This window comes from Bacillus cereus group sp. BfR-BA-01408 (assembly GCF_022663305.1).
Taxonomy (GTDB): Bacteria; Bacillota; Bacilli; order Bacillales; family Bacillaceae_G; genus Bacillus_A; species Bacillus_A pacificus.
The window spans coordinates 1-93,098 of the sequence record NZ_JAKUFF010000009.1; the positions used below are offsets into that span (position 1 = coordinate 1).

The window sequence follows — 93,098 nt, forward strand, 5'->3', positions numbered from 1 at the left end:
TCTTGGTCACCTTGGTTTTTCCCATCTGGCGTTTTATCATCTTGACCTTCTGGTTTTGGTTCTTCTGTTTTGCCACCGTTAGGTTCTTCTGTTTTACACGTTCCGAACTTATCTAACGTTTCTTTCAATGTTTCCTGGCTCATATTGCTCCAGTCTGAAACAAAGCGGAAAACAACAACATCTCCAGATTTTAATTTATAACTATCCGCTCCAACTTCCGCAGATTTATCATTTACATCATACAGCCAGCCACTTGTAGCCCCGGCCATTAATCCATCAATGCCTTTTACATACGTTCCAAACGACATCGTTTCAGCTTCTACTTTGTCCCCCATGACTTTTTGCAGCAAGCTTAACGCTGTTTCCCCATCTTTAATTTGCTCTTCTTTCGGACATAACATAATGCCCTTTTGTGATTCACCAACAATTGCAAGTTTTGCTGTATTTCCTTCAGCAAACGTAATATGTACTGTATTCGCAAAAGAAACAAATACAAGTGTAACTGCCATTAACGACGTAAGCAGCCATTTTTTTAACATTGCCATCCCAAAATTTCCTCCCTTACTACTATTCACACAAAAAAAGGCCCTTCAAGGGCGTGCAATTGACACTCTTTTTTTGTAAGTGTCGAACAAACTGTGCAACACCTCCTACCCGCATCATTCGCGGCTATATTTGTATAGGAAAAATAATTTTGTTCATGAACGTATCATTGTGATAACATTCACTTTTCTAGGCACAACTTACTTCTATTTAAGTTATCGTAAAACGATAAACCTATACATTCTGTAAATTATAAATTTCTGTATTATTTTACTATTGACATAGAATTTTGTCCATGCTTTATCGGATTTATTTTCTAAGAATAGTAACTTACTAACCTTTAACGATGCAAACTTTTTTCACTAATAATGACGCCATCTTCATCCGCATACACATAATCATTTGGCTTCCATTCTACTCCTCCAAATTGCAATGAAATATTTCGTTCTCCTTTCCCTTCTTTTACACTTCTATTCGGCATTGTCCCTAACGCTAAAATACCTATATTAACATTCTTTAGTTCACTAGAATCACGAACATATCCATTCACAATAATTCCTGCTAGCTTTCTTTCTTCTGCAATAGCTGCCAAATTATCACCGAGTAACGCACAATTCGTAGACGCGCCGCCATCAACAACTAATACCGTTCCTTCTGGTAATGTTTGCAATCCTTCCTTCACTAGTACATTATCATCCTTCACTTTTACCGTTGCAATTTTCCCGTGAAATTGTTCTTTCTTCCCAAAAGACCGAAAAGATTGGCGACATATTTGTAATTCCTTTTCAAATTCATCACATAGATCCGTAGTTTTCCACATCTTTTTCCCTCTTTTCCTTTTACTTTCTATTTAACATATTCTTGGATTATTTTCGTTTCCCTGTCTAATGTTGCAATAATTTGTATGTGCGGGAAAGGACAGAAAAACTATTGCCTTAAGAAGCCACCTTTATTATAATCTATTTCACAGATAAATTTCAGAATATTGAAAATTAACAAAGTGAAAAAGGAGGGATTTTATGCAATTACAAACTGAGGTGAAAAAACAACCTAGTAAACGAAAGTTTAAAATGCCTGACGCGTACGTACTACTATTTTTTATTGCTTTACTTTGTGCAATAGCTACTTATTTCGTTCCTGCTGGAGAATTTAAAAGAGTTACTAACAGGACTGTTACAACGACAATACCAGGAAGTTACCATTCTGTTCCGCAATCACCGGTAGGGTTTGTTTCTTTTTTTACCGCTATTGAAAAAGGAATGACACTTGCTGCTCCTATCATCTTTTTAATTTTATTTACGGGCGGAGCTATTGCTATTCTTGAAAAAACAGGTGCTCTAGACGGTTTAATCTATCATGTAATTAACAAATTTCGTAATCAGCAATTCCTTTTCATTTGTATAGTCGCCGCACTCTTTTCTATTCTCGGAACGACTGGTATTATCGTTAACTCAGTTATCGGCTTTATCCCCATCGGCATCATCGTTGCACGCACATTGAAATGGGACGCTATCGTTGGCGTAGCAATTATTTATTTAGGCACTTATGCTGGTTTTAATGCTACTATATTATCGCCCTCACCTTTAGGTATTTCACAAAAAATCGCAGAACTTCCGATGTTTTCAGGAATTGGTTTACGCACAGCAATTTATCTCTCTTTTTTACTTGCTACCATTCTATATATTAATTGGTACGTAAAACGCTTAAAAAAATCGAATAAAGGAAGCATACTCGGAGATAACTGGTTTCCAAGTAATGCTCTTTCAAGTGGAAAAGAAGCGCAGAAAACAGAAGTTCCTTGGACAATACGTCATAAATTAATTTTACTCGTTTCAGCTTTATCATTAATTACATTTTTAATTGGCGCTTTTCGTCTACATTGGACAGACGCAGAAATGACTGCTACTTTTATTTTCATAGCAATTACAGCCGGAATAATAGGTGGCATGAAAGCAAACGATATCGCTTCTACTTTTCTAGCAGGCTGCCAAAATCTCATATACGGTGCTTTGATCGTCGGAATGGCTCGTTGTATTTCAGTCATTTTAGAACAAGGCAAATTACTTGATACAATTGTTAATCAACTCGCACAGTCTCTCGAAGGACAAAGCCCTGTATTTGGCGTTATCGGTATGTATGTAAGTAGTGCCGCATTACATTTCCTTATTTCATCCGGGACAGGTGAATCTGTTATTTTCATTCCGATATTAGCTCCATTAGCTGATTTCATGCACATTACACGCCAAGTTACAGTACAAGCTGTTATGCTCGGCGAAGGTGTAGTGAACTGCCTCAATCCAACTTCCGGTGTTTTAATGGGCGTTCTCGCAGCGAGCGGCATTTCTTACGGAAAATGGATTCGATTTATGGCCCCTCTTGCATTTATTTGGTTTATCATTGGACTTATTTTTCTTATTGTTGGGGTTAATATTGAGTGGGGACCGTATTAAAAACTATGACACTCTCTCCTTATTATTTCACCGTTATCTTATAGTAATGATAAAAAGGATTGATCATAATAATCAATCCTTTTCACTTTCATCTCTCAAAACTAAATTTCTGCATCTAATAAATTGTGCTCGTAGTCAAAAGAAGCATGGATTCTATGTCCTCCAAATAAATCTCCATCATTATATTCACAATATATATCATTTTCTCTCATTACAATGTCCATAAGCGTAATAGACTTCTCAAATGTTTCTTTCGTTATATCATACTCCCCTGCGTCTACAGCCTCCCAATTTAAATGTTCATCATTCTCATCATATTCAGGCCAAAAATCATTTTTATACTCTATTAATTCTTCCGCTATAGCGACCTTAGCATTTTTATCAAATTCCTCTAAGCATATATAGGGGTAGCACCACATCTCTATCAAGCTAAGCCCGTGTAACGTCAATGATAAGCAAGATTGTTTCTTTTTTCGAAAGTCTATACGTAGATGCTTTAAAGATTTGCATACGAAATAAACCCTAACGGGTTTCACTTTTTTGAATTAAGCGGCTTGATTATCAGACATGGTACAATTGTAAACGACACCTAATATATCAAAGACCGTTTTTTTCTCATATCGATGAGATTTCCGCCCGTTTTGCTGTAGGAGATTGAACAGGCGAAGTAAAACCTTTGATAGCTCTTGGGTGTTTTTTTGTATAGTTTGGAATAGAAGAAGAAGAAAATAGTCTTTAATCATATATATGGCTTTATACTCACTAAGCTCTCGTTTTTTCTTCATGAGGAGCAATTGGCGCATTTGGAACATGATAGAAGAACAGAGTAGAATGGCAATCAATTGACCATATAAATGGCACTCCAATCGTTCTGGTTTTATCTTTTTACAATGATGAATTTGAAAGAATGACTTCCACGTTTTAAATAAAATTTCGATTTGCCAACGCAAAGAATACCAGTCATGTACCTGTCCCATCGGGACAATATCTGTAGGGGTGTTTGTCATATATACATTGATACCACTGAGTCGTTTACTACGAGGAGAATACTTCATTCCTTTCTTTTTTTCTCTTACGGCTTGATCTTGTAATCGTTTTTGTTGCTGTTGTTTTGTTAATCGATGAACAATTACACGAGCTGGTACTTTATCAATCATTCCTACATAAGCATCAGCTATTTCACATGTTTTTCCTGGTTGAAGGGAGTTCATTAACGTCTCCATATCTATCTGTATATACTCTGTACCTTTCTTAATTCTTCCGTCTTGAAAATAATCAGGGTTAGGGTTTTTTTGATACATACGTGTATTCGACTTGATACGAGAGATATAGTAGGCCTCTTTATCTTGTATATATTGAAGGTCTTTTAAATGAAAATAACCTAAATCCCGGATACATAAATCATTCGCTGTCACAGTTGGGGCACAAAGGGAGCCGTAAGTGCGATCATGTTGTTTACCTGGACCTGTATGAATATGTAGGAACTGTCCACTTAACAAATCATACTCAAGTTGAATTTTTATCCCAGCTGTATGGTTGCATCCTCCTGCACCTGGATAAACCGATGAAAATACATCCGGGAGTTGAAATGCAGTTGAATCTAAAATACGAATACGCTTGAAAACAGAAGTGTATGGAGAAGAAATCGGCATAGATGTGGCCAATTTTTTGCTTAGTAGTTCGGCTAGTAGGTGTTGTAAAAGTTGGACGGCCGCCTTATTAAACCGTTGATTCAGTCCCTCAGGACTGATGAGTACTTCTGTTGATGCTTCTAAACAGCTAGATAACTGAGTTAAAGAAGTCATAGCTACATTTTGGCTCACCCATACACATAAAGCTACTAAATCTTTTGCTTGGTACTTACTGGTTCGTTGTACAAAACCAACATCTCTAGCAAGATCCCGTAAGGTATTTGGAGATAAAAAACTTTGAATCTCTTGAGCAAATAGTTGTAATTCATTGGATACAGAAATAGACATAAAAAACGCCATCCTTTCCTATGATTCTACAGAAAGAATAGCGTATTTTTTCTTTTTATGGATACATTTTTTTAGCTCGATGGCGATGTGGTGTTACCTCAAATATAATTATTTTATTTGAAGGTCTCTTTTAAATTTTTTTCAAATCTTTTCATAGGTTGATATACAAGGACGTGTAGTGATAAACCTATCACTGCAGTAATGTTTAAAATAATACTTATAATCATTAAAGACCATTCTATAGTTGGAGAAAAGTATCCGTTCGTACTTAATGTAGCAGAACTTACACCTAGTATTAAAATCACTATTAGTAAAGGTAAGTTTTTAACCAATTTGAATCCCCCCTTTAAATATAATATCTTTATATTATTATATCACACACTAGGTTATGTAATTAATATAAGATAGTTATCTATGGGAATTTAACATATTTTTTCGTTTTGGGGGTGACCTATTTTTTTAGCTTGATAGCGATGTGGTGCTACCCCATATAAAGCTTTTCTGCTCTTTTTATCATTTCATATACGTGTACATGCTCATTTCTAACATCCAATTCCCAATGTACTTTTCCTTCGTTTTGTTCATATGTATGAAAAGTTTCATTAAAGATAAACATTCCAATTCATTCACTTTTTATTGATTTTTCCATAATTTCATTTCCTTTCTATTCCCAAAAAAGAAACGGCTATATTTTAAGTAGTTATAGCCGTTGACTTTCATATTATATAAAACCCGCATTATGGAGAAAGTAAAACTTTAATTGGATTGCAGTGAAGTATCCTATACTTCACCCCTCTGCCGATAAAACAGCAAATTCCTCCCGTTTGGAGAGAGTCAATCCTTATTTTGTTTTTCTAACAATTGAATAATCCTATCTAACTTTTGCTCAACTGGATTTTGCTTTTTGCGATTACTAGTATGCAAAATTATACGTATAATTCCACCCAACAATACACCGATAATCAATGCAGTAATAGCGTAATAAATACTGGTTCCTAAAAACATTATTCAGACCCCTTTTTCCTTATTATACCATTAAGAAGAAGTGATATGTTGTGTACTTTCGGTTGTATATGTTATTCGTAATAAGTTAACATAATGTCTCATTGATGTTAATTTCCATACCTATTATTAACCGACAACAATCCGTCTTTTACAGGCAGTTACTCTCCTTTCCATCTCCCTCATATTCACTTAATGTTGATACAGGGATCTTATGCAAGATAAAATTCGTACTTATCCAATTCATAATTATTTCTTCCAGCATCGGATGAAGTGGCTTTCCCGCCCCTTCTTCATAATTCTTTTTAAACTCTAAAGCCTTGAAATCCCCCTCAAAACTTTTCAAACTATGATCCATATTTTTTATTACATGTACTTCAGAATCCCCTTGCACATAATCACCGATTCTCTTCGCTTTTTCAGGATTCGCCTGAAAGTCTTTATCACCAGCAATAGCTAGTACTGGACATGTTACTTGTTGTAAATCTTTATAAATGTCATGCTGAAAATGCTCTCTAAACCATTTTGCGTTCATCGGTTTAAAACCCACTTTAATCGTATCTTTTTCTGTGTTCATCATTTTCTCTTTTATTTTTTCCATCTGCTTCTCTCCACGTTTCTCCACACCGAGAAGGCGCATTAGTTTTCCCTTTATTCCTTTTTGTTCTTTTAATTCTTTATAAGCAATCTCTCTTTGTCTTTTCGTAGCTTCTTCTAACGATTCCGCAGCTCCTGTAAGAAGTATGAGTCCATTTACTGGTGTTCTTGCGTTTACTACAGTTGCCAACATACATCCTTCACTATGACCAGCTAAAATGATATTTTCTGGATCAACAAATGGCTGTTCTTTTAAATACGTAATCGTAGACTCTATATCATTAACTAAATCCCACATTCCAGTCTTTAGAAATTCTCCGTCACTCTTTCCTACTCCGCGCTTATCAAAACGAAGCGTCACTACTCCAAGCTTCGCCATTACATGTGCTAAATCTTTATATATGTTCGACTCAAGCTTTAGCGGTAATATCGTTCCATCACGATCAATTTCCCCAGATCCAGCAATAATGATAACCGCCGCATACTTCCCGCCAGCTTTCGGTTTAGTGAGTGTACCTTGCAACGTAAATTCACTATTTATCGCTACTTCATATTCATCGAAGGTCATTATATTAGTCCTCCTTCTATTCAGTTATATCTAATTTGAATTTCAAACTCGCTATTATATTTTTGTACTCTCTTTCATCTTTCATCGGAGTGAAAACTGGATTCTCTGCAATACTTTGTAACATGCTTCGCTTTATAATCTCTTCATTTCTAACTGTTTTAGCGCCGAGTGGAAATTCTGCAAACCATGCATCAATCGCATCAAAATAAGAATCTCCATGTAAATGTAGACTATTTACTGTGAAGCTTGCCGTACAAACTGCTACATATTTACGTAACATTTCTAATGCCTTTTCAAAATTCCCTTGCATACAATATACTTGTGCAGCAGCATAGTATACTTTTAAAGTCATATTGGGATGCAATGTTTCTATTTCATATATATCTATTAACATAAAAGCTCTATTTAAAATCACCTCTACCTTTTCAACGTTTGAGGCATTTACTACTACGTAATTTGGTATTGTCGCAACGAGTTGTATTAAATGTTGGTACATACTAATTTGCATTATTTCATTTGCCTTTTCAGCATTTCCAAGCATTTGATACGCTTGTGCGATTAGATCTTCCTCTGGAACGTTAGGACGTATCGTTCCGCCAAGTAATTGCAATACTTCATTCGGTTTATTGAGTATAAGATAGCAAGTTGCTTGAAACGATACCGCCTCTTTCACAAGAGAAACATCATCACTTTCTTCCTGCACTCTGCTAAAGAGATGCATTGCCTCTTCTAACATTTCAATTCTTTTATCCGTATCCTCTGTTAACATATGGTGATTAATAAAAAGTAGTCCCATTTGAAGTAATAACGGAAAACAAGAATAATATTTTTTAATTATTTCTCTGCACTCCATCATTACTTCATCAAACGGTTTTTCACTAAAAGCTTCCGCTAGTCTATGATATAAATCCCTAATATCTTCTGGTTCCATTTGCGGTGTATAACAGATTAGTTCATCTATACTTATATTAAAGTACGATGCTAACAGTGGTAAAAATGTAATATCCGGATAACTCTGCCCTGTCTCCCACTTAGAAACAGATGCCTTCGTAATACCGATATACGCCGCTAACTCTTCCTGTGTAATTCCCTTTTCTTTTCTCTTATCCGCAATTATTTTATGAATGTTTATCTCCTTCACACCATCACCTCATACTTTTATTATATGTTCTTTTTTCACACAAAATATAGATTTAAAGTCGACTTTCGTTAACAAAATCAACTGTTAGGAAACATGTCTCTAAAATCAAAGAGTCTGTCCCAAAAGGTGCTTTTTAGCCAAAATCTAATAAAAAGCGAAAGGCAGAAACGCTGATTTTATAACGTTTCTGCCTTTTCAATTTCATGTGATCTTACTTCGAAAGAGACTTATGAGACAGCCTCTTTTTATTGTGGGGTACCGATACATAGCCACCTAGCTAAGATTTTGAAGTACTTCAAAATCAAAAACCTCATCTCATCACAGTTTTCTATGGGAATCCAGTGAACAGCTTATTTACATAATTATCGTTATTGGAAGTTGGATAACTTTGCCCATCCCCCGAAAAAGGGGAATAATACAGGATCGACAATTTCTATCTTTTTTATTAACTTTAAATTTATTTAAATAAATCTTTTTAAATATTCGCCAAATATTTTATTCATAACTTTGGGGGTGTTTTCTAAATAAACATTAATTTGTTCAATGTTCGATTCAAATTTATCAGAGTTACTTTCATCTGTTGGAAAATCAGAAATTCCTTTTATAATAATGCACTCAACATCATTCTTCTTACAGATATAAGCAATTGCGCCCGCTTCTGTATCGGCTATTATTATTTCGTTTTCTTTAAGTTCTAAATAGTCCTTCCACATAACTACTGCTTTATCAGCGGTGCCAATTGTTCCGGTATAAAAATCATTTCCATATTTTGATAGATCAATATCGACTATGAAGGATTGTTTAATAAAAGGCTCAATTTCTTTTACTGTGCAATCATATTGAACGGCTTTATCGGGTACAAAAATATCCAAATTATTGAACTTATTATCTATTCCTGCACATGTCCCAGCAACGATTACTTTAGTTAAATTAAATTTGGAAATCATATACTGATTACCACCAACACCATTTACTTTTCTTACACCGGTACTATAAAAAACAAGTTCAGTATTATTAATTGTTCTCATGAAATACTCGCCATAAGGATAACCAAAACATTCGTTATCTTTTATGCTAAAGTATTCCAATGTCGCTTCATATTCCCACTTGGTTGCTATACTTATTCCTATCATCGACTTATCACCCTACAATATTCTAAATTAAGCTCAATACTTTCCATAGCTTATTCCCCCTTTTTCGGGGGGAATGGGCAAAGAAACCCATATAGCATTATTCTTTTTTTGATTTATAAAGTCCTTTTCTTATTGAACTATCTTGCCAGTTAGTCGAACAAGAACTATCTCATTTTTCGGGTGAATATCTTATACATATGTAGTTAACATAACGTCTCATTATCAGTAGCAAGGAAAAAGGAGAACCCTGCTCTCACAAGGGAACCTTCTTTTTTATTTCTATGAATCTATACATGTTTTATACATTCCTATCCTAACGCTGTTTTAGTGTTCTTGCTTATTACTGGATTAGCAAAAAAATCGTATATAATCTTGCATGCTCTTAGCATAGTTTTTTCAAACATACTGGCATTCCCGAATATTCGCTTTCTGATGGCATTTCTTAAACTTTCATTAAAACACTCTCCCCTCCTTTGTCTATCTTTGTGAGTAACTCTTCTTGTTTATTTAAAGTCCTCCCCCCAAAGCCAAACAAATGATTCAGTTTATCCAGTATGTAAATAAAAAGGATAATCCCCCCCTAATGGACTAACTATCCTATAACTTCTTATCTAAACTTAATAAAACTAGAACTTCTTTTCCTATGTATCATTATTTCGTTATTTCACCAAACTGAGCTCTCGTAACTTTCACCAAGTCATCCACTTTCAGCTCAATTTGTACACCAATTTTCCCGCCGCTTACAATGATCGTTTCAAGTGATTGAGCACTCGCATCAATACATGTAGAAAATAACTTCTTCATTCCGACTGGTGAACAACCGCCGCGAATGTATCCTGACACTTTCGTAATATCTTTTACAGGAATCATTTCAATTTTCTTTTCACTTACTGCTTTTGCAGCAGCTTTTAAATTTAGTTCCTCATCTACCGGAATAATAAACACATGATAATTTTTACTATTTCCTTGAGCGATTAACGTTTTATATACTTCTTTCACTTCTCGTCCAATTTTCCCGGCTACTGATACGCCGTCAATTTTCCCATCATCTGGATCATATGACATCATCGAATATTCAATTTTTTCTTTATCTAATATTCGCATCGCATTTGTTTTATCTTTTTTCATAACGTTCTCCTTAAAAGGTTATTTCATATTATTAAGTTTTATTATACACCCTTTTCCATTTCTCCTACATAACTTCACGTATATTTCAAAACTAAAAATATTGATAATTCAAAAATCATCTGCTATACTTTGAAAAAACCTTATGTTAAGGAGAGATTTATAATGCGAAATGTTAATACTTCTTTCCAACTTCATCATCATACGTAACGCCGTGTATCCGAAGAAAAATTTTTCTTCGTGGGTACAGGGCTTTTCCTGTTGACCCACGAAGCGTTCATAAAGCTATGTGGGTATTCTTATACCTGCATAGCTTTTTTTAATTTAAGAAGGAGTGATTACTATGGAAATGAAAAACGTAAAAGGAACGAAAGACTATTTACCAGAGGAACAAGTGTTACGAAATAAAATTAAAAGAGCCTGTGAAGATACGTTTGAACGATACGGATGTAAACCGTTAGAAACACCAACGTTAAATATGTATGAGCTTATGTCTTACAAGTACGGCGGTGGTGATGAAATTTTAAAAGAAATATATACGCTTCAGGATCAAGGAAAACGTAACCTTGCCTTACGCTATGATTTAACAATTCCATTCGCAAAAGTCGTTGCAATGAATCCGAACATCCGCCTCCCTTTTAAACGGTATGAAATTGGAAAAGTATTTCGAGATGGGCCAATTAAACAAGGAAGATTTCGTGAGTTTATACAATGTGATGTTGATATAGTCGGTGTAGAGTCTGTCATGGCAGAAGCGGAACTTATGAGCATGGCATTTGAACTGTTCCGAACGTTAAACTTAGAAGTAACGATCCAATATAATAACCGAAAATTGTTAAACGGTATTCTCGAATCTATTAACATCCCTACTGAACGAACGAGTGACGTCATTTTATCATTAGACAAAATCGAAAAGATTGGGATAGATGGTGTACGAAAAGATGTATTAGAGCGCGGAATTTCTGAAGAAATGGCTGATACGATATGTAATACTGTTTTATCTTGTCTAAAGCTTACAATTGCTGACTTTAAAGAAGCTTTCAATAATCCCCTCGTTGCCGATGGAGTAAACGAATTACAACAATTACAACAATATTTAATCGCTCTTGGAATAAATGAAAATGCTATATTTAATCCGTTTTTAGCGCGAGGACTGACAATGTATACAGGTACCGTGTATGAAATCTTTTTAAAAGATGGCTCAATTACATCCAGCATCGGTAGCGGAGGACGATACGATAATATTATTGGGGCATTCCGTGGTGATAATATGAATTATCCAACAGTCGGTATTTCATTCGGTTTAGACGTTATTTATACAGCACTATCACAGAAAGAAACGATATCATCTACAGCGGATGTATTTATCATCCCGCTCGGAACAGAATTACAATGCTTACAAATCGCCCAGCAATTACGTTCTACCACTTCCTTAAAAGTCGAACTTGAACTAGCAGGACGTAAATTAAAACGTGCCCTTAATTATGCCAATAAAGAGAATATCCCTTATGTGCTTATTATTGGGGAAGACGAACTTAGTACAGAAACTGTTGTGCTCCGGAATATGAAGGAAGGTAGTGAGGTGAAGGTTCCACTTTCTTCTTTAAAAGACAATACACTAAATAAGTATTTTAATACGTCTACTACGTTATGATTGTGAATTGTTTTCAAAATGTAAATGTTATAATAAAAAACTCCATTAAAAATAATGGAGTTTTTTCGCACAATTTAATTTTGTTTAAATATAAATGTCTGTTTATACTTTCTTTCCGCCTCACAGTCTTTTTGTCCATTTTCCAACGCTTTAGAAGGCTTTTCTTGCCAAGTTATAATAACTTCAAGTTCATCAGACTGAACCGATATAGGAAAATTCGCATGATTAAAAGCAACTTCTTTACTTAACACATGATCTTTTTTAGAAGTGAAAAGTTCATACTTCGTCTGGGAATCTGGTTCATTTCGAAATACTTCAACGGTTACATGATAAGCGTCCTTCCCGATATCTTGAACCTCGAAACCATACGTATCAAAAACATCCTTTTTAGCTGTCACTAAACCAGTTTTTTTATCAGGTTGCTTAATTTCTATTTTCCATCGATCTGACGTTTGAGAAATCGGTAAATGCTTTGGAGAAAAAGCATGAACAGTGAAAGAACTTCCAATTACGAAACAAAATATGCATAAGAACGAAAAAAGCATTTTTTGCATTATGATAACCTCCATTGTTTTAAGTTTTGAATTACTGTTCCCTAAAAGCAATGGATATATTATCCCTTAAACGAAAAGCACCTTCATCCCTTTATAGAATCTCGTATACAAGTTTTTAAACAACTGAGATTAACTTAATAATCTAGTCAAATATTTTCCACCTACTGTCTGATCAATGTGGATAACGTCCCTTCCCCTTATTGAGTTGGTTTTTCTATTTTATAGATAACCAATAATTAGTTAACATAAAAAAATTATATTCTACTAAAATCTACAAATATATAATATCCAATCACCTATTATTTTTGGTAATATATAGATATTGATTATTTTAGGAGGATTCACTTTGAAAACCTACATCCAAGCACTAAAGTGGACTACAGGGATCTATCATCTTTTATTACTTCCTTGTTATTATTTATTTCTAAGTCACGTTAACCTATATGGGATACCTTTACTTCTATTGATTGTGTTACATATCACTACTATTTTATTAGCTAAAAAAGTAGACATGAATACGTACCCTCATTATATCGGCATTATCGTTACTCTAGTTGCCTTCTTTCCTTATATAGTAATCGTTCTACATATTATAACAGCCATTTTCCTTTTATTAGATGCGGCTTCTATGAATGCAAAAGAAGTGTATGATTCATAACAGGATAAAATGAAACTTTAATCAGTAGAGTTTTGAAGTCAGTTAGCAAATTGCAAAATTTACATAATAACGTTATTGCTAACACCCAAAAAGGATTTACTTTTTAAGTAAATCCTTTTTCAAATTCCCCTCCTTACTCCAGACCAATAAAAGAATATTCTGTTTAATTTTTATAAATTTCTAAATATTTATAAAGTATTCAAATTAACATACATTTTAGTTATGTAAAAAACTAAGTGTAAAGGAGATGAATTCATGCTAAAAAAATTGATAGTAGGTGCAGTAGTAGCCATTTCATCATTAACTGTAGGGTTAGGATCAGTATCAGCTAGTACCGAAAAGGATTATTCGATTACCTCTTTTGAATATGTAACTGTAGATGAAAAAACTGTCGATGCGTTTAACAAATTTGGTGCTCCGTCAAAGGAAGACGTAAAAATAACGTTAGTTCTACCGAAACAAAATCAAAATGGAGACTGGTTATCTTATGGATTTTCGAGCAAAGAAAGTTTAGAGTCTTTTATTAAAAAAGATAAACAAAGATTGAATCATACAATCACTCCCCTTGGGGTTGGCGGGAGCGGACCTAATAGTACAGACTTCTATGAACATGCAAATAAAGGTGGCGAGTATTTTTCTCTTAGTAGTGGTTTTAAAAATTTGCCTCCTAGTTGGCAAAATAGAATTTCTTCTGTAAGTACAGCGTCCCCTACTGCTAGCTATTCAACAACTCTATGGGAACATACTTCAACTGAAGGATATGGAAAAGGTGTTGTTTTTAAACACGCTGATTGGTATGGAAAAACTGTAAACTTGAATGACTTCGCAATTTCAGCAGTTGATGTTAAAAAGTAAAAAACATGAAAATAAAAGGTGGCTTCACATATGGAAAACACCTTTTATTTCTACAACTCTTAACTATTATTTTTCGTATTCCTACTCTCCAAAACTCTCTCCATATTATGAGTTGCCCATTCCATCATTAATAGAATCATTGGACGAAGCGATTCACCAAGCTCGGTTAACGAATATTCTACTTTCGGGGGGACTTCACGGTACACTTCACGATGTATAATACCATCTGCTTCAAGTTCTCTTAGCTGCAGTGTTAACATTCTTTGCGTGATATTAGGTTTTAATCTTTTTAATTCATTAAACCTCTTTGTACCATCTAATAAATGATACAAAATAACCCCTTTCCATTTCCCACCAATAACCTCAACCATAGCTTCAACTGGACAAGAATATTTATTTAGAAATGGGTAATTCACATTATTTTCGTTTGAACAATCCATAATAAATCCCTTCCCTTAACATTAGTATCTTTTTTGATACTATACCACATAAATGTGCGTACTTGTGTCTATGTTACTTTAAAAATATAATTTACTTACAAAATAAATGAATGGAAAGAGGAACTTTTATGACAAATACAAACCAATTTACAAAAGAAAAAATTATGGAGGCTTTTCATTTCAGACATGCATGTAAAGAGTTCGATCCTATGCAAAAAATTTCAGAAGAGGATTTTAATTTCATTTTAGAAACAGGCAGATTATCTCCTTCTTCTTTCGGATATGAACCTTGGAAATTTGTTATCGTACAAAATAAAGAAGTAAGAGAAAAACTACAACCATATTCATGGGGTGCTGGTGGGCAACTTGCAACAGCTAGCCACTTTGTCATTGTTCTTTCAAGAAATATTAAAGATATGCATTATGATGCGGAGTATATTAAACATATGATGAACGATATTATTGAATTACCTGAAGACACACAAAAAATTAGATATGAATTCTTCAAAAAGTTCCAGGAATCAGATTTTAACTTATTACAATCCGACCGTGCTGTATTTGATTGGGCATCTAAGCAAACTTATATTGCTTTAGGTAATATGATGACGAGCGCAGCTCAAATCGGTATTGATTCTTGTCCAATAGAAGGATTTGATAAAGAGAAAGTAGATTCTTTACTTCGTCAAGAAGGCATTATAAAAGATGATAACTTTGAAGTATCTGTTATGGTTGCCTTTGGTTACCGTAAAGAAGAGCCAAAACGTGATAAAACAAGACAGACGATGGATGCAATTGTTGAATGGATTTAATAAGATAACACGCGCTCCTTATAGCTGCATACCCATACGAAAGAAGTAGAAGTTCATTTTTCTTATGTATGAAATTAGTTTTTCATGGAAAACTATATTAGTATGTATGCAGTTTAAACGCTCTATTTATTAGAGTTGGACAGGAGGAGAATGAATATGTCTGATATTGAAGTTGGCGAAGTGTTTACTCTTAGTGATGAAAATAACGAAGAGCAAGAAGTAGAAGTACTTGGAGCGATGGATGTCGAAGGCGCAGAATATATTGCCGTTGCCTTTGTGGAGGATATCCAAACAGAAACTGAGGAAGACATTGATATTTTCTTTTTAAAAGTAGAAGAAGATAGCGAATTCTCATACATTGAGAATGATGAAGAGTTTGAAAAAGTATCTGCTGCGTTTGAAAAGATTTTGGATGAGCAAGAGCAAGAAGAATAAGAATGAAACAGACGAGGGCGGATGCATATCCGCCCTCTTTTAATTTATCACGCATCCAAAGACTTATGCAGCAATTCCAGTACATCTTTCATCACAAAAGGACCGTCTTTTTTCACATGCTCAGCGAATTCAGAAACGAGACGTAATGTTTTTACACTTTCAATCGGATGCTCGCCTGACGCACTTTCAGCAGAAAGCATAACAGCATTCGTTCCGTCCAGTACAGCTTGAAACACATCAGTCACTTCAGCTCTTGTTGGAATAGAATGCTCTACCATGGATTGCAGCATTTGTGTCGCTGTAATAACATATGTATTCGTTCGATTACATTCCTGAATCATCATTTTCTGCAAAAGCGGGATAAACTGGAACGGCAACTCTACTCCTAAATCGCCCCTTGCAATCATAATCCCATCTGCTTCTTTACATATATCTTGAAAATTTTCAATCGCTTCCATCGTTTCTATTTTGGCAATTAAATTAGGTGATGTTTCTTTATACTGTTGTATGAAATCTCGTATTTCTTTTATATGGCTAGGTTTTCTTACGAAAGAACATGCGATAAAATCAACACCCTCTTCTAAAAGAAACTGAATGTCTTTTTTATCTTTCTCTGTAATAGCCGGTAAACGAACGATTGCGCCTGGTAAGTTCACCCCTTTATGAGATGAGATATTACCACCTACTTTGACCTTTGTTTCTATTTTATCCGTACTGACCTTCTCAACGATTAACTCAACTTCACCATCATTCATTAAAATTCTACTTCCGACTTTCACATCATTCGCGATCCCTTCATAATCAACACTTGCTTCCGTACTACTTCCTGTAACTGGTTGCGTATGTAAAATAAAAGAATCTCCCGCCTGAAGCGTAATTTGTTCTCCTTTTATTTCACCTAACCTTATTTTAGGACCTTGTACATCGCCTAAAATTTTAATAGAATCGTCTAACGATTTGACTAAACGAATAATATCTTTATGACTTTCATGCGTGCCATGTGATAAATTTAGCCGAACAATTTTCATACCTTTGCTTATTAACTGCGATAACGTTTCTTTCTTATTGCTTGCTGGCCCAATTGTACAAATTCGATCGATTGTCACTCTTATCACCATCCTTTTTCGTTAGGATTCCCATAAACTTTCATTACACTCTCAACATAAAAAAAGCCTACTCCCACAAGTAGGCTTTTGAAACTACGAAAGTTTCGTTAATAACTGATTTAAATCTTTTTTCGTTTTCGTCGTCAATGACTTCATTTTAGTAATATCTATCTTTTCTTTCTCCGCTCCTACAATTAACGGATACATACTTTGTCCAATTGTTTTAGATTCAGCTGGGTGTGATGTTTCTAACTCTTTCTCAATTACATCCCACTTTGCATTAATTTGTTTTCCAAGTTTATTTACTGTTTCTAATTTCGGATTAGCAGCTAATTGCTTGTCTAAACTATCAATTAATGCAGCAACTTCTTTTACATTTGTTTTCACCGCTACGTTTTTCTTCGGATCTTTCGTTGTTTTTCCGTCTGAGTTTGTACTTGTACTTTGATCTGTTGTTTTCCCGCTAGTCGTTTGATCATTCGTCTTTCCTGTCGTCTCTTTTTCTTTTGTTTTTACATTCTCATTTTGAGTTGATGTTTTACCGTTACTTTCTGTTCCTGATGATTCTTTCGTATTTTTTGCATCTTTATCTGTTTTTTCATTTGAAGAAGTATTTGTTTCTTTTTCAGTATCTTTCGTTGTTTTTGACGCTTCGTCTGCACTTGTCGTTTTTGCCTCTCCTTCATTTTGCGCTGTTACTTGCTCTTTCTTTTCTGTTTCTTTATCTGCTGACGGACTACAAGCTGCCATAGTAAGCATTGTACCAATTGTTATCGATGCGATAGCGACCTTTTTCATTTTCATATAAATCCCCCTATGTTTACGTAATTTATCCTCCCCTTTACGATTCGATTTCCCCTTAAAAAATCCCTTTTCATACGAATTATCATTTTTCCGACAGTAATCTTCATAATAATACGTACAAAAACTGATAAAACAATTTAAATATTCGAGTTTCTTCTACTTCATTTTTCTTCTCTTTACTAAAAGAAAAAGAGTATATTGTCATATAAAGAATTACGATCCTTATATGACGATATACTCTTCTATCAAATTTTTCTCTTTCTTGACATTTTATTTATACAAAAAAATAAAATTTTCTTTCGTTTTTTTGTTTCTCAACAATTATTAACATAATATATTTATGAGTAACCACCATTCGAATGAATAATTTGCCCTGTAATCCATTTTGCTTCTTCACTAACTAAAAAAGAAATTAAGCGTGCTGCATCCACCGGTTCTCCTACTTTACCTTGTGGAAACTTCCATACTAAATGATGATTCAGCTCCTCTGTAATCCATCCTGTATTCGTTGGTCCTGGATCAACAGCATTCACTGTAATCCCCTTCTCCATCGCAACTGGTGCTACTGATTTTGTAAATGCTTCAATTGCTCCTTTCGTCGCTACGTATGCTAGTTCCTCAGGCATTGGCCCGAGTGACTGCCCTGAAGTAAGATTAATAATACGGCCACTCGCCTTGCTTGCATAATGTTTTATAAATAATGAACTTAATAACATAGTAGCGCGAACATTTACTGTATAATGTTTATCTAACTGCTCTACATTTAATTCTTCGATTCTCGTATGAGTAGCATACGCTGCATTATTAATTAAAATAGATGGATCGCCTAAACGTTCTGATACCATATAAAACAAACGATTTGGCGAATATGACTGCGATAAATTGATTTCTGCCATTTCACATCGAACACCTAAACTTTCAATCTCCTCTTTCAACAAAAAGGGCTCTTTTTCATGCATTCCCCACGGCATCGCTTTATCATACTGAGACCAGTACGTGAAAAAAATGTCTATTCCTTTTTGAGCAAGCACCTTGCATACAGCTGCACCAATTCCATTCAGACGAGTTGCCCCTGTTACAATTGCTATTTTCTTCACCTTTTCTCCTCCACCTATGGATAAATCCTCTGCACGAATACAGAGGATCTATCTTTTTATTCAATATTTGACAATATACGTTCTGCACCTAATTTTAAAATTTTAATAAAGATATAATTTACAATCGTAAACATTACAAATAAAACGATAAACATAACCCACAGTCCGACATGAAGGAAGAAGTATAATAGACTTACTCCCGCTACAATAACTAAAGCTATTAAAATATTAGCTAAAAAATTCCACAAAGTTGTATAGCGGCTCTTAAATAATTTCTGCTCTGTATCCCAATGTATATCTGCAGTTTGTGCATCCCAGCGTGTGCCGATTAAATTAATTAGTAATAAACCGTTCGCACTTAATAAGAACCAAAGAACCATAAATACTGGAGAAATTCCCGCTACAACTGCCATCGTAATACCGAACACTGCTAAAATAATTACATTAATTAACCAAGCCGTGATTGCCTTTGCAAAAAAGATATCCGAAGCTTTTACAGGTAAATATCGATTTACAAACCAAGAGCTTCCATCACGTGAGAATGAAGTTGTTGCGATGACGTTACTTCCCATTAAAAATAGCGATGCACAAAGACCAACGCCAATTGCAAGTCCTGCTGATTTTGGATTATCAATATATCCCGTGATCCATTTTAAATTCCCATCTTGCACGAATAAAATGAAGAACAACATAATCGGCATAACGAAAGTTTGTACGATACAATTTAAGAAAAATTGTGGTGTACGGAATAACGTTTTAAATTCTTTTTTCACATATGCTTTCAAATGTGAACTTTGTACCGTAGATTTCTGTAAGCCTTCTGCTGAAATGACCTCTTTTTTTGCTGTACTCGTTGAAAGTCCAATAACCCCTTTTAAATATGTACGCTCTGCAATGTAATAAAACAACACAAAAAATACAAATGAAATAAGTGCAAAGATTATTACATATAAAGGACCCTTCCAATTTGCATTTTCTACTAATGCTACTGCTCCAAAATATGTAGTTGGAAAATAGTTTGTCATTTGTACTAAAAGAGAAGACTGGTTATTTGCAAGGTAATCCGCAATTGCATCTTCAGAAAACGAACTTTTATTTTTCCACTGTAAAAACACATTAATTCCTACAATAAATAGTATACTTACGATTCCAATAAATATATTTCCTCGGTCTTTATTTTTCCCTATATTTGTATACCTCATAATAACTGTCATGAGTAATGAAGCTAATACTAACGGCACAATCGGGAAGAGTATGTAAATAAAAATCATGTATATGTAATATGTAATAAATGCGCCACTTTTTAAACCGTACGTAATGAAGATTGGTAGTAAAATGAATGAACTCATTACGTATTGTGTAATTAATACTGTTAAAAATTTTGCCGAAATAATTTGCGCTGGTTTTAATGGTAATGGTAATAACATTTCAATGTCATTGCTGTAGTAAAATACAGTTAAAATGTTCGTAATACTCATTAAAAATACCCATATACTCGCAATCGCAAGTCCCATTGCGATAATCATTCCTGGATCTTGCCCTAAATGTATCATTCCCTCATACATTGCATGCGTGATAGAACCAAACAGTAAAAAGCCGACAAATAAAATAGCTATAAATGAAAATACGTACGCCGCTCGTTTCTTCTTATCTGTTAAAAAATCTGCATAATTTAATTTCAATAATACTTTCGTTAACGTCCAAATTTTACTCATTGCCCGTCATCTCCAAGAACATTTTTTCAAGTGATTCGTTGGATTTAAAATGATCTCTCATTTCATCTAAATTCCCTTTGAACTGCAAATTCCCCTTATTAATAATCGCGACGCGGTCACATAATTTTTCTGCCACTTCTAATACGTGTGTAGAGAAGAATACAATCTTTCCTTTATCCGCATGTTCTCTCATCATTTCTTTTAAAATATATGCAGATTTCGGATCAAGCCCAGTTAACGGTTCATCTAAAATCCATACATCTGGCTCATGCACGAGCACACCAATAATAACGATTTTTTGTCTCATACCGTGCGAGTAACTTTGAATTTGATCCGATAAAGCATTGTAAAGATCAAATTTCTTCGCTAAAGTCTCGATTCGTTCTTGGCGTACTTCTTTCGGCACTTCATACATATCTGCCATAAAGTTCAAATATTCAATTCCCTTTAATCGTAAAAACATATCTGGACTATCTGGAACATAGCCAAACGTCCTTTTCGCCTCCATCGGATTTTTCATAATATCTATACCATTAATCGTAATCGTCCCTTTGTCCACCCCGTGAATACCAGTAATCATCTTAATTGTCGTTGATTTACCCGCACCATTCGGTCCTAAAAATCCAAAGATTTCTCCGCTAGGCACAGATAAACTTAAATCTTTTACCGCATAGGTAGACCCATTATAACTTTTTGACACATTCGTAATCTCAATCATTCCATCCAATCCTTTCCTTAATTACCAAATAACTATATTAACATTATAGCATACTTCTATTTTTAGATTTTTATATTTTTTCAGTTTTTTAACCTTTAAAATAAATATACAAACCTAATCCAACGATTAAAACGACAGCTAGTATAATATAAATCATCGTAAGCCTTCTAATATTCCCCTTTGTCGCTTTACTATAATTTGCATCACCATTTCGCCCAATTAACACCGTTGCCACTACAGTAATGACTACAAGTAATACAACGATCATGATCCAAGTTAACATGCCTTCCTCCCCCTCCTTACAACCATTTTACAATATTATCCTCTTTGTTTCGCAGTATATTTCCTCTTTTTACTATTATTATGAAAAGAATTGGAAAACTATTATTACTATACATTTTCGTATGTGATATATTTATAACATAATATGAATTATTTCTAACATTGAAAGGAGAATCTATCGTGAAAACAACTTGGATTAAATATTTAGGGTTTCTCGGTTTCTTCGGTTTCCTCGGCTTTTTTTATGAAAAAGGATTGTTTACTATGTTTTGTTTCTTCTCCTTTTTCACAACGTATAGAACGGTTCAACACGATGAACTGTTTGAACAAATCGTCAATAAATCGTGCCGTAATGCTTTTATCGTTACATTACTAACTACTGCTATCATTTTGTTTATTGAAATGTTATTTCCAAACCCATTACTACAAGAGATTGATATCGCCCTTATTTTCAGCACACTCATTCTTACGTTCGGGTTCTCTATGTTCTTTTACGATAAACCTGTTGACGAAATGGAAGATGCACCATGGCGTTCGTAACGAAAATAAAAGAATATCGCGCTAAATTGAACATGACACAAGAAAATTTAGCAAAGAGCGTTGGTGTACGTCGTGAAACAATTAGCCACCTTGAAAAAGGAAAATACAACCCTTCCTTGCAGCTTGCTCACGATATAGCGAAGGCACTTCAAAGTACGATTGATGAAGTTTTTATTTTTGAGGATGAATAAGAAATACCGGCATTCTTTTCACAAAGAATGCCGGTATTTTTCATTTATACAACTATCACCCATACAAAACCGCATGAAATACGCCCAACAGTAAATATTGGTCTTCTATATAATCTTCATCGTATACATTCATCTCGATGTGATACATATCTTCCTCAAGACGAATATTCCAATCTGCAATTACATAGCCCTTTTTTAATAACTTTCCCATCCCAAAAGTAGTTTTATGAACAACATATTCTTCTCTCTTATACGTAAAGGTAAATAAGAAATTTGCATCCAATAACTTTCCGTCACATACAAGTATTTCATGCTCTGCATCATGATTATCATTGTACGTTACTAAAATCCTTCTTTGGCGCTGCCTACTTACATCCTTTGCAATAACGCGAACATTGTCCTTACTATCCTTTATTTCATAAATGATATTACTACCGACTTTCGGAATAAAGTCTAGCACTTTCATCAACGTATTTTTATAATAGCCCCGTACTGCGCCTACTCTTTCGCTTTCATTATAAACCTCTATTGACGTCGTATCTGCTTTACTATCACACAGTCGTTTGTAAGAAAGCTGCATCATTTGCTCTCCTCTTAAGTACTGATCAAACGTCACAGGATATTCTATTGCGCGCAGTTCTTTATTTAACTCATATAAATAGCGTTGAACACTCTCCACTAATGTTGTAGTAGAGATACTCTCCTGAAGCTCAAATTGTTGCCAACTGGAAGAAACTCTCCACTGATTGTCCTCTTCATAAGAGAAACTAAGAATGATCTCTTCACGGTCAGGCGTTTCATAATTCATATGTACATTCTGCCCATGTTGCACTTGCTCCATCCACTGTCCTAAATAAATGCCGAGCTCTGCGACCTTCACACATGACTTTTGAAAAAATACGCTGTTACTCGCGTGAATCGTTACATCCCCTTCGATAAAGCCCTTTGAATAAGCATCATACCGCGGCTCATCTTTCTGTGGGATATTCTTGTCTAACTCAAATAAAAACTTTAACATTCTTTATTCACCTCTAGTTGTTACACAGCTCTTTCCTAAATTGACCGCAGCAATTCAAAATATATCAACGATTTTTTCGATATATCGACGATTCGACAAAGAATATCGACTTATCAACAAATATCGACACGATTAAAATGAAGCTACCTTTTCTTCCGCCACTTCTACAAGTTCTAAAATTTGCAGCAGGCTCTCCACTTCATAAGTTGGCTTAACACTTGCCTTATTCTCTTTCAAACTCGGATTATACCAACACGTATCAATGCCGTAATCTTCTCCGCCTCTCATATCAGAAGTGAGCGAATCTCCAACCATTAGTACACTTGATTTATCCGTAATCCCAAACTTTTCAAATGCATAATCAAAAATCTCACGTGCTGGTTTTTGATGACCAACCTCTTCTGAAATAATAATATGATCAAAGAAATTACATAAAGGCGAATTTCCGATTCTAGATTGTTGCACTTTCGTATATCCATTCGTAATAATACCTAACTTGCAATCTTGTAGATTCTCACATAATTGCACTGCACCTTCTATAAGATGTACTTCTTTCCCTAAGTTTTCAAGGTATGCATCGCTAAATTGCTGCGCATCTACTTCTATATTATGAAGGGCAAATAATTGTCTAAATCGATCTACCGCTAATTCACTTAACGTAATCATTTTATTTTCTAAATCTCTCCATAATCCATTACTAATCTCTTTATAACTTGCAAGATAATCAGTATACCCTGTAGGCATACCGAACTGTACAAACGCATTATGTAATGCGTGTTTTTCCGTTTCAGGAAAATCTAATAATGTATCGTCTACGTCGAATAATATAACTTTGTATTTCATGATGTTCTCCTCAATTCCTATATTCTCATAGCCTAATTATAACAACAATAGTAAAAGGAGGCTAATCCAATAAGCCTCCTCACTTCTTATTTATCCTCTAACAATAACTCTTTCATTTCCTCTAACGACTCTTTCGTAAAGCCAAGTACTTTTTCAGCATACGCTTCAACTGAACCGTATTGCTTTTTTAATTCATCAATCGCAGCTTGTAAATACTCAGCGCGTGCTTCGAACATCGCACCTAATATCGCTCTACTCTCATCGTTTTGTAGTTTTGCACCTAAAAAGGCCATCATTTTCTCGTTTAACTTTTCACGGAAACCGTTACTTAGTAAATAATCTTCCATTACTGTTTTCTCTGGTACACCTAGTAAAAGTAATAATAATGCTGATCCAAATCCAGTACGGTCTTTTCCAGCTGTACAATGGTTTACTAACGGTAAGTTTTCCGGGTTTTGCGCTAAGTTTAAGAAGCTCACAAATGCTTCATTACCACTTACGAAATCTTGATTCATTTTCACAAGGTATTCACCTGGTTTCCCTAACATAGAAAGGTCACCAACTTGGAAAAACTCATTTATATTTAAGTCTTTTGCTAAGTCTTGCATAACTGGTAAGCACACTTGACGAGCTCCTGTAATCTCAGGGTTTGGCTTATGCTTCACTTCAAAGTCTGTACGGTAATCGCAAATTAACTTTAAGCCAGACTTTTGTAAATAGTCGATATCCCACTCTGTTAATCCTGCTAATTCTTCAGAGCGGTACAATTTGCCCCATTTTACTTTACGGCCTTCAAGCGTTTCATATCCTCCCATATCACGGAAGTTAAACGCGCCTTGTAATGGCAATCTACGCTCAGCTACTGTTACTGCTTGTCCATTACTACCTACTAGTCTAAAATATGGACGCTCATTTTCGCTCGGGTTTTCAATTGTATATGATGATTCTCCATTTACCGTTGCAAGTAATTCTCCATTTTCTTCAATATGATCTGGCGAAGTACTCCAATAAATGCAAACTTCCTCTATATTATTTTCCCACTTTATTTGTAACGTATTATCTTCATTTCTTTCTACAGTTGCTTGTAACCAATGTCTTTGCTGCCCCATTCTTTCACCAACGCTTTCTCTTATAATCGAATCTTATCCTATTGTATTATACGAATATCTACTTTGTCGTTCTCATTTTTCTTTTTATCTTACAAACAGGCAAAAAGTTCTTTTACTTGTTCAAAATTTGTACATGGATTACCGCGAAATACGTATGCGATTTGTTCATTACCTAAATCTTCGTATACAACTGTTCCGCGATTAGGGTGTGAATAAAACTCTAACCCGTTTATAATTTGTTTTGGGCCATAGTTCATTGTCCATGAAGAAATAGGATAATACGCTTTGTTTTTATGTCTACAAACCCAAAGTGCGTATAGTTTATTATCTTCGTCCCAATATACATACTGCGTTTCGTCATTTCCGAAACCGACCGATTCAAGTTTCCAATTTAGTTTTTCATGAATTAACAAATTTACATAGGATACGTCATCTGGAGCATTCCACTCTCTACATCTTCCTATCTCACCCATTTCACTTCTCTTCGCTTGAAAGCTTAATAAGTGAAATGGTGTATGTAATATCGTTTTCCCAAGCTCCATATTTACTGGTTGTAATTCAAATAGAAATCGTTCCATTTCGTCTTGGTTTACATATCCATGATCAACAGAAATTTCAACTTGTGTTTTCCATATAGATGTAACGTAACTTTCTTTTCCTTTATAATTTACACCTTTCCAATACACAAGCCCTTTATATTGAAAACAATCTCCTTTTGCTTGAGAAATACAGCTATCCGGAAATACTGGTTCCATTATATCGAGAAAAAATTCCTTTACTCGAAACATCCCAGTTGGAGTAACAACCTGAAACCAAAAAGTTCCCCACTTTTCACCTTCATAACGTTCTGAAACTTTTTCAATATTCCAGCCTTCTAACAATACATTTGGATACAATAACACGAATGAATACATGGATTTCTTTAACATATATAGTCCCCTCCCGCTATACGAGTTCGAGAGTATACATCATTCATCCTCCTAAAACTTTCTCACATATCTCTCAGTTGAACTAAGCAGCTGACATCCATTCTCTTCAAAAACATCCTTCATCCACTCATTTTGTGCATTTGTCTCACCGATATAATAAGATGCTCCTATTTCTTTTAAGACAAACATTGCTCCTGTAAAGAATGCTGTTTCATACCCTTTATTTCGCATATTTGGAGCGACGGCAAAATACATGAGTTTTCCTTCTTCTAACGTCCCCTTTTCAATATGCGGGATTACAATTCCTATCGGCTCTTCACCTACACTCGCTGTTAAACAATGTTCTTTCCATTGCTCCCCAATTTCTTGTAGCATCATATTTACAAATTGATCATAAGTGACTTGTTCTTCCGTCATCTCACTCCAAAGAGAATAAAAAGCATCTTCTCCTACTTCTTCAATCAACTTAAAATCAATTTCACTTTCTACATCTTCTACTTTATATAGATCCTTAAACACAATGATGTTTTCAGTAACATATTCAAACGAGTACGTTTCAAAACATTTTTTATACATATTATAATTGGGGCTTTTCGAAGAAATCTCAAAATGTAAGTTTTCTATTCCCTCTTCTTCAGCCTCAGCAACGCAATATTGCATGATTTCCTTTAATTGCTCTTCTGTAAAAATCTCTGCATTATTTTCTTTTATCATGATAGAAGAAGCATTTCTTCTTATTTTAAAATGTTTTTCTAACTGTTCTATAGTCGTCATATACTTCCCTCATCTATGTCATACTTGAATTTCTACTTGTTCTCCTTGCATGAGCAGGATTGTCCTTGAATATATAGAATACTAGAAAACATCGCATCTTTAAAGTGCGGAGGAGGTTCTCCATTGGATATTACAGCGCTGCAACAACAGTTAGAGCTTATACAACAAAATGACTATACGCAACTGCGACATATAGATATAAATGAATTAACGCTCCATATGCTTCAGTATATCGGAACGACTGATAGTTACGTTCGTTACCAGCTTATATATAAATGTTTTGTGCATTTTATTCATCATGAATTCCTTATGGATGATCAACTGAAATTACTGTTGCAAACTTGTTTAAGTGATGAATATTTATATTGTGACATTTACTCCCTGCATTCAGATGGGGTTTTCACACGTTCTTACACTGTTTCGTTAATTGCGTTAATACTCCAATTCGCTAATTCGCACTACTTTTGTACAGAGGAAGATATTGAAGAAATAAAAAACAAACTCATTACATACACAAACTTAGAAACAGATTTCCGAGGCTATATTGAAAATAAAGGATGGGCTCATTGTCTTGCTCACGTATCTGATGCCTTTACTGAAATTGTCCACAATTCTTATACGACCTTTGAATGGTATGAAGAATTAATTCATTGCTTATTAAATAAAATCTTCATTCCATCTGACCTTTTTCATAATAACGAAGATGAACGAATTGTTACGCCATTACTAGCAATGCTGTATCATGACTTCCCGCAAGATGAGTTAATTTCTATTATTCAAAAAAAAATAAAAAGGCTTCCCCAAATTAGAAAACGCCTTTCGTTAAATGAATATTGTATTTTATGCGCCAACATTAAAACCTTTTTACGCACATTATTTTTCAGAACGAAAGATGACCATAACTTAGCCTTTACAGCACGTAAAACAGAAAGAATGTTAAAAGAACTTCCTAATTATTATTAGCTATAAGGAGAACAACTATGGGGTATATCGAAGACATGAGAAATTTAGTAGGAAATCATCCACTAATTTTAATAGGTTCACACGCTATTATAGTAAATGAGAAAAATGAAATATTATTGCAGCTCCGTACAGACTTCAACCGCTGGGGCATCATTGGCGGCGCCTTAGAATATAACGAAACGTTAGAAGACGCTTTAAAACGAGAAGTATATGAAGAAACTGGACTTATTATTAAAAATCCAGAACTATTCCGTACATATTCAGGACCAGATTTCTTTCAAATCTACCCAAACGGCGATCAAGTACACGGTGTACTCGTTGTTTATATTTGCCGAGAATTTCACGGTGAGCTTGTATGTGATCAAACAGAATCAAAAGAATTACGTTTCTTTTCACTGAATGAGTTACCGAGTAATCTTCCTCCTGTTATTGAGAGGATTATTAAGGAGTTTCAACAATCCAATTTATACGTGAAATAGAATGGCTCTTCCTTTCATTTTATATAGCAATATAAAAACCTCATTTCTCGTCATGATAACGCGAAATGAGGTTTTTATCGTTCAGCGTAAATCTCTTTTTCCCCAAAATGATATTAACGTTCTTTTTCTACAACTTTATATCCCTTTACAAAAAGGATAGTGATATAAGAAACAATAAATGAAAGAATCGTATACATGCCAACCCAAAAGAAAAATGCTGCATTATACACTATAACATAAGAAAAATAAGAAATGTTACCATTGGCATCACGTAAAATGTACCTACTTTATATGTCACAGCTATTGAAAAAATACAAATAAGCGATGGATATATACAGAAAATCAAAATTGAATCACTCAATGGTATGTCCACATATCCATCAAGCTAAGATTCTTAATTATCCCCATAATAATACTAGAATAAAAGCCAAACGCTATGCATATTATGCAAAGTGTTTGGCCTTATTTACTCAAAAAAATATCCAATTGTATAGATAATCCATAAGTGGGCCGGATAGAAAATATAAAACATATATTTTGTGAATGCATTATTTACACCACGTTCTCCATTGTATAAAAAGAAGAATGGCAACGCAAATACCATCATCCATTGATTACCGTAACCAAATAGACCCATATCTGTAAAGAGTTCTCCGATCATAAGTAACGTCGGAACTTCTGATAATGAGAGCAATACATATGTGATAATTAACCACATTTTCTTCTCTCTAAAGAAATAGAAAATTAAAGTCATTGTCACTCCAAAAATACTTGCCTCTGTAAACATTCCTAATAACGCTACAATAATTATAGCTGGAATTCCTAGTAGATAATTCTTTGTGCACTTTATATAATCAATCACACATAATAACACGATTCCAAACCCAAGCGACAAGAAAATATTATTGTGGAGTCCACTTTCTCTTGGGAACATATACTGAATTAGTGCTGAACCCGCAAACATAATCGCTGCCCATATAAACACACGCGTAGCATACTTTTTACGATTTCGTGTATAGAAAAATCCTTCCACTACAAAATAGAAGAAAATGGGTGCTACAATACGCCCTGGATGATGCATCCACATTGGCATACCTGGAATGTAAGTATATACATGGTCAATGACCATAAGGACCATTGCAAAAAACTTTAATTGAAAAGCATTTAACCTCATAAAAATATAAAACCTCCACTTTATATATTACTCAAATACTATTAGTCCTCTAGGAAAACTATATTGTTTCTTACATCAACCATATACTTATATAAAGTTTCTATAGTAAGAGCATCTCTTATTTATCCAAGGGGTTCTTTTTCATGAAAAGAACCCCTTGAAAAGTATAATTTCAGGTATAATTTCTATGTTATTTTTAGATCAAGCACCTATATTATTAGAATCATGCATTGTTAATTCATAAGTTTTTTCAAATAACTTCGTCGAATGATGAAAAAACTTATAACAAATAGCAATAAAAATATTCCTACACCTATTGCTGTGACCCCATAAAGCGCGGATGAAAACTGGTTACGCATTGCAAACATAATTCCACATAGAAGAATAGATGCAAGTACAAACGGGATAAAAATTAATGTCGCTAACTCCTTGGTCACAACAGAAGCTAATTCTTTTATAGAAAAGCCAAGTTTTCGTATTCCTGCATATTTTCCTTTTTCTCCTTCAATTGCCATTTGCAGGTAAAAATAAAGTATACTCATTGCTGCGCTCAAAAAGATAAGACTCATCATAAAACCGATAAAGAATAAGAGACTTACCGTGAACTTCTCTGTATTGTATAGATTAATTTTCGAATGAATTTGGCGCTCATACTGTATTGGGGTAATTTTAGAGAAAATGGTTTCAGCTAATTCGTTTTTTTCAGTCCAATGCTCAACCTCATAAGAAAATACTTTGAATATAGGATAATCAATGGTTTCATAAACCGCATCTGGGACAATGTAGTATACCCTTTGTACACCTGACATTAAAATATTTTGTTTCTCAATTCCTGCATATTGAAGTTCTCCAAACGGATAGTCATGAATTAATTCCGTACTTGGAAGAATATTTTGATATCCTGCTACAACATAGTACTCATCATCTTTTAAGAAAAGAGTTTTATGAATGCTAAATGCATTATAATTTGAAACCGACATAAAACCGATATTCTGATTTTTATCTGTTTTAAATGCAGAATAATATGCCTCGTATTTACCTTGTTTTGCTAATGTATGTTCAATGAATGAAACGTCTTCCTGCTCACTTTCCGGCTTATTTCCTGGAAGTGAGATATATTGAAAGCTGTACGGTTCTAATGATTCCACTCTCTTATCTATATTGTAATAAGAACTGTACAGTACGTTTGTACATAAAAATACACCTAACAATAAGATAGTTAATAAGTAGATAAGATGGGCATGTGAGCGCCCTTTGGCTTTAAGGTTCGAAACATAAAGCATATTTGTTTTTTTGTAGTATGATGGCTGCTTTTGTAATACACGAATCGATAGCAACATTCCCTGCGTGATTATAAAATAAATGGCTAATAGGGAACTGACAAATAGTAAAAGGTAATAGACCATTCCAGGTGATTCAATCCAATTCAGTTCTAAAATAAGTGATAATGCTAAAAATCCACTCGTTATTACAGATAGTAACAACTTCCATGGTGCAGGTGTTATTAACTTTTCCTGTGTTACATCTGTTTTTAACAGAAGAACAGCTTCTTCCTTGTTAATAAAACGTGTTATAAATTTAGAAACGATACAGAATAAAATTGCAAATAAAATAGTCGTTAATACGATAGCTTGTACTGGTATATACATACCAAAGCTACTCGCTTGTAACACCTTTTTGGTAATCATTAAAAACAAAGGGGCGATTACAAGCCCAAGCACAATCGCTGTTAGGATTGCTATACCAGCAATAAACATATTTTCTCTGAACAACATCTTACGCACTTGCTGCATAGATGCTCCAGTAATCATAAAAATGCCAAGATTTTTAGTTTTCTTTTTCAAGAATGAAAACATCGAATAAATGATGAAAACGAATGAAAAAATATACACAATAAAGCTCGTAAGCATCATTACAAGGCTAAGTGTACTTCCTATTTGAATGGTCGCCACCATTGGATGGAATGCTATAATCGAAAATAAGAAAAATATTAAAATGGAAAATACACTGCTTAAAAAATAGGAAATATAGGTCCATTTATCGCGCAAAATATTTTGAAGGACTATATGATTAAAACTCACGCTGACCACCACCTAAAAATGTAAGTGTATCCATGATTTCCTGATAAAACTCCTTTTTATTATTGCCTCGATGAACTTCATTATAAAGAATACCGTCTTTTATAAAGATTACACGATGTGCAAAACTAGCAACATAAGCATCATGCGTCACCATTAAAATAGCAGTGTTAAAGGTCTTATTAATTGACTCAAACAATGTCATAACATCATTTACCGCTTTAGAATCTAGGTTTCCAGTTGGTTCATCGGCTAATAATAACCCCGGTTCATGAATAACAGCTCGTGCAATTGCCACACGTTGTTTCTGTCCTCCTGAAATTTCAAATGTTCTCTTTTTTAAAATCCCTTGAATCCCTAAAAAGATTGCAACTTTCTCTAGACGTTTATTCATTTCTGTAGCCTTTACAGAGTCGAGTGTTAAAGGTAATAAAATATTTTCCTCGACTGTTAAAGTATGAACGAGATTAAAGTCTTGGAATACAAATCCTAATTCTGTGCGACGAAACTTCGCTAGTTCCTCGTCATTTAATTCATAAGGATTTTTTGAATTAATTGTAACGGAGCCATTAGTTGGGCGATCGATTGTTGAGATGCAATTAAGGAACGTTGTTTTTCCACTGCCAGAAGGACCCATTACTGCAACGAATTCATTTTTGTCTAAATGAAAATCAATACCCTTTAACGCTTTGTAGGTAATTTCTCCTGTATATTCCTTTTGAAGCCCTTTTACATTTAAAATGGTGTTTGACATCAGTACTTCACTCCTTTGTATCTTTCAGTATTTTAGTATAAATATGCTTGTTGCTTCTTAACATCTCTCAATGTGACAGGAAGATGACAAAATTGTCACATTCAAAACGGCTACCTTATTTGGTAGCCGTTTCTATACTTCTTGAGAGATCTATTGTAAATGTTGTTTCATTATCTTTAGAATGTAGGTGGTATGGATGATTTAATGTAGTAAGGATACTTTTTACTAAATAAAGACCGATACCAGTTGCTTCCCCTTTTATACGTCCTTTGGTTCCTGTGTAAAATAATTCAAAAACACGTTTTATTTCACTTTCAGGTATCGTTTCTCCTTTATTTTTAATGAACAACTGTCCATTTTCATAATGGATCATAATAGCAGAATGTTTTTCGCCATATTTAACTGCGTTACTTAATAACTGGTAAACCACAACCTTTAGCCATTTACGATCTGAATAAAGCAATATATGCTCCGGTATAGTGCTTTTAGGAAAGATTTCTTCCTCAATAAAATAATCCCTTAAATCGTTAATAACTTCCTGTACAATAAGTTTTAACTGGATTGGTTCTATTTTTAAATCTGCTAATAATTTAGTAGAGCGACTATACGTTAGTAACTGATTTAAAGAGAAGTTCAGTTTATCACATTCAACTTTTACTTTTTGCCACTCTGCAAGGGAATTGGGTTCCTTAAACTGATTAGACTGTATAAGCAACTGAATGACAGAAAGTGGCGTCTTCATTTGATGAACTGCATGAGAAATCATTAATTGCTGATTATGTAAAGAACTCTTATATTCCTCTTCTTTTGATAAAAATAAGGATTGAATATATTGCAACTGAGTTGCGTATGCTTTCTCGTATGGAGCAATTGGCTGATAAATCATGAAATTGTCCGTATGGATGGCCTTGTTCTCAATATGCGTATACATTTTTTTACGACGTAAATAACGACAAAAAAGTAGTACGATCAATAGAGAGAAGGCTAGAAATATAAAATAAGTATAATGATTTTCAAAACCATCTAATCTATGAATCACAATTGGTAAGCTAATAAATGTAATGATATACAAAATAATAAAGCTCATATGGTCTTTTAAAAATAACTTCATGTGAATTTCTCCGTTAATTGATAGCCAATTCCTCTAATAGTTGTAATTTCTAAAGTAGAATGAATGGCTTCTAATTTCTTTCGTACTCTTGCAATATTTACTGTTAAGGTATTTTCCTCAACAAATTCTTCCTCATCCCAAATTGCGGTAAGTAGTTGCTGTCGTGTTACAACATTAGGAAACGCTTCAAAGAACATTGTACATAGCTGGAGTTCTTTTATCGTTAATAGCTCCTCCTGATTAGGTGTGCATAATCGTACAGTGTCCAGGTTTAAAGCTGTATTTCCTATTTTTATAATTTTCTCCTGTACATTTCTTGCATATTCGCCATATATACGACGAATTTGTCCATTAATTTTTGCAAGTACCACTCCTAATAAAAAAGGTTTAGTAATGAAATCATCAGCCCCATTTTCAATGCCATACACTTGATCCGCCTCACTCATACGAGCAGAGAGAATCACAATAGGACAATTCGATAGTTGTCTTATTTTACGCGACCAATAAAAACCATCAAAGGCAGGAAGGGTAATATCCATAATGACAAGGTGGGGTTGAAAATCCCGAAAAATTTCTAATACCTTTTGAAAATCTTCTACAATGAGGCAATGATAGCCATATTTTTCAAGATGGTTTTTTAGTGTATATGCAATACTCATTTCATCTTCAACAATCAATAATTTATACATTTCATCCTCCGATTTATTTATTAACTTTGTCTCATACCTTAATGTTAAACCATTATTGCTTTTGCTCAAAATGAGACCATTCTTATACTATATGGAGTGGCACCATATACCCATCAACTTAAAGGTTTTATAACACCCAAAAATGAAAAAATGGACTTTTTTAATACAAGTTAGCACAAAATTTCGTTTTGGGGGTAGTTGTATTTTCTTAGCTTGATGGTGATGTGGCGGTACCCCATCGCTATCAAGCTAACAAAACAAAATATCCCCTAAAATAAAAAAATACTCCCCCTTTAATAAACAGAGTTTTATTTTTTATCTGTCTACCTAATGGGGAGCATATCAATTCTTTTTCGTAAATAGATTCTTTTTATTTGCCTTAACATGTTAGTTCAAACGATATTTTCTATCAAATTTTAACTCATAGCTACACTTATCCCACTCTTTTATCTTCGCTTTCTGATTTATGCAATATAGATTCCCCTTCAACATCTATATTTGGAAGAATCTTATCCAGCCATTTTGGCATATACCAAGCTGCTTTCCCCATCAATGTCATAACGGCCGGAACAATAGTCAGCCTAACCACAAAAGCATCAAATAGAACTCCAAATGCTAGACTCATACCTATAGCCTTTACCATTGGGTCTGGCATAAGCATAAAGCCGAAAAATACAGCTATCATGATTAATCCTGCTGCAGCTACAACTTTTCCGCTGTCTCTCATCCCTGCAAGAATAGCTTCCTTTGGATTACCTGTATGCGTGTAAACTTCCCGCATACGACTTGCAAGAAATACTTCATAGTCCATTGCTAAGCCAAAAAGGATACCAATTGTAAGGATTGGCAAGAAGGCAAGAATTGCACTAGAAGAAGGGAAACCAAATAAATCAAGAAGATTTCCATCTTGAATAACAAACACGGCAAATCCTAGTGTTGCAGCCAATGAAAGCAGGAAACCTACAACTGCTTTTAAAGGAAGTAGTAGGGATCTAAATACTAACACTAAAAGAACGTATGCTAGTCCTACTACAAGCACTGCGAATATAGGTAATGCTGTATTTAGCTTTTCTGTTATATCTATATTGACCGCTGTTGTACCAGTAACTAATAACTCAATGTCATTTTCTTTTTTTGTTGTATTCGATTTGTCTCGAATATGTTTCACAAGATCTTTTGTTTCTATATCATTTGGTCCCGTTTTTGGGGTCACGGTGATAATAAAAACGTCACCAGAAGAATTAGGGAAGGCTGGTGTTACACTCTTAACATTCTTTAATTCACCAATTTCTTCTGTAATCTCCGCCATTGCTTTTTGTGTCTCTTGTGGGTCTTGTTTTTTACTATCTATTTTTGCTGCCACAACTAGAGAAGAGTGAACACCTTCTCCATATGCTTCTGTCATGAGATCATATGCTTTTCTTTCTGTTGTATCTTTTGACATGGTATCCCCGTCATCGGGCAGTCCTAGGTTCATATGGAAAAAGGGAATACTAATGACAGCAAGTAATGCAATTGCCAGGAAAGACATAACTAACGGATGTTTTGTGACAAGTTTCCCCCATTTATTCGAAGGTACTTTGCCTGCTTTTACACCTGTGATTTTTTTTAGGAATTTATTTCCTGAAGAAGGATGAAATCTATGCCCTACTATTCCTAGTATAGCTGGAAGTACGATGATGGAAACCAATACAGCACATAATATACTAATAGATGATACTGCTCCCATCTTAGTTAAAAATGGAATCTGCATGACGGATAATCCAAGAAGTCCAATTATTACAGTGATACCAGCAAAGACAACAGCACTCCCTGCAGTTCCAGTTGCTATAGCAATAGATTCTTTAACGGAATGTCCTTCACCAAGTTGTTGTCTAAATCGAGTCATAATAAATAAAGCATAATCAATTCCAACGGCTATTCCTAACATGATAGCTACTGAAAGCGATAGATCCTGTAATTCAATATAATTAGAGCCTATCATTACTACGAGCATTCCAGTTCCTAATCCTATAATAGCAGTGATAATAGGCATCCCAGCTGCTAGGAAAGATGTGAAGGTAATCGCCAAAATTATAAAGGCAATAACTATTCCAACAGCCTCGGATTCACCACTTGATTCGACTACAGAAAATTTCACATCACCGGTTAACTCCGTTTGGATTCCCTTGTCACGAGTTTGTTCAATTTTGTTTAATACATTCTTCTTAGATGATTCCTTTATATCTTCAGCATCATTTTTATAATTTACAACAGCATAACCCATGGTATTATCTTTGGTTAAATTTTTAAGTTGTATAGGGGTTACAATTGATTCAACATTTGAATCATTTTTTTTAATATCAGATAAAGTATCCGTAATCACTTTATTTATCTGTTCCGAATCTAATGTCTGATCCTTTGGAGCTTTAAAAACTATTTTAATTTGAGCACCAGCACTTTGAGATTCAGGGAATTCTTTTTCTAGCAACTTACTTGCTTTATCAGCTGGTGTACCTGGAATCGTTAACTCATCATTGAATGAGGGACCTAAACTTCCAGCTAGTACCCCTAAGATGAATAAAATTCCTAAGGTACTAAAAACAATCCCCTTCCCGTGTTTTGCTGCCCAATTACCTAATTTGTAAAGATACTTTGCTATTTTAATCTCCTCCAACTTCGTTATTTACAATAGTAAGTACATGGTACTAAATGTTTTTTTGTATCCCTTATGTACTATTGGAATTTTATTCCTACAGGAAAAACGAATTTTTGTATACATTGACAGAAATCAAATTCCCTTTATAGAATAAGCATAGTCATCATCTAAACATTTGTATTAACATTAGTACTTACATATGTAAGTATAAAAGAGAGGGGTGGTTTTTCAAGCACTTTTAGTTTAATAGAAGCTAAAACTAACAAAATGAAAGGATGTGTTAGCGCTGAGAAACTCACGTCAGGATGGTATATACTCCCAAGAATACATTACAGAAGCTTTGGGTCTGCTGCTGCAAGAAAAAAAATTGGAGAATATAACAGTTACGGATCTTTGCAAAAAAGCTGGAGTTGCAAGAGTTACATTTTACAAATATTATCGTACCATTTACGATGTGCTTAATGCCTCTATGCAAAAAAGTATCGACAAATTTTTAGAAGAAATTACTTATTTGGATTCTCATGAGAGTCTTCAACTTTTTATAGAAGGTTTAATAAATTTTATGGCCAATGAGCGTATCCTAATGAAAAATATAATAGATTCCAATATGTCTGGTCTTCTTCTTGATTATGTTAATTCCGCAATAAAATCTGTATTTGAAACAGACAATCCGATCAGTAATAACATGAGCAAAGCTCAAGCATTATTTTTTATTGGTGGATTCTTTAATGTCTTCATTGATTGGATCAAAAGATCGTCAAGGGAGTCTCCTCAATCTTTAGTTGAAAAAATATATGAGATGTTCCCAATAAAAAAAGAAATATAGAAAATTTTTTCTTCTACTAACCTGCCCCTTTTTGTGAAATAAAAATAGCTGCCAAAATGGCAGCTATAATCAAAGAAAGTCTTTCTTAAGGGTGTTGAAAATTTATTTAATGTTATTGGCATTCCCTTTCAAAATGAAAAATATCTTGATTGATCAATTGATGAAAGTATTTATCCATTTCTTCTGCTGAAACACTTTTTCTATTTTGTAACCACCATGCAATTAACGTTCCAGTGACACCCGAATAGAATTCAATTAACTCATTTGGTATCGTATGATTTTTACAAAGTCGATTTAATTCTTGATTCTCCTGTTTCTTCATTTCACGAGTGTGAGAATGTACAAAGTTACTAAATTGTTCATCATCCATTTGCGACTCAAATATTTCACTAATCTCCTTATGATGTAAGAATTGTTCCATCACTTGAAATGGCTTACTTAATCGATTTAAAAGTGATATTGTCGAAGCTTCTTCTTGATATTTTTCAAATCCAAATGCCACTAACGCATTTTTATCTTCAAAATGTTTATAAAATATTGTTCGATGCACCATTGCACGATCACAGATTTGCTTGATAGGGATGTGGCGGCACCCCCTAATAGGATTTTCCGGTTTATCTTCATTCTTTTCTATTTCACTAGATAACAGATTCTCACCCACTTTTAAAGTGTTTTTTTCAGCTAGTTTTTTCAATCATAGCAACGTTTTTCCCTACTGTTTTTGACGTAATTCCCTCTCCTTCAACTTTATATATCAAACTCAATGTCTTTGTCTATGTAACAAAAATAGCATTTCTTACTACTATTACAAGGATAATTCTCATAAATATTTGCTGGTCTTGAGCAATCTTTGATTACTTTTTTTAAACCGATATATATTCGTTGACTTCCAGACCAACAATGTAGTAAAAATTGTATGCCCCACAAATAAACCAATTCCTTAAGGTACAAGGAATTGGTTTATTTGTCCTCATTACTCTTGCTAAAATAATTTACAAATTATATGTTGTTTTTATTTGATTTTCCTATGCTAAGGAACTATTGGCAGAAGCTATGATAAATATTTAATTTATAACTAACATTGTTTTAACTCAGATTCTTACTCTTGTCTAAAATTATTCCAGATTTTTATTGAGACAATAGCTATTAAAGTGAATGATATGAATGTATATATCACGCACACGTCGCTAGAAGAAGTACCGATGAACTACGTGCATCCATTATATTCACTTCGTTGGCAGATTGAAATTTTGTTTAAAACGTGGAAGTCACTCTTTGAAATTGATGAATGTCAAAATATAAAAAGAGAACGCCTAGAGTGCCATTTATATGGACAACTCATTGGCATTCTCCTCTGTTCTTCTACGATGATTCAAATGCGTCAGTTTCTGCTTGAAAAGAAAAAACAGGAGCTAAGTGAATAAAATGTTAGATTGTTATCTCAATCTGATTTCCTTCAGGATCACTTACTACACTTTCGTAGTAACCATCCCCTGTAGTACGCGGGCCATTTAACACAGCGTATCCTGCTTCTCTTAATGTATTCGTTAATTCGTTCACCTTTTCTTTACTACCTACAGAAAAAGCAATATGCGCATATCCTATTGTTTCTGTTTGTAATGCATCCTCTATCCCTACCCGCTTCATAAGTTCTAGACGCGCACCACCTTCAAAAGTTATAAAATAAGATTTAAATTGCTTTTTTGGATTATGATATAAGCTATTTTCTTCACCATTAAAATATTGTTTATAAAAATCACGCATTCCTACTAAATCATTCACCCAAATTGCTACATGTTCAATTTTCATAATCGACACCTTTTCTTTTATGTTATTCAACTGACAATTGGATGCTTCATTGCCAGGACATTTAATTTTCTTTATTTGTTCTCGTAATCATAAGATCAAGTCCTAGACTTTTTAATCCATATAAATAATCTTCTTTCCAATTGCTCACTGTTATTTTCGGAATATGTTCCGCCGGAATGTACTGCGGACAAGTTTTTACAATTTGATCTATAACAAATTGATTCACTTCATCATCACAGAAGATAAAGGCATGAGGGTTAATAATAGCTATACATGTAGCTATTAGACGAGTAATAGCATCTATATTATATTCCTCTGGATTATTCGAATCTTCACTTCTCAAAGCTTGTAAGAAATTTTTATTATCATACTGCGGTACGAAAGATATCTCTCCTGAGAAAAACGTACTCCCTCGTACGACGTCTCCATTTACCATAATCCCCGCACCTGGTCCATTTTGACCTGAATATAAATATACAAGAGAGGAATTTTCATTATTTCCAGTATTTTTATGATAACCGAGTACTGCGGCATTCATATCGTTTTCTATTACTACTGGTATAGAAAACTGTTCCTCCAAATGACTTTTCAAATTAAAATTTTGGAACTTTTCATATCCAGGAATATAAAAAATACGACCATCATCAACCGAACCAGGCACACCAATTGATATAGAGCTTATTTTCGGGAATGTAGCGATAAGACCTTCAATATGTTTAGATAATACATTTACGCCCGTATCAATTAGCATACTTGAAGTACTTCCTTGTTCTTTTACTTCCCCTAAACAGTTAAAAATTGTATAGTTCGTCTCATTTTTTTCTAAAAATATCGCTAAACCTAACATATATTCTGGATTATATTCATATCGTTTCGCTCTTCTTCCACCACTTGAATCATCTAAACCGACTAAAGTGACTTCACCATCTTGTTTCATTTTTTCTATAAATTTACTTATCGTTGGAAAACTAATTTCTAATGTATTACTAAGCTCAACTTTCGTTGCACTACCTCGCTCTAGAAGAGCTGTACGAATGCCGCGAAGGATCGTTTCTTTAATCGATTTTTGAGTAACAAATTGTTCACTCAAATCGCTCACCACCTTAATCAACATACTTATTAAACACTTTTAATAAGTTGCGTTGACAATATATCATACATCATTTTCTAAAGCAATAGAGGTGATATATTTCTACTAGCCGTATTCCGAATGCTTCCCCTAGTATACTTAAAAGTTGTGTATAACCTATGATAGAAACTTACAGCAAACGAAAAAACCGGCAAAACAAATAAGAAAAAGAGCGTTTCAAGAAGCAAGCAATGTCTTTGTACAATTGTCCGCACTCTTTTTCTTCATATGAAACACCTTTCACATTGTCTATACGATACGACACCCGTTTATTCATATACCCATGAAAAACGATTTCTATAAGTCTATCGTTTTAATAACCTTGGCTGGGTTACCACCAACAACTACATTATTAGGTACATCTTTTGTCACAACTGCTCCTGAAGCAATTACAGCGTTGTCTCCAATTGAAACACCAGGGTTAATAATAGCGCCCCCGCCGACCCAAACATTGTTACCAATCTTTACAGGCTTCCCATATTCTTTGCCAGAATTCCGCTCTATCGGGTGTAAAGGATGCGTAGCAGTGTAAATGTGAACCCCAGGTGCAAACATACAATGATCACCGATTCGCACTTCACAAACATCCAAAATCACACAATTGAAATTTGCGAAAAAGCTCTTTCCAACATGAATATTGTAGCCGTAATCACAACGAAAATCAGGATTAATTTGAGCTTTCCCATCAGCTGAAGAACCTAAAAGCTGATTTAATAATGTAAAACGTTGTTCATCCCCTGTCTCCATCGCCTCGTTATAAAGACGTGTTAAACGTTTTGCCTCCACCCTATCAGCTACTAATTCTTCGTCATCTGCAATATACATTTCTCCCGCTAACATCTTTTCTTTTTCTGTTTTCATAGAATCATCTCCTTCGCAATCAAATGAACCCTACTTATTAAAGATGTTTAATAAGTAACCCTATAGTAGCATACTTTTTAACATATGCAACTAAGAAGTTTCAAAAGAATATGCGAACTCTTTGCTTTACTGATCGATATGACGAATAAGTTATAGAGAAAAAAGAGGGAACGCTCAGCGCTCCCTCTCAAATCCAATCCGTTTCTTAATTTCTGTTAAATTTACCTTCGCAATAGCCCGCGCCCGCTCAGCACCTTTTTCCAACGCTTCATATAATAAATTCGGTTCATTCATATACATAGCATATTTCTCACGTGGCCCAGCTAATTCACGGTCTACAACGCGGAATAACTCTTTTTTCACATCGCCCCATCCGATTCCAGTCTCATATTTTTCACGTAACGACTGCATTTCACCCTCTGTCGCAAATTCTTTATAAATTGTAAATAACGTTTCTAGTTCTTTCGGTTCATTTGGAAGTGAAGAATCTGTTTTGATTTTAAATATTAACTTTCGTAGTTTTTCTTGCTCCGCAAATAATGGGATTACATTCCCATAACTTTTACTCATCTTTCTTCCATCAAGACCAGGTAAGATTGCACCTTCTTCTTGTATAACATACTCTGGAAGTTTAAATGTCGTGCCGAATGTATGATTAAAATACGTCGCAATATCGCGCGCGATTTCAATATGCTGAATTTGATCTTTTCCGACAGGTACATGCGTAGCTTGAAATAGTAATATGTCAGCCGCCATTAATATTGGATACGTATATAACCCCATATTCACTCCGGCATCGACCTCTAAACCCGCTTCTTTATTTTGCTCTACCTTCGCTTTATACGCATGAGCACGGTTCATAAGCCCTTTCGGAGTTAGGCAAGCTAATATCCAAGCTAATTCTAGAATCTCTGGTACTTCCGTTTGCCGATAAAAAATAACATCTTCCCCAAGTCCAAGTGATAACCAAGTAGCTGCTACCTCTTTCGTGTAACTACTGAACTGACTCGGATTATGCACAGCATTTAACGCATGATAATCCGCTATAAAATACAATGCTTTTCCTTCATTCTTCTTTGACATTTGCAACGCAGGTTTAATTGCACCAATATAATTTCCTAAATGCGGATAACCCGTCGGCTTAATTCCTGTTAACATTATTTTGTCACTCACCCTAACTCCTCCTTTCTCAAAATAAAAAGAGTCCCTCATCCTTAAAAAAGGACGAGAGACTCCCGCGGTACCACCTTAATTAGCTATCTTTATAGCTCACTTCACACTTCAATAACGGGAAGTAACCGTCTTTACCTACTCATTTCAGTTAGAAGCTCCAGAGCCCATTCCATATTCATTCCTTGCTGATTCCCACCACACATCAGCTCTCTGAAAAGTTTCGAATATGTACTCTTCTCTTTCATTGCTTTTCGTTATTTTTTACAGTTTATCACATTTAACTTCCAAATAAAGCTAAATTTCCTTTTTTATATAGCAGGAATTTTCACTTTAATTGTCTAATACTATATAGGTTTGCAGAAATACTCGAAACAACTTTGGAGGTTTTTTCATGGTAAAATATATATCCGTTTTAGGTTCCACAGGATCCATCGGCACATCGGCATTAGATGTCGTTTCAGCTCATCCCGAACATTTTAAAATCGTCGGTTTAACCGCAAATTATAATATTGAGCTTCTTGAACAACAAATCAAAACGTTTCAACCTCGCATTGTAAGCGTCGCGACAAAAGAATTAGCAGACACGCTTCGTACGCGTATTTCAGCCAACATAAAAATCACATACGGAACAGATGGCTTAATTGCGGTAGCTACTGACCCTAATTCAAATCTTGTATTAAGTTCCGTCGTTGGTGTTTCAGGATTACTCCCAACAATTGAAGCATTAAAAGCGAAGAAAGATATTGCCATCGCTAATAAAGAAACGTTAGTTGCAGCTGGTCATATTGTAACTGAACTGGCCAAACAAAACGGATGTCGTTTAATTCCAGTCGATAGCGAACATTCAGCTATTTTCCAGTGTTTAAACGGAGAAAATAATAAAGAAATTGACAAATTAATCGTTACAGCTTCTGGCGGTGCATTCCGTGATAAAACACGTGAAGAAATGAAAACTCTACAAGCAAAAGATGCTTTAAAGCACCCAAACTGGTTAATGGGGGCAAAATTAACGATTGATTCTGCCACATTAATGAATAAAGGATTCGAAGTAATGGAAGCAAGATGGCTATTTGATATTCCTTATGAAAAAATTGATGTAATGATTCATAAAGAAAGCATTATTCATTCTTTAGTAGAGTTTATCGATGGATCAGTTATAGCACAGCTCGGTGCTCCTGATATGAGGATGCCGATTCAATATGCGTTTCACTACCCTACTCGGCTACCTTCTTCCTATGAAAAATTAAATTTATTAGAAATCGGTAGTTTACATTTTGAAAAACCAGATTTAGAGAAGTTTCCTTGTCTACAATACGCATATGAATGTGGCAAAATTGGTGGTACTACTCCTGCTGTATTAAACGCAGCAAATGAAATTGCGAATGCACTATTCTTAAAAAATGAAATTGCCTTTTTTGATATTGAAAAAACAATTTACAAAACAGTTGAAGCCCATCATAACGTAAAAGCTCCTTCACTAGATGCTATATTAGAAGCAGATCAATGGGCACGCCAATATGCAAATCAATTATTAATTAAAAAGAGCTAAAACAGATTATACTGTTCTAGCTCTTTTTTTCACGTATTCAACTTAACAAATCGATAACCATGCGTTACTAACACCTTTAATATCGCATACCCTGGAATTGCTAAAATAATCCCCATAATTCCAAATAAATTTCCGGCAGTTAAAATAATAAAGATGATAGTAATCGGATGAATATCTAACTTTTTCCCCATAACTTGCGGAGAAATAAATTTTCCTTCTGCTAATTGTACGACCATCATTACGATAATTACCTTTAAAACCATTGCTGGCGAGTCAATAAATGCGATAATTAACGCTGGTGTAATTGCAATGATTGGTCCTACGTACGGGACGATATTTACAATCATCGCTAAAATAGCGAGTAGTACCGCATATTTAATCCCGATAATAAGGTAACCAATTAATAGCATAATACCGATAAATAAGCTAACGATAATTTGCCCTCTAATATACGAGCTAATCGCATAATGCATATCGTCTAGTATTCTCATCGCTGCTGGTCGTCTTTGTTCTGAAATAAACTTTAAAAAGTGATTCGGTAATTGCTCACCATCTTTTAAAAGATAGAACAATATAAATGGAACCATTACAAACGTTAGAACGACCTCTGTAACAGTACTTAAAAATCCAGTTACATTTCCTGTTACTGATGATAAAGATTTCGTAAAATCAACTGTATAGTCTTTTACCATACTTGCTACATCAATATTTAAATTCTCCTGAATTTTCCCTAGTAAATTACTTTCTCCAAATCTACGTGCTGCTCGTTCGATTTCATGACCGAAATACGGTAAGTTATCTATCAATGCATCAATTTGATCTTTAATGATCGGGATTACTGTAACAACTAAAAATACAAATAATCCTAGTACGATTATATATATAGAAGCTATTGATACAATTCTCGAAACACCTTTCTTTTCTAAAAGTGAAACGAATGGATGCAAAATGTAAAATAGTACGCCCGCTAATAATACTGGGAAGAAAATTGTTTTTAAAAAGACGATAAACGGTGTAAAAACAAATGATATTTTTGTTAGTAATAATATGTTAATGAACAATAATGCAAACCCAAGTAATACTGCTAAATAATTGTGTTCTCTAAAAAACTTTTTCAACTTATCTCGTTTTCTTAAACTTACTTTCTCCAATAAAACCACCTCTTCGAATGATGAAAAGCCCTTATATAGGGCTTTTCATCATAATATAACTCTTTATTTCCTTGCAGCTTTCACTACAAATGATACAATAAGAACGAGCACAATTGATCCTAATAAAGCTGGTATAATATGAATACCACCTAGTGATGGACCCCAATCTCCAAATAATTTACCGCCTAACCAGGCTCCTAATAAACCAGCAATTATATTTCCAAACATGCCAGCAGGAAAGTCTTTACCTGTAATAGAACCTGCAATTGCACCTATAATAGCACCAACTATTAATGTGATAATCCACCCCATCTTTAGTCCTCCATTTCTATTATAGTGTAATTCAATTTAGCTACTAACTTATTGTGTAACTATGTAATTATTATATCCAAAAAAGAAAAATCTTGTCAAATCTATGAAAATACAGCCAACAAGGAGGTTTCTATTCTATGATTCAAAAATTAATAACAACTTCTCACAAAACTGCAACTTCTATTTTAAGCATTCAAATACCCGCTTATGAAATTGAGGCAAAATATATAAATAGTACAGCTATCCCTCGCCTTTATGATACTGTACCCGATATTCAATCATGTGATGAAATTTTCTATGGCTATTTTTATGAAGATACACTTGCCGGGTTCATCTCTTTTAAAATTGAAAAAGACGAAGTTGATATTCATCGTTTAGTAGTATCACCTGATCATTTTCATAAGGGAATTGCTACAAAATTACTGCTTTATGTATTTGACATGTTCTCCCCTTCCAAAACATATATTGTACAAACAGGAAAAGAAAATACACCTGCTCTGTCTTTATATAAAAAACTTGGCTTTATTGAAGTAAAGGAGATCATATTACCCGATGGAGTCGTGTTAACCTCACTTAAAAAATCAGAAAACAACAAATAGTTTGACTCATCATTTTATTTATGTTATCTTTTACTTTATAAAACCTTTTGCTGAGTCCAAAATTTGGAGCGGGGGAACCATTTTTGTAGCTTTGCTACTTGGGGCGAATCTTATTTAAGTAGGGAAACTCTCACTTCCCGAGTCCGACAGCTAACCTCGTAAGCGTAATGGGAGAGGAAGGTGCTTTTTGCCTATGTTACACATTTTGCCTCCTTAATAATAAATATGGGATCGATACCAAATAGTCACCTATATTTATAGAAAAGGAGAAATGTATAATGTTACGTTTATCTGATCACGCAATAAAAATGATGGAGCAAAGACTTCGAATAGAAAAACAACGCACATATCAAGCAAATAAAGTTGTAGATAACTTACATCACAAATACTTCTTTCAACATATTTTTCAACCGAAAAGATAAAGAAACCATACGTATAGTATAATGTAATACAAAAAGCTTTGCGATTCTAAATCGCAAAGCTTTTTGTATTACTATTAAAAATAATTTTCCATTAACTTATTCATCCAATCTGGCACACGAGCATTTTCTCTTGTATCAAAAGCAGCAATATATGGTTTTATATCTAAAATTGCCGTTCGATCATTAGCGTCTAATCCTTGCACAGTCATAACGTTATTATCAATTGATAATATTTCAACAGTAGTAATTCCAATAGGGTTTGGGCGATGCTTTGTCCGCTGAGCAAAACATCCCTTTTCATCAAAATCACTTAATCCCCTTGGCTTTCTAGCCCACAAATGTTTGTTTTCTTCTTGAAAATCATTCATATAAAAAATAACAATTGCATGAGGATAATCCTCAAGACCTGCTAATCCTCCAATATACTCTGGATATATTTTGATGTTTGAAATAATACTCCCCCAATTACAATACACTTTCTCATCTATAGAAGATTGTACTTCACCAATCTTCACCATACTCACATGAACCATTTTCCTCCCCCTTCATATAACACTACCTACTTTCTCGCCTTCACAATAAAAGTAGTTGGCACCATCCTAGCTTTATATAAAGAATAATACTTCGTAGAAGGTTCAGCTATTTCTTCAGCAAATGTACTAGCTGGTTCAGGCTCTTCAATCCTCTCAATTGTAAATCCCGCTCTATGTAACTCATTTATGTATGTACTCATTTTTCTTTTATATAATGTTGCTTGTACATCCTCCCCTTTAAATGTTTCAAACGTAATAGGAGTTTCTTCATGATAAGACGAACTTAAAGCAATCTCCTCTGTTCCATACATTAAGTTTGAATATACGGGATGCTCCCAGCTAAAAACAAAGCTTCCTCCTGGCTTTACATATGAATATATCAGTTCCAACGTTTTTCTTAAATCCGAAGTCCATCCTAATGCATAAATGGAGTATACAATATCAAAATAATCTTTCGGTATATCCCCTTCTTCTTCCATTGCTCCACATATTAACTTTGAATCCCAACTCTTTAACGTTTCATTCGCTGTTTTAATTTGCTCACTTGAAAGATCAAGCCCCCATACTTCCTCAGCGCCATGTTCAGCCATATATTGCAACGAATGCCCACTCCCACATCCAATATCAAGTACCTTTTTACCTTTAATTGAATCGAACAAATGAATTTCATCTTCAGACGCCGTATAAGGACCATATTTCGGTAAACAATCCACTTGAAAGAAATATGGTGCAACTGTATCCCAACACTTTTTATTTAAAGCTAACATTTGTGTACCCTTCATATGCTACATTCCCCCATCCAATTTTCTTCCCCATAATATAAATTAGACATTATAACCCGATCTCCCTTTTCTCTTCGCCCTGTAATTTTTTACTTTCGCGATTGTTCCACATGCTCTTCCTCCTTCTTCTCCAGCATACATACCGCACCATCTTTTACTTCCATTTCGTGAATTGTCATAAAATACCCAGCGGCAATCTGGACATGCTTTTAACCTCCCCCATAAATTTTCTTGAACTGCTATTAAAACAATGCTTAATACTTTTGTATATACAGTTTCTTCATGTATCGGTTCATATGTAATACCTTTCATATCTTCCTTTATATATACATGAAATGGATATTTCTCTAACCACTTTTGCAACGATCCTTCTCCTTCAATTGTCATCCGAATATCTTCTCGAAAACTTTTTAATTCCTCTATCGTATGAAATGGAAACTCTTCATGAAAATATTCTTTCATAAAGAGCTTTATATCCTCTTCTGTTTGCAGCAAATCAATTGCTTCTCTCGTATCGTTTGGTATTCTCCATGTATTTAAAAATTCTCGAATATACTCTAATTCGTTTGGTGCGTTTTGGCTCAATTCCATTCACCTTCTTCTTAAAATTTACTTTTTTCTGACTTTGTGTATAATTATAATATAAAATAGTTAACCATCAAATGATTTTACTGGTTACATAATTAGGAGGGGTTTTATGAAAAGTTTCTCAATACCGATACGTTTCATGCTTATTTCTTCATTTTTTATGTCTTTTGGGTATTTTGCAGTATACGCATTTTTAGCTATTTATCTATTAAGCTTTCTTCATTTTTCAACTTTTCAAGTCGGAACAGTGTTGACAGTTATAATAATTACATCACGGGTTATCCCTTTATTCTCAGGTTTAATTGCTGACAAAATAGGCTATATCATTATGATGATAGCCGGATTATTTTTAAGAGGAATCGGATTTATCGCTTTAGGAATATGCTCTGATTTCTATACAGTTTCTATTTCTTCTGCACTTATTGGCTTCGGAACTGCATTTTACGAACCTGCTGCGCGCGCTATATTTGGCTCACAGCCAGCTCATTTGCGAAAAAATTTATTTACATATTTAAACCTTAGCTTTAATTGCGGTGCAATAATCGGACCAATTGCAGGAGGGTTCTTACTCTTACTCGATCCAATCTATGCTTTCTCTCTAACAGGGTCTCTTATGCTGTTATTTGCTTTAATCTTTTACTTACTTAAAAACCACTTCCAAGTCACTACTGAAAGTACGTCTATTGCATTAGGAATACAGACTATCTTACAAAACAAGTCTTTCCTTCTGTTTTCATTTATCATGATCTTCTTCTATATTATGTTTACTCAGCTTACTGTCGCACTTCCACTTCATATGAAAAACATTAGTAATAGCAATCAGCTTGCTACATTAGTCATTACGATAAATGCAATAACAGGCGTCATATTTATGGTGTTATTTCGAAAACTCTTTCACAAATACAACACGCTTTCATTTATTAAATACGGTATTTTATTAATGAGTATTTCCTTTTTACTCATCCCTTTATTTCAACACCCATATTGGCTATTTATTTGTGTAATTTTCTTTACAATTGGTGAAACACTCGTATTACCTAACGCTGATATCGCTATTGCAAATTACAGTAATGAATCATATACAGCTACTTTCTTCGGATTTTATCAATTATCACTCGCATTTGGTTTTATCATCGGTAATTATACCGGTACATGGTTTAAATCCAAATTAAACGGAATGTATACACCATGGCTTATTTTCGGGGGAATAGGACTTATTGGTTTTATTTCACTTCATATTTTAAATATAAAAAAAGAGCGCTCTAAAGAAGATATATACCTACTAGAAAAATATTGATACTCAACAATAAGTAAACTTTTCAATCTCCCTTAAATTTGATTTACACCCTGCCCTGATTTACATATTATGGTACAATCAAAAGAGTACTAGCTAAACATTTACGCTCCACACTAGCAGTCTAACAATGCCAAAATCAAAAATTACATAGAATCGGGGGGATGTTATGAAAAAGAAATTAATTGTTCTTCTATTCACCGGAATCATATTATCCGGATGTTCAGCTATTGCAGAAAATTCTTTAGAAACCGGAAACGGCAGTATGGCATTATTAACACCAACGATTACAACAAAAGATAATGAATTAGAAATTAAGACTGAAGGTATTGATGAAAATAAAGTAACTTTTATTTATGTTGCTAATAAAAAAGTGTTGGAACAGAAGATAAAGAATGGTGAATCCTACAAGCTTAACATTAAAGATATCGAACACGCTCATAGGACAGACTACAAACCTAAAGTTCAACTTTTGCAAACGAAAGATGATCATAATGATGGAGAAATAGTTACCTTTAAACAAGTTAGATATACGGTTAAAAACTAATTTTAAAGTTGTTTCATTATAAATAACAGTGGATAAATGTAAGGGGTGCTAACATGAAAAAACGATGGATTTCTTGGTGGATCGGTAACATATTTTGGATTATCGTTTTTGGAATATGGGCCGCTATTATTTGGCTACGAGATGTTGATGGTGCTGGTGTTATTCAAACACCCGAAATTAAATCCATATCACTTATCGTTTTATTAATCGCGTTTATCATACCGGTATTTTTTCAAGTTATATGGCTAATTATTAATTTGAGGATGAGCAGAAAAAATAATTATACGATTTAGTTTTTCAATTAACAATAGAAAAGAGAGGAATCTACATCAAAATAGATTCCTCCCTTTTACATTTGGACTTATACTGCGCTTTTCATGCAGCACTACTCCTCTTTTTTTTAAGATGCATGTTCATCTTTCTTCTTCATTAACGCTCTTTTCTTCATCGCCTTCGTTAAATATCCGCCTTTAAATGAACGAATTTCATAAGAAGACATAAACGCTTTCGGTGCAATTTCATTAATAATTTCTAACAGTTCTTTTTCTCTAGAACGCTTTGCAACGATATCTAAGCGATAACGGATAGAATTAATACCTTCGCCTTCAAATACTGTAACGCCAAATCCAGAGTGACGTAATTCATCTACTAATTCATTACAACGGTCTAGTAAACTAACTTGATACGTAATATAACCAATTGCTAATTTATTCTCTATATAACCGCCTAATAACAGTCCCGCACTAAAGCCAATGACATAGGCAACGATGTTCATCCAATTTGATAAATCTTGAAACACAATACCTAAACTGACAATGTAAATAGCTCCTTCTAACAATCCTACGCCAGCAGCGGATCTTGTTTGATTCTTTACAAGCAAAATCGTACGGATTGTTAAAATGGGAACGTAAATAATTTGAAGCACAAAAATAAGTAGCGCTTGTAACATTGGTATCCACCTCTTTCAAAAAGTCTTTTGTCATGATAACATACATAACCTTTAGAAATCGATGGGTTTTTAAATTTTTTTTTATTATTTTTCATACTATTGAAAAACGTAAAAAAGAAGCGTATTATATTTGTCGTTAATTTGGTTATTTGTATCATATCAATAAAATAAAAAGGAACCCCAATTAGGTCCCTTTCATCATAGCTCTATGTTTTTCGAAGCATGTTCCCTTTTCTTCTCTTCTTCTTTCACTACCTGCATATTTGCATAAGCTAAATTCGCAATCATTAAAAAGTGACCACCTAAAATGCCTGTACCGAATGCCCACATTTCCATTTCATGTTCAATTTCATACATGATGATAGCTCCTAAAATGGCAGCTGCAAATCGGTTTAAAACTCCTAATCCTGGAGCCTTTTCCTTCATTACGATACTTTTCCCGAGTTTCTCTACTCTGCGAGCTAATAACCAAAGGCAATATGCACTTACAGCTAATCCGATACCAAACCCTGTTACTTGTTTTCCAAACGGAGTAATCGTCCACATAAGTAGTAAACCACTAAAGATCACATACAATTGTAATCGATATACACGTAAGGCTTCTTGAATCAAAATATCCGCTCCTAAGTTCTCATTTTTTTGTACTTTAGAAGAAAAGCAGCAACCTACACAGTTGCTGCTTTCTCTTCTTCTTGTTCCTCTTCCATCTTACGAATTTCAACACGTTTAATTTGGTAAGCGTCTTTTTCTAACACTTTAAATTCATAACCTTCCGCCTCAACGTGTTGTCCTTCTTCGATTTCATGATTTTGCATCATAATCCATCCACCGATTGTATCCACATCATCTTCTTCAATGTGTAATCCAAATAAATCTTTCACTTCTGAGATAAGCACTTTTCCATCAACAATGATATGTTGCTCGTTCACATGTTGAATTGGTGGTGCTTCATCCTCATCATATTCATCACGAATTTCGCCGACGATTTCCTCCAAGATATCTTCAAGCGTTACAATTCCAGCTGTCCCTCCGTACTCATCATATAAAACAGCCATCGGAATTCGCTTCTTCTGCATTTGAAGTAATAAATCGTGAATTGGAGTCGTTTCCATCACTTCAATAATCGGACGCATATACGAGCGAATTGATGATAAATCTTTTTGATCCTCGGTCATATATCGAATAAAGAAATCTTTTACGTTGACCATACCGATAATATCATCTTTATCTTCTCCAAAAATCGGATAACGTGTGTATCGCTCATTTTGGATTACTTTCATGTGTTCTTCTACTGAATCTTCCAGATAGAAACCAATGATTTCTGTTCGCGGTACCATAATCTCTTTTGCAATACGATTATCAAATTCAAAAATGTTATTTACATACTTGTATTCAGCCTGATTAATTTCGCCACTTTCATAGCTATCTGAAAGGATAAGGCGTAATTCTTCCTCTGTATGAGCTACTTCATGTTCTGAAGCTGGTTTTAAACCGAATAAGCCAGTTACAACACGCGCTGAACCGTTCAATACCCAAATAAATGGATACATCACTTTATAGAACATCATTAATGGACCCGCCAATAATAACGTTACCCTTTCAGCCTTTTGAATTGCCATCGTTTTTGGAGCTAATTCTCCTACTACAACGTGTAAATACGTCATAATCATAAAAGCAAGACCAAATGTTAATACTGATGAAATAGAAGGATTTAAGTTCCATTTCTCAAATAACGGGTGTAATAACTTTTCAATTGTCGGTTCACCTAACCAACCTAATCCCATAGCTGTAACTGTAATACCTAATTGACAAGCAGATAAATATTCATCTAAATTTGTTGTTACTTTTTTCGCTGCTAAAGCACCGCGTTTTCCTTCTGCAACAAGCTGATCAATACGACTTGAACGTACTTTTACAATCGCAAACTCAGCTGCTACGAAAAATCCAGTAAATGCGATTAAAATCGCAACCATGACTAAATTAAATATTTCCAATGAATCCCCTTAGTAAAAAAACTAAGGTGTCCACCTCCTGTATACTATAATGTTTTCTTATTTCTTTCTTAGAAAACATAGCCCGATACAAAAATTAAAGAGGTCGGATTTCACTTTTTCTATAATAATAGAGCAAGTGTCTGTATTAAAGCTGTCGTTTGACCAGATAAAGATTTCGATATTTTTTCACGTTGTGAATCAGTCAATCCATCTAAAAGCGGCTTTAACTCTGTTAACTCTGCTTCTAATCGATGAATATGGTCTGTCACTTCATTCACTTGTTTCGAAACGTGTTCATTGATACCGAGCAGCTTCTTCTTCTCCTCGATTTTCTCTTTAATCTCACAAAGCGGCATATGCATTTCTTTGCACTTCTCAATAAATTGTAATGTCTCAACTGCTGTTTCGTCGTAATAGCGATAATTAGATTGAGATCGCTCCGCTTTTAAGATACCTAGATTCGTATAATAATCAATCGTTCGTTTCGACACGTGAGCCATGAGAGCCAACTGTCCGATTCGATACACCTTCCCAACGATCTTCCCCCCTTGTTTATATTACTAACATCATACAATACATAAACTGTACAGTCAAACGTGACGGTTTACTATTCATAATTTATACACAATTCCACACACATCTAAGTATGTAGTATATTCACAATCTATAACTCTATCTATATAGTTAGATTGCTGTTTTTTCGATATACTGATACTAAAATAGGAAAATGGAATTCCCCGTTCCTTTCAACCTTTCTTACTGTAAAACATATGATAATAATAGTGAAATACAATCATTATTTATGCAATTGGAGGAGATTAAAATCACTAGGACAGTTATCTCTCACTTTTATAACGAGGAGTATTTATTACCATGGTGGCTTATGCATCACACAAAAATATTCGATCACGGTATTTTAATTAATAGAGGTTCTACAGATCGTTCCGTAGAGATTTGCAAATTATTTGCTCCCCACTGGGAAGTACGAGATTCAAGATTTCTTGAATTCGATCCCACTAATACTGACATTGAAGTAATGGAAATTGAAAGAGAAGTTTCAGGTTGGAAGATGGTATTAAATACTACAGAATTTCTTTGTTGTAATAATGTAGAAGAATTTTTCTCATCACTTCATACGTTAGGCCAAAATATGTATGCGATTAGAATGATTGTCATGATTGACAAGCATGATTACAATTATTCAAAACTAAGATACTCCATTCCTTTAGTAGAACAACGATATCACGGGCTCTTTCCTTATAAACCAGAAATCGGCTGTGCCTGGAGATTTATACACAACCATCTTGATGGTGCATATTTACCAGGCAGACATTTTTCTCGGCACCAACCTATCGTTTATAACTCTCCTTCATTCATTTTCAAATTTTATTTTAGCCCTTGGAACGAACATACAAAGGCAAGAAAACTACAAATTACACCTACCCTTTCAAAAAAAGGTATTCGAATGGGACTCCAAAAACATTATGGTCAGTCCTCTGAGGAACTTGAAACCCTATTTTTATACCTTAGCAACTCAACACAAGACCTACGTAACCACCCTGAATACCAACAATTATTCCCTAAATTCAAACCTTAATATTTCTCACCCTATTATATTCCACACATTTTTACACACTTAGCTAAAAACCATACCATTTGTATTTCATATGAATACTGTATATATTATAAATTTTTATTTTAGGAGGAAAAAATGAAAGCTGTTATTCTTGCTGGTGGATACGGGACAAGGATTGGGGAGGAAACACATTTAAAGCCGAAACCTATGATTGAAATTGGAACAAAACCTATTCTATGGCACATTATGAGTTTGTATAGCCATTACGGTATTACTGAATTTATTATTTGCTTAGGCTATAAAGGATATGCGATTAAAGAATTCTTTCTAAACTACAACTTACACATGTCAGATTTCACGATACATTTAAGAGATAATACAATTACTAGCCATTCTCATCGTGTAGAACCGTGGAAAGTTACACTAATCGATACTGGTGTAAATACCGAAACGGGAGGACGAGTGAAAAGAATTCAAAATTTTGTTGGAGACGAACCTTTCTGCCTCACTTATGGTGATGGATTAAGTAACGTAAATATAAAAGAACTTATTGCATTTCATAAAAAACATGGAAAAATGGCAACTGTTACCGCCGTACAACCTCCTGGTAGATTCGGTTCTCTCATATTAGATAAACAGTCTGTAACATCTTTTCAAGAGAAGCCACTCGGGGATGGCGGATGGGTTAACGGTGGATTTTTCGTTTTAAACCCTGAAGTTTTCAATTACATTAGTGGAGATAAGTCTGTTTTTGAAACAGACACTTTAGTTCAGTTAGTAAACAAAAACGAACTATCAGCATATCAACATACTGGTTTTTGGCATCCGATGGATACATTGCGCGATAAAAATAAATTAGTCGAGCTATGGGAAAGTAATAACGCTCCGTGGAAGGTTTGGTAATATGGCTTCTTCATCTTTTTGGAATAAGAAAAAAGTATTTATTACGGGACATACTGGATTTAAAGGCTCTTGGCTCACCCTTTTCTTAACTTCTTTAGGTGCAGAAGTAGTTGGCTTTTCTTCTCACCCCCCATCGATTCCTAATCTTTTTGAACAATGTAACGTAGCAAAAGAGTGCATAACAATTCATGGCGACATTACAGATTACGATTCTTTATTACACGCCCTAAAACATCATAACCCTGACATACTATTTCATTTAGCTGCCCAGCCAATCGTCACCAAATCATATAAAAATCCTATCGAAACATTTAAAACGAATGTTTTAGGCACTGTTCACGTATTAGAAGCTGCAAAACATATAGAAAGTATACGTGGCATCATTAATGTTACAAGTGATAAATGTTATGAAAATGATGGGAGCGGTAACCGGGCATTCGTGGAAATTGACCGACTAGGAGGTTTCGACCCTTATAGTGCTAGTAAAGCTTGCGCTGAAATAGTGGCAACATCCTATCAAAAATCATTCTTCCGTACTAATACTCAGAAACTCGCCTCAGTAAGAGCAGGTAACGTCATCGGTGGTGGGGATTGGGCAGAAGACCGATTATTCCCAGACGTCATTCGTGCATATTTACAAGATGCTACGTTAACTATTAGAAACAAAAACGCTATTCGCCCGTGGCAACACGTATTAGATCCTTTACACGGCTATATCCTTTTAGCTGAAAAACTTTGGACAGACGCTGAATATGCAGAAGCATGGAATTTCGGCCCGTTGAACGAACCTAACAGAACCGTTCACGATGTCATTCAATCTGTAATAAAATTATGGAATAAACAACTAACAATCACTTCCCCCTCTACAAACACTCCTTATGAATCGCCTGTTTTAACACTCGATAGTACAAAAGCAGTAACTAAACTCGGCTGGACTCCTAAGTTATCAACAGATAAGGCTATCACTTGGACTGTTGATTGGTACAAAAAATATGCATCTGGTGAAAATATCGAATCTTTCACGCGACAACAAATCGATGCATTCAAAAATTTATAAGGGGGCTATAAAATGGAACAGAAAAAATGCCGTTTTTGCCACTCATTACTCAGCAACACTTTTTTAGATTTAGGTGTTTCTCCTCTCGCTAACTCATTTGTTTCTCCAGAAAACTCATATAAAATGGAACCATTTTATCCATTGCACACATTTGTTTGTCACTCTTGTTTACTCGTACAATTAGATGAATTTGAATCTCCACACAATATTTTTCATGACTATTTATACTTTAGCTCTTACTCATCAAGCTGGCTACTGCATGCTAAACAATATGTAGAAATGGCGATTAAGCGCTTCTGCTTAAAGAAACATTCAAAGGTTGTTGAAATCGCGAGTAACGACGGGTACTTATTACAATACTTTCAAAAAGAACATATCGAAACGCTAGGAATTGAACCAGCAAAAAATGTAGCAGAAATCGCTATCCAAAAAGGAATCCCTACTGAAGTGAATTTTTTCAGCAACGACTTAGCAAAAAAATTACCGCAAGCAGATTTAATCATCGCTAATAACGTATTAGCACACGTTCCGAACTTACATGATTTTGTGGCAGGTTTAAAAACGTTATTAAAACAAGACGGAACAATAACAATTGAATTCCCGCACTTATTAAATCTCATATCCTTTAAACAGTTTGATACGATATACCATGAGCACTTCTCCTATTTCTCACTTATAAACCTGCAAAAAGTTTTATCTCACCATCATTTACAAATTGTCGATGTAGAAGAACTTGCAACGCACGGTGGTTCCTTACGTATTTTTGTAAAACATCATAGTGACGAATCAACTATCCATTCTAGTGTTACAAAATTAATCCAAAAAGAAGTGGATCACGGGCTAAATACATTAGATTGTTATCTCCTTTTTTCTAAACGCATCGAACAATTGAAAATAAATATTTTACAGTTTTTTATCGAAGCGAAAGCTTTAAACAAACAAATTATCGGTTACGGTGCGCCAGCTAAAGGAAACACCCTTTTAAATTATTGCGGGATAGGAAAAGAATTTCTAGCTTATACAGTAGATAAAAACCCTCATAAACAAAATCTCCTTCTACCAGGAACCCGCATTCCAATAAAATCTCCAGAAGAAATAAAACGTACAAAACCTGATTACATTCTTATACTTCCTTGGAATTTAAAAGACGAGATTATGAAAGAATGCTCTTTCATTCGTGAGTGGGGCGGCAAATTTTTAGTAACAATACCAGAAGTTGAGGTAATTGAGCCATGAAAAAAATCCTTGTAACAGGCGGTAGCGGATGGATTGGTAAATATGTTGTACATTCTCTTATTCAAAAGGGCTATGAAGTGCACGCCACTTACAATACAAATAAGCCTTCCCATCTTTCTTGCCATTGGCATAAAGTCAACTTACTTTGCGATGAAGAAGTAAAAAAACTCATTTACGACATGAAGCCTAGTCATCTCATTCATTTAGCTTGGGAAGCAGTGCCGCCAGCGTGTTATGTATCTATCAATAATTACTATTGGCTTACATCCAGTATCTCATTGATTCAACACTTCACAACATGCGGCGGAAAGCGAATCGTCGTTGCAGGCACTGGTGCAGAGTATGAATGGTTTAACGGCGTACTATTTGAAGATTCACCGCTTCTTTCCTATAAAACACCGTATTCATTATGTAAAAACGCACTACACTCCTGGCTACAAACGTACGCTGAGCAATCAGGCCTCAGCATGTGTTGGGGCCGTATTTTTCATATGTATGGCCCTCATGAACAGGGGAATCGGCTCGTTTCTAACATTATCACTTCTTTATTAAAAAATGAGGAAGCACTATGTACACATGGAAAACAATCAAGAGATTTCCTCCATGTGAGCGACGTCGCTCATGCTCTCGTAACGATATTAGAACACGACGTTACAGGCACAATCAATATCGCTTCTGGTCAATCTGTACAAATTAAAGAATTAGCATCTATCATTGGGACAAAGATAGGAAAAGAGCATTTAATTAAACTGGGTGCAATCCCTTTCTCTAAAGATGAACCTTTATTTGTCGGCGTTCATGTAGAGCGTTTAAAAACTGAAGTAAACTGGAAACCGACATACGATCTAAATACAGGAATCGAAGAAACAATTTCATGGTGGGAATCATTTATACAAAAGCATAACGGTACGCATCACTAAAACGTAAATCCTTCGTCCCTCTTGCTAATTCCTTATACCATTCTTCTAATCTTTCCGGCGTAATAATATGGTGTGTACCCATCCCCCGATCCTTACTAGCTTCAGAAAGGGTCGGACCAATTTGTAATTTCCTCTTTCTCATCGCATCGTTCCACGGACTAAACCCAAACCATAATATACAAGCAAGAGGCGGATAAATCATAGATTCATGCGCAGATAAATGTCTTCCAACTGTATAACTTCCGTGTTCATGATTATGAATAAATCTACCTCTTCTCCATAACGTCCATTCTTCTGGTAAATAACCGTGAAATCGCTGTTTCATTAAAGGTATTCCAAAGTTAAGTTCCGGATAATTGTAGTTAGGATCATCGACCATAACAAGCCCTTCCAGCCAATACATCCTTCCTCCCAATTCATGAAGTGAATTCCAAAATTGATTTTTATCTTGCACACAAAGAAACTCGGTCGTATTTAAAATCATTTTCCATCCCTTTACTTCTTGTTCCACCCTCATTACTTCATGATCTGTCGCTAATGCATCAAATTCTGGATTTGCAGAATCTCGTACTTCCCAGTGTGGCGCGAACTTTTTACAAATTTCAACCGAACGATCTGTTGAACCTTTATTAATTAAAATGCCATGATCAAATAGTTTCGTATGATGAGCAAGCCACCACGGTAATAAATACTCTTCGTTATAAAAATGAGAAATAACGGTTGTAGTTATAATAATCTCCTCTTTCTCTATTAATCTATTTTTCATCCTACAACCAATATACTCATAAACTAAAAATATGTTTCCTATATTAATGACCAAATAGTATTACTAATATTTTTGTAAGTTTTCCTTCGGTACCCAGCCATCCTCACCACCTGTTTTTTCGCACCAAACCCATCCATTCAATTCTTCTAATCCAATCAATCTTTCTCCAATACTTACATTTAATTCTTTGGCAGTATATTGTTTCGTAATGATTTCTACATCAGTTGTATTTTTCATTATAATTTGCTCCGGAACCCACCCTTTCCGGTCATATTTCTCTTCGTGACAAAACATCCAGTTTTCCCAATTTTCAGGACCATCGTAACTCTCTATCATTTTCACTACATCCCCCTCTTCTAAGCGAATTGGATCAGGATAATTGCTAACATATGATTTTATAACGATATATTTCATAACAACCTCCAATAATCAGAAAATTGAGTTATAATGTCATTATAACTTAAGAAGGAGGAATACACATGTACTACAACACTTCATTCGAAAACGATCAACCAGTAGACCGTCTATAAACTAAGACGGGCATTCATATAACACATACACTATGCCTCGTCTTAGGGAACTCATCATACCCTAAAAATAGACGGAGGTACTTTATATGAAACAAACAATTTTAGGAGCTATATGTTTATCACTAGCAGCAAGTATATGGGGCGGTATGTACGTTGTTAGTAAATATGTACTCGACTTTATCCCTCCACTAACACTCGTTTGGCTACGCTTTATCATTGCTTTTGTTGTTTTGTATATGATTTTAAAAATAGCTGAGAAAAAACAAAAGAAAACAGTAACCATTCACAAAAAAGATTGGCTCCTATTCGCTTGGATTGGATTTATCGGATATTTCATTTCGATCACTTGTCAATTTATCGGAACAAAATTATCCGACGCTCATACAGGATCTTTAGTAACATCAGCTACACCTGCATTTATGGTTATATTTGCAACGATCATTTTAAAAGAAAAACTAACCGCTCGTAGATTACTATCTACCATCATAGCGACAATCGGTGTCATTATCGTAATCGGATGGGATACTGAAATTGGCTCCTATTTTATCGGTACAATCATATTAGTTGGAGCAGCTATTACGTGGGCTCTACTATCTATTTATGTAAAAATTGCTTCAGCTCGATTTTCATCTTTAGTGATTACAACGTACGCTATATTCTTTTCACTCTTTTTTATTACACCTTTTATGGTATGGGAATTTCAATCAAACCCAATTGAACATATGAACCTATATGTAGTATTAGGCGTACTTTATTTAGGAATCGTCTCAACTGCAGGTGCCTTTTTCCTTTGGAATAAAGGATTAGAATTAATGGATGCAAGCATCGGTTCTTTATTTTTCTTCTTCCAACCTATTGTTGGATCATTGCTTGGTTGGCTCTTATTAAATGAGACATTAAATAGTAACTTTTTTATTGGTGGTATTCTTATTATATGTAGTGTTTTTATTACTACTTTTGAAAAGAAATAAAAAACAGGCAGAGATTAATTTATAGAGATAATAATGTCATAAAAAAACGCTAATCATGTTCTAGAATAACGAAGGCAATAGAAAAACACGCATTAATTTTTTACAATATTGCAGAAAACAGAGGAGTTATGGAATCAGTAATTATAGGGAGGCTAAGCGATGAGAGTAGGAATCATAGGAGGTGGCTTTGGTTTAGCAGTTCAAGCACCTATAATAAATACTCATCCTAAGATGAATGTTTCTGCTATTAGCACAATGATACGTCATCAAGTGCCAAAAAATTTATCAACTGCAGACGATTCTCCAGTTCATTATACAGACTGGACCAAAATGTTAGATTTAGAAGAGTTGGACCTTGTATTTGTTAGTTCTCTTCCGATTTATCATTTTGAAATGGTTAAATACGCATTAAACAAAGGTATACATGTAGTGTGTGAGAAACCTTTTACAATGAATAGTGTGGAATCAGAAGAGTTGCTAAGGTTATCTAGTGATACTAATACAAAGGTATTTATTGATTTTGAATGGCGATATCATCCTGCTCGCCAAAAGGTCAAAGAACTTATAAGCGAAGTTGGTGACATCCTTCATTTTGAATATCATATTTCTGCCTCTCAATACCAAAAACTTCAAACTAACAAAAGAGGGTGGATGGGAGAAAAGCAAAAGTTTGGTGGAATGTTAGGAGCTCTAGGAACACATATGGTCGATTGTCTTAGATGGCTTATTCAGGACGAAATTATAACTATCAATGGTTTCATACACACCCACGTCCCAGAAGGTCCAGAAGAACTTAGAGACTCTGATGATGCCTTTTTTATTCATGGTAAAATAGAAGGAAATTGTACCTTTTCAATTCAACTTATCTCAGGAATTCATCACGGATTTGGTTCAAACTTAAAAGTATTTGGAAGTCTTGGAACCATTAACTTAATTGATGATAAAACACTGTTTTTTGGCAAAGCAAGTGAAAGCCTAGAAGAAATAAAAATTGAAACATATACCCAAACCATCCCACCTTTATCGTCAGAGGCAAAAGCTTATTATCCAGCATTTTATCCTTTTTTAGATAAAGTTTACGAGAATATTATTTTTAATAAATCAGACAAGGATTTACCAACCATTGTAGATGGGCATGAAAATCAAATAATTATAGATAACGTACTGTCAAATTAAATTTATTATTCAATAAAATGAAAGTATCTTAGATCACAATTCAATAACTTTATTTTACCCCCGTTCTAAATATAGGACGGGGGTATTCTTGTTTTAGGATTTAAAATTTCCGGAGTCTTTTTACCATTAAGTATCTTTGCCAATTCGTATAATTGGGTCCTGATCGTGAAAACCAATACAAATCGGTATATTCCTTTGCACTTCACTACACGCACTCATAAAACTACATACCGTTCTAGCAATTAAATACAAATTTATACCAATTGCCTTTTCATTTATATCAAAGCCATTCTCAGCATACACATCTGCTAATTCTATAGACTTCGGTCCTTCAACATCATATGTCCATTCAGAAGCCCAATCATCATCCTCTTCTTCCAGCGAAAAATACTCTTCACAAATATAAAACTGACTATCCCATTCATTATCAAGATCATATTCAAAATAAATTGCTTTTGCCTCTTCACTAGTAGCGATTTGTATAGCTTCATACAATGCTAGTCGAATACTTTCCTCATATGCTCCTAAATGAATTGCTTTAATTCTCTCTGCATAACCCTTAGACGTTAACATGCAGCAAATATCATAATACTTCCCTTCTATTTGCTCTACTGCTAACGAAAAAACATCTTCTTGCATCTCTTCTAAATACTGAAATATATCCACACTAACTACTCCTCACTCTTTACGCACCCCAATGCGATGGACGGGACAACATTTTCGGTAATTTTGTATGTTTATCCCCTCTCGCCGCATTAACTTGAACTTGCGTTAGAAAAATACTATTAGTAAAATCAGCCCCGCGAATATCTGCATCTCGCAAATCTGCCCCGATAAGGTCTGCTCCTCTTAAATTTGCTCCATTTAAGTTAGCCGCAATCAAGTAAGCTCCTCTTAAATTCGCTCCTTGCAAATCTTTCTTTTTCAAATTTGCTCCCATAAGGTCTGCGCCTCGGTGAATGATTCTTTTCTTACGCGCAGTATTCATTTCCTTCCAAACTAGTTCGCTCGTTTCTAAAAGTAAAATATTCACTTCTGCACGATGTAATGGAATATTTACTTTCATTAACTCGTCCGCATTTAAATTTGAAAGACGCTCCGTCTCTTCAATCGCTATACTTAGCTCTTTATGAATTGGCTGCGTCGCCTGTAAAAGAATCGCCTCATTCAAATACCAAAGCATTTCATGTAGCTGATGCATAACTGGAAAAGCATCATACATTTTTCTCGCATGCTTCGCATCTTTCCGCCAATCTATCCCGTTAAATGTAACTTGAGAAATTTTCTGCCCAGCGCCGAAACATTCAAATACTGTACAACCTTTGTAACCTTTTCCACGAAGATTTTTATGTATACTACATTTAAAATCTGATTTTAAATTGGAACATGGTTTCCCGCCATCTTTATTCACTGCAAAATCTACTGACGCTGCGAACGGTAATGCAACGCAACATAGACCGAAGCATTTTTCGCAGTTTGCTTTTAAATGATCGTTATGATTAGTCAAAATGTATACCCCCTGTTGTCTTTTGACTATTTCATAATATTCCAACCTTATTAAATAATCAATTTAAAAATAAACGAGCTTCTTTCATTTCAAATCATAACTTTATCATTCGATTTCCTTTCAATTGAAAAAGACAACTTCTATCCGATGAATTATAATTAAATTATAAATATTCTAACTAAAGGGAGACCTACTATGGCACTAAAAATGAAAACAAACTGTCAAATTTGCGATCAATCATTGGAACAAGATTCTGAAGCATACATTTGCGTATATGAATGTACATTTTGCGCACCATGTACAGAAGAAAGGCACAACGTTTGCCCAAACTGCGGCGGCGAGTTAGTACGCAGACCGAAAAAGAAACAATAAAAGCAAAGCGATATCGCTTTGCTTTTATTGTTTTCTGGGCATATGAAATTATATCAACGATTTTTCAAATATATCGAACACAACTTCAAATATATCAACGATTTTTTCAATATATCGACATTTCGACAAAGAATATCGACTTACCGACAAATAACGACATCCCAGCATGCATTTAGCTTCAACGCAACTTAGATATTCAAAAACTTCACACAAACAGGCTCTGGCACAACAACATCAGATTGTAAAAGAGTTAGCTTCCCTGTCGTTTCATCTCTTGAAAATAGCACAAGATTATGCGACTTTTCATTTGAAGCAACAAGAAACTTTTCAGTAGGATCTAATACAAAGTCTCTTGGCCAATTTCCTTTTGTAGATGTATGTTCAATAAATGTAAGCTGGCCTGAGTTTTCATCTACACTGAAAATAGCAATACTATTATGGCCGCGATTACCTGCATATACAAAGCGGCCATCAGAAGAAATATGAATCGCACTTCCTTGACTATTTTCATCAAATGCTTCAGGAATGGTAGAAATATACTGTAATTCTGTAAAGGCCCCTTCTGATGGGTTATATGTTAACACAATAACCTCTGAACTAAGCTCCGTCATCACATACGCATACTTTCCATTTGGATGAAAAGTAAGATGTCTCGGACCACTTCCTGGATTTACAGACAAGCTATTCACTTCTTGTAATGCACTATTTTTTATTTCATACGTAATTATTTTATCTATCCCTAAATCAACACCCACCACATATTTTTCATCAGGCGTATATCCCGCGTAATGTGCATGCGGTTTCTCTTGTCTTTCTTTGTTCGGACCTGAACCTTCATGTGCCATAATAGATGTGGCAGGATTTACAGTTCCATCTTCTTCATTAACTACAAAAGACTCGATCGTTCCTTTATGGTAATTCGCTGTAACTACCGTACGATTTCTACTATCAACACTCACATGACAAGGAGAAGCCCCTTCCACTACTTGTCTATTTTCTTCCGTTAACTCTCCCGTTTTACTATCAATCGAATAAGCAGCCACACCACCAGATTCGCCTTCCTTAACAACAGAGTAGAGATATTCATTATTTCGATTAATCGTTACATATGTAGGGTTATCCAACTTGGCCGCAAGTGTTACATGACTAATTTTCTTTGCTTCTGTGTCTAACGTAAACTTATATATTCCTTCACTATTTTCTTTCGTGTATGTTCCAACATATCCAATAAACTCTTTGTTATCCTTCATTTTCATAACCCTCTCTCCCTATATTTTTCATTCATCTTACTTCTTATAATGTTTTATGATGAAAGAGTATCCTAAAAAATCGGAGTACCTCTTTATACGTTATCATATTTTCTTGTTAAATAGCTTTTAAACCCACTTTTTTTGGTACGCTGCTATACTTTCATATTCTTCTTCCAATTGACGGGACAGACGAATATAGATTGGTGTTAAATCTTTATATTTTTCCACACTTTCCATGTTTGGTTCATGGTGGAAATTCGCACCTACCATTTCAGAAACTACATGTAACGTATCTACTTCACCTAAACTATATAAACCGAGGATTGCAGCTCCTAAGCAAGAGCTTTCGAAACTTTCCGGAACATATACATCTTGATGAAAAATATCCGCCATCATCTGTCTCCAAAGTTCCGATCTTGCAAAACCACCTGTCGCTTGAATTTTTTTCGGTTCACCAATTAGCTCTTTTAAAGCAAGAAGAACGGTGTATAAATTATAAATTACTCCTTCTAACACGGCACGGATAAGATGTTCTTTCTTATGATGCAATCCAAGTCCAAAGAAAGATCCTCGCGCATTTGCATTCCATAAAGGAGCTCTTTCTCCTGCTAAATACGGGTGAAATAATAAACCGTCGGACCCCGGACTCACTTTTGCTGCTATTTCAGTAAGCACTTCATATGGATCTTTTCCTAAGCGCTTTGCAAGTTCAATCTCTGAAGTGCCCAATTGGTCACGAGCCCATCTGAAAATCATACCACCGTTATTAACTGGACCACCGATTACCCAATGGTCTTCAGTTAACGCATAACAAAAAATTCTACCTTTTGGATCTGTTACAGGACGATTTGTTACAGCACGTATCGCACCGCTTGTACCAATTGTAACAGCCACAACGCCAGGATCTATTGCATTTACACCTAAATTGGATAGGACTCCATCACTCGCTCCTACTACAAAAGGCGTAGAAACAAGTACATTCATCTCTTTGGCAAGCTCTTCATCTAATCCTGTTAAACTGTGCGTTGTTGGAACAAGCTTTGAAAGCTTTTTATCTGTAATTCCCGCTACATGTAAAGCCTCTTCATCCCATTTTAAAGATTTTAAATTGAACATTCCTGTCGCTGATGCTATAGAATAATCAATTACATATTCTTTATATAACTTGTAAAAAACATATTCTTTAATAGAAATGAATTTATAACTTTTTGCGAATAACTCTGCCTGCTCATTCTGTAGCCAAACTAATTTCGAAAGTGGTGACATCGGATGAATTGGTGTCCCAGTCCGTAAATAAATTTCATGACCATTCATATCATTCTTTATTTTCTCTGCCCAGCCTGCACTTCTATTATCTGCCCAAGTGATACATCTCGTTAACGGTTTTCCCTTCTCATCTACAGCAATGATACTATGCATTGCCGAACTAAAAGAAACACAAAGAATATCATTTGGCTGTACATTACTCGATTGTACAGTTTCTTTAATTGTATTTATTACTGCATGAAAAATTTCTTCTGGATCTTGTTCTGCTATTTCAGGTGTAGGAGAATATAAAGGATATTCAATTCCATGACTTGCAATAACAGACCCAGCAGTAGAAAATAGAACTGATTTTGTACTAGTTGTCCCAATGTCTACACCAATCATATATTTTGTGCTCACCATTTCTTCCTCCTAACAAAAAATTACTACCGTATCCTACCATAAAAATACATTCCTTTTATCTATTGATAACGTTGTATGTTGCATTTATCTAAATAGAAACATCCCTATTTTAAATAAACATATCGAGTAGTAAAACGCCTCCAAAAGCGATAAATGAAAGTAATGTTTCTAATACCGTCCATGTTTTAAATGTTTCTTTTACTGTTAAACCTAAGTATTCTTTTACCATCCAGAACCCAGCATCGTTTACGTGTGAAAACATTAATGCTCCTGCACCTGTTGCAATGACGAGCAATTCTAAATTCACACCTGTCGCATTTTCGACGATTGGTGAAACGATACCCGCTGCTGTTGTTAAAGCGACTGTCGCTGATCCTGTCGCAATTCGAATTAATCCAGCTACCATAAATGCTAATACAATTGGAGATAGAGCTAAATGCTCAGACATTTGAGCAATAGCATTCCCTACACCACTATCGATAAGAATTTGCTTAAATCCGCCGCCAGCACCAATAATCGCAACAATTGAACCAATTGGTAATAAGCTATCTTCTGTTACCTTCTTAATCGCCTTTTTATCGATACCTTGACGAAATCCAAGAAAATAAAACGCTGCAAAACATGCAATCAATAATGCAATGATAGGACTACCAATTAATGTGACAATTTTCATCAAAGTAGTAGAAAGTGGAACATAAGGAGCTGCTGCAGCTAAAACCATTAACAGAACAGGTAACAATATAACTAAAAATGAAACTCCTATTCCTGGTAATTTCGTTGATTTTGTATTTACACGAATCAATTCTGGCTCATTTTCAGGAATTACACGTTTGTGAATCCATTTAGCGAATATAGGACCTGCAATAATCGCTGCAAAAAATGTAATAATGAGTGAATACAATAGTACCTTCCCAAGGTTCGCTTTATAAATACCAATTGCCACGATTGCCCCTGGATGCGGAGGAACAAGGCCGTGTACGACAGATAACCCAGCAATTGCTGGTAATGCTATCAATAAAATATTTTGTTTCGTTGTTTTATGAATTGAAATTACTAATGGTAGTAATATTAAGATGCCTACTTCAAAAAACACCGGAATTCCAATAATAAAACCTGCAATTAACATTGCCCATGGTAAGTTTTTTATCCCAAAGGATTTAATAAAAAACTCTGCCACTTGCATTCCAGCACCTGACTCTGCCATCATTTTCCCTAATATTGTACCTAATACTAAAATACCTACTAAATGCCCAAGAACACTTCCGACTCCCGTTTCATAAGCACTCACTATTTTATCCATTGGCATTCCAGACATAATTGCTAAAAACAAACTTGCAATCGTCAAACTAATAAACGCATGCCATCTCCACCACGATACCCCTAAAATAACAATTACAATTGATAATAATGTAATCATTAAAAGGTACATATTCATACGCAATTCCACCCCTTTATGTAAACCCTTTCAAAAATGCTATACAATGAAAAGAACCTATATAGTTCTTTCTTGAGTAAAAATTTATATATCGATATACAACTCATCTTCACAATATAATAATTTATATAAAAAGAATCTCCCTTACCAGAGATACATGTTACCTACTCTCTCTGATAAGGGGATTTCTCTTTCATCATTATAATGTTATTGTGATAAACGCTTCGCGTAAGCAAATTTTCCTTTTTTAAAAGTGAATGACGCTTTCTTCTCTTGCTGTTTTCACATAGTAAGACTCCAAACTCGGGATCCAAGTTAAACGATGAAGTTACCTAGGAATCTCCCCTCTCATGAAAAGAAATTTTCGGAAAGTCTCCTCACTTCATATATTATAATTTAGGAGCTTTCGCCCAATCCGCAGCAAATTTCTCAATACCTTGATCTGTTAATGGGTGCATAGCAAGTTGTTCAATTACTTTATAAGGAATTGTTGCAATGTGAGCACCTGCCATCGCTACACGAGTTACATGGTCTGGATGTCTAACAGAAGCGGCAATAATTTGTGTATCTAATTGATGAACATCGAATAATTCAGCAATTTTAGCAACTAATAATACGCCATCTTCAGAAATATCATCTAAGCGTCCTAAAAACGGAGAAACATACGTTGCACCTGCTCGAGCAGCTAAAAGTGCTTGGTTCACCGTGAAAATAAGGGTAACGTTCGTTTTTACACCTTTTTCAGTAAGATAGCGACAAGCTTCTAATCCTGCTAGCGTCATCGGAAGTTTGATTGTAACTTTTTCATCGCCACCGTTAATTTTAATCAGTTCTTCTGCTTGAGCAATCATTTCTTCAGCTGTCACAGCATCTGGCGTTACTTCTGCCGAAACAGATTCAACTTTCGGCACTGCCTGACAAATTTCTGCAATACGGTCTTCAAACTTAATGCCCTCTTTTGCTACTAAAGAAGGATTCGTTGTAACACCAGCTAAAACTCCAAGTTTATATGCTTTTTTTATGTCCTCAAGATTTGCAGTATCAATAAAAAACTTCATAATCTATTCCCTCCATTTTTTAAACGTTAACGAGTTATAATTTTAAGATGTTTATTTCTTTTCTACTGCATGTCCGCCAAATTCATTGCGCAGAGCTGCTACTACTTTTCCTGTAAATGTATCATTATCTAATGAGCGGTAGCGCATTAATAGAGACATTGCGATAACAGGAGTTGCTGTTTGAAGGTCTAATGCTGTTTCTACTGTCCATTTTCCTTCACCAGAAGAATGCATAACACCCTTAATTTCATCTAATTTTGCATCTTTAGAAAATGCATTTTCTGTTAATTCCATTAACCAAGAGCGAATGACTGAACCGTTGTTCCATACTCTTGATACTTTTTCATAATCGTAGTCAAATTCACTTTTCTCTAGAATCTCAAATCCTTCACCAATAGCAGCCATCATACCGTATTCAATTCCGTTGTGAACCATTTTTAAGAAGTGACCACTACCAGCTTTTCCAGCATATAAGTATCCATTTTCTACAGCAGTATCACGGAAGATAGGTTCAACGATATCCCAAGCTTCTTGATCTCCTCCGATCATATAACAAGCACCATTACGAGCGCCTTCCATTCCGCCAGAAGTTCCTGCATCCATAAAGTGAATGCCATCTTTCTTTAGTTGCTCATATCGGCGAATGGACTCTTTATAGTGTGAATTACCCGCTTCAATTAAAATATCTCCTTTTGATAAAAGTGGTGTAACCTCATCAATAACAGAATCAACAACAGCGTGTGGTACCATAACCCAAAGAACTCTTGGTGATTGTAATGACTGAACAAGTTCATTTAAGCTAGATGTACCTGTAGCCCCGTACTCTTTCATTTCTTCCACTGCACTTGCATTTAAATCAAATGCTACTACTTCATGTTTATGATCCATTAAATTTTTCCCTAAATTTAATCCCATTTTACCTAACCCAATTAATCCTACTTGCATAATATAATTCCTCCTCAAATCATCTTTTATTAAAAATCCATATCACTACAATCTGGAATACCTTTCAGCACTGAAATGTTAGTACGTACAGAAAGGTATTCACAGTCATAGCTTAAGAATTCAACACATTTTTTGTAATTTGAACAACATTTTCTGTCGTAAATCCAAATAGATTCATGACTTCAGCTCCAGTTCCTGAAGCTCCAAATGTTTCAATTGATAGCACTTTTCCTTCTTGTCCTACATAACGCTCCCAGCCGAGAGATACACCCATCTCAAGAGATACTCGTTTCGTTACAGAAGACGGAAGAACGGATTCTTTATATTCTTTCGATTGACGATCGAATAACTCCCAGCTCGGCATTGCAACGATGCGAACAGAAACTTGATCTTCTTCTAATTTTGCTTTCGCACTAGCAGCTAAGGATACTTCAGAACCTGTCGCAATTAAAATTACATCCGGATTTTCATTCGTTTGTGTTAATACGTAAGCTCCTTTAGAAAGATTCTCTATGTTCGCTTTCGTTTCATGAAACACCGGTAAATTTTGACGGCTCAGTACTAAAACGACTGGACCTTCCGTTTGCTGTAAAGCATAAGCCCACGCACTTGCTGTTTCATTTGCATCTGACGGGCGGATAACTGTTAAACCAGGAATTGCCCGAAGAGCTGCCAAATGTTCGATTGGTTCATGCGTTGGACCATCTTCTCCTACAGCAATCGAATCATGTGTAAATACGTACGTAACAGGTAACTTTTGCAATGCAGCCAGTCGAATCGATGGACGAAGATAATCGTTAAATACAAAGAATGTACTTACGAACGGCTTTACTCCTCCATGAAGTGCCAGTCCATTCGCTGCCGCGCCCATTGCATGTTCACGTACACCGAAGTATATATTTCGGCCAGCATACGATTCTACTGCGTACACCGCTTCCCCTTTTATATCTGTCATCGTAGAATGAGAAAGATCCGCACTTCCACCGAAAATAGAAGGAATCGATTTCACGTAATGATTAATAGCTTCCCCACTTGCAACACGAGTAGAAATCGTTTTTTCAGTATCAAAGGATAGAATGTCTTTCGCTTCGATTAAAACCTCACCTGTAATCGCTTTTTCTAATTCATCTGCTAGTGCTGGATTCGACTCTCTATATACGTTGAACTGCTCATTCCATTTGTTCTCTTTTTCAATACCTTTTTGTTTCAGTTCATTAAAATGAGCTGTTACTTCTTCAGGTACAAAGAAATCTTCCTCATAATGCCAACCATACGCTTGTTTTGTCGCTGTCGCTTCTTCTACTCCAAGCGGGTTACCATGTGCTTTGTTCGTTCCAGCAACTTTTGGACTTCCGTAACCTATAATCGTTCTAATTTCTATAAGAGTAGGTTGGTCCGTATTGTCTTTCGCTAATTGAATCGCTTTTGTAATCGCATCAACATCGTTTCCATCCTCAACTCTTACATATTGCCAATGTGCAGATTCTACCCTTTTCTGCATATCTTCAGAGAAAGCAATGTTTAATTCTCCATCAAGTGAAATTTCATTTGAATCATACAGTACAATTAACTTACCAAGTTTCATATGACCTGCCATTGACATCGCTTCATAAGCGACACCCTCCATTAAGTCACCGTCTCCAACTAAAGCGTACGTATTGTGATCTATAATAGAGTGACCATCCTTATTGAACTTCGCTGCTAAATGAGCTTCCGCCATTGCCATCCCAACAGCATTTGCAATGCCTTGTCCTAACGGGCCTGTAGTCGCTTCAACTCCAGAAGTGTGACCAAACTCAGGATGTCCTGGTGTTTTACTATTTAACTTTCTAAAACTTTTCAAATCATCAATTGAAACGTCATATCCAGCTAAATGAAGTAGGCTATATAATAAGCTAGATCCATGTCCAGCCGATAAAACGAATCGATCACGGTTAAACCATTTTGGATGATTCGGATTATGATTTAAATGATTCGCCCATAATGCATAAGCCATCGGTGCTGCGCCCATCGGAAGACCTGGATGACCTGAATTTGCCGCATTAATAGCATCAATCGATAACGTACGAAGTGTATTCACTGCTAATTGATTTATGTTTTGTGTCATAATAATCGTCCCCCTAAATGCTTTCATGAAAGAAAGTACTTATTTTTCCGTTTCTTGATCTAACCACCATTTAAATCCACTTTCTTGCAATAATTCATGAGACGCATCTGGACCATATGAACCAGACTCATATTCATGAAGTGGTAATAAGTTTTCCTCGAATGCTTCAAGAATTGGTTGTACCCATTCCCATGACAATTCAACTTCTCTCCAATGTGCAAAGAATGTAGCGTCTCCACTTACAGCATCATGAATAAGTCTTTCATACGCTTCAGGCACTCCCACATCTGCTTGCTCGCAAGTAAAGTTAATACGCATCGGTTCAATTTCTCCATTTTTCAATGGATTTTTACTATTTAACTGTAATGAAACATTCTCACCTGGGCTAATTTCAATTATTAATAAGTTAGGTGCTGCATTTGGATTATTATCTTGATATTGCTGTTTTAGCGTATTTTTAAATTCGATTACAATACGAGTAGATTTTTCTTTCATTCGTTTGCCTGTTCGTATATAGAAGGGAACGTCAGTCCAAAACGGATTATCGATCCATAAACGAGCAGCAACAAATGTGTCTATATTAGAAGAAGGATTTACTCCTGGCTCCTCTTTATATGCTACAACTTGCTCGCCTTTTATCTCTCCTGAAGCGTATTGTCCGCGAATGATATGGTTTTGAACGTCTTCTTTTTTCACTTTACGAAGCGTCTCCATTACCTTTCGCTTTTCCTCTCGAATTTCACATGCATTAACCTTTTCCGGCAGATTCATAGCAGTCATCATTAATATTTGTAACATATGATTTTGAACCATATCTCGAATGGCTCCTGCCTGATCATAATATCCTGCTCTTTCTTCAACCCCAACTGTTTCACTCGCTGTAATTTGTACATTCGCTATATGTTCTTTATTCCAAATCGATTGGAGAACAGGATTTGCAAACTCTAGTGCTTCAAGGTTTTGAATCATCGGCTTACCTAAATAATGATCAATACGGTATATCTCATCTTCTTCAAACGTGCGACTAAGCTTATCATTCAACTCACGAGCAGATTGAAGATCGTGCCCAAACGGTTTCTCAATCATTAGGCGTTTCCATCCATCCGTTTTATCAAGTCCGCTTTCCTTAATATTTAAAGCAATGGTCTCGAAAAATTCAGGAGCAACGGAAAGATAGAACATTCTATTCCCTTTTATATGTAGTTCTTCTTCCCTTTCACGAACGACTTGCAATAATCTCTCATAGTCTTCCGGCTTACTCACATCTAATGGACAATAGCGAAAATTATCTAAAAAACCTTCAAGTTCTAGAGTACCTTCTTCTCTATGACGGGAAAATGTCTCTATTGATTCTTTTATTCTTCCTTGAAAATCTACATGAGATACTTGGCGTCTTCCAAGCCCGATAACGGATATTTGCTTTGGAAGCTTTTGATCTCTATATAAGTTATATAGTGCGGGGTAAATTTTTCGTTTCGCTAAGTCCCCTGTCGCTCCAAATAAAACAAAGGTCATTGATTCCAATTTCAGTCCCCCTCTTGTTGTATAATCCTTGTCAATATTTTAAAAATGAATTGTACAGAAGCCCCTGTTTTTATAAAAAACAAAGAATTCGTAAATTCCAATTCTTTTTATACCTTTCGCTTTCTAATTGTCCCCAATATTAATAGTGGCAATTCAAAGCATTTCCATCACATCTTACTTACCTACTATCACTTAAATAAAATAACTTAATTATTAAAAGTAATTAGGTTATTTTATATCTATCATATTAACCACATAGATTATCATCGTCAAGTAAAGTGTCTCGAATTAAAGATTTCCCATTCCGTACTATCTTTTCGTACTTGTTTATTTATTAGAATTATCTTCATCACATAAAATGAATAATAAAAAGGCAAAAACGAACAAGAATATGTTCGTTTTTGCCTTTTTATTATTGCTTCAATTGATTTTTAACCGCTCTTATAACCAATTCATGATCTTCTTCTGGTGGTAATCCTGAAACGGTTATCATTCCAATAACCCCTACGTTTTTTATTCTGATAGGAAAACATCCACCAAACGCAGCGTATTCCGAAGTATCTAAAAGATATTTTTCATTATAGGAGACTCCAGTTATTTCACTTTGTATTTGCATATAATACGAGCTACGATCATGCAGGGAAACGACTCGTTTTTTACGCTCAATCCATTTCGTATTTTCCTCATTTGTCCCCGTCATCTTAAAATGAAATAATTGCACACCATTTTTCGTTATATCAACAGCAATCAATTTTCCCTCTTGCTTCGCTGTTTCAACGATAAATAAACCTAGTTGCAAGGCATCTTCATTTGTAAAAGAGGAAAATTGAAGTATTTCCTCCTCTTTTAAAATTTGTTTACTTATTTCATTCAAATTTGAAGTACTCATATCTTTATCCCCCTTACTCACTTTATGCCACATGGATATTTTTCAATTTATGTGACTCTATCGTATGACCTTTCAATATTACTAGTACTCTCTTCCTCTTGGTGCTAATAAGAATTATATTTAACGCATTCAAAATGTATGTCCCTTAAAATGCTGCTATACGTACTAAACATTTCGTATAGAGACATCAACAACATTACAAGCTAAAAAAACCAATTGCTTACGCAACTGGTTCGCTAAAATTTCATATGGGATATTCATTCAACCAAAGGAATGCTTGTCTATAATCATCAAAAAACTTTACGGATTCTTTCGTATTGGATTGTTGTAAATAATTCATGATCTCACCTTCTTCAAGGAGAAAAGCAATTGCCTTACTGTGATTCAAAATCGTTTCATTAAAAAACTTCTCTTTCCATACTTTTTGAACAGAAAAATGATCTGGTATATAGCCTTTTCTATCTACCAACAATTTGTATTTCCGTCCCTCGGAAATAAATTGCTGACAAACTTGCTCGAAACCATTAAACCATTCATACACATCATCTGTTTTAATCTTGCCGATAAGACGGGTAACAATTATATCTCCCGAAACCGTTGTGCTAACATTCAGTTTACTCAACCTAAAATCATCTCCCTTAGCTACAATTATGCGGAATTATCTCCTAAAAGCAACAAAATAAAACTGTAACGCATTAAAAAGGGACAGACCCTCCAAACGGAGAAGCCTGTCCCAAAATCGTTCTATTTTTCATTCGAACTAATAATCGTGAATTAGAATAATGATTTAATACTTGCTAAAACAGTAAGTACACCTACAATAATAACAAATACGTTACTCATTTTCCCTTTGTATTTAGCTAGTACTGGTACTTTTTGAATCGCATACATCGGTAATAGACATAAGATAGCAGCAACTAATGGACCACTTAAAGAATCAATAAGTCCAAGAATACTTGGATTTGTGTAAGCAACAAACCAGCATGATAATACAACAAAAGTAAGAACGATTGTCTTAATTGTTTTTTCTTCAATTACTTTTCCACGTGATTGACCGAACTTAATAATCATGTCACGCATTACTTCAAATGCTCCGATATAATGGCCAAGGAAAGATTTTGTAATAGCCACAAAAGCAATGATTGGAGCGGCAATCGTAATTACAGGTGAATTAAGTTCATTCGCTAGATATGAAAGGATTGATAAGTTTTGCTCTTTTGCCATTTTTAAATCCTCTGGAGTTAAGCTCAGTGCACTACTCCAAACGAAGAACATAACTACAACGAATGTCATGATGTAACAAACTTTTTGTATTTGTGCACATTTCGCATCAGTAGCTTCGATTCCATACGTAGCTCTCTGTTTCACAACAAATGATGAAATCATAGGTGAATGATTAAATGAGAATACGATGATTGGTAGAATCATTAATATCGTTCCAAAATATCCTGTTCCTGTTGAAGCAGTAGAAACAGCTGAAAAGCTAAGCATTGACGTATTCCACTGTGGAATTAAAGATATTGCGATAAATAGTAGAGAAGCTATGAAAGGATACACTAGCATACTCATGACTTTTACAGTAATATCTTGACCAAAATTCAGTATAGCGATAAGACCAAGAACTAATACAAGTGATAAAATAGCCCTTGGAGGTTCTGGCATGTGCAATTGATGCACGATAAAACTACTTGCAGTGTTTGTAAGCGCAACCGAATACATTAGTACGATTGTATAAATTGAACCGAAATATACGATGTTAAAAATGATACTCGCTTTATTTCCAAAATACTCTCTAATTGTACCTGTGATCCCCTCATCAGCAGAATTAGAAGCGTATATCATTTTAGCAAGTGCCCTATGTGAGTAATACATAACTGGATATGCAAGCAATGTAATTAGTAGTAACGATAATAATCCACCTGAACCTGCATTAATCGGTAAAAAGAGCACCCCTGCTCCAATTGCAGTTCCAAATAGACTGAGTGCCCATGTAGTATCCTGCTTATGCCACTTTTTCGGATCTGCATATTGCTCATTTTTTCGTGCGGTATTTTCAGCTTGAACTTCTATTTTCTTTGCAGTATTCCCGTTCATATAATAACTCCCCCTTTTATCTATTCCTGCGGCTCTCTTTATAGCTAACGAATATTTTTCTTTTTCGGAAAATGAATGTCTTACAAGTTGCCCCACATTGTATGTCCTTCATCAAAATGAATCCAAATTAAAACATTCGCTAGATAGCGTCCTAATATAATTGTTAGCGTTAACAAAAAAGTTTACTCGTACTATCCGCTCCTTATATAAAGACCACTTAAGAGAACAATATAGAATAGATTTCATAAATACGTTGCAACATTTCTAATAACAGTGTATTACTTTAATGGTTTCTCTGAATTACTTGTAACAGTAATTTTAGTTAAACCGGCCTCTCTTCATTTATGAGGCATTTCTTTCTCAATTCTATACATCACTTTCATAGCTTCGGCAGCATTTATGGTATTGATTACACAAGCCACTGAAGCACTTTACATACATTTCGCCTCTAACCACACACCTTTCTTACTTATAATCGCATTTTTTATATTTTCTCCAGAGATAATAAAATTTCTCTCGACGCCCTCATTATAACGTGTATATTTATAAAATTAATATTTTTATATTTTCAGAAATATTTAGCGAGCAAAATTTTATACGGATAATATTTTACAGTTCGTACACAACCCTTGTTCCTATCGCTTAAAACTGAATGAATTAGAATAAAACACTTTCATACAATACTTACCAAAGTTACTCATTTTAAAAATACTTATATTCTTTTCTTTCAATAAAATTTATTTTAATCAAAAAAGATATTCCAATAAATAATTAACGTGGTTAAAAAGAAATATCTTTTTGAATGTACAAAGAAATTTTCAGGATATATATTATCACTATTGCATTCATATACATTTTTAGGAAAAATACTTTTTTAATTCATAGCAATAAGAGGACCGTTAACATTTTACAAAAACCTACGCTACACGAAAAAATAAAATGAGCTGCCCCTATCAGGCAGCTCATTGACATAATTATCGTTATGAGGAGTGGGCAAACAAATCAATGCACCGTCATCTTAATTCGAGTTTTTTTAATCCTTCTTCAGAAATATCTCTATGTTTGTAATGAATCGTTTTTACATCATTTCCTTTTATACGAAAAGTAATTGTGTCCTCTCCATAAGGAGGATTGTGTGCACCCTCAAAGGTTTGAATTTGAACAGTTACATAAAAAATATTGTTTGTTTTATCTGTTTTTATTTCAAGTATTTTTTCAGAAACTCGATACCAAAGTTTTGGTTCCTTATAATAATTTTCAACTTCTTTACTTATCGGCTCTAATAAGAGATTAATGACCACTTCTTTTAAAAACTGTTTTGGTACGGGTATTCTGTTAATTTCCTTCCTTTTCACATCTATAATTTTCCAAAAACCGCCACTCTTTTCAACAGTATAAAGAACATTCGTACCGTCTGCTTTCCAAAGATGAAAATAACCTTTATTTCCCTTAATATATAATCTTGGTTCATCAATCCACTCACCTTCTGTTTGGACTATCCCTAGAAACAGTTGAGTAAGTGGCGTTATTTTATAACCTAATTGGTTAAAATCACCAAACGAATAAAGTTCATAACCGGTTAAATCTATGTCAAAGCTTTCATTTCTATTATTTTCTATTTTTACAATTGCTTGAGCGGAAATACAGGGTAATAAAAAACTCAGAAAACATATGATGCTAATTATTTTTATTTTCATACAACCAATCACCTCTTTTATTAAAGTGCAACAAAAGAGATGATATTATTGATTATTGCACGATTCAAACTATTAAAAGGCAATAATGTAACCTTTAAACTCCCTCGTTAACTAGCTCTTTTATCGAGTTTAATTTTGAAGAAAGCTCGATAAACCATTCTTCGTCTCCTGTTAATAATGCAAGGTCTATAAGATAAAGGATTTGCTCCTTATTGATTACCTTTGATTCAGGGAGTTTGTTAACATGTTTACTAAAGAGTAAAATCGCTTCGTTTTTTGTGTACTTGTCGTCGCGTTTCACAATGCTAACTGTAACTACATCTTCCACTTCATCAAGTGATACAATGTAACCAACTATAAATTCGCCCTCATTTGATATTCCACGAACCCAATCTCCCACTTTTAAAACATGATTATTATTTGACAACATACTTTTTCACCTTCTTATAAATATTTTTTGTAACGATAAACAAGGAATAAAAACGAAATCAAACTGTAATATTTTCCATTACATTTAAATAGTAAGAACTTACGGCTCTATATAACAAGTAAGCCGCTTAACGTTCTTGATTGATAAGATCAACAACTTCTTTCATTGTATAGTTCTTTAAGTATTCACCTAGATGTTCTTCCGCACCTAAGAAAATAGCGAAAAGAACTTTTCGCATGTTTGAACCTACAATACACTGATTATTTGACTCAGGACACTTAGGCTGCAACGCACCTTCAGAGGTTATCTGATATATATGCCAAAGGCTAACTTCACTTAAATCTCGAGCAAAAATAAAACCGCCACCAGTCCCCTCTTTCGATTGTATAAACTTATGTTTTTTTAACAAACTTAGCACTTTGCGAATGCGTACTGGGTGAACACCTGCACTTTCTGAAATAGCGTTACTTGTTGACATCCGGTCTGGCTGTAAAGCTAAATAAGTTAAACTGTGTATGGCCAAGGTAAAGTCGCTGCTCATTATTTTCCTCCTACGATCCAAAAAAATTATTTCTCCTATATTCACATACTGTAGCTATAAACATTACAGATAGATTAGCCAAACGTTAAAATATATAAGACCCACTCTTAGCATAAAGAAATAGATTCCATAACTTCATTTAGCTTTTTAAGTTACAATACATTTAAAGACTCCATTGTTTCTTCACTTGTTCTTCTGCCAACTGTTTAATTTTTTTCCACACTGTATCTTTGCTTACAATAACATTTGTTTGATAATTTCTATCGTTATAATTAACTGTAACACATACTTCAATCATCTTCTGCTTCCTCCTTTCAAAAAACTTTTCTTAAAAAATATTACTTGTTAATTAGCCAACTTTTGCAGTTCAATATTTAAAAATGTTCGGACGCTACGTGGTAAAAATTTGCGAATTTCTTCTTCGTTAAAACCAATCTGTAATCTTTTCTCATCCAGCATAATTGGACGACGCAACATTAGCGGATGCTCAATGATTAATGTATAAAATTCATTTAGCGAGAGCTCATCTATATTTATATTTAAGTCTTGAAAAGTTTTGGATCTAGTTGAAATAATTTCAGTAGCCCCCTCTTCCGTTAAACGAAGAATGGATTTAAGTTCATCCACTGTCATAGAGTTGGATACGATATTTTTTTCAGTATAATCAATTTGATTCTCCTCCAGCCATGCTTTTGCTTTTCGGCATGAACTACAGCTTGCTGTTGTATATAAAACCACCATATTTCACTCACTCCTTTAATTTTTTTATGAAATGCACATTTTAAATATCGGTTACTGAAATGTATTAAAAAAAATTACAGTTTAGAATCAAATTCACGTAATGTTAGTTATTCAGCAATGTTTCATTTATCTCTATTATTCATTTCTTTTAAAATGCTTCTTCTATACATTTGTTGAAACTACATTTTACAGACGATGACAACTCACTTCTAAAAAGCTTACTGTAATTTTAAACCTTACAGTTCTATTAATCAAATGTTAAGTCTTGGAGTAATTAATCATTTTTTTTATGTGAATTTCCCCCATAGCGTTATTGAAGACACAAAAATAGGTTGAGGCAATACGTGCCCCAACCTATTTTTTATGCCTCTTTATAACTTTTTGCAGTAATAACTGTTTCAAATTCAAAGGTTTCTGGCAGGTGATCAGCATAAGAGTATTCAAAAGTTCGTCCATCCGTTAAATAGGCCACCTGCTCCACTCTCATTAGAAAATCTTGATTTGTTAAGTTCATAAACTGCTTTTCCTTATCATCTGGGCGAATGCCTTTGACCCTAACAACGGATGTTCCCACTTTAAGACCTAGTTTATTTTGAATGTATGAGTAGATCGACTCCTCTAAAACCGAAGCTTCAACACCTGGAATGACCGCAATAGGCATCCATGTATGCTCCATAATCGTTGGGATACTGTGAATGATACGAAGGCGAATGATTTTATATACGAAATCCCCTACTGAAATGCCCAATTTTTCAGCAATGATTTCATCGGCACCGACAATCGTAAACTCGATAATTTTACTTTCTACCTCGCTGCCATAAACAGCTTTCGTACCTGTTAAAGTTTGAATCATTCGTGCCTTTTCCTGCTGACGCCAATCTTGAACGACTGTTCCACTTCCGCGCCGGCGGATAATGTATCCGTCTCTCACTAACAGATCCAGCGCTTTTTTTATTGTCAGGACTGAAACGCCAAATTCTTCAGCAAGTATAGGACTACTTGGAATTTTTTCGTTGATTTTATATTCGCCATCTAAAATTTGCTGTTTCATTTTTTGATAAATGCCGAGGTATTTTACTTGTGTTGATCCGCTTGCCATTTCCATACCTCCTTTATGCTGTATTCCCTCTTCTATTCATTCAAATGTAAAGCCTCAAGTTTGTAAACTGAAGGTGATGGCGCAGCAAATCCGTTTTCTAAAATTTCAATATTCGTTATTGCTTCTTCGTCTTTCACAAGCTTTGGTGCACCATTTACAATTGTTTCATACGCTGCATCATAGAAACGACCGTAATCGCCAAGCGGCGTTTTAATTTGTTTTTCAATCCAATCACCGTTTGCATTGCGATATTTAGCAACCCCATAGTACATCGGCGAATCTTCACCAAAGCCTGCACTCTCAGGCATAATACCAGCTTTCAGATCATTTTCCTGCTGGTCTTCACCATATTTAATAAACGATCCATTTGTCCCATGAACGATAAAACGCGGATAATCTTTCGCTACAACATGGTTCGTTTTTAGTTTAATTTTCAGCTTATTTCCGTAATGTAGTCCAACATCAAAATAATTATCAACCGCACCTTCCACTTCATTATTACGAATATCGTATGTCACCGTATCTGGACGGCCAAATAGTGAAATCATACGGTCCATCGTATGAATACCTAAACTATAAAATGAGCCTTCTTCTTTTGGAGCTTCATGAGTGATTGAACCAGGACGGAAATAATCAATATGTGATTCAATCTCGACAATATCACCAAGGAATCCTTGTTCCACAACTTGCTTCACTGCTAAAAAATCACCATCAAAACGACGGTTTTGGTAAGGCATAACTACTACACCTTTCTCTCGTCCTAAAGCTAACAATTCTTTCGCATGTTCTACTGTATCGCAAAATGGTTTTTCAACGATAACTGATTTTCCCGCAAGTATAACTTTTTTCGCGAATTCATAATGCGTATGTGCTGGCGTACAGACCGTCACTACTTGAATTTCTTTATCATTCAACAATTCATCCAAATCAGTAGTAAAGCTAACACCTTTTTCCTCATATGGAGCTGCTAATTCTTCATTTATTTGACGTACAAAAATCGTTTTTATTTTTATATTATTACGTGTGTTTACATAAGGTAAGTGATAGCGGTTAGCTGACTTTCCAAATCCAATAAAGCCCATTGTTAATGTCATGTTCTTCAACTTCCTTGCTCATAAATTTTCGTTTCTATATTTATTATATAGTTTAGTTATAAAAAGTATATAGTTTTGATTTATAAATTATATATTAAATAAAAAAATTCAGGTTAAAAAGGAGCATAACAAATATGGCACACACTACTACATCTATGGAAATTTTCGGTTCACCTGAACAAGTATGGCAATTAATTGGAGGATTCAACTCCCTTCCAGACTGGTTACCTTATATACCTAGCAGTAAATTAACTGAAGGCGGTCGTGTACGTCACCTAGCTAATCCAGATGGTGATACGATTATAGAACGTTTAGAAGTATTCAATGATAAGGAACGGTACTACACGTATTCAATCATGAATTCACCATTCCCAGTCACTAATTATGAGTCCACAATCCGGGTTAAAGAAGGTGCTGAAAGTAAAACATCATTAGTAGAGTGGTTTGGTACGTTCACTCCTGTTGAGGTTAGTGATGAAGAGGCAATAAATCTGTTTCATGGTATTTACAGTGATGGGCTCAAAGCATTGCAGCAAGCATTTTTAGATTGAACTACTAAAAAACAACGAAAAGCAAAGCGATATCGCTTTGCTTTTTTATAAAATCCCTTTTAACTTTTCACCAATCAACTTCGCTACATACTCATAGCCTTCTGATCCAAAGTGTAACCCATCTCTTTCATCATTTTCTACAAACCTTTTATAATTCCGTTCCTGAATCATTTCGGCGTACAAATTTAGAAAATAGCTTCCTGTTTCTTTCGCCACTTTCTCTACCACGTCTGCATACTGACCGAGCACTTTATTTGTTCTATTGCGCTGTCTTTCCTCATCAACTGGCGCGGGACTGATAAGCAGTACTTTATCTGACGAAATCCGCTTCACAATCTTCTCTAAGTTTTCTTTATATACTTGTAATGATCCTTGTGAAAAAGAAACTGCATCATTCGTGCCAAGAAAAACTGTTACGAAATCTGGTTTATGTGATAATACATCTTCTTCAATTCTATGTAACGCATCGAACGTATTATCACCCGGAACCCCCGCATTTACCACCTTCCAATTCGGAAACATCTCTTGCAAACGCGGTGTTAACCTCGGTGTTCCATCAAAAAACGTTTCATCAGCTGTAATACTATCACCGAAGCATACTAACGTATTCATAAAGTCTAACTCTCCTTTTACGTATGAAATAATTTTCCTTCTATCGCCTTCATATATCTTTCAGCAGAACGTTCCACTGCCTCATTTGCATTTTCTTTTACTACACGATGAAAAGCGTTGTATAACCGATTAAATTGTAACGGCTTTACTCGATTCACCATTTCTTCCACTTTTCTCGCTGGTAATGGAATTAAGTTTGGATAGCTGTACATAAAGCTTACCCATCGCTCATCTGCTACAACTTGTATAATATCGCCTGTTAACAAAATTCCTTTTCCGTCATTACCTTCTTCCCAATGTAAGACAGATCCTCCTTTAAAATGACCACCTAAACGATGAATGACCAATCCATCCGCTAATTGTAAAGACTCACCAGACCAATAAATAATACGACTACTCGGGCGCATCACCCACTCTTTATCATCTTCATGTATGTAAATTGGTACATCAAATGTCTCTGCCCATTCTACTTGCGTTGAATAATAATGAGGATGAGACAATGCAATCGCATCTAATCCGCCAAGCTCTTTTATTTTCGTAATTGTCATTTCATCTAAATAAGTAATGCAGTCCCACAGTAAACGATATGACTCTGTTTTCACTACATATGCCGTTTGACCGATCGCAAACCCTGGTTTTGTCGTAATACTATAAAGCTCGTTTTCCTCTTCGATTATTTCATTTTTATATGTATCACCTGTTTGTAAGCTTTCTAGCGTCGTCCAAGACTGCCCTTTCGGATTCACATATTGCCTTTCTTCATCACAAATATGACAACTCACCGGTTCTTCTACACTCGCTGCATACTGCACACCACACGTTGTGCAAACATAATTTTTCATGATCATTTCCCCTATCCCTATATTTTTATTAAGCTGATTTTTTATTTTCAATTAATAAAATGATAATGGAATTACAGTAAATCCTTTTTCGTTTCTGAAACATTCATTTCACGATCCCCCCAAAATATTTGTGCTATAAAGCAGCTTCAACCTCGCCCATCCAATAACGCCAAGCTGCTAAATAACCTTCTAAATCTTTCGGGTGGTGCCGTAAACATGTATCTATACGCAAATATAAGCCTATAACTATTTCTTCATATAAATCACGGTCTTTTTTATGAAATACACACTGTTTCATCACATAATCAATCGTTTCTTTCGTTAAATCTTCCGGAGTGGAACAAAACGCATAAATTAAATCGTATATAGGATCTCCTAACACTGGCAAGGGATCAATTACACCGTGCAGCTTATTCTCTTGAAATATAAAGTTATGAAATCCAAGATCCCCATGTAATAAAAATGGCTGCTCTACTCCAGCGTCCCTATTTGCTAACTTAAGAACCGTTCTATACTCTTCTTCACTTATGTAACGTTTTACATTTTCATGAGCTTCCATCACATTTGTCGTTAAAAATTCATTCCAAGATTGAACCGGATTTTCTTTCCATCCCCAGACATCTACATCTGAAACTCTTTCATACTTATTAATAACTTCTTTTACAAGTGTACGAAGCGTACTTCGTTTATCCCCTTGTTCACAAGAAGTACTACCTTCAAGAAAAGAATACACAATATACTTATGGAAAGGTTCATTATACAAAAGCTTCGAAAACAACGTATTCCCCTCATAAAAAGAAAGAAAATTAGCTTCTTCACGTATTACTTCCGCTTCATTCAGCTTTACAACATATTCTTCATCCAGCAAATACACTGTACTTGTCGTTCCTCCGTTTAACACTTTTATGCTATTTGGATCATGTGAAATCACTTTCTCCTTAACTAGTTGTGCAGCGATTACTGAAATGTCCATTCCCTCACCCTTTAATCCCGAAGATTCCATCAATTCAAAAGACAACTTTACTATTATTTGACAAACACAAAGGAATTCCTCCTAAAAATCTTAATATAACAAAAAACATTTACTTTTATATTTCAAAAATAAGGAAATACTAACAAAAACGTTACATACATATAGGAGGACAATATGAAACCTGAATTTTTAAAAGCTGTACATGATGCCATTGGAAATGTCGAACACATTCATATAGAAGAAAGCGGTGCTGACAGCTTACTTATCCATCATGATGATGCACAGCAGTTACAACAGGTCGCTAAAACGTTAGAAAACAACAATTTCCGCTCTGCTTTAAGAACAACTGGCGATGCTTCGTATATTGAAGTATTGAACAGATAATGAAAGTCCGGATGTATGCCGGGCTTTCTTTTTTATATTGAAACTTCAAATTCTTTCACATACACCGCTGTTCCAGCAATATCTATTTGTAACTTCTCATTTTCTACATCTTTCGTTACATATACCGTTACACGACCATCTTTATTTATTTCCTGTCCTTGTTCAACAATTAACTCCATTTCATGGTCAAAATCTTTTTCCAAATACATCGCATAATACGCCCCCATTACACCTGAAGCTGTTCCTGTCACTGGATCTTCTATCGTTCCAGCATAAGCCGATGAGAAATGACGTCCATGCATTTGTGCCTGTTCATCATAAGTTTCTAGACAAATTGGGTGAATAGAAGCATTAGGTATTTCTTTTAATACTGATGGAAATGCAGCATTATTAGGGTTCATTCTCTCACACGCATCTAGATTTTTAATCGGTACAATTACAGTCCAATTACCAGTACTTCCATATACAATCGGTAAACTTACATCTAAATCATTTACTTCTAAACCGATACTATGAGCTAATTCTTCTTTTGAACCTGTAAATTCTTTAAACTGAGGTGCTGCCTGCCTCATTTTAATAAAGGTTTCTCCATTTTCATTTACACCTATTTGTATCGGTAAAATCCCAGCCTTCGTTTCAATCGTAAGGTTACTTTTCTCTTCTAATAAACCTTTTTCGCGCAAGGCATATAGCGTCCCTACTGTCCCATGACCACATAAATCCATTTCAAAACCAGGTGTAAAGTAGCGCATTCTTATATCTCCTACTTCTGAGGAAAGAACAAAAGTTGTTTCATTATATCCAACTTTTTCAGCAATAATTTGCATTTCCTCTTCCGTTAATCCATCTGCCTCTAATACAATACCTGCTGGATTCCCCATATTCGGTTTATTCGTAAATGCGTCATAATGAAATACATTTATAGTCTTCATTTTCTTTTCCCCTAACCCTCATTAAAAATTTTATAATAAAGCTCTATCTCCGTTTTCAACGAACAATTATTTCTCCAAAATATCCTCTGCATCTTTTCATTCGATGTATGCGTGCTTCCGATGTAATAAGTAGCCCCCATTTCCTTTAACATATGCAACGATTGAAGGTGCAACCGAGAAGCAATTCCTTTCCCGCGATAATAAAGCATTACCCCAAAGTAAAATAATCGTCCTTCACTTTCTGTTCCAGTTTCTATATGGGGTATAGACATACCAATCGGCTCATTTTTATCATAAAAAACAATACATGACTTTTCCCAGCCCTTATCTAACTCTGTTTGCACTGAATAAAAATGCTCATCGATAGTTAAAATTGAAGTTTGATTCCCTGAACCCGACATACATTGTTCCCAAATATATTTAAAATCTTTTTCCGATAACGTTCCTTCTGCTATTGATCGATATGTATATTGTCTTTCAAGCTCTTCTCCATTGTTCAATTCTCTACATACTTCTATCTTTGCAGCATACAAAGAAAAACCGGCATCAAGTAACACTTTTGCGCTTGAGTTATAACTACTAAACCTTTTGTTTAATACAATACTCGCTCTTTTTAACTCCCAATTAAAACAAACCTCTTCAAATCTACTTATCTTTTCTTTATATGTTTGTACATTATACAAAACATCTTCTTCTGTTTCTTCAATTGTGTTAACGCAGCCTCAGTTCTAACTAACGGATAAACGATATGTCCATTTTCATGAAACACTTTTACTAACTGTAACCCTAATCCGCAATTTCCACCTGTAATTAAAACTCTCATATATTCATCTCCTTATTTTTAAAATAAATAAGAAAATCCACCCACTTACCATTCTCTAATGAAAACGCCTCTCTCTTACATTCAAATGAAAAACCCGCTCTTTCCGCAAGACGAACGGATGGCTCATTATCAACACGTATATGTAATTCAATTCTATGAAAATGAAGACGATTAAAAAATAACGGTAACGCAGCTTTTACACTTTCTGCCCCATATCCATTTTTCCAATATTGATTATGAATAGAGTAGCCCATCATTGCCCACTGATAATCTATACGTAAAATTTTAATCAGTTCTAGCTTACCAATATTAGCTCCGTCTTCTTTACGAAAAATGCCTAATACATACATTTCATCTCGATGTGCTGCTTCATCAAAACCTCTTATCCATTCCGTGAACCATTCTTTCGTTGATGATGCCATAACTTGATAACCATCGTCATATGTATACTGCGATGGTAACCTCTTATGAAATCCATCTAACCAATTTTCATAATCATCATTTTGGAACGGACGAATCATAAGTCTCTCTGTCTCTACCTGTAATAGCGGAAGCTTCATTTACATCTCTTCCCTTAATTAATATTTGAATTTTCTTTATTATCTTACACAAAATACAAAATCTAGTAAATTATTATGTTCTTGATAAACAAGATTCTATTAAAATACAAAAGGAAACCCTGTTCTGAAGGGTTTCCTTTTGTCATCACACTACCAGACTTATCTGTGATTTAAAACCTTGTATTCTGTCTTTAATATTCCATACACATCAACATCTTCATATGTATTTAATAAAAGTCTATTTTGTCTCAATGTGCCTTCTTTACGTAAGCCCGATTTCTCTAACACCTTAATCGATGATCGGTTTCTAGAAATGGCGGATGCCCAAATTTTATTTAAACCTAATTCGATAAAGCCAAATTGAATCATCCTGTTTACAGCCTCAGTTGCAAAACCCTTTCCCCAATAATTCTTACCAATCCAATAACCAAGTTCACCTCTATTGTTACCCTTGTCAATTCTTAATGTAATTGTACCTACAATTTCTCTTGATTCTTTAGAGACAATTCCTAAAGGATATTCGATTCCTTTCCGTATAAGTTCTGGTTGCATATCAACCCAATCTTGCGCGAACTCCAATTTATATGGGTGCGGAAGCCCAAGAATATTAGCTAATTCCTTATCATTAGCCAATTCTCTAATTCTACATACATCATCATTGGTAAAAGGTTCTATACATAAATGCTCAGTTTCTAATTTTATAGCCATTATTTCTCCCCCTTGTACTGAAATCAATTAACTTCCTTTAATTTCAATATTATACTAAAAAACACAAAAAGTTTTAAACATTCACAATACCCATCAACAGAATCATAAACAAAAATCCAGTTATGCTTTATACATAACTGGATTCCTCATCACCTAATCATTTTTTATTTTACAAGTACACCTTCTCTTAATTCCCCCTTCAACACTTTCCCTAAAGCATTTTTCGGTAATTTGTCCATAAATACAACTTCTGGTATTTTATAACTTGCTAGTTTTTCTTTACAATGCTGTATAATTTCTTCTTCCGTTAAAGATGTTTGCATATCTTTTACAATATACGCAGTCGGAACCTCTCCCCAAAAGTCATCTGGAACTCCAACTACTGCAACTTCTAAAATACCATGTATTTCATGAATAACATCTTCTACTTGATCTGGATATACGTTATCACCACCGCGTATGATAACGTCTTTATATCTTCCCATAATATGCAGGAATCCATCGTCATCTATCATGCCAGCATCGCCCATGTTAAACCAATTATCTTTTACTACTTTCTTTGTCGCCTTTTCATTATTCCAATACCCTTTAAACATATATGGACTCCTTACATGAATCTCCCCAACTTCATTTGTTGTTAGTTCATGTCCTGTTTCTGGATGAACAATTTTCACCTCTACATGTTTCAAGGTTTTCCCTACAGAAGACATCTTTTCTTTTCCCATCATTGGATGCCATGAAGTTACAACCCAACCTTCTGTACTACCATAGCCTTGCACCATATATATTCCTTTTTCCATATATTTTTGGATGAGTGTTTCTGGCACTTTTGTTCCACCGCTTTGTGCTACTTTAAAAGTTGAAATGTTTCGTTCCTTTTTATTTAGTTCATCAAGCATATAGCTATAAACAGCTGGGAATGCAAGCATCGTCGTAATTTTCTCTTCTTCAATCTTATCCCAAATAAGAGTAGGATTCGAATCAGCTAAGAAAATCATCGTAACACCGTGATAAATGCAATTTAAAATAGAAAGCACGCCACTCATATGGAACAATGGATGCACGGATAAAAAGCGTTCTCCTGCCGGAATTTCTCTTTGTCCTGCAATCTCTGCAAAATAATGATGTAAGTTTTTATGTCCAATTACACATGCTTTTGCTTGTCCAGTCGTTCCTGAAGTAAATAAGTAAATGGCATCATCATCTTCATGAACTTCTACGTTCGGCTCTGTACTTGGCTGTTCTTGTAATGTTAATTCAAATGAACCAAAGCCTTCTTTTGTCGTTTGAATTACATAAGGAATTTCTTTAACAGCATCAATCTTTAAAGCTTCATGGAACTCTTCATCAATAACTAACACTTTTAATTTTGCTTCTTTTACAATCGTTTCTAATTCATACGCAGTAAGCTGATGATTTAGTGGAATACATACCGCTCCGATTTTTAAACTTGCCATCATAACGCTTGGAAATGGATGATTATTTTTGCATAGTATTCCAATACGATCTCCTCTTTGTACACCGCTCTGTAACAAATAATGTGCAAGCTGATTTACTCGTTCATTATACTGCTGAAACGAATACCTTTTCCCTCCCCCTACAAGCGCTTCCAAATTTGGTGATTGCATTGCTCTTTTTTGTAATAATTTTTGCATCGTTCTCAAGTAAAACTCCCCTTTATATATGTTAGATTTTTTATTTTACCAGATTAATTATTAATTTACTAAAGATTACACTTAGTGAATATAAATTTTATAAAAATAGCCATCTACTTAACAAGTAAATGGCTATTCCCTCTTATATATTAGAATACTCCTTATTCATCACATATCGTACATACTCCGGTGCGCTTTTATCAATCTCTTCATCACTTAATTTATATTCAGCACCGTATAAATAAAACGAAGGTATAAATTTCATATCTGTATATAAGCATGTAGCTTGAAATGGTTTTGTTAACTCATCCATCGTGATCCCACTATTTTCATAGTCTTTTTCTAATCCACCTATCGAAATAGCTACACCAAATTCTTTCCCCTTCACTTTATCTCCTTTTGATCCGTAAGCAAATCCATATGTTAATACATCGTCAAACCATTTTTTTAATAATGGTGGTGAGCTGTACCAGTATAGCGGAAATTGAAATATATATCGGTCGTGTTCTACTAACAGCTTTTGTTCCTCTTCCACATTAAACTCCCAATTCGGTGCCGCTTTATATAATTCATGCACCGTAATTTCATCCGAATATTTCTCAAGTTCTTCAATCCATCTTTTATTAATTTTTGATTTTTCAATATCAGGATGTGCTACAATTACAAGTGTTTTCATCATCTTCCATCCCCTTTATAAATTATTCAACCCTTTACGTATTAGTATGAATGAGTCACATATAATTGAAAAGTACGTACTTTAAAGTGCTATAGGAACCTTAAAGTACCTGTGGAGGTGTTATATGAATCAAAATGATGACTGCCCAATTGCAACGACACTCGATGTAATCGGCGGAAAATGGAAAGTTCATATTTTATGTGTTTTAATGGATGGAAAAATGCGCACAAATGAAATCCGGCGAGAAATCCCAAACATTACGCAAAAAGTTCTGACTCAACAACTTCGGCAACTTGAAGCTGATGGGATTATCCATCGTACTGTATATCAAGAAGTACCACCAAAGGTTGAGTACACAATAAGCGAATACGGGAAATCTTTAATGCAAATTATGAATGAACTATTTGAGTGGGGAAAAGATCATCAAATGAAAAGATTACATGACTAAAAAAACTACCAACTTCTTTACATACTGGTGGGAACAGCACATCACTATCAAGCTAACAAAAAGACCTTAATAAAAAACTTTCATGTTTATAGTCCATTTAAGAATTAGCTTGATAGTGATACGGCAAGACCCAAATAAAGAAGTATATGAAACAAATTAACAACAACGCACGGCTGATGTTAATAAGAAAATTATAGTCGCTGAATGTCTTTCTTACTTCATTTTGAAGTTTAAACAATTATCCATTAAGCCAAGCTTAATAATATCGCTTTTGTACGATTATCCGTTACTTCATAATAAATTTCTAACCCTTTTCGAGTACCTGTAACGACTTTAGTAGCTTTTAGTTTAGATAAATGTTGACTAATTGTACTTTGAGGCATTTGTAACATTTCATACATTGTCGTTACGTTAATAGGACCTTTTGCAACCATTATTTTTACTAATGATAAACGGACAGGATGTGCTAATACCTTCAATACTTCAGTGATTTCTTCATACATTTCTTTCATATTTTTTCTCCCCTTTTATATAAATATTAATGATATCCATATATATAATTCGAAAGGATATACGATTTTGTGTCCGTCATTTTAAAAAAATAAAAAATCTTTTCAGATGGAAAGAATCCCCCCTCTGTTCAATATTCTATAAAGTGAAACTTTAATCAGTGGGGTTTTCTTCATCCCCCACTGATTATTAGTTGAACCAATCGGGCTTTTATGGGCAGTTGATCCCCATCTTACTTCTTTGCTTTCGCTGAATTTTGAGGTAGGGGTCTTACTGCCCATTAAAGCGGGATACATTTTTCTTTCACTCGATATTATGTGGTAGGAACTTTCCTTATTGCGATCCTCTTCCATTGTTTTCTTGCT

100 protein-coding genes, 8 pseudogenes, 1 riboswitch and 1 other annotated feature are annotated in these 93,098 nt (G+C 34.7%); of the genes and pseudogenes, 29 read left to right on the forward strand and 79 right to left on the reverse strand.

Annotated features, from left to right (window positions below):
• The coding region (locus MR083_RS06865) for a DUF4430 domain-containing protein (protein ID WP_242268762.1) at positions 1-545 on the reverse strand (545 nt) is incomplete at its 3' end.
• Between the two features lie 338 nt (positions 546-883).
• Positions 884-1,363, reverse strand: coding sequence for a ribonuclease E activity regulator RraA (gene rraA / locus MR083_RS06870; RefSeq protein ID WP_000266043.1), 480 nt, complete (start codon positions 1,361-1,363; stop codon positions 884-886).
• A 199-nt stretch (positions 1,364-1,562) separates the two neighbouring features.
• On the opposite strand from rraA, the gene MR083_RS06875 reads away from it, so the two are divergent.
• Complete coding sequence (locus tag MR083_RS06875; RefSeq protein ID WP_001176965.1) at positions 1,563-2,993, forward strand: YfcC family protein; 1,431 nt, start codon at positions 1,563-1,565, stop codon at positions 2,991-2,993.
• 101 nt (positions 2,994-3,094) lie between these two features.
• Here MR083_RS06875 and MR083_RS06880 read toward each other — a convergent pair.
• From MR083_RS06880 to ybaK, 9 genes and pseudogenes are all read right to left on the reverse strand, one after another.
• Positions 3,095-3,397: pseudogene (locus tag MR083_RS06880) on the reverse strand (DUF2262 domain-containing protein); the annotation flags it as partial.
• 141 nt (positions 3,398-3,538) lie between these two features.
• A complete protein-coding gene (locus MR083_RS06885; protein ID WP_242268841.1) occupies positions 3,539-4,972 on the reverse strand; it encodes an IS4-like element ISBce7 family transposase in 1,434 nt (477 codons plus the stop codon).
• Positions 4,973-5,085: 113 nt separating this feature from the next.
• The gene (locus MR083_RS06890) at positions 5,086-5,304 is read right to left on the reverse strand and encodes a hypothetical protein (protein ID WP_000240386.1); all 219 of its coding nucleotides are present in this window, start codon (positions 5,302-5,304) and stop codon (positions 5,086-5,088) included.
• A gap of 155 nt (positions 5,305-5,459) precedes the next feature.
• Positions 5,460-5,588, reverse strand: a pseudogene (locus MR083_RS28325) (DUF2262 domain-containing protein); the annotation flags it as partial.
• A 218-nt stretch (positions 5,589-5,806) separates the two neighbouring features.
• The gene (locus tag MR083_RS06895; protein WP_000478432.1) at positions 5,807-5,977 is read right to left on the reverse strand and encodes a DUF4083 family protein; all 171 of its coding nucleotides are present in this window, start codon (positions 5,975-5,977) and stop codon (positions 5,807-5,809) included.
• A 148-nt stretch (positions 5,978-6,125) separates the two neighbouring features.
• On the reverse strand, positions 6,126-7,139 hold the full coding sequence (locus MR083_RS06900; RefSeq protein ID WP_242268764.1) for an alpha/beta hydrolase family protein: 1,014 nt from the start codon (positions 7,137-7,139) through the stop codon (positions 6,126-6,128).
• A 16-nt stretch (positions 7,140-7,155) separates the two neighbouring features.
• The gene (locus MR083_RS06905; protein ID WP_242268766.1) at positions 7,156-8,280 is read right to left on the reverse strand and encodes a helix-turn-helix domain-containing protein; all 1,125 of its coding nucleotides are present in this window, start codon (positions 8,278-8,280) and stop codon (positions 7,156-7,158) included.
• 461 nt (positions 8,281-8,741) lie between these two features.
• Positions 8,742-9,413 (reverse strand): 5'-methylthioadenosine/S-adenosylhomocysteine nucleosidase family protein, encoded by a 672-nt coding sequence (locus tag MR083_RS06910; protein ID WP_242268767.1) that lies wholly within the window; start codon positions 9,411-9,413, stop codon positions 8,742-8,744.
• Positions 9,414-10,064: 651 nt separating this feature from the next.
• Entirely contained in the window at positions 10,065-10,541 is a 477-nt protein-coding gene (gene ybaK, locus MR083_RS06915; protein WP_000710870.1) for a Cys-tRNA(Pro) deacylase, read from the reverse strand.
• A 340-nt stretch (positions 10,542-10,881) separates the two neighbouring features.
• Between ybaK and MR083_RS06920 the strand changes: the two genes are divergently transcribed.
• Complete coding sequence (locus MR083_RS06920; protein ID WP_242268769.1) at positions 10,882-12,192, forward strand: histidine--tRNA ligase; 1,311 nt, start codon at positions 10,882-10,884, stop codon at positions 12,190-12,192.
• Positions 12,193-12,266: 74 nt separating this feature from the next.
• On the opposite strand, the gene MR083_RS06925 is transcribed toward MR083_RS06920, so the two are convergent.
• Positions 12,267-12,746: a hypothetical protein gene (locus tag MR083_RS06925; RefSeq protein ID WP_242268771.1), complete on the reverse strand. Its 480-nt coding sequence runs from the start codon at positions 12,744-12,746 to the stop codon at positions 12,267-12,269.
• 346 nt (positions 12,747-13,092) lie between these two features.
• Between MR083_RS06925 and MR083_RS06930 the strand changes: the two genes are divergently transcribed.
• Positions 13,093-13,404 carry a hypothetical protein gene (locus MR083_RS06930; protein ID WP_242268773.1) on the forward strand — a complete coding sequence of 104 codons (312 nt, stop codon included), beginning with the start codon at positions 13,093-13,095 and terminating at the stop codon, positions 13,402-13,404.
• Between the two features lie 255 nt (positions 13,405-13,659).
• Positions 13,660-14,259 (forward strand): hypothetical protein, encoded by a 600-nt coding sequence (locus tag MR083_RS06935; RefSeq protein ID WP_242268775.1) that lies wholly within the window; start codon positions 13,660-13,662, stop codon positions 14,257-14,259.
• A 59-nt stretch (positions 14,260-14,318) separates the two neighbouring features.
• Here MR083_RS06935 and MR083_RS06940 read toward each other — a convergent pair whose 3' ends face one another.
• On the reverse strand, positions 14,319-14,699 hold the full coding sequence (locus MR083_RS06940; protein ID WP_242268777.1) for a winged helix-turn-helix transcriptional regulator: 381 nt from the start codon (positions 14,697-14,699) through the stop codon (positions 14,319-14,321).
• Between the two features lie 128 nt (positions 14,700-14,827).
• Here MR083_RS06940 and MR083_RS06945 point away from each other — a divergent pair, with 128 nt between their 5' ends.
• Positions 14,828-15,508, forward strand: coding sequence for an NAD(P)H-dependent oxidoreductase (locus tag MR083_RS06945; protein ID WP_242268779.1), 681 nt, complete (start codon positions 14,828-14,830; stop codon positions 15,506-15,508).
• A 150-nt stretch (positions 15,509-15,658) separates the two neighbouring features.
• Positions 15,659-15,943, forward strand: coding sequence for a DUF1292 domain-containing protein (locus MR083_RS06950; protein ID WP_074567512.1), 285 nt, complete (start codon positions 15,659-15,661; stop codon positions 15,941-15,943).
• Positions 15,944-15,990: 47 nt separating this feature from the next.
• Here MR083_RS06950 and MR083_RS06955 read toward each other — a convergent pair whose 3' ends face one another.
• The 6 genes from MR083_RS06955 to MR083_RS06980 form a co-directional block, all read right to left on the reverse strand.
• The gene (locus tag MR083_RS06955; RefSeq protein ID WP_242268781.1) at positions 15,991-17,061 is read right to left on the reverse strand and encodes a pyruvate kinase; all 1,071 of its coding nucleotides are present in this window, start codon (positions 17,059-17,061) and stop codon (positions 15,991-15,993) included.
• A gap of 81 nt (positions 17,062-17,142) precedes the next feature.
• Positions 17,143-17,853 carry a hypothetical protein gene (locus MR083_RS06960; protein WP_000782547.1) on the reverse strand — a complete coding sequence of 237 codons (711 nt, stop codon included), beginning with the start codon at positions 17,851-17,853 and terminating at the stop codon, positions 17,143-17,145.
• 338 nt (positions 17,854-18,191) lie between these two features.
• A complete protein-coding gene (locus tag MR083_RS06965) occupies positions 18,192-18,950 on the reverse strand; it encodes an SDR family oxidoreductase (RefSeq protein ID WP_062822392.1) in 759 nt (252 codons plus the stop codon).
• A 56-nt stretch (positions 18,951-19,006) separates the two neighbouring features.
• A complete protein-coding gene (locus MR083_RS06970; RefSeq protein ID WP_242268783.1) occupies positions 19,007-20,665 on the reverse strand; it encodes a putative ABC transporter permease subunit in 1,659 nt (552 codons plus the stop codon).
• Positions 20,658-21,383, reverse strand: coding sequence for an ABC transporter ATP-binding protein (locus MR083_RS06975; protein ID WP_000570196.1), 726 nt, complete (start codon positions 21,381-21,383; stop codon positions 20,658-20,660). The genes MR083_RS06970 and MR083_RS06975 overlap by 8 nt, the downstream gene beginning before the upstream one ends.
• A gap of 88 nt (positions 21,384-21,471) precedes the next feature.
• Positions 21,472-21,666: a hypothetical protein gene (locus tag MR083_RS06980; protein WP_000958869.1), complete on the reverse strand. Its 195-nt coding sequence runs from the start codon at positions 21,664-21,666 to the stop codon at positions 21,472-21,474.
• Between the two features lie 179 nt (positions 21,667-21,845).
• Between MR083_RS06980 and MR083_RS06985 the strand changes: the two genes are divergently transcribed.
• The gene (locus MR083_RS06985; protein ID WP_242268785.1) at positions 21,846-22,205 is read left to right on the forward strand and encodes a DUF3796 domain-containing protein; all 360 of its coding nucleotides are present in this window, start codon (positions 21,846-21,848) and stop codon (positions 22,203-22,205) included.
• Positions 22,193-22,396, forward strand: coding sequence for a helix-turn-helix transcriptional regulator (locus MR083_RS06990; RefSeq protein WP_242268787.1), 204 nt, complete (start codon positions 22,193-22,195; stop codon positions 22,394-22,396). Before MR083_RS06985 ends, MR083_RS06990 begins: the two co-directional genes overlap by 13 nt.
• A gap of 55 nt (positions 22,397-22,451) precedes the next feature.
• On the opposite strand, the gene MR083_RS06995 is transcribed toward MR083_RS06990, so the two are convergent.
• The 5 genes from MR083_RS06995 to MR083_RS07015 form a co-directional block, all read right to left on the reverse strand.
• Entirely contained in the window at positions 22,452-23,414 is a 963-nt protein-coding gene (locus MR083_RS06995) for a tubby C-terminal domain-like protein (RefSeq protein WP_242268789.1), read from the reverse strand.
• A gap of 132 nt (positions 23,415-23,546) precedes the next feature.
• Complete coding sequence (locus MR083_RS07000) at positions 23,547-24,257, reverse strand: YjjG family noncanonical pyrimidine nucleotidase (protein ID WP_242268791.1); 711 nt, start codon at positions 24,255-24,257, stop codon at positions 23,547-23,549.
• Positions 24,258-24,343: 86 nt separating this feature from the next.
• Positions 24,344-25,366, reverse strand: coding sequence for a tyrosine-protein phosphatase (locus MR083_RS07005; protein WP_242268793.1), 1,023 nt, complete (start codon positions 25,364-25,366; stop codon positions 24,344-24,346).
• Positions 25,367-25,455: 89 nt separating this feature from the next.
• Positions 25,456-26,295, reverse strand: coding sequence for a hypothetical protein (locus tag MR083_RS07010; protein ID WP_242268794.1), 840 nt, complete (start codon positions 26,293-26,295; stop codon positions 25,456-25,458).
• Between the two features lie 51 nt (positions 26,296-26,346).
• The gene (locus tag MR083_RS07015; protein WP_242268796.1) at positions 26,347-27,069 is read right to left on the reverse strand and encodes a GNAT family N-acetyltransferase; all 723 of its coding nucleotides are present in this window, start codon (positions 27,067-27,069) and stop codon (positions 26,347-26,349) included.
• Between the two features lie 123 nt (positions 27,070-27,192).
• On the opposite strand from MR083_RS07015, the gene MR083_RS07020 reads away from it, so the two are divergent.
• The gene (locus MR083_RS07020; protein ID WP_242268797.1) at positions 27,193-28,032 is read left to right on the forward strand and encodes a DUF2785 domain-containing protein; all 840 of its coding nucleotides are present in this window, start codon (positions 27,193-27,195) and stop codon (positions 28,030-28,032) included.
• Between the two features lie 17 nt (positions 28,033-28,049).
• Positions 28,050-28,511: an NUDIX hydrolase gene (locus tag MR083_RS07025; RefSeq protein ID WP_242268799.1), complete on the forward strand. Its 462-nt coding sequence runs from the start codon at positions 28,050-28,052 to the stop codon at positions 28,509-28,511.
• 113 nt (positions 28,512-28,624) lie between these two features.
• Here MR083_RS07025 and MR083_RS07030 read toward each other — a convergent pair.
• The 7 genes and pseudogenes from MR083_RS07030 to MR083_RS07060 form a co-directional block, all read right to left on the reverse strand.
• A pseudogene (locus MR083_RS07030) lies at positions 28,625-28,872 on the reverse strand (YbeF family protein).
• A gap of 105 nt (positions 28,873-28,977) precedes the next feature.
• Positions 28,978-29,685, reverse strand: coding sequence for a TraX family protein (locus MR083_RS07035; RefSeq protein ID WP_242268801.1), 708 nt, complete (start codon positions 29,683-29,685; stop codon positions 28,978-28,980).
• A 233-nt stretch (positions 29,686-29,918) separates the two neighbouring features.
• Positions 29,919-31,766: an FtsX-like permease family protein gene (locus MR083_RS07040; protein ID WP_242268803.1), complete on the reverse strand. Its 1,848-nt coding sequence runs from the start codon at positions 31,764-31,766 to the stop codon at positions 29,919-29,921.
• Entirely contained in the window at positions 31,756-32,517 is a 762-nt protein-coding gene (locus MR083_RS07045; protein WP_088328093.1) for an ABC transporter ATP-binding protein, read from the reverse strand. Before MR083_RS07045 ends, MR083_RS07040 begins: the two co-directional genes overlap by 11 nt.
• A gap of 115 nt (positions 32,518-32,632) precedes the next feature.
• Positions 32,633-33,628 (reverse strand): sensor histidine kinase, encoded by a 996-nt coding sequence (locus MR083_RS07050; protein WP_242268804.1) that lies wholly within the window; start codon positions 33,626-33,628, stop codon positions 32,633-32,635.
• A complete protein-coding gene (locus tag MR083_RS07055; RefSeq protein WP_242268805.1) occupies positions 33,625-34,317 on the reverse strand; it encodes a response regulator transcription factor in 693 nt (230 codons plus the stop codon). The genes MR083_RS07050 and MR083_RS07055 overlap by 4 nt, the downstream gene beginning before the upstream one ends.
• Positions 34,318-34,750: 433 nt before the next feature.
• On the reverse strand, positions 34,751-36,958 hold the full coding sequence (locus MR083_RS07060) for an MMPL family transporter (protein WP_396022293.1): 2,208 nt from the start codon (positions 36,956-36,958) through the stop codon (positions 34,751-34,753).
• Between the two features lie 274 nt (positions 36,959-37,232).
• Between MR083_RS07060 and MR083_RS07065 the strand changes: the two genes are divergently transcribed.
• Positions 37,233-37,781, forward strand: a complete 549-nt coding sequence (locus MR083_RS07065; RefSeq protein WP_242268808.1) for a TetR/AcrR family transcriptional regulator — start codon at positions 37,233-37,235, stop codon at positions 37,779-37,781.
• Positions 37,782-37,893: 112 nt separating this feature from the next.
• Here MR083_RS07065 and MR083_RS07070 read toward each other — a convergent pair.
• A pseudogene (locus tag MR083_RS07070) lies at positions 37,894-38,364 on the reverse strand (TetR-like C-terminal domain-containing protein); the annotation flags it as partial.
• A 36-nt stretch (positions 38,365-38,400) separates the two neighbouring features.
• A pseudogene (locus tag MR083_RS28150) lies at positions 38,401-38,527 on the reverse strand (ABC transporter permease); the annotation flags it as partial.
• Between the two features lie 414 nt (positions 38,528-38,941).
• Here MR083_RS28150 and MR083_RS07075 point away from each other — a divergent pair.
• Positions 38,942-39,202, forward strand: a pseudogene (locus MR083_RS07075) (transposase); the annotation flags it as partial.
• Positions 39,203-39,209: 7 nt separating this feature from the next.
• On the opposite strand, the gene MR083_RS07080 reads toward MR083_RS07075, so the two are convergent.
• The 4 genes from MR083_RS07080 to MR083_RS07095 all read right to left on the reverse strand — a co-directional run bounded on the left by MR083_RS07080 (position 39,210) and on the right by MR083_RS07095 (position 42,792).
• Entirely contained in the window at positions 39,210-39,590 is a 381-nt protein-coding gene (locus MR083_RS07080; protein WP_000687577.1) for a VOC family protein, read from the reverse strand.
• A gap of 61 nt (positions 39,591-39,651) precedes the next feature.
• Positions 39,652-40,680 (reverse strand): ROK family transcriptional regulator, encoded by a 1,029-nt coding sequence (locus MR083_RS07085; RefSeq protein ID WP_000003040.1) that lies wholly within the window; start codon positions 40,678-40,680, stop codon positions 39,652-39,654.
• Positions 40,681-41,016: 336 nt separating this feature from the next.
• Positions 41,017-41,580, reverse strand: a complete 564-nt coding sequence (locus tag MR083_RS07090; protein ID WP_000845605.1) for a maltose O-acetyltransferase — start codon at positions 41,578-41,580, stop codon at positions 41,017-41,019.
• A 174-nt stretch (positions 41,581-41,754) separates the two neighbouring features.
• A complete protein-coding gene (locus tag MR083_RS07095; RefSeq protein WP_116733384.1) occupies positions 41,755-42,792 on the reverse strand; it encodes a tryptophan--tRNA ligase in 1,038 nt (345 codons plus the stop codon).
• A gap of 5 nt (positions 42,793-42,797) precedes the next feature.
• Positions 42,798-43,007, reverse strand: a binding site (T-box leader).
• A 137-nt stretch (positions 43,008-43,144) separates the two neighbouring features.
• Between MR083_RS07095 and MR083_RS07100 the strand changes: the two genes are divergently transcribed.
• A complete protein-coding gene (locus tag MR083_RS07100) occupies positions 43,145-44,302 on the forward strand; it encodes a 1-deoxy-D-xylulose-5-phosphate reductoisomerase (protein ID WP_242268811.1) in 1,158 nt (385 codons plus the stop codon).
• 29 nt (positions 44,303-44,331) lie between these two features.
• Here MR083_RS07100 and MR083_RS07105 read toward each other — a convergent pair whose 3' ends face one another.
• Together MR083_RS07105 and MR083_RS07110 are read right to left on the reverse strand one after the other, a co-directional pair.
• Positions 44,332-45,453 (reverse strand): AI-2E family transporter, encoded by a 1,122-nt coding sequence (locus tag MR083_RS07105; RefSeq protein WP_016718087.1) that lies wholly within the window; start codon positions 45,451-45,453, stop codon positions 44,332-44,334.
• A gap of 63 nt (positions 45,454-45,516) precedes the next feature.
• Complete coding sequence (locus tag MR083_RS07110; RefSeq protein WP_000539716.1) at positions 45,517-45,765, reverse strand: GlsB/YeaQ/YmgE family stress response membrane protein; 249 nt, start codon at positions 45,763-45,765, stop codon at positions 45,517-45,519.
• 137 nt (positions 45,766-45,902) lie between these two features.
• Here MR083_RS07110 and MR083_RS07115 point away from each other — a divergent pair, with 137 nt between their 5' ends.
• Positions 45,903-46,364 (forward strand): GNAT family N-acetyltransferase, encoded by a 462-nt coding sequence (locus MR083_RS07115; protein WP_242268813.1) that lies wholly within the window; start codon positions 45,903-45,905, stop codon positions 46,362-46,364.
• Between the two features lie 38 nt (positions 46,365-46,402).
• Positions 46,403-46,545: riboswitch (cyclic di-AMP (ydaO/yuaA leader) on the forward strand.
• Positions 46,546-46,642: 97 nt separating this feature from the next.
• On the forward strand, positions 46,643-46,786 hold the full coding sequence (locus tag MR083_RS07120; RefSeq protein WP_000945243.1) for a hypothetical protein: 144 nt from the start codon (positions 46,643-46,645) through the stop codon (positions 46,784-46,786).
• Positions 46,787-46,860: 74 nt separating this feature from the next.
• Here the strand turns inward: MR083_RS07120 and tsaA are convergent, their stop codons facing one another.
• The 3 genes from tsaA to MR083_RS07135 are packed head-to-tail and all read right to left on the reverse strand — an operon-like array spanning position 46,861 to position 48,686.
• Complete coding sequence (gene tsaA / locus MR083_RS07125; protein WP_242268815.1) at positions 46,861-47,319, reverse strand: tRNA (N6-threonylcarbamoyladenosine(37)-N6)-methyltransferase TrmO; 459 nt, start codon at positions 47,317-47,319, stop codon at positions 46,861-46,863.
• 26 nt (positions 47,320-47,345) lie between these two features.
• Positions 47,346-48,101, reverse strand: coding sequence for a class I SAM-dependent methyltransferase (locus MR083_RS07130; RefSeq protein ID WP_242268817.1), 756 nt, complete (start codon positions 48,099-48,101; stop codon positions 47,346-47,348).
• Positions 48,102-48,143: 42 nt separating this feature from the next.
• Complete coding sequence (locus MR083_RS07135; protein ID WP_061183613.1) at positions 48,144-48,686, reverse strand: CGNR zinc finger domain-containing protein; 543 nt, start codon at positions 48,684-48,686, stop codon at positions 48,144-48,146.
• A gap of 112 nt (positions 48,687-48,798) precedes the next feature.
• Between MR083_RS07135 and MR083_RS07140 the strand changes: the two genes are divergently transcribed.
• The 3 genes from MR083_RS07140 to MR083_RS07150 all read left to right on the forward strand — a co-directional run bounded on the left by MR083_RS07140 (position 48,799) and on the right by MR083_RS07150 (position 50,823).
• Positions 48,799-49,986: an MDR family MFS transporter gene (locus MR083_RS07140; protein WP_000834832.1), complete on the forward strand. Its 1,188-nt coding sequence runs from the start codon at positions 48,799-48,801 to the stop codon at positions 49,984-49,986.
• 166 nt (positions 49,987-50,152) lie between these two features.
• A complete protein-coding gene (locus MR083_RS07145) occupies positions 50,153-50,530 on the forward strand; it encodes a hypothetical protein (RefSeq protein WP_242268818.1) in 378 nt (125 codons plus the stop codon).
• Between the two features lie 53 nt (positions 50,531-50,583).
• Complete coding sequence (locus MR083_RS07150) at positions 50,584-50,823, forward strand: DUF3923 family protein (protein WP_000747680.1); 240 nt, start codon at positions 50,584-50,586, stop codon at positions 50,821-50,823.
• A 107-nt stretch (positions 50,824-50,930) separates the two neighbouring features.
• Here MR083_RS07150 and MR083_RS07155 read toward each other — a convergent pair whose 3' ends face one another.
• The 4 genes from MR083_RS07155 to MR083_RS07170 all read right to left on the reverse strand — a co-directional run bounded on the left by MR083_RS07155 (position 50,931) and on the right by MR083_RS07170 (position 54,000).
• Positions 50,931-51,479, reverse strand: coding sequence for a DUF2179 domain-containing protein (locus MR083_RS07155; RefSeq protein WP_000938438.1), 549 nt, complete (start codon positions 51,477-51,479; stop codon positions 50,931-50,933).
• 198 nt (positions 51,480-51,677) lie between these two features.
• A complete protein-coding gene (locus tag MR083_RS07160; RefSeq protein ID WP_000613878.1) occupies positions 51,678-52,091 on the reverse strand; it encodes an ATP synthase subunit I in 414 nt (137 codons plus the stop codon).
• A 53-nt stretch (positions 52,092-52,144) separates the two neighbouring features.
• A complete protein-coding gene (locus tag MR083_RS07165) occupies positions 52,145-53,473 on the reverse strand; it encodes a hemolysin family protein (protein ID WP_000402269.1) in 1,329 nt (442 codons plus the stop codon).
• Positions 53,474-53,592: 119 nt separating this feature from the next.
• Entirely contained in the window at positions 53,593-54,000 is a 408-nt protein-coding gene (locus MR083_RS07170) for a MerR family transcriptional regulator (protein ID WP_000285644.1), read from the reverse strand.
• A gap of 275 nt (positions 54,001-54,275) precedes the next feature.
• Here MR083_RS07170 and MR083_RS07175 point away from each other — a divergent pair, with 275 nt between their 5' ends.
• The 5 genes from MR083_RS07175 (at position 54,276) to MR083_RS07195 (ending at position 59,165) form a co-directional block, all read left to right on the forward strand.
• Complete coding sequence (locus tag MR083_RS07175; protein ID WP_041184775.1) at positions 54,276-55,070, forward strand: glycosyltransferase family 2 protein; 795 nt, start codon at positions 54,276-54,278, stop codon at positions 55,068-55,070.
• A gap of 114 nt (positions 55,071-55,184) precedes the next feature.
• Complete coding sequence (rfbF, locus tag MR083_RS07180) at positions 55,185-55,952, forward strand: glucose-1-phosphate cytidylyltransferase (protein WP_000648792.1); 768 nt, start codon at positions 55,185-55,187, stop codon at positions 55,950-55,952.
• A gap of 1 nt (position 55,953) precedes the next feature.
• Positions 55,954-57,009, forward strand: coding sequence for a CDP-glucose 4,6-dehydratase (rfbG, locus tag MR083_RS07185; RefSeq protein WP_046647617.1), 1,056 nt, complete (start codon positions 55,954-55,956; stop codon positions 57,007-57,009).
• A gap of 12 nt (positions 57,010-57,021) precedes the next feature.
• Positions 57,022-58,245, forward strand: coding sequence for a class I SAM-dependent methyltransferase (locus tag MR083_RS07190; protein WP_242268820.1), 1,224 nt, complete (start codon positions 57,022-57,024; stop codon positions 58,243-58,245).
• A complete protein-coding gene (locus MR083_RS07195) occupies positions 58,242-59,165 on the forward strand; it encodes an NAD-dependent epimerase/dehydratase family protein (RefSeq protein WP_000723100.1) in 924 nt (307 codons plus the stop codon). Before MR083_RS07190 ends, MR083_RS07195 begins: the two co-directional genes overlap by 4 nt.
• Here the strand turns inward: MR083_RS07195 and MR083_RS07200 are convergent.
• Positions 59,134-59,931 carry a glycosyltransferase family 2 protein gene (locus tag MR083_RS07200; protein ID WP_242268822.1) on the reverse strand — a complete coding sequence of 266 codons (798 nt, stop codon included), beginning with the start codon at positions 59,929-59,931 and terminating at the stop codon, positions 59,134-59,136. The genes MR083_RS07195 and MR083_RS07200 overlap by 32 nt on opposite strands.
• Before the next feature lie 63 nt (positions 59,932-59,994).
• The gene (locus tag MR083_RS07205; RefSeq protein ID WP_242268823.1) at positions 59,995-60,345 is read right to left on the reverse strand and encodes an SH3 domain-containing protein; all 351 of its coding nucleotides are present in this window, start codon (positions 60,343-60,345) and stop codon (positions 59,995-59,997) included.
• A 202-nt stretch (positions 60,346-60,547) separates the two neighbouring features.
• On the opposite strand from MR083_RS07205, the gene MR083_RS07210 reads away from it, so the two are divergent.
• Together MR083_RS07210 and MR083_RS07215 are read left to right on the forward strand one after the other, a co-directional pair.
• Positions 60,548-61,432 carry a DMT family transporter gene (locus MR083_RS07210; RefSeq protein ID WP_242268824.1) on the forward strand — a complete coding sequence of 295 codons (885 nt, stop codon included), beginning with the start codon at positions 60,548-60,550 and terminating at the stop codon, positions 61,430-61,432.
• A 159-nt stretch (positions 61,433-61,591) separates the two neighbouring features.
• A complete protein-coding gene (locus MR083_RS07215) occupies positions 61,592-62,608 on the forward strand; it encodes a Gfo/Idh/MocA family protein (RefSeq protein ID WP_001263664.1) in 1,017 nt (338 codons plus the stop codon).
• A 126-nt stretch (positions 62,609-62,734) separates the two neighbouring features.
• Here the strand turns inward: MR083_RS07215 and MR083_RS07220 are convergent, their stop codons facing one another.
• Both MR083_RS07220 and MR083_RS07225 read right to left on the reverse strand, forming a co-directional pair.
• A complete protein-coding gene (locus MR083_RS07220; RefSeq protein WP_242268826.1) occupies positions 62,735-63,274 on the reverse strand; it encodes a hypothetical protein in 540 nt (179 codons plus the stop codon).
• A 19-nt stretch (positions 63,275-63,293) separates the two neighbouring features.
• Positions 63,294-64,115 (reverse strand): pentapeptide repeat-containing protein, encoded by an 822-nt coding sequence (locus MR083_RS07225; protein ID WP_242268828.1) that lies wholly within the window; start codon positions 64,113-64,115, stop codon positions 63,294-63,296.
• 195 nt (positions 64,116-64,310) lie between these two features.
• Here MR083_RS07225 and MR083_RS07230 point away from each other — a divergent pair, with 195 nt between their 5' ends.
• The gene (locus MR083_RS07230; protein ID WP_016098742.1) at positions 64,311-64,487 is read left to right on the forward strand and encodes a DUF1272 domain-containing protein; all 177 of its coding nucleotides are present in this window, start codon (positions 64,311-64,313) and stop codon (positions 64,485-64,487) included.
• A 188-nt stretch (positions 64,488-64,675) separates the two neighbouring features.
• Here the strand turns inward: MR083_RS07230 and MR083_RS07235 are convergent, their stop codons facing one another.
• From MR083_RS07235 to MR083_RS07315, 17 genes are all read right to left on the reverse strand, one after another.
• Positions 64,676-65,737 carry a lactonase family protein gene (locus tag MR083_RS07235; RefSeq protein ID WP_242268843.1) on the reverse strand — a complete coding sequence of 354 codons (1,062 nt, stop codon included), beginning with the start codon at positions 65,735-65,737 and terminating at the stop codon, positions 64,676-64,678.
• Between the two features lie 126 nt (positions 65,738-65,863).
• Complete coding sequence (gene gntK / locus MR083_RS07240) at positions 65,864-67,405, reverse strand: gluconokinase (RefSeq protein WP_242268831.1); 1,542 nt, start codon at positions 67,403-67,405, stop codon at positions 65,864-65,866.
• 109 nt (positions 67,406-67,514) lie between these two features.
• Positions 67,515-68,840, reverse strand: coding sequence for a gluconate permease GntP (gene gntP, locus MR083_RS07245; protein ID WP_001057609.1), 1,326 nt, complete (start codon positions 68,838-68,840; stop codon positions 67,515-67,517).
• Between the two features lie 389 nt (positions 68,841-69,229).
• A complete protein-coding gene (gene fsa, locus MR083_RS07250) occupies positions 69,230-69,898 on the reverse strand; it encodes a fructose-6-phosphate aldolase (RefSeq protein WP_000667676.1) in 669 nt (222 codons plus the stop codon).
• Between the two features lie 51 nt (positions 69,899-69,949).
• On the reverse strand, positions 69,950-70,843 hold the full coding sequence (gnd, locus tag MR083_RS07255) for a phosphogluconate dehydrogenase (NAD(+)-dependent, decarboxylating) (protein WP_001195921.1): 894 nt from the start codon (positions 70,841-70,843) through the stop codon (positions 69,950-69,952).
• A gap of 112 nt (positions 70,844-70,955) precedes the next feature.
• Entirely contained in the window at positions 70,956-72,950 is a 1,995-nt protein-coding gene (gene tkt, locus MR083_RS07260; protein ID WP_000193043.1) for a transketolase, read from the reverse strand.
• Positions 72,951-72,989: 39 nt separating this feature from the next.
• On the reverse strand, positions 72,990-74,474 hold the full coding sequence (gene zwf, locus MR083_RS07265; protein WP_000445367.1) for a glucose-6-phosphate dehydrogenase: 1,485 nt from the start codon (positions 74,472-74,474) through the stop codon (positions 72,990-72,992).
• A 412-nt stretch (positions 74,475-74,886) separates the two neighbouring features.
• Entirely contained in the window at positions 74,887-75,396 is a 510-nt protein-coding gene (locus MR083_RS07270) for a heme-degrading domain-containing protein (protein WP_116733383.1), read from the reverse strand.
• A gap of 211 nt (positions 75,397-75,607) precedes the next feature.
• A complete protein-coding gene (locus MR083_RS07275; protein WP_116733382.1) occupies positions 75,608-76,015 on the reverse strand; it encodes an STAS/SEC14 domain-containing protein in 408 nt (135 codons plus the stop codon).
• Positions 76,016-76,137: 122 nt separating this feature from the next.
• Positions 76,138-77,457 (reverse strand): aromatic amino acid transport family protein, encoded by a 1,320-nt coding sequence (locus MR083_RS07280; RefSeq protein WP_001014187.1) that lies wholly within the window; start codon positions 77,455-77,457, stop codon positions 76,138-76,140.
• 1,013 nt (positions 77,458-78,470) lie between these two features.
• Positions 78,471-79,154, reverse strand: a complete 684-nt coding sequence (locus MR083_RS07285; RefSeq protein WP_242268833.1) for a DUF3888 domain-containing protein — start codon at positions 79,152-79,154, stop codon at positions 78,471-78,473.
• 94 nt (positions 79,155-79,248) lie between these two features.
• Positions 79,249-79,584: an IDEAL domain-containing protein gene (locus tag MR083_RS07290; protein WP_000950599.1), complete on the reverse strand. Its 336-nt coding sequence runs from the start codon at positions 79,582-79,584 to the stop codon at positions 79,249-79,251.
• 127 nt (positions 79,585-79,711) lie between these two features.
• Entirely contained in the window at positions 79,712-80,125 is a 414-nt protein-coding gene (gene saiR, locus MR083_RS07295) for an Rrf2-family transcriptional regulator SaiR (protein WP_242268835.1), read from the reverse strand.
• Positions 80,126-80,288: 163 nt separating this feature from the next.
• A complete protein-coding gene (locus MR083_RS07300) occupies positions 80,289-80,423 on the reverse strand; it encodes a BA3454 family stress response protein (RefSeq protein ID WP_000573534.1) in 135 nt (44 codons plus the stop codon).
• Positions 80,424-80,470: 47 nt separating this feature from the next.
• On the reverse strand, positions 80,471-80,866 hold the full coding sequence (spxA, locus tag MR083_RS07305; protein ID WP_000261188.1) for a transcriptional regulator SpxA: 396 nt from the start codon (positions 80,864-80,866) through the stop codon (positions 80,471-80,473).
• Positions 80,867-81,227: 361 nt separating this feature from the next.
• Positions 81,228-81,965, reverse strand: coding sequence for a GntR family transcriptional regulator (locus tag MR083_RS07310; RefSeq protein ID WP_000146300.1), 738 nt, complete (start codon positions 81,963-81,965; stop codon positions 81,228-81,230).
• Between the two features lie 32 nt (positions 81,966-81,997).
• On the reverse strand, positions 81,998-83,059 hold the full coding sequence (locus MR083_RS07315; RefSeq protein WP_000176632.1) for an oxidoreductase: 1,062 nt from the start codon (positions 83,057-83,059) through the stop codon (positions 81,998-82,000).
• A 134-nt stretch (positions 83,060-83,193) separates the two neighbouring features.
• Here MR083_RS07315 and MR083_RS07320 point away from each other — a divergent pair, with 134 nt between their 5' ends.
• Positions 83,194-83,610 (forward strand): SRPBCC family protein, encoded by a 417-nt coding sequence (locus MR083_RS07320; protein ID WP_000951525.1) that lies wholly within the window; start codon positions 83,194-83,196, stop codon positions 83,608-83,610.
• A gap of 45 nt (positions 83,611-83,655) precedes the next feature.
• Here the strand turns inward: MR083_RS07320 and MR083_RS07325 are convergent, their stop codons facing one another.
• From MR083_RS07325 to MR083_RS07335, 3 genes are all read right to left on the reverse strand, one after another.
• On the reverse strand, positions 83,656-84,222 hold the full coding sequence (locus tag MR083_RS07325; protein WP_001094897.1) for an SGNH/GDSL hydrolase family protein: 567 nt from the start codon (positions 84,220-84,222) through the stop codon (positions 83,656-83,658).
• A gap of 17 nt (positions 84,223-84,239) precedes the next feature.
• Positions 84,240-85,064, reverse strand: coding sequence for an MBL fold metallo-hydrolase (locus MR083_RS07330; protein WP_000801084.1), 825 nt, complete (start codon positions 85,062-85,064; stop codon positions 84,240-84,242).
• A 133-nt stretch (positions 85,065-85,197) separates the two neighbouring features.
• On the reverse strand, positions 85,198-86,037 hold the full coding sequence (locus MR083_RS07335) for an aminoglycoside phosphotransferase family protein (RefSeq protein ID WP_074567577.1): 840 nt from the start codon (positions 86,035-86,037) through the stop codon (positions 85,198-85,200).
• Between the two features lie 174 nt (positions 86,038-86,211).
• Here MR083_RS07335 and MR083_RS07340 point away from each other — a divergent pair, with 174 nt between their 5' ends.
• Positions 86,212-86,421: a hypothetical protein gene (locus MR083_RS07340; RefSeq protein ID WP_000801653.1), complete on the forward strand. Its 210-nt coding sequence runs from the start codon at positions 86,212-86,214 to the stop codon at positions 86,419-86,421.
• A 32-nt stretch (positions 86,422-86,453) separates the two neighbouring features.
• Here MR083_RS07340 and MR083_RS07345 read toward each other — a convergent pair whose 3' ends face one another.
• From MR083_RS07345 to MR083_RS07375, 7 genes and pseudogenes are all read right to left on the reverse strand, one after another.
• On the reverse strand, positions 86,454-87,353 hold the full coding sequence (locus tag MR083_RS07345; RefSeq protein WP_000849357.1) for a PhzF family phenazine biosynthesis isomerase: 900 nt from the start codon (positions 87,351-87,353) through the stop codon (positions 86,454-86,456).
• An 11-nt stretch (positions 87,354-87,364) separates the two neighbouring features.
• The gene (locus tag MR083_RS07350) at positions 87,365-88,060 is read right to left on the reverse strand and encodes a GNAT family N-acetyltransferase (RefSeq protein ID WP_061529186.1); all 696 of its coding nucleotides are present in this window, start codon (positions 88,058-88,060) and stop codon (positions 87,365-87,367) included.
• Positions 88,033-88,176 (reverse strand): annotated as a pseudogene (locus MR083_RS07355) (SDR family NAD(P)-dependent oxidoreductase); the annotation flags it as partial. The pseudogene MR083_RS07355 and the gene MR083_RS07350, both read right to left, overlap by 28 nt.
• A complete protein-coding gene (locus MR083_RS07360) occupies positions 88,173-88,736 on the reverse strand; it encodes a GNAT family N-acetyltransferase (RefSeq protein ID WP_000775365.1) in 564 nt (187 codons plus the stop codon). The gene MR083_RS07360 and the pseudogene MR083_RS07355, both read right to left, overlap by 4 nt.
• A gap of 159 nt (positions 88,737-88,895) precedes the next feature.
• On the reverse strand, positions 88,896-89,444 hold the full coding sequence (locus MR083_RS07365) for a GNAT family N-acetyltransferase (RefSeq protein WP_139866205.1): 549 nt from the start codon (positions 89,442-89,444) through the stop codon (positions 88,896-88,898).
• Between the two features lie 164 nt (positions 89,445-89,608).
• Complete coding sequence (locus MR083_RS07370; protein ID WP_242268837.1) at positions 89,609-91,108, reverse strand: class I adenylate-forming enzyme family protein; 1,500 nt, start codon at positions 91,106-91,108, stop codon at positions 89,609-89,611.
• A 133-nt stretch (positions 91,109-91,241) separates the two neighbouring features.
• Positions 91,242-91,775 (reverse strand): NAD(P)H-dependent oxidoreductase, encoded by a 534-nt coding sequence (locus tag MR083_RS07375; protein WP_029141166.1) that lies wholly within the window; start codon positions 91,773-91,775, stop codon positions 91,242-91,244.
• Between the two features lie 124 nt (positions 91,776-91,899).
• On the opposite strand from MR083_RS07375, the gene MR083_RS07380 reads away from it, so the two are divergent.
• Positions 91,900-92,223, forward strand: a complete 324-nt coding sequence (locus MR083_RS07380; RefSeq protein ID WP_001072964.1) for a winged helix-turn-helix transcriptional regulator — start codon at positions 91,900-91,902, stop codon at positions 92,221-92,223.
• A 245-nt stretch (positions 92,224-92,468) separates the two neighbouring features.
• On the opposite strand, the gene MR083_RS07385 is transcribed toward MR083_RS07380, so the two are convergent.
• Entirely contained in the window at positions 92,469-92,735 is a 267-nt protein-coding gene (locus MR083_RS07385) for an ArsR/SmtB family transcription factor (RefSeq protein ID WP_000661864.1), read from the reverse strand.
• Between the two features lie 102 nt (positions 92,736-92,837).
• A pseudogene (locus tag MR083_RS07390) lies at positions 92,838-93,098 on the reverse strand (hypothetical protein); the annotation flags it as partial.

Bases quoted from the DNA above. Each gene is read 5' to 3' on its own strand.
- ybaK (WP_000710870.1), bottom strand. From the start codon at position 10,541: ATGAAAAAAGATAAAACAAATGCGATGCGAATATTAGATAAAGAAAAA.
- MR083_RS07110 (WP_000539716.1), bottom strand. From the start codon at position 45,765: ATGGGGTGGATTATCACATTAATAGTTGGTGCTATTATAGGTGCAATT.
- MR083_RS06910 (WP_242268767.1), bottom strand. From the start codon at position 9,413: ATGATAGGAATAAGTATAGCAACCAAGTGGGAATATGAAGCGACATTG.
- MR083_RS07120 (WP_000945243.1), top strand. From the start codon at position 46,643: ATGTTACGTTTATCTGATCACGCAATAAAAATGATGGAGCAAAGACTT.
- gnd (WP_001195921.1), bottom strand. From the start codon at position 70,843: ATGCAAGTAGGATTAATTGGGTTAGGTAAAATGGGATTAAATTTAGGG.
- MR083_RS06895 (WP_000478432.1), bottom strand. From the start codon at position 5,977: ATGTTTTTAGGAACCAGTATTTATTACGCTATTACTGCATTGATTATC.
- MR083_RS07280 (WP_001014187.1), bottom strand. From the start codon at position 77,457: ATGAACGGGAATACTGCAAAGAAAATAGAAGTTCAAGCTGAAAATACC.
- MR083_RS07380 (WP_001072964.1), top strand. From the start codon at position 91,900: ATGAATCAAAATGATGACTGCCCAATTGCAACGACACTCGATGTAATC.
- MR083_RS07330 (WP_000801084.1), bottom strand. From the start codon at position 85,064: ATGAAAAATTATGTTTGCACAACGTGTGGTGTGCAGTATGCAGCGAGT.
- gntP (WP_001057609.1), bottom strand. From the start codon at position 68,840: ATGAATATGTACCTTTTAATGATTACATTATTATCAATTGTAATTGTT.
- MR083_RS07005 (WP_242268793.1), bottom strand. From the start codon at position 25,366: ATGGGGCAGCAAAGACATTGGTTACAAGCAACTGTAGAAAGAAATGAA.
- MR083_RS06980 (WP_000958869.1), bottom strand. From the start codon at position 21,666: ATGTTAACTTGGATCATGATCGTTGTATTACTTGTAGTCATTACTGTA.
- MR083_RS07195 (WP_000723100.1), top strand. From the start codon at position 58,242: ATGAAAAAAATCCTTGTAACAGGCGGTAGCGGATGGATTGGTAAATAT.
- MR083_RS07155 (WP_000938438.1), bottom strand. From the start codon at position 51,479: ATGTTACAAGCGCTACTTATTTTTGTGCTTCAAATTATTTACGTTCCC.
- MR083_RS07345 (WP_000849357.1), bottom strand. From the start codon at position 87,353: ATGAAGACTATAAATGTATTTCATTATGACGCATTTACGAATAAACCG.
- MR083_RS07140 (WP_000834832.1), top strand. From the start codon at position 48,799: ATGAAAAGTTTCTCAATACCGATACGTTTCATGCTTATTTCTTCATTT.
- tkt (WP_000193043.1), bottom strand. From the start codon at position 72,950: ATGACACAAAACATAAATCAATTAGCAGTGAATACACTTCGTACGTTA.
- MR083_RS07360 (WP_000775365.1), bottom strand. From the start codon at position 88,736: ATGAAGCTTCCGCTATTACAGGTAGAGACAGAGAGACTTATGATTCGT.
- rfbF (WP_000648792.1), top strand. From the start codon at position 55,185: ATGAAAGCTGTTATTCTTGCTGGTGGATACGGGACAAGGATTGGGGAG.
- MR083_RS07375 (WP_029141166.1), bottom strand. From the start codon at position 91,775: ATGAAAACACTTGTAATTGTAGCACATCCTGATATTGAAAAATCAAAA.
- MR083_RS06990 (WP_242268787.1), top strand. From the start codon at position 22,193: ATGGCGTTCGTAACGAAAATAAAAGAATATCGCGCTAAATTGAACATG.
- MR083_RS07325 (WP_001094897.1), bottom strand. From the start codon at position 84,222: ATGAATACGTTAGTATGCTTCGGTGATAGTATTACAGCTGATGAAACG.
- MR083_RS07130 (WP_242268817.1), bottom strand. From the start codon at position 48,101: ATGAAGGGTACACAAATGTTAGCTTTAAATAAAAAGTGTTGGGATACA.
- MR083_RS07320 (WP_000951525.1), top strand. From the start codon at position 83,194: ATGGCACACACTACTACATCTATGGAAATTTTCGGTTCACCTGAACAA.
- MR083_RS07100 (WP_242268811.1), top strand. From the start codon at position 43,145: ATGGTAAAATATATATCCGTTTTAGGTTCCACAGGATCCATCGGCACA.
- MR083_RS07055 (WP_242268805.1), bottom strand. From the start codon at position 34,317: ATGTATAAATTATTGATTGTTGAAGATGAAATGAGTATTGCATATACA.
- spxA (WP_000261188.1), bottom strand. From the start codon at position 80,866: ATGGTGGTTTTATATACAACAGCAAGCTGTAGTTCATGCCGAAAAGCA.
- MR083_RS07190 (WP_242268820.1), top strand. From the start codon at position 57,022: ATGGAACAGAAAAAATGCCGTTTTTGCCACTCATTACTCAGCAACACT.
- MR083_RS07365 (WP_139866205.1), bottom strand. From the start codon at position 89,444: ATGGCTATAAAATTAGAAACTGAGCATTTATGTATAGAACCTTTTACC.
- MR083_RS06970 (WP_242268783.1), bottom strand. From the start codon at position 20,665: ATGAGTAAAATTTGGACGTTAACGAAAGTATTATTGAAATTAAATTAT.
- MR083_RS06950 (WP_074567512.1), top strand. From the start codon at position 15,659: ATGAATATGTCTGATATTGAAGTTGGCGAAGTGTTTACTCTTAGTGAT.
- MR083_RS06925 (WP_242268771.1), bottom strand. From the start codon at position 12,746: ATGCAAAAAATGCTTTTTTCGTTCTTATGCATATTTTGTTTCGTAATT.
- MR083_RS06975 (WP_000570196.1), bottom strand. From the start codon at position 21,383: ATGATTGAGATTACGAATGTGTCAAAAAGTTATAATGGGTCTACCTAT.
- fsa (WP_000667676.1), bottom strand. From the start codon at position 69,898: ATGAAGTTTTTTATTGATACTGCAAATCTTGAGGACATAAAAAAAGCA.
- saiR (WP_242268835.1), bottom strand. From the start codon at position 80,125: ATGAGCAGCGACTTTACCTTGGCCATACACAGTTTAACTTATTTAGCT.
- rraA (WP_000266043.1), bottom strand. From the start codon at position 1,363: ATGTGGAAAACTACGGATCTATGTGATGAATTTGAAAAGGAATTACAA.
- MR083_RS07015 (WP_242268796.1), bottom strand. From the start codon at position 27,069: ATGACGACTATAGAACAGTTAGAAAAACATTTTAAAATAAGAAGAAAT.
- MR083_RS07385 (WP_000661864.1), bottom strand. From the start codon at position 92,735: ATGAAAGAAATGTATGAAGAAATCACTGAAGTATTGAAGGTATTAGCA.
- rfbG (WP_046647617.1), top strand. From the start codon at position 55,954: ATGGCTTCTTCATCTTTTTGGAATAAGAAAAAAGTATTTATTACGGGA.
- MR083_RS07210 (WP_242268824.1), top strand. From the start codon at position 60,548: ATGAAACAAACAATTTTAGGAGCTATATGTTTATCACTAGCAGCAAGT.
- MR083_RS07000 (WP_242268791.1), bottom strand. From the start codon at position 24,257: ATGAAATACAAAGTTATATTATTCGACGTAGACGATACATTATTAGAT.
- MR083_RS07340 (WP_000801653.1), top strand. From the start codon at position 86,212: ATGAAACCTGAATTTTTAAAAGCTGTACATGATGCCATTGGAAATGTC.
- MR083_RS06935 (WP_242268775.1), top strand. From the start codon at position 13,660: ATGCTAAAAAAATTGATAGTAGGTGCAGTAGTAGCCATTTCATCATTA.
- MR083_RS07235 (WP_242268843.1), bottom strand. From the start codon at position 65,737: ATGAAGGATAACAAAGAGTTTATTGGATATGTTGGAACATACACGAAA.
- MR083_RS07200 (WP_242268822.1), bottom strand. From the start codon at position 59,931: ATGAAAAATAGATTAATAGAGAAAGAGGAGATTATTATAACTACAACC.
- MR083_RS07310 (WP_000146300.1), bottom strand. From the start codon at position 81,965: ATGGCAAGCGGATCAACACAAGTAAAATACCTCGGCATTTATCAAAAA.
- tsaA (WP_242268815.1), bottom strand. From the start codon at position 47,319: ATGGTTCATGTGAGTATGGTGAAGATTGGTGAAGTACAATCTTCTATA.
- MR083_RS07150 (WP_000747680.1), top strand. From the start codon at position 50,584: ATGAAAAAACGATGGATTTCTTGGTGGATCGGTAACATATTTTGGATT.
- MR083_RS06900 (WP_242268764.1), bottom strand. From the start codon at position 7,139: ATGACCTTCGATGAATATGAAGTAGCGATAAATAGTGAATTTACGTTG.
- MR083_RS06960 (WP_000782547.1), bottom strand. From the start codon at position 17,853: ATGAAAATGAAAAAGGTCGCTATCGCATCGATAACAATTGGTACAATG.
- MR083_RS07145 (WP_242268818.1), top strand. From the start codon at position 50,153: ATGAAAAAGAAATTAATTGTTCTTCTATTCACCGGAATCATATTATCC.
- MR083_RS07050 (WP_242268804.1), bottom strand. From the start codon at position 33,628: ATGAAGTTATTTTTAAAAGACCATATGAGCTTTATTATTTTGTATATC.
- MR083_RS07175 (WP_041184775.1), top strand. From the start codon at position 54,276: ATGCAATTGGAGGAGATTAAAATCACTAGGACAGTTATCTCTCACTTT.
- MR083_RS07045 (WP_088328093.1), bottom strand. From the start codon at position 32,517: ATGTCAAACACCATTTTAAATGTAAAAGGGCTTCAAAAGGAATATACA.
- gntK (WP_242268831.1), bottom strand. From the start codon at position 67,405: ATGGTGAGCACAAAATATATGATTGGTGTAGACATTGGGACAACTAGT.
- MR083_RS07270 (WP_116733383.1), bottom strand. From the start codon at position 75,396: ATGTGGCATAAAGTGAGTAAGGGGGATAAAGATATGAGTACTTCAAAT.
- MR083_RS07090 (WP_000845605.1), bottom strand. From the start codon at position 41,580: ATGAAAACAGAAAAAGAAAAGATGTTAGCGGGAGAAATGTATATTGCA.
- MR083_RS07035 (WP_242268801.1), bottom strand. From the start codon at position 29,685: ATGAGGTTAAATGCTTTTCAATTAAAGTTTTTTGCAATGGTCCTTATG.
- MR083_RS07290 (WP_000950599.1), bottom strand. From the start codon at position 79,584: ATGTTGTCAAATAATAATCATGTTTTAAAAGTGGGAGATTGGGTTCGT.
- MR083_RS07010 (WP_242268794.1), bottom strand. From the start codon at position 26,295: ATGTTAAAGAAATCCATGTATTCATTCGTGTTATTGTATCCAAATGTA.
- MR083_RS07080 (WP_000687577.1), bottom strand. From the start codon at position 39,590: ATGAAAATTGAACATGTAGCAATTTGGGTGAATGATTTAGTAGGAATG.
- MR083_RS06995 (WP_242268789.1), bottom strand. From the start codon at position 23,414: ATGTTAAAGTTTTTATTTGAGTTAGACAAGAATATCCCACAGAAAGAT.
- MR083_RS06940 (WP_242268777.1), bottom strand. From the start codon at position 14,699: ATGGATTGTTCAAACGAAAATAATGTGAATTACCCATTTCTAAATAAA.
- MR083_RS06885 (WP_242268841.1), bottom strand. From the start codon at position 4,972: ATGTCTATTTCTGTATCCAATGAATTACAACTATTTGCTCAAGAGATT.
- MR083_RS07115 (WP_242268813.1), top strand. From the start codon at position 45,903: ATGATTCAAAAATTAATAACAACTTCTCACAAAACTGCAACTTCTATT.
- MR083_RS07205 (WP_242268823.1), bottom strand. From the start codon at position 60,345: ATGAAATATATCGTTATAAAATCATATGTTAGCAATTATCCTGATCCA.
- MR083_RS06955 (WP_242268781.1), bottom strand. From the start codon at position 17,061: ATGGTGATAAGAGTGACAATCGATCGAATTTGTACAATTGGGCCAGCA.
- MR083_RS07095 (WP_116733384.1), bottom strand. From the start codon at position 42,792: ATGAGGGACTCTTTTTATTTTGAGAAAGGAGGAGTTAGGGTGAGTGAC.
- MR083_RS07315 (WP_000176632.1), bottom strand. From the start codon at position 83,059: ATGACATTAACAATGGGCTTTATTGGATTTGGAAAGTCAGCTAACCGC.
- MR083_RS06920 (WP_242268769.1), top strand. From the start codon at position 10,882: ATGGAAATGAAAAACGTAAAAGGAACGAAAGACTATTTACCAGAGGAA.
- MR083_RS07300 (WP_000573534.1), bottom strand. From the start codon at position 80,423: ATGATTGAAGTATGTGTTACAGTTAATTATAACGATAGAAATTATCAA.
- MR083_RS07215 (WP_001263664.1), top strand. From the start codon at position 61,592: ATGAGAGTAGGAATCATAGGAGGTGGCTTTGGTTTAGCAGTTCAAGCA.
- MR083_RS07025 (WP_242268799.1), top strand. From the start codon at position 28,050: ATGGGGTATATCGAAGACATGAGAAATTTAGTAGGAAATCATCCACTA.
- MR083_RS07335 (WP_074567577.1), bottom strand. From the start codon at position 86,037: ATGGACATTTCAGTAATCGCTGCACAACTAGTTAAGGAGAAAGTGATT.
- MR083_RS07230 (WP_016098742.1), top strand. From the start codon at position 64,311: ATGGCACTAAAAATGAAAACAAACTGTCAAATTTGCGATCAATCATTG.
- MR083_RS07285 (WP_242268833.1), bottom strand. From the start codon at position 79,154: ATGAAAATAAAAATAATTAGCATCATATGTTTTCTGAGTTTTTTATTA.
- MR083_RS06875 (WP_001176965.1), top strand. From the start codon at position 1,563: ATGCAATTACAAACTGAGGTGAAAAAACAACCTAGTAAACGAAAGTTT.
- MR083_RS06945 (WP_242268779.1), top strand. From the start codon at position 14,828: ATGACAAATACAAACCAATTTACAAAAGAAAAAATTATGGAGGCTTTT.